Source organism: Halorubrum sp. CSM-61 (assembly GCF_003781945.1).
Classification (GTDB): domain Archaea; phylum Halobacteriota; class Halobacteria; order Halobacteriales; family Haloferacaceae; genus Halorubrum.
On sequence record NZ_RJJW01000001.1, the window covers coordinates 499936 to 593834 of the forward strand.

At 59.5% G+C, this 93899-nt stretch carries 110 protein-coding genes and 4 pseudogenes (1 of these 114 running past the window's edge); 52 read left to right on the forward strand and 62 right to left on the reverse strand.

Going from position 1 to position 93899, the window contains the following annotated elements; genetic code table 11:
- Both EDM04_RS02630 and EDM04_RS02635 read left to right on the forward strand, forming a co-directional pair.
- Positions 1 to 277 carry the 3' portion of a hypothetical protein gene (locus EDM04_RS02630; RefSeq protein ID WP_123619607.1) on the forward strand. Its footprint begins 134 nt before the window's first position, so only the last 277 of its 411 coding nucleotides appear in the window; its start codon lies beyond the left edge, outside the window; it ends in the stop codon at positions 275 to 277.
- Positions 278 to 485: 208 nt separating this feature from the next.
- Positions 486 to 1145 carry a hypothetical protein gene (locus EDM04_RS02635; RefSeq protein WP_123619608.1) on the forward strand — a complete coding sequence of 220 codons (660 nt, stop codon included), beginning with the start codon at positions 486 to 488 and terminating at the stop codon, positions 1143 to 1145.
- A gap of 298 nt (positions 1146 to 1443) precedes the next feature.
- On the opposite strand, the gene EDM04_RS02640 is transcribed toward EDM04_RS02635, so the two are convergent.
- Genes EDM04_RS02640 through EDM04_RS02700 form a run of 13 tightly spaced genes read right to left on the reverse strand, consistent with a single transcriptional unit; the run spans position 1444 to position 7492 of the window.
- Complete coding sequence (locus EDM04_RS02640; RefSeq protein WP_123619609.1) at positions 1444 to 2034, reverse strand: hypothetical protein; 591 nt, start codon at positions 2032 to 2034, stop codon at positions 1444 to 1446.
- Positions 2031 to 2597, reverse strand: a complete 567-nt coding sequence (locus tag EDM04_RS02645) for a hypothetical protein (RefSeq protein ID WP_123619610.1) — start codon at positions 2595 to 2597, stop codon at positions 2031 to 2033. Before EDM04_RS02645 ends, EDM04_RS02640 begins: the two co-directional genes overlap by 4 nt.
- Positions 2597 to 2983: a DUF5658 family protein gene (locus EDM04_RS02650; protein ID WP_123619611.1), complete on the reverse strand. Its 387-nt coding sequence runs from the start codon at positions 2981 to 2983 to the stop codon at positions 2597 to 2599. The genes EDM04_RS02645 and EDM04_RS02650 overlap by 1 nt, the downstream gene beginning before the upstream one ends.
- Entirely contained in the window at positions 2973 to 3374 is a 402-nt protein-coding gene (locus tag EDM04_RS02655; protein ID WP_123619612.1) for a hypothetical protein, read from the reverse strand. The genes EDM04_RS02650 and EDM04_RS02655 overlap by 11 nt, the downstream gene beginning before the upstream one ends.
- Entirely contained in the window at positions 3367 to 3882 is a 516-nt protein-coding gene (locus EDM04_RS02660) for a hypothetical protein (RefSeq protein WP_123619613.1), read from the reverse strand. Before EDM04_RS02660 ends, EDM04_RS02655 begins: the two co-directional genes overlap by 8 nt.
- Complete coding sequence (locus tag EDM04_RS02665; RefSeq protein ID WP_123619614.1) at positions 3882 to 4238, reverse strand: hypothetical protein; 357 nt, start codon at positions 4236 to 4238, stop codon at positions 3882 to 3884. The genes EDM04_RS02660 and EDM04_RS02665 overlap by 1 nt, the downstream gene beginning before the upstream one ends.
- On the reverse strand, positions 4235 to 4747 hold the full coding sequence (locus EDM04_RS02670; protein WP_123619615.1) for a hypothetical protein: 513 nt from the start codon (positions 4745 to 4747) through the stop codon (positions 4235 to 4237). Before EDM04_RS02670 ends, EDM04_RS02665 begins: the two co-directional genes overlap by 4 nt.
- On the reverse strand, positions 4740 to 5252 hold the full coding sequence (locus EDM04_RS02675) for a hypothetical protein (protein WP_123619616.1): 513 nt from the start codon (positions 5250 to 5252) through the stop codon (positions 4740 to 4742). The genes EDM04_RS02670 and EDM04_RS02675 overlap by 8 nt, the downstream gene beginning before the upstream one ends.
- Positions 5252 to 5671, reverse strand: coding sequence for a hypothetical protein (locus tag EDM04_RS02680; RefSeq protein WP_123619617.1), 420 nt, complete (start codon positions 5669 to 5671; stop codon positions 5252 to 5254). Before EDM04_RS02680 ends, EDM04_RS02675 begins: the two co-directional genes overlap by 1 nt.
- A complete protein-coding gene (locus EDM04_RS02685) occupies positions 5661 to 5906 on the reverse strand; it encodes a ribbon-helix-helix domain-containing protein (RefSeq protein WP_241154841.1) in 246 nt (81 codons plus the stop codon). Before EDM04_RS02685 ends, EDM04_RS02680 begins: the two co-directional genes overlap by 11 nt.
- Complete coding sequence (locus tag EDM04_RS02690) at positions 5893 to 6798, reverse strand: DUF6884 domain-containing protein (RefSeq protein ID WP_123619618.1); 906 nt, start codon at positions 6796 to 6798, stop codon at positions 5893 to 5895. The genes EDM04_RS02685 and EDM04_RS02690 overlap by 14 nt, the downstream gene beginning before the upstream one ends.
- The gene (locus tag EDM04_RS02695) at positions 6799 to 7149 is read right to left on the reverse strand and encodes a hypothetical protein (protein WP_123619619.1); all 351 of its coding nucleotides are present in this window, start codon (positions 7147 to 7149) and stop codon (positions 6799 to 6801) included.
- On the reverse strand, positions 7139 to 7492 hold the full coding sequence (locus tag EDM04_RS02700) for a hypothetical protein (protein WP_123619620.1): 354 nt from the start codon (positions 7490 to 7492) through the stop codon (positions 7139 to 7141). Before EDM04_RS02700 ends, EDM04_RS02695 begins: the two co-directional genes overlap by 11 nt.
- A 157-nt stretch (positions 7493 to 7649) precedes the next feature.
- Between EDM04_RS02700 and EDM04_RS02705 the strand changes: the two genes are divergently transcribed.
- From EDM04_RS02705 to EDM04_RS02720, 3 genes are all read left to right on the forward strand, one after another.
- Entirely contained in the window at positions 7650 to 8795 is a 1146-nt protein-coding gene (locus tag EDM04_RS02705) for an ISH3 family transposase (RefSeq protein WP_123619196.1), read from the forward strand.
- A gap of 25 nt (positions 8796 to 8820) precedes the next feature.
- Positions 8821 to 9216, forward strand: coding sequence for a hypothetical protein (locus EDM04_RS19020; RefSeq protein WP_321169367.1), 396 nt, complete (start codon positions 8821 to 8823; stop codon positions 9214 to 9216).
- A gap of 81 nt (positions 9217 to 9297) precedes the next feature.
- Positions 9298 to 9693 (forward strand): hypothetical protein, encoded by a 396-nt coding sequence (locus tag EDM04_RS02720; protein WP_049983804.1) that lies wholly within the window; start codon positions 9298 to 9300, stop codon positions 9691 to 9693.
- Between the two features lie 285 nt (positions 9694 to 9978).
- Here the strand turns inward: EDM04_RS02720 and EDM04_RS02725 are convergent, their stop codons facing one another.
- The 5 genes from EDM04_RS02725 to EDM04_RS02745 form a co-directional block, all read right to left on the reverse strand.
- Positions 9979 to 11499, reverse strand: coding sequence for a sodium:proline symporter (locus EDM04_RS02725; protein WP_049983739.1), 1521 nt, complete (start codon positions 11497 to 11499; stop codon positions 9979 to 9981).
- The gene (locus tag EDM04_RS02730) at positions 11499 to 12236 is read right to left on the reverse strand and encodes a TenA family protein (protein ID WP_049983740.1); all 738 of its coding nucleotides are present in this window, start codon (positions 12234 to 12236) and stop codon (positions 11499 to 11501) included. The genes EDM04_RS02725 and EDM04_RS02730 overlap by 1 nt, the downstream gene beginning before the upstream one ends.
- Positions 12233 to 12892, reverse strand: coding sequence for a thiaminase II (tenA, locus tag EDM04_RS02735; RefSeq protein ID WP_049983741.1), 660 nt, complete (start codon positions 12890 to 12892; stop codon positions 12233 to 12235). The genes EDM04_RS02730 and tenA overlap by 4 nt, the downstream gene beginning before the upstream one ends.
- A gap of 143 nt (positions 12893 to 13035) precedes the next feature.
- The gene (locus EDM04_RS02740) at positions 13036 to 13587 is read right to left on the reverse strand and encodes a hypothetical protein (protein WP_049983742.1); all 552 of its coding nucleotides are present in this window, start codon (positions 13585 to 13587) and stop codon (positions 13036 to 13038) included.
- Positions 13584 to 14897, reverse strand: coding sequence for an NRAMP family divalent metal transporter (locus EDM04_RS02745; RefSeq protein ID WP_049983743.1), 1314 nt, complete (start codon positions 14895 to 14897; stop codon positions 13584 to 13586). The genes EDM04_RS02740 and EDM04_RS02745 overlap by 4 nt, the downstream gene beginning before the upstream one ends.
- Before the next feature lie 166 nt (positions 14898 to 15063).
- Between EDM04_RS02745 and EDM04_RS02750 the strand changes: the two genes are divergently transcribed.
- The 3 genes from EDM04_RS02750 to EDM04_RS02760 are packed head-to-tail and all read left to right on the forward strand — an operon-like array spanning position 15064 to position 17922.
- Positions 15064 to 15993, forward strand: coding sequence for a thiamine-phosphate synthase family protein (locus tag EDM04_RS02750; protein ID WP_123619621.1), 930 nt, complete (start codon positions 15064 to 15066; stop codon positions 15991 to 15993).
- A 47-nt stretch (positions 15994 to 16040) separates the two neighbouring features.
- Positions 16041 to 17402 carry a bifunctional hydroxymethylpyrimidine kinase/phosphomethylpyrimidine kinase gene (gene thiD, locus EDM04_RS02755; RefSeq protein WP_049983745.1) on the forward strand — a complete coding sequence of 454 codons (1362 nt, stop codon included), beginning with the start codon at positions 16041 to 16043 and terminating at the stop codon, positions 17400 to 17402.
- Positions 17389 to 17922 (forward strand): hypothetical protein, encoded by a 534-nt coding sequence (locus tag EDM04_RS02760; RefSeq protein ID WP_049983746.1) that lies wholly within the window; start codon positions 17389 to 17391, stop codon positions 17920 to 17922. The genes thiD and EDM04_RS02760 overlap by 14 nt, the downstream gene beginning before the upstream one ends.
- Before the next feature lie 13 nt (positions 17923 to 17935).
- Here the strand turns inward: EDM04_RS02760 and EDM04_RS02765 are convergent, their stop codons facing one another.
- Positions 17936 to 19300: a restriction endonuclease gene (locus tag EDM04_RS02765; protein ID WP_123619622.1), complete on the reverse strand. Its 1365-nt coding sequence runs from the start codon at positions 19298 to 19300 to the stop codon at positions 17936 to 17938.
- 136 nt (positions 19301 to 19436) lie between these two features.
- Between EDM04_RS02765 and EDM04_RS02770 the strand changes: the two genes are divergently transcribed.
- The 12 genes from EDM04_RS02770 to EDM04_RS02820 all read left to right on the forward strand — a co-directional run bounded on the left by EDM04_RS02770 (position 19437) and on the right by EDM04_RS02820 (position 28612).
- Positions 19437 to 20105 (forward strand): DUF6166 domain-containing protein, encoded by a 669-nt coding sequence (locus EDM04_RS02770; protein WP_394338972.1) that lies wholly within the window; start codon positions 19437 to 19439, stop codon positions 20103 to 20105.
- The gene (locus EDM04_RS18925; protein ID WP_008458061.1) at positions 20105 to 20236 is read left to right on the forward strand and encodes a hypothetical protein; all 132 of its coding nucleotides are present in this window, start codon (positions 20105 to 20107) and stop codon (positions 20234 to 20236) included. Before EDM04_RS02770 ends, EDM04_RS18925 begins: the two co-directional genes overlap by 1 nt.
- Complete coding sequence (locus tag EDM04_RS18755; RefSeq protein WP_164471068.1) at positions 20233 to 20898, forward strand: hypothetical protein; 666 nt, start codon at positions 20233 to 20235, stop codon at positions 20896 to 20898. The genes EDM04_RS18925 and EDM04_RS18755 overlap by 4 nt, the downstream gene beginning before the upstream one ends.
- A complete protein-coding gene (locus EDM04_RS02780) occupies positions 20895 to 21176 on the forward strand; it encodes a hypothetical protein (RefSeq protein ID WP_206424410.1) in 282 nt (93 codons plus the stop codon). Before EDM04_RS18755 ends, EDM04_RS02780 begins: the two co-directional genes overlap by 4 nt.
- 23 nt (positions 21177 to 21199) lie before the next feature.
- Positions 21200 to 21535, forward strand: a complete 336-nt coding sequence (locus EDM04_RS02785; RefSeq protein ID WP_123619625.1) for a hypothetical protein — start codon at positions 21200 to 21202, stop codon at positions 21533 to 21535.
- A gap of 66 nt (positions 21536 to 21601) precedes the next feature.
- Complete coding sequence (locus tag EDM04_RS02790) at positions 21602 to 22432, forward strand: IS5 family transposase (protein WP_123619626.1); 831 nt, start codon at positions 21602 to 21604, stop codon at positions 22430 to 22432.
- 387 nt (positions 22433 to 22819) lie between these two features.
- Entirely contained in the window at positions 22820 to 24520 is a 1701-nt protein-coding gene (locus EDM04_RS02795; protein ID WP_123619627.1) for a DUF262 domain-containing protein, read from the forward strand.
- Positions 24521 to 24588: 68 nt separating this feature from the next.
- Complete coding sequence (locus EDM04_RS02800) at positions 24589 to 25749, forward strand: hypothetical protein (protein WP_123619713.1); 1161 nt, start codon at positions 24589 to 24591, stop codon at positions 25747 to 25749.
- Between the two features lie 66 nt (positions 25750 to 25815).
- Complete coding sequence (locus tag EDM04_RS02805) at positions 25816 to 26037, forward strand: hypothetical protein (protein ID WP_121538234.1); 222 nt, start codon at positions 25816 to 25818, stop codon at positions 26035 to 26037.
- Between the two features lie 124 nt (positions 26038 to 26161).
- Entirely contained in the window at positions 26162 to 27163 is a 1002-nt protein-coding gene (locus EDM04_RS02810; protein WP_123619714.1) for a DUF6610 family protein, read from the forward strand.
- 71 nt (positions 27164 to 27234) lie between these two features.
- Positions 27235 to 27582: a hypothetical protein gene (locus tag EDM04_RS02815; RefSeq protein ID WP_123619628.1), complete on the forward strand. Its 348-nt coding sequence runs from the start codon at positions 27235 to 27237 to the stop codon at positions 27580 to 27582.
- An 88-nt stretch (positions 27583 to 27670) separates the two neighbouring features.
- Positions 27671 to 28612 carry an ArdC-like ssDNA-binding domain-containing protein gene (locus tag EDM04_RS02820; protein ID WP_123619629.1) on the forward strand — a complete coding sequence of 314 codons (942 nt, stop codon included), beginning with the start codon at positions 27671 to 27673 and terminating at the stop codon, positions 28610 to 28612.
- Positions 28613 to 28667: 55 nt separating this feature from the next.
- Here EDM04_RS02820 and EDM04_RS19025 read toward each other — a convergent pair whose 3' ends face one another.
- The 6 genes from EDM04_RS19025 to EDM04_RS18395 all read right to left on the reverse strand — a co-directional run bounded on the left by EDM04_RS19025 (position 28668) and on the right by EDM04_RS18395 (position 32365).
- Entirely contained in the window at positions 28668 to 29003 is a 336-nt protein-coding gene (locus EDM04_RS19025; RefSeq protein WP_123619630.1) for an SHOCT domain-containing protein, read from the reverse strand.
- A complete protein-coding gene (locus tag EDM04_RS02830) occupies positions 29000 to 30046 on the reverse strand; it encodes an NAD(P)/FAD-dependent oxidoreductase (RefSeq protein WP_123619631.1) in 1047 nt (348 codons plus the stop codon). The genes EDM04_RS19025 and EDM04_RS02830 overlap by 4 nt, the downstream gene beginning before the upstream one ends.
- Positions 30047 to 30406, reverse strand: a complete 360-nt coding sequence (trxA, locus tag EDM04_RS02835; RefSeq protein ID WP_123619632.1) for a thioredoxin — start codon at positions 30404 to 30406, stop codon at positions 30047 to 30049.
- A gap of 159 nt (positions 30407 to 30565) precedes the next feature.
- Complete coding sequence (locus EDM04_RS02840; RefSeq protein ID WP_123619633.1) at positions 30566 to 30970, reverse strand: helix-turn-helix domain-containing protein; 405 nt, start codon at positions 30968 to 30970, stop codon at positions 30566 to 30568.
- Between the two features lie 182 nt (positions 30971 to 31152).
- Positions 31153 to 32211 carry a sulfite exporter TauE/SafE family protein gene (locus EDM04_RS02845; RefSeq protein WP_123619634.1) on the reverse strand — a complete coding sequence of 353 codons (1059 nt, stop codon included), beginning with the start codon at positions 32209 to 32211 and terminating at the stop codon, positions 31153 to 31155.
- A complete protein-coding gene (locus EDM04_RS18395) occupies positions 32201 to 32365 on the reverse strand; it encodes a hypothetical protein (RefSeq protein WP_164471069.1) in 165 nt (54 codons plus the stop codon). Before EDM04_RS18395 ends, EDM04_RS02845 begins: the two co-directional genes overlap by 11 nt.
- A gap of 262 nt (positions 32366 to 32627) precedes the next feature.
- Here EDM04_RS18395 and EDM04_RS02850 point away from each other — a divergent pair, with 262 nt between their 5' ends.
- Positions 32628 to 33473, forward strand: coding sequence for a universal stress protein (locus EDM04_RS02850; protein ID WP_123619635.1), 846 nt, complete (start codon positions 32628 to 32630; stop codon positions 33471 to 33473).
- A 98-nt stretch (positions 33474 to 33571) separates the two neighbouring features.
- Here EDM04_RS02850 and EDM04_RS02855 read toward each other — a convergent pair whose 3' ends face one another.
- Genes EDM04_RS02855 through EDM04_RS02875 form a run of 5 tightly spaced genes read right to left on the reverse strand, consistent with a single transcriptional unit; the run spans position 33572 to position 38290 of the window.
- Positions 33572 to 34858, reverse strand: a complete 1287-nt coding sequence (locus EDM04_RS02855) for an MFS transporter (protein WP_123619636.1) — start codon at positions 34856 to 34858, stop codon at positions 33572 to 33574.
- 32 nt (positions 34859 to 34890) lie between these two features.
- The gene (locus EDM04_RS02860) at positions 34891 to 36066 is read right to left on the reverse strand and encodes an inorganic phosphate transporter (RefSeq protein ID WP_123619637.1); all 1176 of its coding nucleotides are present in this window, start codon (positions 36064 to 36066) and stop codon (positions 34891 to 34893) included.
- A gap of 9 nt (positions 36067 to 36075) precedes the next feature.
- Positions 36076 to 36534 (reverse strand): YeeE/YedE family protein, encoded by a 459-nt coding sequence (locus tag EDM04_RS02865; protein ID WP_123619638.1) that lies wholly within the window; start codon positions 36532 to 36534, stop codon positions 36076 to 36078.
- A complete protein-coding gene (locus EDM04_RS02870; RefSeq protein WP_123619639.1) occupies positions 36531 to 37088 on the reverse strand; it encodes a YeeE/YedE family protein in 558 nt (185 codons plus the stop codon). The genes EDM04_RS02865 and EDM04_RS02870 overlap by 4 nt, the downstream gene beginning before the upstream one ends.
- Positions 37089 to 37096: 8 nt before the next feature.
- The gene (locus tag EDM04_RS02875; protein WP_123619640.1) at positions 37097 to 38290 is read right to left on the reverse strand and encodes an MBL fold metallo-hydrolase; all 1194 of its coding nucleotides are present in this window, start codon (positions 38288 to 38290) and stop codon (positions 37097 to 37099) included.
- A gap of 249 nt (positions 38291 to 38539) precedes the next feature.
- Here EDM04_RS02875 and EDM04_RS02880 point away from each other — a divergent pair, with 249 nt between their 5' ends.
- Positions 38540 to 38785, forward strand: a complete 246-nt coding sequence (locus EDM04_RS02880) for a sulfurtransferase TusA family protein (protein WP_123619641.1) — start codon at positions 38540 to 38542, stop codon at positions 38783 to 38785.
- Between the two features lie 2 nt (positions 38786 to 38787).
- Complete coding sequence (locus EDM04_RS02885) at positions 38788 to 39360, forward strand: DsrE/DsrF/DrsH-like family protein (RefSeq protein WP_123619642.1); 573 nt, start codon at positions 38788 to 38790, stop codon at positions 39358 to 39360.
- A gap of 225 nt (positions 39361 to 39585) precedes the next feature.
- Here EDM04_RS02885 and EDM04_RS02890 read toward each other — a convergent pair whose 3' ends face one another.
- From EDM04_RS02890 to EDM04_RS02950, 12 genes are all read right to left on the reverse strand, one after another.
- Positions 39586 to 40212, reverse strand: coding sequence for a DUF1641 domain-containing protein (locus EDM04_RS02890; RefSeq protein ID WP_123619643.1), 627 nt, complete (start codon positions 40210 to 40212; stop codon positions 39586 to 39588).
- 2 nt (positions 40213 to 40214) lie between these two features.
- Positions 40215 to 41360 carry an NAD(P)/FAD-dependent oxidoreductase gene (locus EDM04_RS02895; RefSeq protein ID WP_123619644.1) on the reverse strand — a complete coding sequence of 382 codons (1146 nt, stop codon included), beginning with the start codon at positions 41358 to 41360 and terminating at the stop codon, positions 40215 to 40217.
- On the reverse strand, positions 41357 to 41593 hold the full coding sequence (locus EDM04_RS02900; RefSeq protein WP_123619645.1) for a sulfurtransferase TusA family protein: 237 nt from the start codon (positions 41591 to 41593) through the stop codon (positions 41357 to 41359). The genes EDM04_RS02895 and EDM04_RS02900 overlap by 4 nt, the downstream gene beginning before the upstream one ends.
- A gap of 128 nt (positions 41594 to 41721) precedes the next feature.
- Positions 41722 to 42315, reverse strand: a complete 594-nt coding sequence (locus tag EDM04_RS02905; RefSeq protein ID WP_123619646.1) for a class I SAM-dependent methyltransferase — start codon at positions 42313 to 42315, stop codon at positions 41722 to 41724.
- Positions 42316 to 42317: 2 nt separating this feature from the next.
- Entirely contained in the window at positions 42318 to 42542 is a 225-nt protein-coding gene (locus EDM04_RS02910; RefSeq protein ID WP_123619647.1) for a DUF2892 domain-containing protein, read from the reverse strand.
- Between the two features lie 87 nt (positions 42543 to 42629).
- Positions 42630 to 43877 (reverse strand): M20 family metallopeptidase, encoded by a 1248-nt coding sequence (locus tag EDM04_RS02915; protein ID WP_123619648.1) that lies wholly within the window; start codon positions 43875 to 43877, stop codon positions 42630 to 42632.
- 461 nt (positions 43878 to 44338) lie between these two features.
- Complete coding sequence (locus EDM04_RS02925; RefSeq protein WP_123619649.1) at positions 44339 to 44752, reverse strand: hypothetical protein; 414 nt, start codon at positions 44750 to 44752, stop codon at positions 44339 to 44341.
- A complete protein-coding gene (locus EDM04_RS02930) occupies positions 44749 to 45303 on the reverse strand; it encodes a hypothetical protein (RefSeq protein ID WP_123619650.1) in 555 nt (184 codons plus the stop codon). Before EDM04_RS02930 ends, EDM04_RS02925 begins: the two co-directional genes overlap by 4 nt.
- On the reverse strand, positions 45300 to 46037 hold the full coding sequence (locus tag EDM04_RS02935; protein ID WP_123619651.1) for a thioredoxin domain-containing protein: 738 nt from the start codon (positions 46035 to 46037) through the stop codon (positions 45300 to 45302). The genes EDM04_RS02930 and EDM04_RS02935 overlap by 4 nt, the downstream gene beginning before the upstream one ends.
- A gap of 77 nt (positions 46038 to 46114) precedes the next feature.
- Positions 46115 to 46513: a hypothetical protein gene (locus EDM04_RS02940; RefSeq protein ID WP_123619652.1), complete on the reverse strand. Its 399-nt coding sequence runs from the start codon at positions 46511 to 46513 to the stop codon at positions 46115 to 46117.
- A gap of 7 nt (positions 46514 to 46520) precedes the next feature.
- Positions 46521 to 46934 carry a thioredoxin gene (gene trxA / locus EDM04_RS02945; RefSeq protein ID WP_123619653.1) on the reverse strand — a complete coding sequence of 138 codons (414 nt, stop codon included), beginning with the start codon at positions 46932 to 46934 and terminating at the stop codon, positions 46521 to 46523.
- Positions 46935 to 47018: 84 nt separating this feature from the next.
- Positions 47019 to 47438 (reverse strand): helix-turn-helix domain-containing protein, encoded by a 420-nt coding sequence (locus EDM04_RS02950; RefSeq protein ID WP_164471070.1) that lies wholly within the window; start codon positions 47436 to 47438, stop codon positions 47019 to 47021.
- A gap of 159 nt (positions 47439 to 47597) precedes the next feature.
- Between EDM04_RS02950 and EDM04_RS02955 the strand changes: the two genes are divergently transcribed.
- The 8 genes and pseudogenes from EDM04_RS02955 to EDM04_RS02990 form a co-directional block, all read left to right on the forward strand.
- The gene (locus tag EDM04_RS02955; RefSeq protein ID WP_059059004.1) at positions 47598 to 48038 is read left to right on the forward strand and encodes a DUF302 domain-containing protein; all 441 of its coding nucleotides are present in this window, start codon (positions 47598 to 47600) and stop codon (positions 48036 to 48038) included.
- 1 nt (position 48039) lies between these two features.
- The gene (locus EDM04_RS02960) at positions 48040 to 48600 is read left to right on the forward strand and encodes a class I SAM-dependent methyltransferase (protein WP_123619654.1); all 561 of its coding nucleotides are present in this window, start codon (positions 48040 to 48042) and stop codon (positions 48598 to 48600) included.
- A 148-nt stretch (positions 48601 to 48748) separates the two neighbouring features.
- The gene (locus tag EDM04_RS02965; protein WP_123619655.1) at positions 48749 to 50905 is read left to right on the forward strand and encodes a PAS domain S-box protein; all 2157 of its coding nucleotides are present in this window, start codon (positions 48749 to 48751) and stop codon (positions 50903 to 50905) included.
- A 472-nt stretch (positions 50906 to 51377) separates the two neighbouring features.
- Positions 51378 to 52343 (forward strand): glycine betaine ABC transporter substrate-binding protein, encoded by a 966-nt coding sequence (locus EDM04_RS02970; protein WP_164471071.1) that lies wholly within the window; start codon positions 51378 to 51380, stop codon positions 52341 to 52343.
- Positions 52336 to 54174 (forward strand): HAMP domain-containing protein, encoded by a 1839-nt coding sequence (locus EDM04_RS02975; protein ID WP_123619657.1) that lies wholly within the window; start codon positions 52336 to 52338, stop codon positions 54172 to 54174. Before EDM04_RS02970 ends, EDM04_RS02975 begins: the two co-directional genes overlap by 8 nt.
- Positions 54175 to 54352: 178 nt before the next feature.
- Positions 54353 to 54796, forward strand: a pseudogene (locus EDM04_RS02980) (hypothetical protein); the annotation flags it as partial.
- 148 nt (positions 54797 to 54944) lie between these two features.
- On the forward strand, positions 54945 to 56285 hold the full coding sequence (locus EDM04_RS02985) for an RNA-guided endonuclease TnpB family protein (protein WP_123619658.1): 1341 nt from the start codon (positions 54945 to 54947) through the stop codon (positions 56283 to 56285).
- A gap of 53 nt (positions 56286 to 56338) precedes the next feature.
- Positions 56339 to 56740 (forward strand): annotated as a pseudogene (locus tag EDM04_RS02990) (hypothetical protein); the annotation flags it as partial.
- A gap of 105 nt (positions 56741 to 56845) precedes the next feature.
- On the opposite strand, the gene EDM04_RS02995 reads toward EDM04_RS02990, so the two are convergent.
- Positions 56846 to 57394, reverse strand: a complete 549-nt coding sequence (locus EDM04_RS02995; RefSeq protein ID WP_123619659.1) for a hypothetical protein — start codon at positions 57392 to 57394, stop codon at positions 56846 to 56848.
- Positions 57395 to 57522: 128 nt separating this feature from the next.
- Here EDM04_RS02995 and EDM04_RS03000 point away from each other — a divergent pair, with 128 nt between their 5' ends.
- Positions 57523 to 57936: a MarR family transcriptional regulator gene (locus EDM04_RS03000; RefSeq protein ID WP_123619660.1), complete on the forward strand. Its 414-nt coding sequence runs from the start codon at positions 57523 to 57525 to the stop codon at positions 57934 to 57936.
- A 32-nt stretch (positions 57937 to 57968) separates the two neighbouring features.
- Here the strand turns inward: EDM04_RS03000 and EDM04_RS03005 are convergent, their stop codons facing one another.
- Positions 57969 to 58889, reverse strand: coding sequence for a MarR family transcriptional regulator (locus EDM04_RS03005; protein ID WP_123619661.1), 921 nt, complete (start codon positions 58887 to 58889; stop codon positions 57969 to 57971).
- Between the two features lie 138 nt (positions 58890 to 59027).
- On the opposite strand from EDM04_RS03005, the gene EDM04_RS03010 reads away from it, so the two are divergent.
- Positions 59028 to 59351: a hypothetical protein gene (locus EDM04_RS03010; RefSeq protein WP_123619662.1), complete on the forward strand. Its 324-nt coding sequence runs from the start codon at positions 59028 to 59030 to the stop codon at positions 59349 to 59351.
- Positions 59352 to 59846: 495 nt separating this feature from the next.
- Here the strand turns inward: EDM04_RS03010 and EDM04_RS18930 are convergent, their stop codons facing one another.
- Entirely contained in the window at positions 59847 to 59972 is a 126-nt protein-coding gene (locus EDM04_RS18930; RefSeq protein ID WP_277424138.1) for a hypothetical protein, read from the reverse strand.
- Between EDM04_RS18930 and EDM04_RS19085 the strand changes: the two genes are divergently transcribed.
- Positions 59925 to 60053: a hypothetical protein gene (locus EDM04_RS19085; RefSeq protein WP_285254222.1), complete on the forward strand. Its 129-nt coding sequence runs from the start codon at positions 59925 to 59927 to the stop codon at positions 60051 to 60053. The genes EDM04_RS18930 and EDM04_RS19085 overlap by 48 nt on opposite strands.
- 720 nt (positions 60054 to 60773) lie before the next feature.
- On the forward strand, positions 60774 to 62006 hold the full coding sequence (gene orc4 / locus EDM04_RS03020) for a DNA replication protein Orc4 (RefSeq protein ID WP_049908454.1): 1233 nt from the start codon (positions 60774 to 60776) through the stop codon (positions 62004 to 62006).
- Between the two features lie 139 nt (positions 62007 to 62145).
- Here orc4 and EDM04_RS03025 read toward each other — a convergent pair whose 3' ends face one another.
- From EDM04_RS03025 to EDM04_RS18400, 4 genes are all read right to left on the reverse strand, one after another.
- On the reverse strand, positions 62146 to 64314 hold the full coding sequence (locus EDM04_RS03025; RefSeq protein WP_206424411.1) for a type B DNA-directed DNA polymerase: 2169 nt from the start codon (positions 64312 to 64314) through the stop codon (positions 62146 to 62148).
- 2 nt (positions 64315 to 64316) lie between these two features.
- Positions 64317 to 64622 carry a hypothetical protein gene (locus EDM04_RS03030; RefSeq protein ID WP_123619665.1) on the reverse strand — a complete coding sequence of 102 codons (306 nt, stop codon included), beginning with the start codon at positions 64620 to 64622 and terminating at the stop codon, positions 64317 to 64319.
- Between the two features lie 2 nt (positions 64623 to 64624).
- Positions 64625 to 65464, reverse strand: coding sequence for a hypothetical protein (locus tag EDM04_RS03035; RefSeq protein WP_123619716.1), 840 nt, complete (start codon positions 65462 to 65464; stop codon positions 64625 to 64627).
- Positions 65465 to 65801: 337 nt separating this feature from the next.
- A complete protein-coding gene (locus EDM04_RS18400; protein ID WP_164471072.1) occupies positions 65802 to 65945 on the reverse strand; it encodes a hypothetical protein in 144 nt (47 codons plus the stop codon).
- A gap of 38 nt (positions 65946 to 65983) precedes the next feature.
- On the opposite strand from EDM04_RS18400, the gene EDM04_RS03040 reads away from it, so the two are divergent.
- On the forward strand, positions 65984 to 67300 hold the full coding sequence (locus EDM04_RS03040) for an RNA-guided endonuclease InsQ/TnpB family protein (RefSeq protein ID WP_394338973.1): 1317 nt from the start codon (positions 65984 to 65986) through the stop codon (positions 67298 to 67300).
- A gap of 312 nt (positions 67301 to 67612) precedes the next feature.
- Positions 67613 to 68299 carry an SOS response-associated peptidase gene (locus EDM04_RS03045; protein WP_123619667.1) on the forward strand — a complete coding sequence of 229 codons (687 nt, stop codon included), beginning with the start codon at positions 67613 to 67615 and terminating at the stop codon, positions 68297 to 68299.
- Between the two features lie 18 nt (positions 68300 to 68317).
- Here the strand turns inward: EDM04_RS03045 and EDM04_RS03050 are convergent, their stop codons facing one another.
- Positions 68318 to 69346 (reverse strand): Cdc6/Cdc18 family protein, encoded by a 1029-nt coding sequence (locus EDM04_RS03050; RefSeq protein ID WP_123619668.1) that lies wholly within the window; start codon positions 69344 to 69346, stop codon positions 68318 to 68320.
- Between the two features lie 287 nt (positions 69347 to 69633).
- Here EDM04_RS03050 and EDM04_RS03055 point away from each other — a divergent pair, with 287 nt between their 5' ends.
- Entirely contained in the window at positions 69634 to 70614 is a 981-nt protein-coding gene (locus tag EDM04_RS03055) for a hypothetical protein (RefSeq protein WP_123619669.1), read from the forward strand.
- Positions 70615 to 70817: 203 nt separating this feature from the next.
- Here EDM04_RS03055 and EDM04_RS03060 read toward each other — a convergent pair whose 3' ends face one another.
- Positions 70818 to 71087 carry a hypothetical protein gene (locus tag EDM04_RS03060; RefSeq protein ID WP_123619670.1) on the reverse strand — a complete coding sequence of 90 codons (270 nt, stop codon included), beginning with the start codon at positions 71085 to 71087 and terminating at the stop codon, positions 70818 to 70820.
- Positions 71088 to 71758: 671 nt separating this feature from the next.
- Between EDM04_RS03060 and EDM04_RS03065 the strand changes: the two genes are divergently transcribed.
- From EDM04_RS03065 to EDM04_RS03105, 9 genes are all read left to right on the forward strand, one after another.
- Positions 71759 to 72184 carry a hypothetical protein gene (locus EDM04_RS03065; RefSeq protein WP_123619671.1) on the forward strand — a complete coding sequence of 142 codons (426 nt, stop codon included), beginning with the start codon at positions 71759 to 71761 and terminating at the stop codon, positions 72182 to 72184.
- A gap of 82 nt (positions 72185 to 72266) precedes the next feature.
- Positions 72267 to 73748 carry a DNA phosphorothioation system sulfurtransferase DndC gene (gene dndC, locus EDM04_RS03070; RefSeq protein ID WP_123619672.1) on the forward strand — a complete coding sequence of 494 codons (1482 nt, stop codon included), beginning with the start codon at positions 72267 to 72269 and terminating at the stop codon, positions 73746 to 73748.
- A 13-nt stretch (positions 73749 to 73761) separates the two neighbouring features.
- The gene (gene dndD / locus EDM04_RS03075) at positions 73762 to 75789 is read left to right on the forward strand and encodes a DNA sulfur modification protein DndD (protein ID WP_123619673.1); all 2028 of its coding nucleotides are present in this window, start codon (positions 73762 to 73764) and stop codon (positions 75787 to 75789) included.
- Positions 75786 to 76187 (forward strand): DNA sulfur modification protein DndE, encoded by a 402-nt coding sequence (gene dndE / locus EDM04_RS03080; RefSeq protein ID WP_096396433.1) that lies wholly within the window; start codon positions 75786 to 75788, stop codon positions 76185 to 76187. The genes dndD and dndE overlap by 4 nt, the downstream gene beginning before the upstream one ends.
- A gap of 3 nt (positions 76188 to 76190) precedes the next feature.
- Positions 76191 to 77369 carry a cysteine desulfurase family protein gene (locus EDM04_RS03085; RefSeq protein WP_123619674.1) on the forward strand — a complete coding sequence of 393 codons (1179 nt, stop codon included), beginning with the start codon at positions 76191 to 76193 and terminating at the stop codon, positions 77367 to 77369.
- 148 nt (positions 77370 to 77517) lie between these two features.
- Complete coding sequence (locus EDM04_RS03090; protein ID WP_096396435.1) at positions 77518 to 79485, forward strand: DEAD/DEAH box helicase family protein; 1968 nt, start codon at positions 77518 to 77520, stop codon at positions 79483 to 79485.
- A 4-nt stretch (positions 79486 to 79489) separates the two neighbouring features.
- A complete protein-coding gene (locus EDM04_RS03095; RefSeq protein WP_096396436.1) occupies positions 79490 to 79681 on the forward strand; it encodes a CxC ATPase DNA modification system associated small protein in 192 nt (63 codons plus the stop codon).
- Positions 79671 to 81596 carry an AAA family ATPase gene (locus EDM04_RS03100; RefSeq protein WP_123619675.1) on the forward strand — a complete coding sequence of 642 codons (1926 nt, stop codon included), beginning with the start codon at positions 79671 to 79673 and terminating at the stop codon, positions 81594 to 81596. The genes EDM04_RS03095 and EDM04_RS03100 overlap by 11 nt, the downstream gene beginning before the upstream one ends.
- Before the next feature lies 1 nt (position 81597).
- Complete coding sequence (locus tag EDM04_RS03105; RefSeq protein ID WP_121571077.1) at positions 81598 to 82059, forward strand: hypothetical protein; 462 nt, start codon at positions 81598 to 81600, stop codon at positions 82057 to 82059.
- Here EDM04_RS03105 and EDM04_RS03110 read toward each other — a convergent pair.
- Positions 82041 to 82259, reverse strand: a pseudogene (locus EDM04_RS03110) (hypothetical protein); the annotation flags it as partial. The gene EDM04_RS03105 and the pseudogene EDM04_RS03110 overlap by 19 nt on opposite strands.
- Positions 82256 to 82924, reverse strand: coding sequence for a helix-turn-helix domain-containing protein (locus tag EDM04_RS03115; protein ID WP_123619676.1), 669 nt, complete (start codon positions 82922 to 82924; stop codon positions 82256 to 82258). The pseudogene EDM04_RS03110 and the gene EDM04_RS03115, both read right to left, overlap by 4 nt.
- Before the next feature lie 408 nt (positions 82925 to 83332).
- Here EDM04_RS03115 and EDM04_RS03120 point away from each other — a divergent pair, with 408 nt between their 5' ends.
- On the forward strand, positions 83333 to 84151 hold the full coding sequence (locus EDM04_RS03120; RefSeq protein WP_123619677.1) for a ParA family protein: 819 nt from the start codon (positions 83333 to 83335) through the stop codon (positions 84149 to 84151).
- A complete protein-coding gene (locus tag EDM04_RS03125; RefSeq protein ID WP_123619678.1) occupies positions 84148 to 84555 on the forward strand; it encodes a hypothetical protein in 408 nt (135 codons plus the stop codon). Before EDM04_RS03120 ends, EDM04_RS03125 begins: the two co-directional genes overlap by 4 nt.
- A gap of 80 nt (positions 84556 to 84635) precedes the next feature.
- On the opposite strand, the pseudogene EDM04_RS19090 reads toward EDM04_RS03125, so the two are convergent.
- From EDM04_RS19090 to EDM04_RS19095, 7 genes and pseudogenes are all read right to left on the reverse strand, one after another.
- Positions 84636 to 84817 (reverse strand): annotated as a pseudogene (locus EDM04_RS19090) (transcriptional regulator); the annotation flags it as partial.
- Between the two features lie 31 nt (positions 84818 to 84848).
- Positions 84849 to 85844: a cytochrome d ubiquinol oxidase subunit II gene (locus tag EDM04_RS03135; RefSeq protein ID WP_123619679.1), complete on the reverse strand. Its 996-nt coding sequence runs from the start codon at positions 85842 to 85844 to the stop codon at positions 84849 to 84851.
- Positions 85837 to 87285: a cytochrome ubiquinol oxidase subunit I gene (locus EDM04_RS03140; RefSeq protein WP_123619680.1), complete on the reverse strand. Its 1449-nt coding sequence runs from the start codon at positions 87283 to 87285 to the stop codon at positions 85837 to 85839. The genes EDM04_RS03135 and EDM04_RS03140 overlap by 8 nt, the downstream gene beginning before the upstream one ends.
- 118 nt (positions 87286 to 87403) lie before the next feature.
- Positions 87404 to 88069, reverse strand: coding sequence for a cytochrome c biogenesis CcdA family protein (locus EDM04_RS03145; RefSeq protein WP_123619681.1), 666 nt, complete (start codon positions 88067 to 88069; stop codon positions 87404 to 87406).
- Complete coding sequence (locus EDM04_RS03150; protein WP_123619682.1) at positions 88066 to 88614, reverse strand: TlpA disulfide reductase family protein; 549 nt, start codon at positions 88612 to 88614, stop codon at positions 88066 to 88068. The genes EDM04_RS03145 and EDM04_RS03150 overlap by 4 nt, the downstream gene beginning before the upstream one ends.
- Positions 88611 to 89297 (reverse strand): SCO family protein, encoded by a 687-nt coding sequence (locus EDM04_RS03155; protein WP_123619683.1) that lies wholly within the window; start codon positions 89295 to 89297, stop codon positions 88611 to 88613. The genes EDM04_RS03150 and EDM04_RS03155 overlap by 4 nt, the downstream gene beginning before the upstream one ends.
- A 347-nt stretch (positions 89298 to 89644) precedes the next feature.
- Entirely contained in the window at positions 89645 to 90085 is a 441-nt protein-coding gene (locus tag EDM04_RS19095) for a hypothetical protein (protein ID WP_123619685.1), read from the reverse strand.
- Positions 90086 to 90252: 167 nt separating this feature from the next.
- On the opposite strand from EDM04_RS19095, the gene EDM04_RS03170 reads away from it, so the two are divergent.
- The 3 genes from EDM04_RS03170 to EDM04_RS03180 all read left to right on the forward strand — a co-directional run bounded on the left by EDM04_RS03170 (position 90253) and on the right by EDM04_RS03180 (position 92667).
- Complete coding sequence (locus EDM04_RS03170; protein WP_123619686.1) at positions 90253 to 90612, forward strand: helix-turn-helix domain-containing protein; 360 nt, start codon at positions 90253 to 90255, stop codon at positions 90610 to 90612.
- The gene (locus EDM04_RS03175; RefSeq protein WP_123619687.1) at positions 90609 to 90896 is read left to right on the forward strand and encodes a hypothetical protein; all 288 of its coding nucleotides are present in this window, start codon (positions 90609 to 90611) and stop codon (positions 90894 to 90896) included. Before EDM04_RS03170 ends, EDM04_RS03175 begins: the two co-directional genes overlap by 4 nt.
- Before the next feature lie 94 nt (positions 90897 to 90990).
- Positions 90991 to 92667 carry a transposase gene (locus tag EDM04_RS03180; RefSeq protein WP_123619688.1) on the forward strand — a complete coding sequence of 559 codons (1677 nt, stop codon included), beginning with the start codon at positions 90991 to 90993 and terminating at the stop codon, positions 92665 to 92667.
- A gap of 288 nt (positions 92668 to 92955) precedes the next feature.
- Here the strand turns inward: EDM04_RS03180 and bioD are convergent, their stop codons facing one another.
- Together bioD and EDM04_RS03190 are read right to left on the reverse strand one after the other, a co-directional pair.
- Positions 92956 to 93615 (reverse strand): dethiobiotin synthase, encoded by a 660-nt coding sequence (gene bioD, locus EDM04_RS03185; protein WP_049983661.1) that lies wholly within the window; start codon positions 93613 to 93615, stop codon positions 92956 to 92958.
- On the reverse strand, positions 93612 to 93899 hold a 288-nt coding region (locus EDM04_RS03190), incomplete at its 5' end, for an aminotransferase class I/II-fold pyridoxal phosphate-dependent enzyme (protein ID WP_123619689.1). The genes EDM04_RS03190 and bioD, both read right to left, overlap by 4 nt.

A 93899-nucleotide genomic window follows, 5' to 3' on the forward strand; every position in this document is an offset into this window, starting at 1 on the left:
CGAGACGATCCACGAGTGGGACGGCCTCGACGAGTGGGACGCAGAGTACACCGAGGGCAGCTCGTCGATCGCGTTCGAGCACCCCGACGGCGCGTTGGTCCGGATCAGCGAGGGCTCGGTGGACGGCGGGTTCGACGTGCATACGTCGACGGGCACAGAGCGGGCGGTCCCGCAGCGCGCGATCGTCTCGACGAAGTCCTACGTCCATAGCCTTGACCGGTGTGTGACGACGGCCGTCGCTCAGATCTGTGCGTACAGTCGCAACAGCTCGTTCTGAGAGCAGCCTCCAGTCTAAATCAAAATAGATTTATGCTTCGTACGCGGACGGGATCTATAGATCCCGTCCGCGGTCACTTAACAATCTATACTCCAGATCCACAAGATCTTGAGTGAATTCCTATAGAGCATTGGACCTCATGCAAATGATTACTAAGCAATTATTATAAGATAACTAGCTGTACGAGATTGTAACGAGCCAAGATATAATGTCTAGAGATCCTCGTCGGTGGAAAATCCGATCTGAATTGAAGGATCAGGATCAGCATAACCCAGATGGAGAAGAATCTAAAGATCGGTCGAAGACTGTTTTGGAGGATGCTCGCCGCGAGTTTGATCTGGAAGCTAAATCGTTAGAAACGATTGACAATAAGGCAGCCAGCACACTCAGAACAACAATGATCTTACTCGGGCTGATTGCATCGACAATCAGTTTCATCGGAATTGAGGTATTCTTCGAACTGTCTTTCATCACGATTGCATTTTTTAGTAGCTCTGTGTTTCTGATAACGGCAGCAGCATTCTTTTCAATTGTGACACTTTCGTGGACTCAGTATCCGTCTGGTGTTGGGTCCGAAATCCGGGACACAATGCTACAGAAAGAGAAATCGATTTTCGTTGTAAACTCACGGTTGGTAGACCAGTATACAGCTATGATCCAAGAGATTGCAGGCGACGTTCGATGGAACTCTACTCAGTTGAGTAATGCACAAGTGTTCTTGAGTCTCGGTGTCATCGCCGCATATATTGGGATCGGATGGGCAATGTATTCACAGGAAGTGCCAAAAACGATATATGGCGGCGCTCTATCCGGTGGTTTGATTTTTGTGGTACTGTATCTCCTCGTCACAAGGTTGAATAGGACGTGATGATATGATACACCTGAAGGACAATGAGCAGCTCAACAGAAGAAGTTAATAACCGTCATAGCTCGGAGCATGAGCAGCAGCGGTCATACGACTTTGAGCCTCACCGGACGGTTCGAGGCTCACCAGCAATCCGCAAGCTGCTCAGTAAGCTCGGAATCATGCCGCCGAGTGCCAAGAGGGATCAGGACGAAATAAAACACCAATTCTGACTCCTCCACCCCGGTTCTACTGTAGATATTCGAACAAACTCTTCTAAATCAGTTTACACAGATAGAAATTGTATAGACCAGTCTAAGCTCTACGCGTCTTCTACGCTGTCCAGCCCGACGCCGTCCAGTACGTGCTCGTCGTGATACCCCTCCTCCGTGAGCCACGCGTACAGCGTCCGCACGTCGCCCACGAGGTGCCGCTTCGCGTCGCGGGAGACGTACCGGCCCACAACCCGCGCGAGCGTCTCGACGGCCACCTCGCGACCGTGCGGCTCGATGAGTGACACGTCGTTGCGGCGCTCGAACCGCCGGGCGTACGCGGCGAGTCGCGAGCGGCTACCCTCCACGGTGGAGTCGGCGAGCCCGCGTTCCCGGAGCGCCTCGACGTGACGATCGAGCGCGATCGCGACCGCGTCGTCATCGAGGTCCCACTCGTACCCGTCGTGGGGAACCACGCCCACGTCCTCGCGGAGAAACTCCGCCGGCGTGCGGTCGTGGTGCTCGCGAAGCGTGTAGATGAGGCCCGCGAACCCGTCTTTCAGCCATCGATGAGGCGGGTGCTCACTCTCTGGGTCCATGCCGTCGGCGCGCATGGCCGGCGCGACCGTCGCCCAGTACTCGTCGACGAGCTGGTCGATCGAAAGCGCGCTCCAGCGCACGTCGCCGTCGGAGTTGCTCACACCGACTCCCCCACGTCCATATCGTCGCCGTGCTCGGCCGGGACGGTATCGCTTTCGGTATCGCGAGCGGTATCGGTATCGGTACCGATTTCGATACCGAAACCGGTATCGCGCACTCGTGGCGATTTCACGCGCTCTCGGACGAACTCGGGTGCGTCGCGCGTTGGGACAACACGCAACCGGTAGATCGTCGCGCTGTCGTTGTCGCGACCGATATCGAAGTCGTCGAGTGACTGTTCGAGGACAGCCCGCGGGGCGGTCTCGTGCGTCCACCCGGCGGACGGATACGTGCTCCAGCGGTGGTACGGCCACTGGTCGTCGGCTGCGTCGTCGTACGCGAGCCACCACTCGTGATCGGCCGGCAGCAAGAAGTAGATCGCGACGGTCCCCCGTGCCGCAGCGAGGGCATCGAGCCACGCGCTGGGGTCGATCGCGTCGTTCGTCTGGCGACCAGCGAGCACGTCGACGACGGGCTTCGTCGCCGGTGACGGCGCGAAGGGTAAGCCCTCACACGCGACCAGCAGGCGGTAGGCAGACGGCCCGGCGGTTCGACGCGTTCCCATCAGCCGAGTACCCCGTGGAGCGCGAGCGCGTTCGTCAGCGCCGCCAGCGACGTAAGCAACGCCCCGAAGGCAACGACACCCGCCGCGGCCGTCCGCGACCACTCGCGGACGATCAGGACGGCCGTCGCAACCAGCGCGAGCGCACCGAGCTTGAACACGGCGAAGCCCGCGAAGCCGAAGTGGTGAATGACCACCTTGATGACGGGATTGTCCTCAGTGAACCCGGCGGTGAGCCCGAACTGCGTGGTGACGAAGTCCAGCAGCGACGCGATAACGAGGAGCGTCCACGCGGCTGCCGCGAGCATGGCGTCGCGCTGATCGGCGTCGATATCGCCGGCCAGAGGGACGATCCGACCGCTCGAACCCCGGCCGAAGCTACTCGGCATGGCGCTCCTCCGTCCCCGAGTCGGGCGAATCGCTCTGTTCGGTCGGCCCGAGCACGTCGAAGTGCGGGAGCGCACCAACGAGCGGTCGCACGTCGTCGCGCGTGAACAGATCGGTCGCGACCGCACGGTGCCCCTCCAACCCCGAGTCTTCGAGCCGGGCGATCACGTCGTCCTTCCCATCGAGCGGGACGAAATGGATCACGTCCGTCGTCTCGGCGTCGAACGCCTCCCAGCCTTCCGGGATCGAACGGCCGCCGAGCGTGTCGGCGTACTCGCTGATCGACTGCGGCTCGCGAACGACGATGACCCACGCGTCCACGTCGTTGCGGGTGTACTCGCAGATCGTCCCGACTGTCACGTTCTCTCGGGGAAGCGACGTGGTGTCAGTCATCGGTCTCACCCGTGAACCCGAACGCGTTGAGCGAGGCGTTCGCGGCCGCTTTCTCCTCGATCTCTCGTTCGGTGACGCACGAGTCACACCACCAGTCGTCGGACGTGTTCGTGTCGATACGCTCCGTCTCGTCGAGGGCGACCCGCGCCGCATCGTCGCGGATGACGCGGCAGCACTCCGGGCACGTCCGGTCGTCGTCGGCCGGGACGAGCAACCCGTCGATCGCACCGATCCGCTCCATCACGTCAAACGTGGTGACGTACTGCGGAATCCGCGTGACGGTCCACTCGTTGCCGTGAACCTTGTGGCCGCCGCGCTCGATCGTGTCGAACTGCTCGTACGTGCGGAACGAGTCGCCGTGCTCACGATTCAGGTGCCGGGCGCCCCGTTTCGCGATCGCAGCCAGCTCGTCGCCGGCGACAATCGTCGAACAGTCACGCCGGGAACACTCGAACCGGAAGGTGTCGAGGTCGGGGCCGGTCGTCGAGGCGTCGTCACTTCGGGACATTAGTACCAGCACCCCTCTTCGGCCCACGACGCCAGCACGTCGTTCTTCTGTTCGCGAGAGTAGCCGCCGTAGTCGCTGTCTCGTTGCATCGGCCCGATCGACTCTGCGAGGTCGCGCGGAACATGCCACGAGGTTTGTCCCATCGGCGTCTCGATCCAGACGATCGCCCACTCGTCGCCGGCGTCCGGTGCCGGCTTCCAACCCGACGGCGCACCCGTCGCAACGGCGAGCGCACACGCCAGTAGGTTGCGGTCGTAATACACGTCTTCGAGTGCCTTTTCCCCCTGTTCGTCGGCGGTATCGCTTTCGGTATCGCTTTCGGTATCGCTTTCGGTATCGCTTTCGGTATCGCTCATCGGAGGTCCTCCAGTATGTCCGCAGCAGTCGTGTCGCTGGTCATGATCGGCTCGTCACCGTCCGGAGAGTCGACCACGACGCCGCCCGTGTCGTCGTCTTCTGAATCCGAGTCGTCGAAGCGCTCCAGCCCCGGCACGTCGGTGTCGGGATAGTCACGGAACCACCCGTCGGGCAGCCACTCGTCGGCTTCCTTCTCAGTCATGGGCGTCGGGAAGGTGATCGTCGCTTCGAGCGCGTACGGCACCGCAACGCCGCCGCTGTTGCCCTCATCGAGTCCGAACCCGATCCCGCCGTCCGGCGCGACGAAGTGAGCGGTCCACTCACCGTCGAGTTTCGCCTCGCGGAGCTGGTCCTTCGTGACGAGTTCGCAGGTCAACACACCCTCCTCGATCGTGTGTGTTCCGTCCGGGGCATCGACCTCGGCCGTCCGCGTCGGGCGACCGATCCGCCAGCCGGCGTACTCGAACTCGTCGTCGAGGGTGTACTCGTCGTCCGTGTCGTCACTCATCGGTCTCACCCCTGCTCTCGCGTTCCGCCTCCCGTTCACGCGCTGCCCGACGGCTCACTTCATCTTCGATCCGCAGGCGTAGCTCGTGGAGGCTGTCATCCGACAGGGCCGCCTTGTGCGTCTCGAACGTCTCGACGAGTCCCACGTCGGCGCCGCGGTACCGGAGCGCCGTCGTCAGTGCGTCGCGAAGTGTCCGGAGGTCCGCGGTGTCCTCGAACGCGGTCTCCGAGTAGATATCGTCATCGCCGGTGTCGAGGTTGATCGACGCGTACAGCGTCGCGACCGGATCAGGGTCGTCGATCGACCGCTTCGAGACGCCGAGCGAGAGCGTGCAGTCGCCCCCATCGTACATCTTGATCCGGCCATCCTCGATGCAGACGCCGACCGAGGCGTCAAACTCGGTGACGCAGGGGAGCACGGCGTCGCCCATCTCCACGGGCACCGTCTCGCCGCTCGGCATCGTGATCGTGTCGTCGTCACCGCGACGGGTGTCAGTCGCGTGCATTAGACCACCTTGATGTAGCCGACCTGTTCGGTCTTCTCCGAGACGACCTCCCGGCCGGACGTTTCTTCGACCTCGGCTTCGGCCTTCCTCGGGTCCTGATGCGCTCGGGTCTTCCGCTCGTACCGGTAGCCGCTCGGCGTGTCGTCGGGCACCTTCACCGCAATCTCCCACTCCGGGATCAGCTCTGTCTGTTCGGCCATCGACGCGTCGCCGAGCACCGATTCGATCCGGGCGTACTGCTGATAGATTTCGTCGACGGTCGCACCCTGCTCGCGGAGGTCGACCGCGACCGCGGCGAAGGGGTTGTCCGACTCGCGGAGCTTCCGGAACTCTCGCTCGGCGCGAGCGCGCTGGCGCAGGCTCACGCCGTCGTTTTCAAGCGATTCGTCCGTCGTCGTGTCGTCAGTATCAGTCGTCATTGGGGGTTGTGCCGCTGTTGTCGTCGTCAGTGCAGTCAGTCGCGCTGTTCGCCTCGCTGGCGTCGAGGAGGTCCGCAACGGCCAGCCGGATCGCGTGCGAGCGATTCCGAAACTCGCCGGCCTCCACGCGATCGTCTATCTCGTCGAGGTGATCGGCCGAGATGCGGGTCGTGATCCGGTGGCGACGCGTGTCTTCGCCGTCCGGGAACACGGGTTTGCGCTCACTCGTCGCCATCGGTCGACCCTCCGTCGGTCGCGATCGCGGTCGCGGCCGCGACTTCGTCGGTCATCCAGCCCATCTGGTTGCCGTTGCCGCCGGCCGCCTGCTCGACCTCCTGAAACGGGAAGCGGATCGAGAGGTCGCCACGGGCGCGGAGTCGGTCGAACACGCCGCGCTCCTCCAGCGGGTCGCGGTACGACCGGCCGAGAAGTATCTCCAGTTCGATATCCCGTGGATCGGGGCCAGAAACAGACGAAATCCACTCTGTGAGGCCGACGTACACGCGGTACGCCCACTGATCGAGCAGCGTCTCGACGGGCTCACCCGCCGGAAGGCGCTCGTTGGAGTCGACCGGGACGCCCGCGAGGTCGTCCGGCGTGCGCTCGTAGTGCTCGATCGGTTCGTCGGGGTCAAGGACGGCGTGTTGTGCCGAGATGATCGCCCATTCGTCGCCGATCGTTTCGCCGTAGTCGCTCTTGCACGTCCAGTAGGATCGCCGGTAGAGGTCCTTCGCCGGGACCGCGCCGGCAACGTCGTGTTTCGAGCCCGAGCACCCGACCGCGACGAACGTGAGCGGGTCGCGATCGCGGTGAGCCTCGATCGCGTCGCGGACCTTGTGACAGTAGCTCATCCCGTAGCCGACGTTCTCCACGTCCACCACGCCGCGCTCGATGTTCGTGACGGTCTCGCGGGCATCCACGAGGTCGTCACACGCCGCCGCGAGACGAGCCGGCATACAGTCCGGCACGTTCGCGTCGGCGAGCACGTCCATCAGCAGGCGGTACAGCGGCCGGTCGGCGTCGGCGACCGTCGTCGCGTCGCGAACGCCCCACACCCAGTGCGAGGAGACCGCGAGGTCGCCGTTCGGAAGGTCGTGTTCGCGCGGGTCCGGAGTGTGATCGGTCATCTACGCCACCTCCTCGGCGGCGCTCATCATGGCAAAGACGAGACTCCGGAACTGGTCCTCGTTGTCCGGGACGCGAAGCCCGAACCCGAGCTGGTGGTTCCACACGAACACCGTGTTCGAGTAGGGGTACATCTCGGCTCGGAAGATCCGCCACTCGTGGGTCTCCGCGAGTACGTCCTTGTACTGGTCGTGGAACTCGTCCGGGTGCGGCGCGTCGTCGACGCCCTCGAACTGCGGGTTGATCCGAACGACCTCCTCGGCCTCCTCCTCGGTGGTCGGAAGCGGGTGCTGGTCGATGACGCTGATCGGGTGGCTGGGTGAGTCATCGGTGTCGGTCTGTTCACTCTGCACCGTCGAACACCTCCTCGGGAACAGACTCGTCAAAGTGGTTCTCGCGAAGGAGCACAGTTTTCTCCCGGAACGCACAGATAGCGTGATCGAGGTGGTGCCCGACCGAGTCGCGGGTTTTCACCTCCCACACAACGTCGCCGTCTTCGCGGCAGTCGGGCCACGCGTCGGTCCAGACCTTCTTGACGACGAATGTATCATCCTCCTCCCAGCGAACGTACAGCACCGTTGCGTCGCCGGTCAGCCGGAGGCAGAACCGCCCGTTGTCGAGTTTCAACAACTCGCGCGCTCTCTCGGGGCCGATTCCCTTCCGGTGGTTCGGTCGCGAGATGATGTAGTCGATCACGTTATCGACAAGTTCCGGCTCGTACCCGATGGCGCGAAGGTCACGAAGCCGGTGAAGCGCCGGGGCTGACGCGCGGTCGAGCCGTTCGATCGCGGCGCCGTCGGTAGTCTCAGTCGATCACATCGGGTTTGAGTGAAAGTGTCTGCTTGGGAAGGGTGTGGAAGCTACCGAAGCAGACAGCGAGATAGAAGAAGAGCACCTCCTTAATTTTGTCGTCAACAGCCTCAACGAAGAGCTTGCGATAGATCTCGACGAGAACGTCAAGGTCACGACAGAGACGTTGTACGAGGTCCTCGCCGGCGCCAGCGCCGGCGGGACCTCGATCAATCACGTCTGCGAAACGACCGAGGACTCGCCACACGCCAACACCGTCCGAGGACATCTCACCGAGCAGTTCGAACTTGACTCCGTTGAGGCGGTTGGCGACACGCTACTTCAACGAGATACGCTTGAGACGCTTCCAGATCGACCGGTGGAGGTCTGTGCAGACCTCCACCTCGACCCCTACTACGGCGATGAAGACGAAACGGAAGCGCTGTACTCCTCACAGGCGAAACGGGGAACGACGACGTTTCACGCGTACGCGACGCTGTACGCGCGGGTACGCAACAAGCGGTACACGCTGGCGGTGCGCCAGCTTGTCGCTGGCGACACCACCAGCGACGTCCTTGGTGAGTTTCTCGAGCTCCTCGACGGCCTTGACCTCGGCGTCAAGGCCGTCTATCTCGATCGCGGATTCTACAACAGCACCTGTCTTGGGCTGTTGTCCACGCACAACTACGCCTACGTGATGCCGATCGTCAAGTGGGGTGAAACGATCCAAGACGAACTCAGTAGCGGCTGGAGCCGCGAGATCGAACACGATCTCGCCGGCAAGGTAACGTTCCCTGTGTTCATCGACTGCGTCTACCAACAGGGACGATACGACGAACACGGGGTGGCGCGTCACGGCTACGCCGCTGACGCGCCGTTTATCGACACCCCACGGGATGCCCGAGAACACTACAGCAAGCGCTTCGGCATCGAGTCGAGCTACCGATTAGCCAAGCAGAGCCTCGCATTCACCAGTTCTCAGGACGCTGGGCTACGGCTGGTGATGTTTGTGGTGAGCCTGCTGCTCCAGAACAGCTGGCGGTATCTTCACTGGAAGTACGTGGCGGCGCCCCGCCACGGGGGGCGCCGCCTCTGGCAGTGGTCGTTCACGGAGTTCTGTGAGATGGTGCTGCGGGCCGCTTGGACAGCGCTTGGTGTACGTAGGTCCATTCCAGCGAACCAGCCACTCGACAACCGGTTCTTCCGGTAGCTGTCCACCGATTTAGATAGCGGTCGTGAGTGGCGACACTGTCGCGTCGGCGGCAGTGCGCCGCCGACAGCGACGGTCCATCCTGAAGATCACACTCACCAGCGCTTCGAAGACGCTCCATGACCAGTTCCATCTGATTCATCGCCATCAGACGAGATTACGCAGCTGTCGATGTGATCGACTGATCCTCATCGACGGCTACCCGGTCTGGTCGCGGGGATACGAGACGAAGGATGCGACATCGTTCCGTGACGAGCTCCGGGAGCGGCCCGCACCGGACCTCAACTGCCCGGAGTGTCCGAACGACGACGTTCGCGTCGGCGAGAAGGCGGCAGACGGGGCGAAAGTCCAGCGGTGGTATGACTGCCCCGATTGTGGGTACGAAGCCCCCTCACGCATCGTCTACGGCGCCGAACGGTGAGTGAGTGAGTGAGTGAGCGCTGGGCGCTGTTTTTCGGCCGGGCACGAGGTGGTGGCCCGGTACAACCGGGTGAGTCAACCAATGACCCTCGAAGTACTAGATCGACACAGTGAGGCACTGTTCGAGTTCCTCTGGTGTCCCGTCTGCGGGCAGGAGGTCTTCACTCACATCCCCTTCGAGGGGGTGTTCTGCAAGAACTGCAACACCCAGGTCGAACTCCAAGAATCCCGAGAAACACGCGGTTACGAGGAGGCCGTGCTCGCCTGCTTCGATACAACCACGACCTGGAACCTCCACGTCGACGAGAAACTGCGTCGCGACCTGCCTGATGGGTCGGCCCGCGTGAAGATCCTCTGCTCACCGGGCGCCTACAAGGTCGACTGGTGGAGTCCAGAGCCGGGTGAGGACTGGGAACCTGTCGAGCGCGGCGAGTTCGACGACGTCGAGGAACCATCAGAGGTGTCACATTTGGCGTAGTGGTTTAGTTGTAACCCTCAGTCGGTGATAGGTGTCAGCGACTCTGCTGCATGGAGGATGCGTACCTGCTATTTCACCCACTATCTATATTCGCGCTGAGTATCCCAGAAAATAGTTCGACTCGTACACACCGTGGGCGTCCGAGTCAGGTTCGATGGGTGTCCAGAATCAACGCTCTGACGATGAAGATGAACACGAGTACGACGACGAGTATAGCGCCCCACACGAGTACCGAAAAGCCGGTCGGACCGATCGCAAGACCGAACACAGCCATGACCGACGGGGTCATTGGTTTTCCCCCCCGTTCGGACCCCCATCGGCGACCGGTTCATCCAAGCTCCGGATATCACGATCCACGCTGGAGAGGTCGACGTCGGCGTCCCAGAGGGCAATAGCGAGAATCGTCCCGCCGGTTGACACGACAGTCGCCCCGACAAAAGCGGGTAGAAACTCGGGTGCGGGAAGCAGCGGGCCAAGCCTCGGAATCGACGCGACCGGTCCACGCAGGAGCGGGAAGTAGGCGACACCGACCACAAGCCCACCCAGACTCGAGACAATAGCCCCGGCTCCTGAAAGCCGCTCGGAATACAGGCCGGCGAGAAACGGGACAAAAATCCCAGCCGCGAGCAGGTCTGCCGTCAGGAACAGTTCAAGCACGCTATACCCTTGCGAACCGATGACGATCGCCCCGATCCCGACGATCCCGGTCAAGACGCGACCGCCCACCCACAACGCCCGCTGGGTTGGCTGATCGAGCAACCGCGCGAGATCGGCAGTAACGACGCTCGCGATGGCATTGAACATCGTGTCCGCGGAACTCATCACGAGCAGGACCGCAAGGACGACGACCGTGAGCGTTACCCAACTCGGGAAGGCTGACTCGAGGACGAGGAAGAACGCGATGCTGGCACCGCCGGATTCGGTCAGCCCGAGAGCGGCCGCAGCGATACCGAACAACCCAGCTAGTAGAATCATCGGGGTGACTGCGACGGCCGCGACGCCGAATCCCCACCGAAGCGACGATTCGCCGTTGGCAGCGTAGACGCGCTGCCACATTCCCTGGTTCAACATATTCGCACCGAGGATGGCGAAGGCAACGTACACGCCGAACGTGAGCCCGGGCCCGAACGTCGGATCCAGCAATGGCGCGTCCGCAGCGATCGCTGCAGCGTGTATTTCGGCGGTTCCACCCAACGCAAGCACGGCGCCACCGAAACCGAGGGCGAGCAGCGGGAGCAGGACGAGCGTCTGGACGGTATCGGTGACGATGCTCGCCACGAGTCCCCCATACGCCGTGTAGATCAAGACGAATCCGCCTACGAGCAGGGCCGTCTGCCACTGGGGGATCCCGATGACGAGTGAGAGGGCGCCGGCAATCCCCGTCATCTCGGCCGCGAGGAAGATGAACATGTAGAACACGGACACGACGAGCACGAACAGGTACATTCCGGTCCCGAAGCGAGCGTACGCGAATTCGGTGAGTGAGTGGCCGGCCGGAACAATGGCACGGATGCGTGTGCCAACCGGAATGAACAGGAGGAGCGGAACCGCACTCCCGATTGCGTATCCGAGGATGGCCGGGAGCCCGCCGAAGGCGGCCCCGGCCTCGGCAGGGCTGAACAGTATCCAGACGCCCATCATCGACGCGATGATCGTAGCGGTGAGGGTTCCGGGACCGGCTGAGTCGCGGGCGGAAATATAATCCTCGACGGATCGGACCCGGCCGCGAGCCGCTAATAGGCCGAAAGCGGTAACGGTCAGTACTGTGAGCACGACAGCGGTGAGTGCGACAGCTGTTGAAACCATTACTGCCTACCCTCCCCGTCGGTCTCAACGGCCGCGTAGGCGTCGTCAAAGAAGGCAACTTCGAGGTCGACGGTCCGGCAGAAGATTCGCTCGATCTCCCGTTCCCGTGCGGAAGAGACCGTCGGGCCATGGGCGTCCAACTGGCCGCGGAGCCAGGTCACGAATTCCTTGAAGGAGGGGTTGGCATGCAACGCTATCCAGTCGGCGAAGTAGAACGGAAGCCCGGCAGTCGATTCGTGTGCTGAAGCTTCGCGTGTCGCCCACTCGGCGTAGATCCACTCCGCTGGAACGATGGCTGCGAGTGTTTCGGCGTAGCCGCCCTCGCGGGCAGTACGACCGAGCAAGTCGACGAACGCGGCTGTGGTCGTGGACAGTTCTGTCTGTTTCCACCGAGCATCATCGACGCCAAGCGCGCTGAAGGAACGCTCGAAGTAGTCGTTTTCCTCGTCAGTCAGGGTGTCGAGAAATTCGACGTGCGCGCGCTTCGCTGAGACATCGGGTGCTTGGGCCACTGCGAAGCCGAACGTACTCACGAGAACGTCCACGAACGCGTAGTCCTGGATGAGGTAGTCGGCGAAGACCGTCTCGGAGAGCGCGCCACTACCGATCTCACGGGTGAACCGATGATCGACGGCGTTCGTCCAGTCGGGTTCGGCACGCTCCCGCAGCCAGTCAGTGAACCGGGGGTCGCTGACGGTGGCCCGGTAGTCGTTATACCTATCGGGGACGTCCGTCATAGACCCCACCCTTCTTGCGTGTAGGCCATCTCCCAGAACCGATACTCGAGCTTCGCGCTAGTTAGAAACGCCGCCCTCATAGCGTCGTGTTCACCGGGAGACTGTTCGCCACATCGGTCAACGAAGTCGCGACACCAGCTTGTCGCGTCACGGAACTCGTCACTGGTGTACATCTCGATGAAGGGTGTGTACCGGTGTTCGTCGGTGGCGAGCGACGCCATATGCTCTCCGACGTCGAGGTAGCCCTGCATGCACGGGTACAGTGCGGCCGCGATCTCCGCAATCGAGCCCTCGTAAGCCGTCCGGATCAAAAAATTTGTGTAGGCCACGCATGTGGGCGCCTTCTCGACTGCTTCGAGCTCGCCGTCGGAGATTCCGTAATCGGCCGCGAAGCCACGGTGAAGGTCCATTTCGTGGTCGAGCACTTGGTGGGCCACGCCGAGTAAGTGCGTCATCGTCTTCTCGTTGGTAGCCTTCGTGCCCGCAATCGCGAACAACCGAGCGTAGTCCAGGAGGTAGCGGTAATCCTGTTTGATCCAGTGCTCGAACGCCGCCTCGTCGAGAGTTCCGGTCGCGAGTTCGCGGACGAAGGGGTGCTCCTTCTGGGCCGCCCATACATCCTGTCCCGCCTCAAGAAGGGTATCGCTGAATGGCACTAGCGAGCCGTACCGTCTGAGAGAGGATATAACTTGCCTATATTAGTTAGTTATATCTCGAACGTTGTCAATGGCTTCGAACCTGTAGTTGACGGCGATTTCACTATCGAACCGATGCAATAGATCCGCTTCGGTTCCGACGGTCAGTCCAGTTCGATCGTCCGATTCGCCCAAGAACGGAGTTCCGACAGTGCTGCCCGTTCCTGACGTGACACCGGGTCGTCCGTTCCAAGCTCGTCGGAATCGAACGCGTTGAGAACAGCGCAGCGCACACGGTCGCAGTAGCCTGTGAGCGTATCTACCTCGACGAACGTGTGCTGGAGCGGGATGGTCGCGTCGTTGACGAAGACAGCGGTTGGATCCGGGGCAGCCTCCAGAACCTCGAGACCACGGGTGGCGTTGTCCTTCGCAAGTGTCGCCGATTCTGCCTCGTTGGCCCCTTCCGCCCGGGGGGCATGCGCGTCGAGGACGCCGTGCCAGACACCGTCAGGAATAGTAGTGAACCGGTCCAAGCGACCGCCAAGGATCTGGCCGTCGCGTTCTAGTTCGGGCGCGAACTCCAGAACCACGACTCCATCAGTACCATGCCGTCCAACCCAGGCCTCGAGGGCGCGGGCCGTGAGACGAGTCTTTCCGACCTGGGATGGCCCGACGATCAGCGTCGAGCCGGTCAACGGGAACGGAAGCCCAGTCACGCTAGAGGCACCTCCTCGCGGACGTACTGTCCAAAGAGGACGAGCGTCGCGGCAGCGAGAACGAGCGCGAATATAAGTACGAGTCCGGAAAGCAGATCGAGGCCGGTCGCGATCTGTACCCTGACGAAGTTGGCCGCGAGACCACCCGAAACGGCGAGTAAGGCAAGCCCGCCGAGGTTCGCGAGCGTTGAGTTCGAGGCGCCAACACTCTCAGCGTTCAACAGATAGAGGACGACGGCGATGGCGAAGGGCGTGCCAACCGTGCCAAGAGCCAGAACGAGGACGAGCTGGCCGATGACCTCACCGCCGATGAACGCACCCGGCACCGATAACACAGCAAAGAGTGCGAGGAGCACCCGGTACCGCGTATCCTCGACGGTCGTGCCCCAGCCAAGTTTGTCGGCAACGAGGAACGGCGGAACGATGGTGTTGCCACCGAGCGTCGAGACGGCAGCGGCGCCGAGACCGAGCAGGAACAGCCACTTAGCGGCCGGGCCGACCAGGGGTCCGAGGGCTTGGGCTGCACCGACGGTCGTCAGATCCGGATCGGTCAGAGTACTCGCTGTGACAAGGAAGATGGCGATGCTGTAGATGCCAAACGCGACGAGCATCGACGCCAGAACGTCCACCGTCGCGAGGTCATAGTCACGTTCCGTCCAGCCCCGGGCTCGCATCGTGTAGGAGTGCATGGTGATAAGCGTGATGTGGACCGCGCCCCCGAGGATGCCTGCAGCGACCAGTGCGCTGCCGCCGGGCAGCGTCGGTATCAACCCCTGGGTAGCCTGGCCGATGTCGATCGAGACGACGAATAGTGAGGCAACGAAGGCCAGGACGACCGCGGTGACTAGCAGCTTCGCGAAGAGCTCGACGAATCGGTATCCCTGACCGGCCAGACCCAAAACGAGGATGCCGCCCCAGGCAATGCCCCAGAGGCGTGGGTCGATCCCAGTGATCGTCGCCGAAACGGAAGCGACCGTCTTCATGATGACGAGCTGGGCGACACCGGCCGCGATGACGACGTCCGCGACCAGGATCCACGCCCAGGTCTCTCCAAGATGGTCCTCGACGACGCCGACAATTCCCCGCTCAGTAAGCAGCCCCAGCCGCATCGCGAGGTACTGTGCTAGGGTGCCAGCGACGGCAGAGAGCACGACAACCCAGAGGAGTTGATAGTCGAAGATCGCCCCCGCGGTGATTAGACTCGCCATCGTCGCTGGACCGGCGGCGATTGCCCCCGCGACCCAGGAGGGCCCCATCGCGCCGAAATACTCGCGGACTGTCCCGACCTCAAGTGAGTATTCGCTAGTCATATTACCAGAGAATATTGGGTTGGGTAAAAAAGTACCCCGATGCGGACGCCGAGGAGTCGGCCTGGCCCGGTTAGGCCTGTGTCACTCGATGCGTACGGTTTCGATGAGATACGGACTTCGTTCACCGGTGGGCACGATTTATTGTGGGGCAACTGATCCTATCCGTATGTCACTCCACCTCCCGAGCGAGATCGTCGTTGAGCGGGTCCTCCCCACCATCCGTGTCTGTCTCGCCGGGGAACTAGCTAATCGGGAGATGACCCAGCAAGAGGTGGCAGAACATATCGGCGTCTCCCAGGCCGCCGTCTCGAAGTACATCAGCGGCGACGTAGCAGTCGAAGAACGCATCGAAGACCATCCGCTGACCGCCGAGACGGTTACGCGTATCGCCGAGGGGTTCGCCTCCGGACACATGGATGGGTACGAGGCGCTCGATGAACTGCTCGCGCTCGTTCGGGCTTTTGAAGACCGTGGCCCGGTGTGTGAACTGCACGAGGAGGCGATGCCCTCGCTCGCCGGTCTCGGCTGTGACCTCTGTGTCCGTGGCACCGACGAGCGCCTCGCCGCAGAACGGGAGACGTTGACGGACGTCCGGACGGCGGCACGCATCCTTGCGACAGCACCCGGGATGGCGACATACGTCCCCAACGTCGGGACGAACGTCGGATCTGCGCTCCCCGGTGCGAACGACGTTTCCGAGGTTGCAGCGATTCCCGGGCGGATCTATGCGGTCGACGGTCGCGTCGAAATCCCAGCAAACCCGGAATTCGGGGCATCGCGACACGTCGCGACGGTCGTGCTAGCTGCGATGGCCCAGGACGACGGGCTACGTGGTGCGGTCAACATCGCAACCGACGATGCGCTCCTCTCGACCGCTCGGGCCCGGGGGCTCGACCCGATGGAGTTCGACGCCGAGTACGATGACCGGAACCAGCGACTCCTGGATCGGTTCGCGTCTCGGGATGCCGTTCCGCGAGTCATCTACCACAGCGGCGCATTCGGGATCGAACCCATTACCTACGTCCTCGGGGAGACCGCGGAAGACGCCGCTCGCCTCGCGGTCTCGCTCCTCGAGACGGTCCAGGAAGCCGAGTGACGCGGCTCGACCATTACCGATTTGTACTCGTCGGTTATATCACTGATATGCCCACAGTACGAGGGCCAGCCCCGGTTGAGCTCCCCCAGGTCATGACGATCGCCGGGAGTGACTCGGGCGGTGGCGCCGGCATCCAAGCGGACCTCAAGACGATGGAGGCACTCGACACCTTTGCGACGAGTGCGATCACGAGCCTCACGGCACAGAACACCGTTGGCGTGGAGTCGATCCATCCCGTCCCGGTCGAGGAAATCGAGGCCCAGGTTGAGGCTATCCGTACCGATTTCGATTTACAGGCCGTCAAGACAGGCATGTTGGGTGTTGAACCCGTCGTAGAGAGGGTTGCGTCGTACGCTGCTGACATGGACGTGCCCTTCGTCGTCGATCCGGTTATGGTCGCCGCCTCGGGCGACCAATTGCTCGATCATGACGCTGCAGCCGCCTACGAGGGGTTGATCGCCGAGTCAGCGGTCGTGACGCCAAACACTGACGAAGCCGAAATACTCACAGACATCCCGGTCAAGGATCCGGACTCGATGCAGGCTGCGGGGCAGAGACTCGTGGAGATGGGAGCCGACACAGCACTTGTGAAAGGTGGCCATGTCGGCGATGAGCATGTCGTTCGAGATGTCATCGTGACTCGGGACGACGTAACCACACTTGAGCACTCGAGAGTAGACTCGGACGCGACACACGGTTCGGGATGTACACTTTCGAGTGCGATCGCGGCACGACTGGCTCACGGCGATGACATCCCGGAGGCGATCGAATCCGGCGTGGCATTCATGACCCGCGCCATCAGATACCCGCTCGACGTCGGCGAGGGACCAGGACCGGTCCACCACCTCGCGAATATCCGGGATCGGTCAGCCAGACAGCCCACTCAGGAAGCTGTCGAGTCCGTCGTGGAGCAGCTGGTCTCTACTGGCGTGTCGTCGATCGTTCCGGAGGTTGGGATGAACGTGGTCGGGGCCACGCCCTACGCAGAACGGCCGGATGAGACCGTCGCCGTCGAGGGACGGATCGCCCGGACGATGACCGGAATCCGCGTGACGCGGGGAACACGCTTCGGCGCCTCGAGCCACGTCGCCCGCTTCCTGCTGTCGGCGCGGGAGCACGACCCCGACATCCGGTTCGCCGCGAACCTCCGGTTCGACGATTCCATCGAGGCAGCCCTGGAGAAGATTGATGCCCCAGTTGTCGAGATCGACCGCTCAAACGAACCGGAACCTGACGAGGAAGGCTCGACCATGGGCTGGGCGGCCGAGCGAGCCTTCGAGCAGGTCGAAACCACGCCGGCGGTCGTCTTCGACCGAGGTGACGTTGGCAAGGAACCGATCACGCGCATGCTTGCAAGCGACGCCGCCGATCTTGCGGCCCGTGCACTCTCGATAGCTGAGGAGTTATGAACCGTCCGAGGGCAACTGGATTGCACAAAACTACCGACACTCGGACGACGATACCGCCAGCGTCCTCCGTGAGCTTGAGCAGCTGAAGCAGTTGCTCGATGAGACGCGAACAGAGCGCGGGTCTGCGTACGCTGCTGTCCCGTTCCTGTTCCTCGACACGCTCTCGACGATGACCCTCTACGTGGACGAAGGGCGTAACCGGAGCATCCACGCCGACCAACCCTCGGATCTCCTCGAGCCGGACAATATGGAGCATCTTGATCAGCCGATGTTCCTGCTCGGTCACGGCGTCGAGAACCCAGCCGACGGCATTCACGGCGACGAAGAGTACCTCTACGTCGTTGAACTTCCGACCCGGAACCCGTTCGAGGAGCCATCCGAGTGGACGGTCAAGGTGAGTGGTCACTCCGCATTCCCGCGCTGGGATGGTCCGACCGAGGAAGCCTTCGAGCGGGCCAGCTGGCAGTTCCACGGCCCGCTTGAGCAGGCGCTCGAAGAGCTGGTCGCTGAGCCTGCGTGAACGCGTAGCCCGCTCAGATGATGCCGCCGATGACGAGGAGTCCGACGACGAGCAGCACCGTCGCGACAACGCTTCCCCCGGCCAGTAACTTGTTCTCCATCGCCTTCTTGTGAAGCGGCATATCGGCGTACTCCTCGCGGAACGCCTCGAGATTCTCCTCGTCGTAGAAGTACTTCGTCTTCAATGCGAACCGTTCCGTCACCGCGCAGCCCGTACAGACCGGTTCGCCTTCCAGCCGCTCCGTTTTGGTGTGGCTGGAGCAGGCGATGGCCCCGCAGTTCGGACAGTAGGTGTACGTCTCGGTGACGCCACTCGTGTCACAGTGGACGCACTGATGGATGCCGTCCTCGGCGGTCACTCTCGACGGGCCTGCCACGTAGTACTCGTAGGGGTAGGTGTACTCCTGGACGTCGGTAGTGTGCCGAACTTCCGGGAGGTACACTGGTTCGATCGACTGGACAGAGATGTCCGAGCGGTTCGGCTCACAGGTCTTGTTGTACGTGACGTTGTTGTCGCCCGTGTAGGTCACCGTCGTTGTGTGGTGCTGCTGGAGCCGCTCGACGGCCCAGTCCTTGTACTCCGTTTGCGTCTGGCCGAACCGGCGCTCTTCGACGTCATCGAACACCTCTCCGAACTGCTCGGCGTCGAGATCGACCGTCGCGTGGAGGTTCTCGGTGACCAGCGTCGCGACGTCCTCGTCGACGACCTGCGGCTGTCCGCGTTCGGCGTGGGCAACGAATCGCGTCCGGTCGTTGATCCGATGGATGACGCCCACCGACGTCTCGAAGACGGCGTTCGTGTCCGCGGTGACCGCGACCACCGGACGGAACGTCACCGCTGAATGCGGGTCTGGGAGGTCGGCGGCCTCGATGTTCTCGACGTCGCGGAACGCCTCCGCGACGGGCGCGTCGACGTCGGCGGCCGGGTCGTAGGGACGTAGGGTCTTGTCGCAGAGAATCTCGATGCGACCGTTGTAGAGGTCGAGGCCGATCTCGTCGGCGATCTCCCGGAGGTCCTCGCCGTCGAGCAGCTCGATTGGATGTGGGTCGTCGTTCTGCTGGAGGCGGTCGGCGTACTCCTGAGCAGGGTTCGTAAACCGACCCGTGGTGACGACCATCCCGCGCTTCGGGCCGTCGAAGTCGAACGTCGCGATCGCCGAGTGAAGCTTCTGGACGACCGGCCGCCCGACTGTCCCCGTGTGCTTGCACTCGACGATGATCGCGCGCCGCGTGCCGTCGACGACCTCCTCCATGATGACGTCGCGACCCTCGTCAGCCGTGCGGTCGGCCTTGCGGACGTTCTCGTAGCCGAGGTTCCGGAACACGTCCTCCATCACGTCCTCGAACTCGAACCCCGAGAGATCGTCCAGTACAGCCATCCTCAATTATGTGGACAATACGTTGCAACTGCCAAATACGTTGCCGAACGCTACGCCATCCTGTTTGTTGAACCCCTGAGAGGGGTGCGGGGGTAACCGAACCGCCTGCGAGCAACGAATGAACGGGAATGTACCTATGGCCAGTTCGGAATCGGTTCCAGTCGCATCGCCAGGTCAGGCTCACCGAGACGCAGTCGAATACGTCGGCTTCCGCGTCGACGGCCAAGCCGTCGTCCTGAACCTCTCGGAGCATCGGCGACTCTCCCTCAAGCGCAGTCTGGACCTCGTCAACCACAGTCCGAGCGGGTTTGAGTGGGGGTACAGTGGTAGCGGGCCCGCCCAGCTCGCGTGCGCGCTCCTCCTCGACTACTACGACGATGAGCAGTTCGCCCGTGAGCACTACATCGCGTTCCGGAATCAGGTGGTCTCACAGCTGGAGTGCGACGGTGCAGCGGCGTGCTGGCACCTCACTGGCGAGGAGATCGACGCCGCGATGACGACCCTTACCGACGACGTCGTCGCCCTCGCCGACGGTGGACGGCCGTCACCGACGCTCCCCGAGAACTGGCGAACCGTCTCCCGCCCTGATCGAAGAGTGTTCCAGCGCGCTGATCGCGACCACTACATCGTGCTCGGGGATGGAAGCGACGAGTGGCTGGTCGTGCTCTGCAGCCAGGGTGACCGGGCATATCCTGCCCCGCTCGCACATCGGACAGTTGTCGAGGAGGCTGACGTGGAACGGGTAATCCAAGAACTCGCCGAAGAGAGCAACGACCTCATCGAACCCCCGGAGGGGGAGCACTGATGGAGACGCTTCGACTGGCGCGAGCCACCCATCAGCTCCTCGAACGTGGTGTCGAGGCGCTCGAGAAAATCGGGCGTGAACTGGAGCGATACAACGACCGACAGGAGCGCACCGACGACACCGACTCGTGACCGAAACTCACTCTCTAGACCAAATACGGAGTACCGGCTTCCAGTATACGCCTACCCCCGAGGGGTGCTCGTGTCCCATCCATCGGGAGGGGCAGCCGGTCACGGCGCCGCTCGGTTTGCGGTTCGCAGAACGCGTCCATATCGAATCGATCCCGCGCCATGTCGCCGGCGCGATCTACGAAGCACATCACTCCTATATGGACGATGTCCCCCGGACGAATCTCGTCCATCACGGACTCTGTTACCAGGACCAGCTACTAGGTGCGATTACGTGGCGCTATCCGCTGATTCGCTCGCTGGAGTACGACGGAACGCGATTCGAGGGTGACGAAATCGTCGAGGCAGCACGGATTTGCATCGGCGTCGATTTCCCCAATCTCGCCTCTGCCGCCCTCGCCCGGTCGATGGAACGATTCGTGCGTCGGCACGGTCGGCGACGAGGCGTTCGGCTCCTGCTGACGTTCGTGCGAGCCGACTTCGACGGCTCGATGATCAAAGCGCTCAGAGACAAGGGCTGGCACTGTGCCGGTAAAACGGACCCCAGCCAAGCGGGAAATCGCCCCGATAAGCAGATCCGAGAGCAGCCAAAGTGGCGGTTTCTCTGCGAAGTTCCAGCTGAGTCCGACCGGGAACAGGCCTCACTCGGGAGGTGGTCCCCGTGACCACGAATGCCAGTCTCGATGAATTCGTAGCGGAGGCTGATTCGGACAGCCAGACAGATGACGGCCCATCGGTCGTCGACCAGCTTTTGAAACCGGTATCGCCGTCGCTCGGACTACGGCTCGTCCCCGGCAGGGGTGACCCAATATACCTCCAAAACAGGGGGACCGAACGCTACCTGTTCCGAGATGACCACGAGCGATGGTTCATCCTCCAGCCCTCAGCCAAGAAATCGGTCGACGTGAAATATTACGCCGGGTTCTTTGCCGTACACATATAGTGAAAGAGACGAGAGATGGTAATATGGCGACAAGGATGGCCACCCGTCTCGAGAACTTTTTCGAGCAACGAACAGATGGACACCTTCGTAGTATCGTGAAATACGAGGAGAATTCCTACGAGATCGTCTATCTCAGGGATGATGTCGCTGAGCAATATACTACCGAGGAGATTGAATCCGCGATCGACGATTCTCGGATGGAATCATTAACTGCTCCAATCTATGAAGACACCTATTCGGGAGACCACGGAAATCTCACCTGCTTGGTGCAGTGCTTCGAGAACGTTATTGAGATGAACTTCGTCCTTGAGGACGGTGTTGGGGCCGCCGTCGCTCTTGATGCTAAAGGGCTGTGTTGAATCGCCATACAGCAGCGAGGTAGGCCGCTAAATCAAAGGAGTTGAAGCGGGAGAATGCGGTTGTCTATGACGCAGATCTCCCGCTTCATCGAGGAAGTTGTGCCGGTTGCTCAAAGAGTTACTGGCGATGGAGGCGAATCCGCCGCCCCGGACGGTGGCGGCGGATTCGCCGACTATGCACTCGTTTCCCTTCACTGTCTGCGGATTTACCTCGATTCATCGTATCGCATGACGATCGACCTGCTCAAAGAGATGCCACAAATAACCGGGGAGATCGGCCTCAGCGCGGCCGATCTCCCCGCGCCCTCCACGTTGTGTAAGGCGTTCGACCGGATCAGTATGAGCGTCTGTCGAGTGCTGCTGCGCCAGTCGGCGCAGCTGCACGATCTCTCTGAACACGCCGCGATTGACGCCACGTTCTACGACCGCTCACCAGCAAGCCGCCACTACTGCCAGCGAATCAGCTACCGCGTTCAAAAACTAAAAGTCACGAAGCTCGTCGATACAGCGTCTCAAGCCGTCCTTGACGTTCACTGCTCAACGAACCGAGACGGAAGCGACGCAGACCTTGCTGAGCAGATAGCCCGCCGGAACGCGGGCGATCTGCGGTCTCTCGCGGCCGATAAAGGCTATGACAAGCAATCGCTTCGTGAAGGATTACGTGAGCTCGCGATCAGACCGCTGATCAAGCATCGTATCTTCGCTCCGTACGACCACGCACACAACGCCAGAATTGACGATAACAGCTACAATCAGCGCTCAATGACTGAAACCGTGAACTCAGCTGTGAAGCGCTCGCTCGGCTTCGCCGTGCGAGCGCGCTCGTGGTTCCGTGAGTTCCGCGAAATCGCGCTGATGTGTGTCGTCTATAACATCAAACGCTTCGTCAAACAGTGAATCTCTCCGCCTTACAGCGATTCAACACAGCCTGCTAAAGCAATGGCTGATGCCCACGGGCTGGTAGCTGAGGCAAGGCGAATCGTCCTCGAAGAACGAGAGTAGTCGCTGACAACAGGCCATCCAGCTGCCTTTTGTGAAGTTCGTCGCGCCTTTCAGCGAAAAAATTCGATTAACCACCTATTCGCGGAGCCGAGACGATGCAATCGCGAATTGGTGGGCGTTGCTGCTTCAGGCGACCGGAACGACAGATCAAAAACCATACATTCAGCTTCCGAGCCGTAGACCTCTACAAAGGACTGAATCACGGCGGTGTAGGACGATTCTATCTGGTGACTTCCCTTATGTTTATGAGATTCGCATTAAGTGGTTATCATAGATTCACGAATGGACGCCGAAGATCAATTTCTCCAGAACGTATTTGCGGGCGAGAAGCAGTTTGTCATACCAGTATTCCAACGGAACTATTCGTGGGGACAAGAGGAATTAGAAGCCCTCTGGTCAGATATACAGAATCTCTTAGAAGCCGACTCAATCTCAGAAGAACACTTCATCGGCACCTTCGTCGTTATGCCCGGCAACCACCGACCCGGGACCGTTCCCGAATATCTCGTGATTGACGGGCAGCAGCGCCTCATTTCGCTCACACTGTTTTTGAGCGCTATTCGTGACTACGCAGCCGAAATCGAGGGCGAACAGTACACGAACTTCGCTGAGGAGATCAACAAGAAGTATCTTATCGACGAGTTCAAAGACGGGGTTGAGAAGTTCAAGGTCGTCTCCCGCGCTGAGGACCGAGACGCCCTCTTCGCAATCGTTGAGCAGGAGTCTGTGGACGGGGATTTGGCGGATACTTCGATCTATAACAGCTACGAGTTCCTCTATGAACGAATTGACGACCTCAACGGCGACGACGAACTACAAACCTTAGATCGGCTCAAGCAAATCATCATCCAGCAGCTTCCACTGGTGATGATTACGACATCTGAAGATGAGAACCCCTATGCGATTTTTGAGACGTTAAACGAGCGTGGACTCCAGCTCGAGGAATCGGATCTTATCCGGAATCACGTCTTTATGCAGCTATCTCTGACCGAACAGGACCAGTTCAACGACGATCACTGGATGCCATTCGAGCAAAAATTCGAAGAAACAGACCGTCATGCCGGGGTCGATCTCACCGAGTTCTATCGGGATTATATGATGCGAAACGGTGAGTACGTCCAGAAGAACGAAATCTATCACCAGTTCAAGCGACGAACCGCAGACCTGACTCCCCACGAATTGGTTGACAAACTATCGTACTATGCCGATCTGTACCTCTGGATTCATCGGCCTGAGACAGCGCCCCGTGAGGAGCTGACGGATGCGCTAGAACGCATCCAATATCTGGAGATTGGGACTGCGCACCAATTGATCCTGAATTTGCTTGACCGCTGGAACTCCGATGAGCTCAGCCTCGATGAGCTCCTCGACATCCTACATGGACTAGAAAGCTTCGTGCTCCGGCGATTCATCTGCGGTCGTAGTACTCGAGGGTACTATCGGACGTTCCCAATTGCGGCCCGCTCAATCGAAGATGGCAACGAGAAAGAATCGCTGTTCTCCTATCTCGAGAGTCAAGGGTGGCCTGATGACGCAGAACTCTTCGATAATATCAATCGTTTCGATATGTACAACCGGGATAAGAAGAAAACGTGGCTAATTCTCTGGACGCTCGAAGAGCAGTTCGGTCACCAAGAGCCAGTACAGTACGATGAATTAACGATAGAGCATGTGATGCCCCAGACAATCGATGACAACGAGTGGGGTGACGAATGGAAGGATATGCTCGGCGAAGAGTGGGAGCGTATTCATGACCAGTGGTTACACGCACTCGGTAATTTGACTCTCAGCGGGTACAACCCCGAACTCTCGAATCGGCCCTTCGCAGAGAAGCGAGAACTGCTGATGGAAAGCCACGTCGAACTAAACAGCTACTTCGACGATTTGGAACGCTGGACTGAGGACAATATCAGGGAACGTAATCAGGACCTCGCCGAGCGCGTCGCCTCAATCTGGAGAACTCCACATATCGACGATACGTAGCGTCTGTTTTGCGCCTGCGATGGGTGCAGGCGCGGTTCGGAACGCATTGCGCCTGTGGGATGGAATCCATGAAAGACCCAGAGACAGCTACGGTTTTCGCAGGACTCGATGGGCGAACCAACACCGAACTACCCGAGTGGTACGCCGAGCAACACGGTGGTCCCGAACCGATCAGCTTCAGTGCGGCGATTCGAGAGCTTCCACAGGCAATCGACACAGCAGTCGCGTATCGCAATCCACACTCCGACGAGTGGGTCGAAACGGAGCGGTTCAACGCGCTCGTCGAACCGAGTCGTGCCCGCTCACAGGGCCGTGACGCGGACGCGGAGACAGACCCGTTATTCCATATCCCGACTGACTCGTACTCGATCATCAACCCGGTCGACGTCTACGGGCCCCTAGAGGAGGTCCTCCGGGAGGAGACCATCGACGGGACGCCGCTGGGCGACGTGATATTCGGCGAGATCCGACGCTACCGGGGCGGCGGCGAGGTCCACATGGACATCATGTTCGACGGCCTCGAGGTGCACCTTCCTGGCCGGTCGGACCCGATCACGATGGGCGTCACGTCGGGCTACGACTTCTTCGGCGAGCACGCCGTCTACGTCGAGGGTTTCGCTCAGGATGGCTACTGCTCGAACACGATGCGCTCGCTCACCGACAAGGAGGTCATCAAACACGTCGGCGACGTGCGGAACTTCCGGAGCTGGTGGGAGGAACTCCTCGCACAGGTCGAACTCGTCGCCGACGATCTCTTCGAGTTCATCCGGGACGCCCAGGACATCGAACTCGACTTCTCTGAGCTCCCGTTCACCGTCACGGAGTTCTACACCCTGCTGGGGTTCCCAGACTACCTGGCCGAGCGTGCCACCGGCGATGCAGAAGCCAATGCGGCGTCGCCCTTCGAGATCGATATGTGGACGCTGCATTCCGGTGCGACGTACGCGCTTACCCACTTCTTCCAGGGGAAAGAGGGGGCGTCCCTCGATCAGTACGTCCGCATCGCCAACGACATCCTGTTCAACCCGGAAGGCACGATCGAGCGCGTCGAGCAGGCCTACGAGCAGCAGCTAGAGGCGGACGGTGACGACGGGTCACAGGCGTCGCTGGCCGGCGAACGAGCGCTGGCGAGCATCGAGCGCGTCAGCGACGACCTGCAGGAGAAAGTCGAGCAGTTCGAAGAACGCGAGGACGCGTTGCGTGAGCGGTTCCAAGAGGCGATGGCCTGACGCCGCGGCGGTGATGTAGTCGTCTGTTCTGTTTTTCTCGCCCTCGAGGGGTGGAGGGCTACCGAGATGGAACAGTCCACGATTAGCGACGGGAGTGACGACGAATTCCCACCTGAGAAGCGTCTTGAAGCACCGAATTACCGATTGGTCAAGGCCGGTATCGCGACGATCCCGGATATGGAAATCCTCCAAGAGTGTGTTGCCTACGAGAACGCCCACCAGAATCGGACGCAGATCCTGCGCCGGCTCAAGTGGAAGGCTGAAGAGCTCCGTGAGGGCGAAGAGTAAGCTCTGTTCTTAACCAACAGGTTCCGCGTGAGTTCCCCCTATTGTTGGTTAACCCGCTGTGTCTCGGTTTTTCGGGCCCCTGAATGGGTGCGGGGCAGCCAGCAGCGACCTCGCGATCCCAATCATGTCCCTCGATTTGAGTACAGACTCCAGCACGGCTAGCGACATTGCTGCCGCCAGACAAGCAGACCATATAGCGTTCCTTCATCGAGCTCCATTCGCGGCTGATGCTCTAGCTCTCGGATTTCTCCCCGGGTTTCGGGAAGACTGTGGGTATCAAGCAGAACAGTACATGAACCTCGAAATTCCTGTCGGGATGCTCGACAACGACTTCCGGAATCCCGACCTGGAACGGTTCGTCGAGCGATTCTTCGAGCACGAGCCTCGGGTCGGTGTCATCGGCGACATCTACGAACCAGCTGACGTCGACGCCCACGTCGCTGCGGCTCGTGAGATCCGAGCGAGCTATCCCAAGGCCGAGCTCATCGTCGTTCCGAAGTCGCGGGCGGTGATCGACGCGATACCCGAGAACCTCGTCCTCGGGTATTCACGGGGATACGCCGACCGGCTGGCCCACGAGTTCTCCGATCCAGCTGATTGGAGAGGGCGGCGCGTCCATATCCTCGGTGGGAGTCCGCCCAAGCAGCTCGACGCCATTCGACAGCTGACCAGACCGACACTCACCGACGAGCCACCGGCCGACATCGTCGGCATCGACTGGAACGGCCTGCATCGCGGCGCACAGTTCGGTGAGTTCTGGACGGCCGACGGCTGGGACGACAGCGGTCGCGACGCCGACCACGTCACCGTCCGAAAGACGGTGCGCCACAGCCTCGCTCGCGTCCGTGAGTTTTGGAGGACCCACGGAATCTGGCCCGAAACGACACCGCGAGACGAGGGGCTCGACGTCGAGTACAAGGGACCGAGTCCTGCCGATCTCGAGGACGCTGCCTGTACCGAGTGCGGGACGAACGTCTGGCGAACTCGCCGCGGCCCGTACGTCGCCGAATACGATACCGGCGCAATCTGTGGATACTGCAGCTACGAGTGCTACTTCAGCCACCGTCACCGAAACAACCTGGAGGAGATCGCTGGCGAGCAGAGCATCTACCTCCCGCCGGCGTGACTTCGCGACCTGTTTTTCGTGCCCCCAGAGAGGGCGAGGGCTCCTTCGAGAGTCCTCAGAGGTGACTTCCAGTGAGTCAACAACAGCGTCCTGACAACGTCTCGATCGACGAGATCCCGGTCGATATCGACAACACGCAATCAGCGGAGGTCGATTCCGCCGACGTCCCCGACGAAATCGAATCCATCACCCGTGGGCTCGCCGGTGAGCAGCCGCCGACGAATCCCATTGTGGTTCTCAAGGCGGCCCGGTGGTGGTACATTCACGGCAAGGGCGGCACGGATCCCGCCTTCCAGTGGGCAATCGAGTGGGCACGTCACCTTGCGACCGACATGCCTAGCGACGTCGAGCGGTTCGACGAGTTCCTCGAGTACCTCGTCTCGGTTGGTTTTGCGGACGAACGTCACGAGCTCCGCTAACCGACAGACTCGGTTTTTTGTGCGCCCCAGAGGGGTGCGGCGCGGTCTGAACAGACGCAGTCGCCGTGAACTCGATTTGGTGAACACAATGGCTACGACTAGTGACTCGTCGGTCTCCTTCGACCAGACCGACACGCGAGACGACGAGATGAACAGTACCATCGAACAGTGGATCGACGAGCTTGTCGCCGGCGTCGACGACGCGCAAGCCAGCGCGGAGTTCCAGGAGTGGCTGGACCTCCAGAGTCGTTTCCACGACTACTCCTACCGGAACACGCTCCTCATCAAGCGGCAGTGTCCCGAGGCGAGCCGGGTGGCGGGCTACCGGACGTGGCAGGAGGAGTTCGACCGCCACGTCACGGAGGGCGAGTCAGCCATCTGGATCTGGGCGCCAATCATCACGAAGCAGTGCCCGGAGTGCGAGAACTCGCCGAGCTACCACGAGGACAGCGACTGTGACTACGATGAGACGCCGCCCGAGGAGTGGTCCGAGGGGCTGGTCGGGTTCAAGCCCGCGCCGGTGTTCGACGTCTCCCAGACCGAGGGCGAACCGCTTCCCGACCTGGACACGGAAACGACTGGGGACGCCGGCGACCTCGTCGAGCAGTTGACTGCCGCCGCTGACGACCTCGGCGTGACGGTGCGGATCGTTCCCGAAGAGGAGTGGACCCACGGCAAGGCGAAGGGCATCTGCGAGCAGCTGAGCCTCGTCGACGTTCAGCCGCTCGTCGAGGTGCGCGATCGGGAGAACGAGGCCGACCTCGCGCGGACGCTGATTCACGAGTACGCCCACGCCCTGCTCCACTTCGACGTCGACGACGACACCGAACGGGCGAAACGCGAGGTTGAGGCCGAAGCCGTCGCGTACGTCGTCGGGCGCTACTGCGGGCTCGACACGAGCGGGTCGGCATTCTACCTCGCTGCGTGGGAGTCGGACGATCCCGAGGTCATTCGCGAGCGGCTCGGACGGATTAGTCGAACGGCAGAAGAACTCATCGACGTTCTCGAAGCCCACTCGTCGAACCATTAGGCCCAGTAATCGGAGTCAAATGAAGTGACAGCGCTGTTGACGAACTGCCTACCAGTTACTCTTCGAGTCGGCGACGGCGCTCTTCGAACTCTTCTTCCGAGATTTCTCCACGAGCATACCGAGAGCGAAGCGTCGATAGGGCCGTATCCGCCTGTGATTGCTCAGTAGCCGGGGGCCTCCCATGTGTATGAATCGCATAGCCGACGATGAGCACCACACTCAGTAGGACAAGCGTCCATAGGACAGGCCACCAGCCGTAACCAGCCATTCCACCACCCATCCCACCGGAATGGCCACTACCCATTTGAGCAGTGGCTGTTCCGGTGACTGCGAATAAGAGGGCGGACCCAGCGGTACTACGAACGAGTACCGTGGAAAACTTGGAAATCATGGTGCAGTTTGTTCCGGACGTGGGTGTGCAGTAGCGGACGATCCGTCTGAATTCTGTCGCGTCTCGAGGAACTCCTCGGCGTCGAGGGCAGCCATGCTTCCTGTGCCGGCGGACGTGATCGCCTGCCGGTAGCGGGGGTCAGCAACGTCGCCAGCAGCGAACACCCCATCGACAGCCGTCTGGGCTGTGGGCCGCCCAGCGTCGTCGGTCTCCGTGAAGATGTAGCCGTCCTCGTCCCGTTCAACGCCGGTCCCCTCGAGGAACTGCGTGTTCGGCGTGTGACCCACAGCGTAGAATACGCCGCCCACGTCGACCGTCTCTCGCTCGACGTCGACACCGGACTCCGCCTTCTTTCGGGGGTATCCGTCGGGATGGGAGACGAGCGTGGCGCCGGTAACGCCGTCCGCTTGGGAACCGTGGATGGCTTCGAGCTCCGTGTTCCAGCGGAACTGGACGTCCGCGTGCTCGCGAGCACGGTCGGCCATGATCTCCGAGGCGCGCAGCTCCTCACGCCGGTGGACGATTGTCACGGAGTCGGCGAACTTCGCGAGGAACAAGGCCTCCTCCATGGCGCTGTCGCCGCCACCGACGACGAGGACATCGTCGCCGCGGTGGAACGCACCGTCACAGGTCGCACACGTCGAGAGCCCGGCCCCCATCAGCTCGTCTTCGTTCTCGGCACCGACCCAGCGCGCGCTCGCGCCGGTGGCGACGATCAACGACCGCGTGTAGAGCGTGTCGCCGGTCGACAGCGATAGCTCCAGCGGCTGGCCGTCCAGGTCCGCATCCTCGATGCGACCGTGTTCGAACTGCGCACCGAACTGCTCGGCCTGCTCTTTGCCGCGCTGGACGAGCTCCATCCCGCCGACGCCGTCGGGGAAGCCGAGGTAGTTTTCGACGTCGGTCGTCAGCGTGAGCTGGCCGCCGGGCTCGTCGCCCTCGAGGATGAGTGGGTCGAGGTCGGCCCGCGCAGCGTAGACGGCTGCCGAGAGGCCTGCGATTCCCGATCCGGCGATGACGAGGTCGTGGATATCCTGAGTCATTTACTCAGTGTAGCTCTCGATGAGCGTTCGGAGTTGGTCTTCGCCCTGGAGACCGACAATTTCCTCGACCTGTTCACCGTCGGCGAACAGGACAAGGGTGGGAACCCCCCGGACGCCGTACGCGGAGGCGAGTTGCTGGTTCGCGTCGACGTCGACTTTCGCCACAGTCGCGTCGGTCTCGGCGGCGAGCGTCTCGACGATCGGTTCGAGCATTTGGCACGGCCCACACCAGTCGGCGTAGAAGTCCGTAAGGACGACATCGTTCTCTGCGACGATGTCGTCGAGCTGGGACTGCCCGTCGACGTACATTGGTTCATTCGTGGACGCGGTGCCAGCGTCGGATGCAGTATCAGTTGCCATCACCAGTACGTATGCACCAGCGCTAATTAAGGGTTTTGGGGAATATATACAATACTACCCAATACAGATGGTCGACCGAAATACTGATGCGAACTCGAGATCGCGCTAAATTCTGCTCCCGAGGGGATCTTAGAACCAGAGATAGAGAGAAGTAGAGCGTTAGCTTTCGGCTGCAGGAGCCGCAGTTTCGGACTGCTCGTACTTGGTTTCGAACTCCTGGATGAGCTGGCCCATCTTCGCGTACCAGTCGTTGAGCAACCGCTGCATGTCGTCGGCGATCTTGGATGGGTCAGTCGGCGAGTAGACGTGGTAGTAGCCGCCCTGGTCGTAGTTGATCTGGTCTTTCTCGATGAAACCGGTCTGCAGCAGCCGTTGGACAGCACGGTAGGCTGTCGAGCGTTCTCGGTCGACTGCATCGGCGATCTCGTCGACGGTCAGCGGTTCTTGGGACTCGACGAGCGCCTGGAAGCACTCCTTATCGAGTTCTTTGAGACCGTGGAAACACTCCAACAGTCCCTCGCACTCCATGTCCCGACGGAGCTGTTCAGACATCGAATCTGGCATTGTTATCAATACTACGTAGGTCCTAGCCCAATAAAAGACTTTTGCACAGTACGCACAATTTCGCGGTGAACCAAGAGAAGTAAACAGGAAAAGGCGTGAACAGCTACTTCTTACTCTGGTGAAATTCAGGGAGTAAACAATCAATTAACCCGACCGGATAGCGGGTTGGCGCGAAAAACCGATTAGTCGGTAACTGTGGTTCCCTGATGACGCTTCTGCCGGAGCGACGAAATCGTCGTGTACAGAATCGCGAAGGCGACGACGACCGCCGCGCCGATAACCAGTACCAGCCCGATCAGCTCGAGCGTCGGGCTTCCAACGTAGGAGCCGATCTCGCCGATACCCACGGCGATGGCACCGATCAGGAGCATCCCGCCGAAGTAGATCTTGATGCCGTCAGCGTCGACGACGGCGGTCGCAGCAGAGCCGATACGCGCACCGAGTGCGCTCCCGAACAGCAGCGGCGCGACGATACCGAGATTCACGCCGCCGCCCTGTCCGTAGAGATAACTTCCGAGACCGCCAGAGAAGACGATCTCGAACAGGTCGGTTCCGACGGCGACGGGTACCGGGACGCCGATCGCGTAGATCATCGCCGGCATCCGGATGAAGCCCCCACCGACGCCGAGGAAGCCGGACAGCAGGCCGGTCGCGAAGGCGACGGCGGTGATGACCCACGCGGAGACGCGGACGTCGCCGCGGAGCGTCACCATCGGCGGAATCCGAACGGTCTGCTGAATCGTTTTGGCGATTTCTGGGATCTCGTACTCGTCGAGGTCCTTGTCAGCAGCCTCATGATCGATTCCACCGCCGCCGTCGCTGTTGAGGGCGTCACGGGTCACCATCGCGCCGACACCGCCGAGCAAGACCACGTAGGCGATGCTGATGATGCCGCCCGCGAGCCCCATCGACTCGAGGTAGTAGACGCTAGCACGGCCGGCCTCAATTCCGATCGTCGTCCCGGTGATCATTATCGCGCCGAGTTTGTAGTCGACCTGCCCGAGGTCGTGGTGTTTCAGGGTCGCGATGACGGCCGTCCCGAACACGAACGCCATCCCGCTCCCGACGGCGACCGACGGTTCGTAGTCCAGCATCAGCAGGGCCGGGGTGACGAGGAACGACCCGCCCATGCCGAAGAAGCCGAACAGAACCCCGACGACGAGGCCGAAGCCGACGAACAGCGCCAGCATCTCAGGGCTCGTCCCCAAGCCGCCGAGCGCGTTGAGGAGACTATCGAGCATTGGCTTCACCTCCCACCAAGAGCTTCATCAGATAGGGCCCGAAGAGCCGTTCGAGGCCACCGTAGCCCACGTACAGCACGATCGCTTCCAGTAGTATCGTGCCGATAAGCAAGGCTGTCTCCGGATCCCATGTGGGAATCTCTAATCCTGCCATCGGTTCTCCCTCTGAGTTTCGAACACGGAAATTCGCTGTTTGCACATTTCTGCTCAGTAGCCTCTACCCGCCTCGTGCCTATAACGGTTTTGGGATTACTATACAATACTATATTCCGGTAACCTCGGCCAGACTATCGATAACTTATAGAAAACATATAGATGCTGGCAGCTCACGAAACTGCTCAGCGAAGATACCGTTGTCGACTATTTCTACAAAATCGAACAAAACCATGTTGTGGACACTCGACAAAAGTGTCGCTATGAGGGCCCTGTGCGCGACCGACCTGTCGGCTGCAAGTGAGGCCGCAATAGAGAACGAAACCTGCCTCGAGTGCTTGGGCCGTATCGGCGTCGATACGATCCACCTAGTGACGGTCGTTCCGGCGAACGTCCACTCCGGGATGCCCGGCGTGAATTTCGAAGAGCAACGTCGACGAGCGCTCGATCAGTATCGGACGGTCATCGAGGCCGCCGGATTCGACGTCGAGACTCACGTCGTCCGTGGGACCCCCTATCGACGTATCAACGGCATTGCTGAGACCGTCCACGCCAATCTATCGGTCGTCAGCTCACGGGGACAAAGCCCGTTAGAGAACCGAATCATCGGCTCGACAGCCCGCAACCTCGCGCGGACGACTGTCGTTCCGTTGTTGGTCAACCGCGTCGAGCGGGGGACCGACGACCCCGAGGTTCTTCGAGAATACCTCTTTCAGCGTGTTCTCTTCGCGACGGACTTCTCTGAGAACGCCAACCGAGCGTTCGACGCCTTCTCGTACCTCCGTCACGCGACCGAGGAGGTGACGCTCGTTCACGTTCGGTCGCCGAAAGACGATGACGTCGACGCCGATGCCAGCCCACAGGAACAGTTGGCCGAGCATGCGAGCACGCTGGAAAACTGGGGCATCGAGACACAGGTCGAGGTCCGGCACGGTGATCCCGCCAACGAAATCCTCGCCGTCGAATCTGAGGTAACACCGTCAACGGTCCTTGTCGGGTCGAAAGGGAGAAGCCGTATCCGACGGCTCCTGTTGGGGAGTGTCTCCGAGGAGATCGTCGCACAGGCAGCTGGAAACGTCTTTCTCGTCCCGCCACCCCGGGCAGTCTGAGAGAAGCAACACCAGGGCTGCGATATCGTTGGGCGTCGGCAGCCCTTGACAGCTCTCAGGACGTGTGGAGGTCCACGAGACGGCCCCCCACGGAGCATTCAGTCTTCAGTGACGCTTCCCCTTCCGGCCCTCACAGGCGCGGGTGGCTCGTGAGTACCGAACTCGGGATGGGTCTCCTCCATCCAGAGAGACACCACAGCGCCGGAAACGAACATCAGACCAGCGGTCAAGTAAAACGCAGCTTCAACGTTCACGAACTCCATCGAGAGTCCAATCAGGACCGCGCCGACAGCGTACCCGGAGTCGCGCCACATCCGGTAGACGCCCATCCCCGCCGACCGCCACGTCGGGTGGGCGGCGTCGCTCGGCACCGTCATCAGGTTCGGGTACAGCAGCGCCATGCCGAGCCCGGAGATACCGGCCAAGACTGCCCACGGGATGTAGCTATCGACGAGCACCATCCCGAGGACGCCCGCGCCAGCGAGGAACATCCCCGCGATGACTGGCGGACGGCGACCAATGCGGTCCGCAAGCCCACCGGTCGCAATCTGGAGGAAGTACATCGCGCTGTGAACACCGACGACAACCCCGACCGCTGCGATGCCGAGACCCTGGCCCGTCAGGTACAGCGGGACGGCGATCCAGAACAGCGTGTCGACGAAGTTCTCGATGTGACCGGCCTGCGCCGCGGCGAACAGCGTCCGGTCGCCGTACGTCGCGCGCTTTATCACTTCGTTGAACGGCAGGTTTGCATCGTGGTGGTCGTCGTCACCCTCGGCTTGGGCGTACTGGACGGTCTCCCTAATCAGGAAGATTGAGATGAGGAACGCCAGCACGACAACGACGCCGAGGAAGTAGAACGGCTCAGGCCGCAGACTCCACTGGCCAGCGATGACGCCCGTGACCCAGGCGCCGACCGCGACGCCGGTATAGCCGAACGCTTCGTCGATGCCGACCGCGAGACCACGCTGGTCTGGGCCCGCGAGGTCGATCTTCGCGTTGATCGCCATACTCCAGGTCAACGCCTGGTTGACACCCAGCAGGATGTTCCCGACGGTGATCCAGCCCCAACTTGGGGCGAAGATGAGGATGACCGGCAGTGGGAGCGCGGTCGCCCACCCGGCGATGAGGACGGGCTTGCGGCCGTACTCCTCGCCCCACTTGCCGGCGTAGAGATTGAGGAGCGACTTCACGATGCCGAACGACACGACGAATGAGCCGATCACCAGGAACGACTCGACGCCGAGGACGTCCTCCCCCAGCACGGGGACGACGGTTCGTTCGGAGCCGATGGTCAGCCCGGTCGCGAAGACGAGCAGGACGTGCAGCGAGAACTGCCCGAGGTGCTCGCGGATTCCTTGTTCGAGTTCAGTTGTCGTAGGCATTAGTTCGTGAGTTTAGTAGGTTCATTTGTGGGTTACAGTAGGAGGAACGCGGTACCGTACGCGAGGCCGAACGACAGGACAAATGACCCTGCCCACGCCCCGACTGTCAGGAGAATCTTTCTGGCATCCACAGCTTCCCAACCGCCGACCGCGGCGCCGCTCCCGATAATGGCGCTGACGACAATCTCGTTGAACGAGACCGGGACGCCCAGCAGCACTGCCAGCTGTGCGATCAGGAACGACGGCACAAGCGCCGAGATCGAACGCCGCGGCCCGAGCGACGAGTAGTCCTGCGCCAGCGACTTGATCATCCGCGGCGCGCCCGTCCACGAACCGACGAGCATTCCAAGGCCACCGCCGACGAGCACGGCGAACGTCGAAACCATCCCCACCTCGTCAAGCAGTGGCAGCAGTGGTCCGACGGCGAGCCCGACTTGGCTCCCGCCCGCGGAGAACGCGACGAGCGAGCCGAGCGCGAGCAGCACCCGCCGTAGGCCGCCGTGTTTGTCACGACTGACGTCCCACCAGACGACGACCCCCACAGCCAGCGCCGCAAGGCCCGTAATGCCGACCGCCGAGACGAGCCCGTCGGCTGCCAGCACCCGCTGACCGAGCCCACGGACAGTCCCTGACGGGCTCCCCTCACCGAGAAAGCTGAACTGAACGTTCACGAGGACAGCTCCCACAAGGCCGGCTAGGATGGGAATGCTGTACCGTTCGGGGACATCGGAACGCGGAAGGAGGCTCGCGATCGTGAACGCAATCCCGCCGCCGACGAACGGCGTTAGCATCCAGACGGCGGCGATCTGCTGGTACTTCGGCCAGACCGGCGAGCCACCGAGCGCGAGCCCGACGCCGATAACAGCGCCGGTCACGGTGAACGCCGTCGCGATCGGATAGCCGGTCGTAATACCGACTGCCATCAGCCCCGCGCCCAATACGAGCACGAGAATGACGCCGGCGATCGGCAGGCTGATGCCGCCGACGAGGCCGCTCCCGATGGCTTCCGAGACGTTCCCTCCCTGCGTGACGGCGCCGGCGAAGCCGAACATGCCGACGAGGAACGCAGCCCGCATCGTCCCGATGGCGTTCGCGCCGACCGCGGGGGCGTACGGCGTCGCGCCGCTCGACCCGGCGCCGATGACCCACGCCATGAACAGGCTGGCGAGCGCTGCACCGATGAAGAGGGCGATGAGAGCGGGGTCCATAGAAGTGAGTTAGTCTGCGCCCGTCGCAGCGGTGTCACGCGCCTGGCTGCGGCTCCGCCAGTAGCCCTGCGCGTACGCGCCGAGGAACATCCCGGCGAGCGCCCAGAGAATCGTGATGTTGCCGACACCGAGGCTTGCGTACGCGGCGCCCGGACAGATGCCGGAGAGCCCCCAGCCGACGCCGAAGACGGCGCCGCCGACCAGAACGTTCCGGTCGAACGGTTTCAGACGCCGCTCGTAGGGGTCGCCCGTGAGGGGTGCCGCGTCCCGAATTCGTGGCAACAGGGCGAACGCGATTCCGGAGACGATGGCGGCCCCGAACATCACGAACGGGAGGCCGAGGTCGTCGAACTGGAGGAAGTTCAGCACAACCTCCGGTCGCGCCATGTGGCTGAACCCGAGCCCGAACCCGAACACGATGCCGCCGACGAAAATCAGCGGCTTGAACAGCGGGTGGCGGTCGCTCATGGGCTCACCCCCAGCGCTGCGACGACCTGGGCGGTCCCGATGGCGACGGTCAGGAACGTCACCACGCCGACCAGCGACGTCTTCGACGCCGAGCCGACGCCGCAGACGCCGTGCCCGGACGTACAGCCCTTGCCGATTCGGGTTCCGATGCCGACCAGGATGCCACCGAGGAACAGCCGCCACGGCTGCACCTCTGTCATCCAGAGCGTCACTCCGGCGACCTCGTACAGCTGGCCGGTCGTCCCGGGTTCGTACAGCGAGCTCGTGACCAGCCCAGACTGGAACGTCGCCGCGAACGCCAGCCCGCCGAGGATGATGCCGGCCGTGAACACGAGCCGCCAGTCCCGGGAGCCGACGTACTGCTGGAAGCGGGACTGGTCGGAGACGTACGACAGCGTCGACTCCAAGAACGTACTCGCCCCGGCTGGGATACCCGTCCCGATGTAAATCAGAACGGTGCCGAGCCCGACGAGCAGTCCGCCGACGGCGTACCGACTAATCCCGTTCGGGAACAGGTCGGCGGCCGTCTGGAGCAGTACTGGATCAGTGACCATCGGCGTCGTTAGTCACCCGCAAGCGAGTCCTGGCTGGCTGCGCAGTTGTTGGGGCCGAGTTCGAGCGTGAACGCTTCCTCGTCGTCGACGGCGTTCTGGCCGAGGTTCGTCGCGATGATGTCCTCGTAGTTGGCCGGCCGCGGTGGCATGTCCGAGAGGATCACCTCGACGAACTCCTGTTCGTCCATCGTGAGCGCGTCCATCTCGTCGACGAGCTCGCCGATGGGGGCGGTGTAGGTACCGTCGGCGGCGGGCTCGGCGGCGTCGCTGAAGTGGGCCCCGCCGACGAGCGTGTCGTCGGGCAGGGAGAGGACGCGCTCCTGCAGTGACTCATAGAGCATGCTCGCGGCCTCGGGGGCGCCGTCGTCACCCTCCTCGAGGTCCGGGCGGGCGACGCTCTCGACGAACAGCCCGTCGCCGGTCGCGAGCAGGCTGTCGTCGACGAGGTAGGAGGTCATCCCGGTCGTGTGGCCGGGCGTGTAGACCGCCTCGATGGTCGCGTCGCCGACCGTGAAGGAGTCGCCGTCAGCGGCCGTGGTCAGTTCGTCAGCGTAGGTGACCCCGCGGTCGACCGCGGCCTCGGGGATGACGCCCTCGACGCCCTCCGCGTCCAGATTCCGCACGCCCGAGATGTGGTCGGCGTGGACGTGCGTGTCGAGCGCGTACTGCAGGTCGACGCCGAGGTCGTCGGCGTCCGCGAGGTAGCGGTCGGTGAACGCCCGCAGCGGGTCGATAATCGCGGCTTCCCCGTCGTCGTAGAGGAGGTAACCGAGGCAGCCCGAGGAGGGGCGCTGGTACTGTAGCAGCGTGCCGGCGCCGTCGTAGCGCTCGACTTCGACGGCCTCGTAGATGCTCGCCCAGCCGTTCATCCCGTCCTCGAGGTGGTTCACGTCGTATCCGCGCTCGGCGAGCGTGCCCGCGACGAACTCGCTGGCGCCGCCCTTCGCACACAGGACAGTCACCTCGCGGTCGTCGGGGATCTGCTCGAGGACGTCCGCGTCGATGTCGTCCTCGAGGAACTCAAAGTACGGCACGTTGATCGACGTGACGTTCTCGCCGTCGATACGCCACTCCTCGTAGTCTGATTGCATGCGCGCGTCGAGGAGGGTGACGTCCTCGCCGGCGTCGATACGATCCTTCAGCGTCTCCGGGTCGACAGTTTCGACGTCGACGTCCGGAGTCGGGAAGTCATCGGCGTTCATGTTGTGCAGTCGTTTCTACTGGGTGGACGTACAAAAGCATTTGCATAGAAGTTCCCTAACTGCACAATACTAATCCGAGTATAGACGGCTCCGTTTCCCTCAACCATCCGAAATTAGGTATATAGGTCGGTGTATAGAGGACACACCGTTATTTGGGTTGGTAGAGTATTCCCAAGGACCGACAATCTTTTACTTGGGTGGTGGGTATTGTGCGATAGCTCCAATACAGACAAACGGAGCAGATAACCAATGAGTGCTGAATTCGACATTACGGAGACGCTAGACGTGAAAGGTGCATCGTGTCCCATGCCAGTGGTGAAAGCGAAGTCGGCCATCGACGAGCTCTCGGAGGGTGAAGTCCTCGAAGTGCTGGCGACCGACCCCGGAAGCATGAGCGACATCGACGGCTGGGCGTCCGGCACCGAGGGCGTCGAACTCGTCGACCAGGAGGAAGGCGACGACGTGTTCAAACACTACGTCCGCAAGACGGAGTAACGATGAGTACGGACACACCCGACGCGCCGGCCGACGACGCGCCCTCGCGTGCGGAACTGGCCGCGCGCGTCGACGAACTCGAGGACGCGCTCGCCGAAGCCACCAGTGACGACGACGGGAAGAAGATGAGCATCATCGCGACGAAGGGCACGCTGGACATGGCGTACCCGCCGCTCATCCTCGCCAGCACCGCGGCCGCGTTCGGCTACGACGTGACCGTCTTCCACACGTTCTGGGGGCTGGACATCCTCCACGAGGAGCGCTCGAAGAACCTCAAGCTCAGCTCCGTCGGCAACCCCAACATGCCCGTCCCGAACGCGGTCGCCGCGCTCCCCGGCATGGACCGCGTCACGACGAAGATGATGGAAAAGAAGATCGCGGACAACGACACCGCCACCATCGAGGAACTGCTGGAGACGAGCCTCGACATGGGCGTCGAGTTCCAGGCCTGTCAGATGACCATCGACCTGATGGGCTACGACGAGGCCGACTTCTACGACGGCGTCACCACGGGCGTCGGCGCGGCGACCGCCCTCCAAGATATGGCCGACGCCGACATTCAGCTTCTCGTCTGACTCCCGACGACGGACGAACCCGCGGTCCCGATTCTCGAACCACGGTTGGCATAGCGGGCGCCGTGCTGTCCCACACGGAAGGTATCGCTTCGACCGTCGTGAACCGCCTCGGGGTCAGGCCTCGAGGCACTCGCTTGTTCATCCGTAGACTGTAAGGAGGTCAGGGCGACGAAACCGGGAGTCGTTCGATCGCGCCACGGAGGAGCGCGAAACGCCGCTCGGCTGCTAGTCGGACTCCGCAGTGGTACGGTCGCGGCCGATCGCGCCTGCGAGAGCCAACAGGTAGCCCAGTCCGTACTGGACGTCCGGATCACGTAATCCGCGAAGCAGGCCGACCGCTCCGACCTGCTCGGGCGATTCACGCTCCGCTTCGCCGACGCTCTCTAGCAGCGTTTCGATGCCGTCGCGAGTATCGTCGTCAGCGGCCGTCTGCGCGACCTCGCCGACCGCAGCACCGGTGCCGGCCAGCGACGTGACCATCTCGTCGTCGAGCGCCGCGGTCGCCAACGACCCTACCTCCGCGAGTTCGGCCAGGTCGTCGAGCGTTCCGCTTTGCTGGAGCGCGAGCAACGTATCAAGGGCCTCCCGCAGGTCGTCGCCGTTCTCCCCGACCGTTTCGGCCAGCGCCACGGTCTCGTCGGTCGCCAGCCCGTCCGCAGACTCTGCCAGTGTCGATCCCGTGGCCGAGAGCTCGCGGACCATCTCGTCGTCGAGCGCGCTCTCGCCCAGCGAGAGCACGTCCAGTAGCTCGTTGACGGCGTCGAGGTGCTCCACGAACTCGGCGACCGCCTCGGGGTTCTGCTCGATCGCCGCTTCGAGGTCGGTCGGCGCGTTAGCCTGGTTCTCGGACATGGTCAGAGCAGTCCCCGCGCGGTGAGCCAGTAGGACTCGTTGTACGCCAGCTTCGACCAGTGGAGCTTCTCCGAGGGCGGCGCCGGCGACGGCGGATTCTCGTAGTCGAACTCGACGAACGACGCCGCGTCCATCCCCGTCTCGATGAAGCACAGCGTCTTCCCGTCGTAGGTCGCGGTCGCCGGGCGGCCGCGAATCTCGCTGGCGAGGCGCTGCCCGACGACGCCGGCCTGGTAGTGGGCGACGCTGCCCGCGTTCGGGACGCCGGTGTCGGCGGTGTCGCCGAGCGCGTAGACGTTGTCGGCAGCTTCTGCTTCGAGCGTGTGCTTGTCGACGTCGACCCAGCCGTCGTCGCCGAGCCCAGCCTCTTCGATCAGGTCGATGCCGCCGTGGGGTGGAATCGTCACGAGGAGGTCGTAGTCGAGTTCGGTCCCCTCCATCGACGTGATGGTCTCCGCGTCGGGGTCGACCGACTTGGCGTTGAAGAACGTCTCCACCTGGATGTCCCGTTCCTCCATGATGGGGCGGGCCCACTCGGCGATGTGAGGGTTGCCGTGGACGCGTTGGATCGGATACGTATACGTGATATCGACATCCTCGCGGAGGCCGCGCTCGCGGAGCCAGTCGTCGGCCATGAAGACGAATTCGAGTGGTGCCGCCGGACACATGTGGGGCGTCCCGATGACGCTCAACACGAGGTCACCCTCGGTGAACTCCAACAGTTCGTCGCGCAAGTCGGTCGCGCCCGACTCGCTGTAGTAGTTGTGACCGCCCTCCGTGAGGCCCGGAATCTGGTCGGGCTCCAACGTCGAGCCGGTCGCCAGCACGAGGTAGTCGTAGCTGACTGGTGGGGCACTCCCGTGGAACTGGAGCCGCTGGGCCTCGGTGTCGATGTCGGACACGCGGTCGATCCGGAGATCGATTGCGTCGTCGACGAGGTCGTCGAGCGGGCGACGGCCGTCGTCAGGTTCGCGCTGGCCGAACGGCACGTACAGCCAGACCGGCTTATAGACGTGGTCGGGGTCGTCGTTGACGAGCGTGACTCGGACGTCACCGGCGTCGAGTTCGGGTTCGAGTCGGTCGGCGAGGTCGTTCGCGAGGACGGTGCCGCCGGTCCCGCCGCCGACGATAACGACGTGTTCAGTCATGCTTTCTCCACGTAGAACTCGTTGTGGTCGTCGAGCTCTTCGACCGCGAGTAGCTCGTTGCCGGCTTCCTCGGCCCACTCGGGGACGTCGGTGAGCGACTGGTCGTTGTCGCTCAGCAGTCGGATCACGTCCCCGGACTCGGCGCTCCGAATCTTTCCGATGAGGTCCATCAACGGGCCGGGGCATGCTGCGCCTCTGGCATCGACGGTGTCGTCAGGCTCGATGTCAGTCATAGAGAGCTCACAGGCGGCAGTTGGAACTATCCTATATTAGTATTGTGTGCGAGTTCCAAGATTCTGAAAATCTGTAGGCCTGGAATGAGCGACCGAGAGGTAATATTGAAATCGTAGAGGAGGAGCGTTCACCGCTCGAACACGAGCGCATAGTGGTACGGCGGCAACTCGACCTGCCGGTCGAGCGTGAACGCTGCGGCCGGAAGCACGGCTTCTTCAGTTTCTCCCGGCGTCATCCGAAGTTTCGTCGGAGGTCCGCGGGGTTCGGTTCCGACAGTCGTCGTTTCACGTGGGCGGTCATGCCAGTTGACGATGATCAGGCTTCCGCCAGGTTCGATCACCCGGAACGCCTGCTCGACCAACCCCGACTGGTCGTCGACGCCGTGGAACGTGTTTGCCACGACGAGCGTGCTGACTGAGTCGGGGAGGACCCCAGTCAGGTTCCGGGCGTCACCGTGAGTCGGAACGACGTTCTCGATGTCCTGCTGCTCAGCGAGATCATCGAGTTCACCGAGCAGTGACGCATCAAGGTCGATAGCGTAAACAGGCTCAGGGTCGGCAATTCGGGCAGCTGGAAGGGCAAAGTAGCCGCTTCCACAGCCGACTTCGGCGACCGACTCGCCGGATTCGACGCCGAGTTCCCGGAGCGTCGCGCCGGGTGTCGGCCAGAGTTTGCTCCACCAGTCCCAGTCGGGTTGGCCGGTGTTCTGGAAGCGCTCCATCCCTAGCGGGACCCCGACGTATCCACTCCCAGCAGGCGATACAGGAGGCAGACTCGAACGAGGCCAGTCCCGGCGAGAACGAGACCCAGCAGGGCCAGGACTGTGCCAACCACCGTCCCAACTCCAAGCAGCCCTCCGAGTGAGGCCACTCCAACAGCCGCCAAACCCATCCCGCCACCGATCCGGATTCGGCTGTCTGCCGCACCAATATTGTTCTTCATACCCACAAATACACTATGATATTACCTAAGTGTTTCCCGACGGCTTCCCCTCACCGCCCAAGCAATCCGGTACAACCGTGCCTGGAGGGGTTACTACCCGAGCTGGGACTGCCACCGTATTGGTAGCTGAGCGTAGACGACGGCGTTGTCGACGAGGATGTCGACCGGAACGTACTCATCCGGCGCGTGAACAGTGTCGGTTCCGAGCGCGAACTCTACAGTCGGGATGCCCGCATTCCGGAGTTTCTTGGCGTCACCACCACCCGTAGCGCTCCGCCGGAAGACGTGATCACCTGTGGCCTCCTCCGCAGTCGACGCGACGGCTTCGACGAGTGGGCTGGCGGGTGCTTCAGCCGTACCGACGCTCCAGGAGACGTCGGCGATTGTGATACCTTCGCAGTCGGCGACGCACTCCCGAATCTCCGCGAGCACATCGGGCGTGTGGACACCTGCGGTCAGTCGCACGTCAACTTCGGCGTGCGCAGACTGCGGGACGGTGTTTATCGCGTCCCCGCCCTCGAGGACGCCGAGATTGATCGAGGGGTACCAGAACAGCTCTCGGGCGGCGGCCTCACCCATCGAGGGGGCGTAGTATTCGACTGACTCCTCGACGATCGGAGCCACGTCAGCGTCGATCTCGAGTCGCTGGGTGCCAAACCGTTCGCGCATCGTCCCGACGGCGTCGTAGAGCCGGTCGATGGCATTGACGCCGAGTATTGGGCGGGAGCCGTGGGCCCCCTCACCGCTGGCTTCGAGCGTCAGCCAAATGCTGCCCCGGTCCGCGATTGTGACTGAGTGGCGACCTTCCTCGCAGGTCGGCTCGCCAATCACGCATGCGTCAGCGTCGAGCTCACCAGCGTTCAGTAACGCTGGCAAGCCGGCGTCACCACCCACTTCCTCGTCACTCACGAACGCGAATTGGAGGTCGACAGGTGGCTCAGTGTCGGTGGCTGCGAAGGCCTGTATTCCCAACAACATCGACGCCACGGCACCTTTCATGTCGGTTGCACCGCGGCCGTAGACGCGTTCATCGACGCGCTCGCCAAGTGGATCGTGGGACCAGGCATCTGCGTCGAAGGGCACCGTATCGAGGTGGCCATTATATAGCAGTGTATGGTCAGACTCACCCGGTAGTCGAACGAGCAGATTCGGCTTTGCTGGATCGACTGCAAAACGCTCTACTTCGACCGGAAGCGGGTCGAGGAATTGTTCGATTCTGGCGACGATTTCGCGCGTGTCGCCGGGCGGGTTCGACGTCTCAACCGCGAGAAGGTCGAGGGCGAGCGCGACCAGTTCCTCTCGGTGGGCTCGCACGTACTCGGTAGGAGTGTCATTACTCATTCAGGAGCGGGTTTGCTGTCGAGCGGTCCCGCCACCGAGAGCGGCGAGAGCCAGTGATGGCCAAGCGTCAGTGCAGAAGCCTGGTTTCCGTCCCGTATCCCGGCCGTTACCAAGTTCGCCACAAACGACGTCATGTTCGTATCGCGCAGCTTTGGTCGGTATCACCAGAAGAGTAAAGCCAATACAAGGCGCCAATCACGCCAGCTGTTAGCGCAGTCACGACGATTCTGACGAGCCCACCACCGAGTGCAGCCGCCGTTCCCCCGGCAGCCGCGGCACCAGCCGTCGGCGCCGCGAAGAGACAGCAGAGACTCAACGCGCCGCCAACACCGAGTAGTCGCCACGGCGGCGTCGACGCATCCTCCGAACTCGCCTCCGTGTCCGAACCAGTCATCGATTAGTCCCTTGTTCGCCTGATTGGCCCAAGTGCGTTTGGGTCGTCACGACCGTCGGTCGCACTGTCAGCACACCTCGCAACGCCGGCGCTGGTAGACCAAGAGCGCGGCGAAGCACGCAACGCTCACGACACCGAGGATTGGGCGGATCGGGTCGAAGTACGTCATGAGCGCCGACGAGCTGAACAGCGCGAGCAACACGGCGTTACAGATCGGACAGCCGAACGCCAGGAATCCGCCGATGATTCCACCGGCAGCGAATCGATCGCCAATTGGCTTCTCGGCTAGCGAGCGCTGGTAGACGAACGCGCCGGCGAAGGCAGCGGTCGCGACGAGGAACAGGTAGTCCGCCGGGGTCCGAGAGACCATCCGCACGTAGACCGGGTTCGGCAGCAGGCCGGTCACCGCCCCGAACAGGACAAACACCCCGATGCTCACTCCGACACTCCGGAGCAGACGCGGGCGCGGCAGCGCCGTCATGCACGCCCACCTCCGTCGAGCGAACACGTTTGTGGGTCGCCGGCGCGACCGAGGAAGAAGAGGAGTAGGGCGATTCCGCCAACTCGAAGGAGGTTGCCGTCGAACGGCAGCGCCGCCATCGCACCGACGAAGCCCAGCGCGCCGAGCACGCCCGCACCACAGCTCGCACAGCCGGCGGCGAGCAGTCCGGGGAGCACGCCGACAATCGTCGACACACTCCGGCGACGTGCGCGCTGGACCAGCGCGAGCGCGTTGGTTACCGCGACACCGGCCAGGACGGCGTACGTGGCGACTAGCGCGAGCCCAAGGTAGCCGGTAGTCAGATACACTTCGCGCGTGAGCGCCGTAACCGCGTAGCCGATGTCGGTCGGGTCGGTCGAGAGCACCTGGACCGAGAACTGGGGGAATGAGCTCAACACCAGGATGACGTACGTGGCGAGGGCCACGACGGCGGCCGATAGCAACCGGGCGTCCGACGTGAGCGGATAGCCGAGCGCGTCGCGGAGGTCGCGAGTCCAGTCGCGGCTCGCGGTGGCGGGACCCCCGGTCATGCCCGTCTCACCTGGTCGATCGCGTCGGCAAAGTTCTCGTAGGGGTGGGCGCCGACGAGCTTTCCGGCCGCCCCGGAGTCACGGTTGTAGAGTACGAACCCGGGCGTCCCCTGGATTCTCGACTCCTGGGCCATGGCGACGTTCGGTTCGATTCGCTCCCGGATCGTCGCGCCGCGTTCCTCACGGCAGGTCTCGACCGCGGACAGGCCAACGCCAGCTGTCTGTTCGGTGACCGCCGCGAACATTTCGTCGTCGGCCCAGTCCGTGCCGGACTCTGGCTGTTCGGCGAAGGCCGCCGCGTGCCAGTTCCAGAACGCATCCGGGTCGCTGTCGGCGACCTGCGACCACACGCAGCGCCCCCAGACCGCCGCTGGCGTGGAGTATTCTCCGATGTTCGGGTAGGGCAGCACGGCCAGGCGTGCGTCGCCGGTATCGAGGTGCTCTCGGCCGAGTTCCGGGAGTGTCTCCGTCTCGAACTGCTTGCAGAACGGACACAGATAGTCCGTCCAGTAGTAGATGTCTATCGGCGCGTCGCGTTCACCGGCAATGGGGCGGCCGTCGAGGTCGACGTCGAATCCGGTCGTCCCGGAACCAGCGTGCGTGGTGTCGGGGACGTAGTGCTGTCCGCTCGCACCAGATCGTGATCCCATGTAGGCGACACCACTACCGAACGCGAGCACCGAGCCGCCGGCGATGAGTGCCCTCCGCCGAGTGATATTGCCCTCTTCGTCCATCTATATACAATACCACTTCGCATCGGCTGATAGACGTTGTGGTCCTAACTGAATTCCAAAATTACTTTCTACGGCGCCTATACCGCGTTTTCGACTGTTTCAATTATCGAATACGGATCGTGTTTGTCATCATTCCGTACCACGACAACGAGCCCGGTCGTCTCCTCGACTGGTACGGTGATGGTGACCAGTGTATCGTACACGCGAACGGTCGCATGCAGCGACTCTCCGTGGTACTCCTCGTAGACTGCAGTGCCGATCGCCTCCAGTTGAATGTGCTCCAGAATCGCCCGGATATCCGACGCAGCGTACTGTGAGGACGCCGCCTCGTCTCGGTACAGGACATCGTACTCGCCATCCTCGTAGGACGCCAGGCCGACCAGCGTCTCACCGAGATCAGCCATCAGTGTCGATTCGAGGGATTCAGCGATTTCCCCCAGTGAGCGGTTATCCGCGTCAGTAGGCTCATCGGTCATCGTTGGTTCACGCGTGCGCTTCGATCACGGAGCGAAGCTGCGCTTCGTCCTGCATTCCGACGAGTCGTTCCGCCGGCTGGCCGTCAGCGAATAGGATGAGCGTGGGTACCCCCCGGACACCGTACTCTGCGGCGAGTTGCTGGTTCGCGTCGATGTCGATCTTCGCTACGGTCGCATCGGTCTCGGCCGCAATCGTTTCGACGATTGGTTCAAGCATCTGGCACGGACCACACCAATCGGCGTAGAAGTCGGCTAGCACGAGACCGTACTCGGCGGCAGTTTCTGACAGCTCGGCGCCGCCGTCGATATGGATCGGTTCGGACGGGCTCTTCGAGGGGGACGGCTCAGCACCGCCCGTTTCAGCCTTGTTTCGAAGCTCCGCCAGTTTCTGTCGACGGATCTCCTCGATATCTTCTGCCATTAGGTGTCCGTTTGAACCGCGCCGCCTTATTTGTTTTGTATAACTCGCACAATACTGCCCCAGTGCGGGTTTGAACGATAGGGGTCAGAGACAGGACTCAATCGGCTGCTTCTCGCGATCCTCCAAGTCTCGGCTGTACCGGTCTTCGAACTCCTGAATGAGTTGTCCGATGGCCGCATACCAATCGTTGAGCAATCGCTGCATGTCGTGTGCAACTTCCTCGGATGTCCGCGAACGATACACGTAGTAGTACCCTCCGTGCTCGTAGTTTACTTGCTCCTGAACTACCACGCCGGCCTCAAGGAGTCGAGATATCGAACGATACGCAGTCGAACGTTCACAATCCATTCGATCTGCGACGTCGTCGACGGTAAGACCCTCCTCTGCCTGTTGTAGCAGCTGAAAGACCACCTGATCCCGCTCGTTGAGCCCGTGAATGCAGCCCAGGAGGTCAAGGCACCCCAGGTCGCGCTCGAGGTCCTCACGCACTGACGTGGCCACCATATCTAAAAATAGGGAGACAGAGACGATTAAAGCTGTTCCCGAATACTACAATACTCCGATAGCCGATCAGATACTGGAGCCACTCTTTCCCATGGAAATCCGCTTTCGCGAAAGAAGACCCGAAGAGACTTTGTCCTGAAGACCCAAGATAGTACACGAATGGCACTCCCAATCGACCCGAGCCAGATCGACCCTGCGGACATCGGTGAAGAACAGGTAACTCTCGAAATGAGCCACGATGAAGCGATCGAACACGTCCGCGACGTGTTCACGGACGCTGGCTTCGGCATCCCCGTCGAATTCTCCCCCTCCGAGATGCTCAACGAGAAGGTCGACGCCGGCCGCGACCCCTACTACGTGCTGGGCGCGTGCAACCCCGAAGTCGCCGACCGCGCGCTGGACGCAACCGACAACCAACTCGGTGCACTGATGCCGTGCAACGTCGTCGTTTGGGAAGAAGAACCGGGCAAGCAGGTCGTCTATCACGTCTCCATCATGCGCATCGCCCGCCTCATCGGGATGGCGTCCGACGACGACGAGATGGCAGACATCGTCGCCGACACCGGCGAACTCGTCGACGAGGCGTTCGCGAACCTCTAAGATGGGACATCACACGTTCGACGCCGACCGCGCTGACAAACTCGAAGAGGCACAGCGACGGTACCGGTTCCTCTCCGCGGAGGAACTCCTCTGGGCGCTCTCTCCAGATGGAGACGAAACGGTCGCAGATCTGGGCAGCGGGACCGGGTTCTACACCGACGACGTCGCACCGACTGTCGACCACGTGTACGCCGTCGACATTCAGGATGCGATGCACGACTACTACCGGGAGAAAGGCGTCCCCGAGAACGTCGACCTCGTGACGAGTGGCGTGGACGACCTCCCACTCGATTCCGACAGTCTCGACGCGGCGTTCTCGACGATGACCTACCACGAGTTCGCGAACGAACAGGCGTTGAGCGAACTCAGTCGCGTGCTCGCCTCACAGGGGACGCTCGTTATCGTGGACTGGGCAGCTTCCGGAAGTGGGTCTCACGGCCCACCCGTTGACGAGCGGTATTCCGCCACTGAGACGACGAGTGCGCTCCGCCAGCACGGGTTCACAGTCGAATTCGAAGCGGTACGGCCAGAAACGTTTCTGGTAACGGCATCAGCCGAATAAGTGAAAGAACACCCGAACGGCACGTGAGCACCAGATTGACCTGTAGCGGCGGAGACGTGGCTGAGAATCATCCTCTCCGGTGTGAAGGTCCGGTCGCGGACTCGAACGAACTCATAAGACCATTATCAGTTGCATACGAATGGAGAATATGACCGGTGACGTTGGAGTCCATCTGGACTCGACGCTATTCCTAGATTCACAACCCATCGAGATACTACACATCGAGGACGACCCAAGCTTCGCTGATCTTGTCGCGACCTTCCTCGAGCGCGAGCAAGACGCGTTTACCGTTCGCACCGAGACCGACCCCCGTGACGCACTTGCGATTCTCGAAGCAGATACCTGTTCAGTGGACTGTATCGTGAGCGATTATGATATGCCGGGTTTGGACGGTTTGGCCGTCTTAGAACGAGTGAGGGAGACCCACCCTGAAATTCCGTTTATCCTCTTTACCGGGAAAGGAAGCGAGGAGATAGCCAGCGAAGCCATCACAGCCGGTGTCACCGACTATCTCCAGAAAGCCGGCGGCACGGAACAGTACAGCGTTCTCGCCAACCGCATCCAGAACGCGGTCGGTGGGTATCGGGCTGAGCGATACATGAACCGTGGTCTTGAAGCCATCGAGACCGCCCAAGACGGGATCAGCATTCTCAACGAAGACGGCTACATCGAGTACGCGAACACCGCCTGTGCAGAGATACTCGGCTACACCCGTGAGGAGCTCATCGGTCTCCACTGGGAGACGTTCTATCACGACGACGATATCGATGACGTCTACGACGTGCTCCTCCCGGAAGCACGCGACGGCCGCTGGCACGGGACCACGACGTTCGTCCGGAAGGACGGCGCCAAACTCGACATCGAACACACGCTCTCGTACACCGAGGACAGCTCACTCATCTGTACACTCAGCCCACAAGGCGCAGCTACCGCCGACGAGTCGAATCTGTCCGCAAAAGAACAAGCGATGGACGAAGCGCCCATCGGAATCCTCCTGACCGACCCACACCAGGAGGATAATCCAATTATCTATGCGAACGAGGGGTTCACCGACCTCACTGGCTACGAGAAACGAGAAATTGTCGGTCAGAACTGCCGGCTTCTTCAGGGCGAGGGGACCACGGATGAACCAGTCCAGAAACTCCGGACTGCAATCGACAATCGTGAATCAGTGACCGTCGAGTTACGGAACTACCGGAAGGACGGAACAGAGTTCTGGAACCGTGTCCGCGTCGCGCCGCTGTTCGACGATGACGGAGAGCTAGACCTTTTCGTCGGGTTCCAGGATGACGTTACGGACCGTAAACAGTACGAGCAGCAGTTACAGTCCCACAGTGCACGGTTGGAGGCGCTGTTCGAACACTCCCCGGATATGTTCGCCGTCCATGACATCGACGGCGTGATTCGAGACGTCAATCAACGGCTGTGTGACGAACTCGGCTACACGGAAGCAGAACTTCTGGGTCGGACAGTCTGGGATATTGACCCGACAGCAGATCCCGCTCGGGCCTCTACGTTCTGGGATACGCTTCCACCAAATACTCCGCATCGATTCGAGGGGGAACTCGAACGAAAGGATGGGGCGACGTTCCCTATTGAGGTGCATCTCATCCGTCTGAACTTGGACGGGGAAGACCGATTCGTTGCGATGGACCGCGACATCAGCGACCAGAAGCGCCGCGAACGAAAGCTCGTCCAGCAAAACGAGCGACTAGACCGGTTCACGAGCGTCGTCAGCCACGATCTACGAAATCCGCTGCAAGTCACAGAGGGACGCCTCGAGTTACTGCGGGAGGACTGCGACAGCGATCAAATTGAGCACATCGACCACGCACTAGGCCGCATGGATGCGCTTATCGAGGATTTGCTAACACTCGCTCAGACCGGAGAGGAAGCGATGACGCTCGAACCCATCCAGCTATCGGACCTTGTCGAAACCAGCTGGGAGACACTGTCGGCGACAGATGCAATATTAAAGATTGAAACCGATCGGGCTGTCAAGGCCGACCGCGATCAGCTCCAGCAACTTCTGACCAACCTCCTTCAAAACGCTGTCGAGCACGGCGGACCAGCCGTAACAGTAACAGTTGGAGACACAGCGGACGGATTCTACGTCGCGGACGACGGAGCCGGTCTTCCTGAGTCAGCGAGAGAAGACGTGTTTGACGCCGGGTACACGACAGCTGATGACGGGACAGGGTTCGGACTCAGTATTGTCGAGGAGGTCGCCAGTAGACACGGCTGGACAGTTTCAGCCGCAAACAGTGCTAGCGGCGGTGCGCGTTTCGAGTTTGCAATCGAGTAACGGAACCGTTCTAATCGAAGGGTCTTGAGTGATGGAGAACATTATTTGACGGCTTTCCACCGTTATGCTCTCGTAGCGAAATCAGAATATTAGTAGAATCAGGGATATAACTAGTAGCCCGGGCAGAGATAGATATTCTTAGGTTCTCCTGCGAAGAGTTACGTTCGTTTTTCCCGGACGCCATTTCGGTCGCGAGTCTTATCCTCACAGTTCGGACAGACACGTGGGTTATCGACTGCGTCCGGCGTGAACACCCGTACATAGACCTCCGTCACGTGGCTGCCACAGTTCTGACACTCAGCCATGTCCGCAGAACCGCCTTTACCAATCATAGGCTTTCTGTCGTCACAGCACTGCGCCAGTAAACTCTTCATTAGCCCCCGGACGGTTATCTGGCGTTTAATCTCTGTCTTAGACGGCCACGAAGTAACCCCCGTAATTATATTGTCATTCGATGACACAGGTATTTTATATGTCGCTCACACGCCGGCAGTATCTCGGCCAGATCGGTCGCGTCGGCGGCGTGGGCGCTGCCGCAGTCCTGGGTGGCTGCGCCAGCAACCGGCAACCCGACACAGAGTCGGTATCCGTCCGAATCGGGTCGAAGCCATTCGTCGAGCAGAAGATTCTCGGGTATCTAGCGTACCAGCGACTGCAGTCAGTTGATTGGATTCGAGCAGTCGACGAAATTGGCTCCGGGAACTCGCTGTCGAACTGGGATGCGACGGCAGCGGGCGAGCAACACCTGTACTGGGAATATACGGGAACGGCGTGGATGCAGCTCCCGCCGCGTCATGAGACACGAATCACGGACCCCAACTCACTCTATGAGCGCGTGCAGTCGGATGCTCACTCCCAGCAACTCCAGCTGGCGGAACCGGCCTCGTTTTCGAACGAGTACGTTATCGTCGCCGACGCAACGTGGGCGGAACAGACCGGAATATCGACCATCAGTGAACTGGCAACCCATCTCCGCGACGTAGATCAAATCCCGGGAATAGCAGTTAACGAGGAGTTCTTTCACCGGCAAGACGGGTGGCCTGGACTTGCGTCGTATTATGATGTCAGGACGGAAGATAGAGAGCAACTCGAGTCCGAGACGTTCATCGTTACGTCCATCGGACTGACCTACGAGCTACTCGAGCAGGGCCGAGTCCAGATTGCAAGCGGATTCGCAACCGATCCCCAGCTCGACCGTTCCACGATTACCGTCCTCGAAGACGACCGTGACTACTTCCTTCCTTACCAACCGGCTCCAACTGCATACGCACCTCTCATCGACGACCATCCGGAAATTTTCGAGGAGCTCTCGCCGGTGGTTTCAGCGCTCGATAAACCGACGATGCGGAACCTCAACAAACAGGTGCTAATCGATGGAGACCATCCGTTTGCAGTCGCAACACGGTTTTTAAACGAGGAGGTAGCCGGCGATGCGTAGGTCACTGTCGGGCGTTCCAGTTCTCGGTACGCTTGTCGACGTCGTCCGGTCGTCGTTTCGGCGAAAGCTGGCAACCGCGTTGCTCCTCGTGTTCCTGGTCATCAGTATCGGCACAGTCGGCCTGTATGTGCAGGTCGGCGGACTGCTCGAAGAAAACGTCGAGCAGTCGATGACGGCGGCCGCCGAGACCGAAGCAAACGAATTGAGCGAGTGGAGTGAACGGAATCGGCTCGTTGTCCGACTCCTCTCCGAGCATCCCATCTACGAGAATGGAGACCGAGCCGACGTTCGAGCGTATCTACAGACCCAGCAAGAAGAACGACCAGACGCAGCGATCATCCGCGCCTACGTGATTGACCGGCGGAACCAGACCGTCGCGACGAGTACCAATCCCACGATGGAGGGGCGGACGGTCGGAAACCTCAGCTGGAGTGAACGGTTCTCCTTCCGGGATTTCGACGACGTCCAAGTGACCGAGCCGTACGCGGTGAACGATACGACGGTTATCGGCTTCATCTCACCAATCCGCCGGACACCGGAACAGTTGCTCGTCGTGGAGGTAGACACTGCAAGCGTTTTCGAACGGTTCGAACACCCTGTCGACAACGGGTTTACCCGAGTCGTCAACTCGAACGGGACCGTCGTCTTTAGCGATGATGCGGCGGCGACACTCACGCAATACCGTGATGGGGCTCGTCGCGCCGCCGCTGTCAGCAGCGGCCTTCGTGGGAATTCCGGGTTCACTGCGTCTCCAGCGTACGAAAGCCAAGTGGAGACAGAGGGAGAGTACGTTGCGGCGTATGCAGCGGTTCCGAACACCGACTGGGTCGTCATTGAGCATGCACCGGCCAACGATGCGTACGTCATTACTCGGCAAGCGCTCCGATGGATCGGTGGGATTGCAGTATTCACGTTACTCGCACTCGTCGGTGTCGTCAGCGTTCTCGGCCGGAACGTGACAGGAGCACTATCCCGACTCACCGACCGAGCGGAACGGATTGAGGATGGTCAGTACGATGTTGAGTTCGATACTGATCGTCCGGACGAATTCGGCGACCTCAATCGGACGGTAGCGTCGACACGGGACGCCCTGCAACAACGCATCGAGGAGATTCGCGAAACCAAGGCAGAACTCCAAGCCTCGAACACCGCCCTCGAAGAACGGTCTGAGATGGTGGACGTCCTGAACCGTATCTTACGGCACAATGTTCGAAACGAGGTGAACGTCATCACTGGCCGTGCAGAATTGGCTGCATCCCGCGTCGACGATGAGGAGGCACAGGCAGATCTGGAAGCCGTACAGAGTGCTGCGTGGGAACTCAGTACGATTTCGACGCGTACACAGCGCATCAAGCAGCTGCTCGCCGAAGAGGAAGCAGAACCTGAACCCATTCACCTGAACGAAGCACTAGCATCGAAGCTCACCGACGTCGAGGCTAGTACACCATGTGCGAGCGTCGAATTTGACCGGTGTACTAGCGACCCAGTAGTCGAGGCGCCACAGACCTTCCCGACAGCGGTCGCTGACGTCGTCGAACAGATCGCGACACACAACGATGGGAATGTAGAGATCACTGTTTCAGTAACCACCGAGAACACTGATTCAGATGGAGAGTCGGTCGTTCTCCGGGTCGACGATGATGCCAACGGGCTTCCAGCATTAGATATTGAGGCCGTCAAAGCAGGGGAGGAGACCCCGCTCAATCACGCGGAAGGACTAGCGCTCTGGTGCCTGGAGTGGACAGTAACGAAATCTGATGGAGAGCTACTAGTCGCACCCAATAACGCGACTCTCAAAGTCCAAATGACCCCCTCCTCGGCAGCCCCGTAGCCTGGTTTTAGACCTGCAAACGTCGTTCCGAGCCACGGCCAACCATCAACAGCGAGCGAAAGTGTGACTGGAAGTTACACACAAGTTAACCAACAGCCCACGATTTGGAAGTGGCTTGTTGGTTAAGTTTTTCAGCGCCCGCCGAGGGGCGGAGGCGCGTTCTGACCTCCGTCGAATGATGACTGAACCCTATCTCACGACGGTTCTTGAGGAAGCCGAGCGCGTTGCCGAGCAGCACGACCAGGTCGCCCGAACGACAGACAACCAAGCCCACGAGTACCTCCGATACGCCGTCCTCCGGGTGCTCGAAGGCGAGGCGGACCACCTCCCGGCGGACTGGACGCCGATCGACGGCGTGACCGTCGGTTACGGAAGCGACGAGGCGATGTTCGATAGCTGGGGCTCCAGCGAAGACTGGTGGGAGACCCTCCCGCCGCAAGAAGCGTGTACACGCTTCAGGGTGTTCTTCCCGGACGATCACCAGACGGTTCCCCGCGTCATCGTCGACGTGATGGCAGCACTCGGGGCGTGGCGTGTCTGGATCGGGAGCGCTGCCGTGTGCGGCTCCTACGACCATCGCGAGCGCCGCGAAGTCTACCTTTTGACAGCAAGAGAGTCCCCGCCGTTCGTGGCGGGTGTAAATCGCGTAAGCTCCGATGAGAACCACTGCGTTAATGCTGATCTTGATTCTCGAACGAGATGATTAGGTTCTACTTTCACCGTGGTTGGCTGACGTTCAAGTTCCAAACGAACATATCTGGAAATGGCTGATGAAGCGCACCAACACGTTCGCCGTGCGTCCCCTCTCCGATACGGGAGAGCAACTGCTACGGGACCTGTTGGACGCTTCTGCCGCTCTCTGGAACGAGATCAATTATCAGCGCCTCATGCGCTACAACGACGAAGACGGCTTTGAGGACGAGGACGTGTGGAACGCCGACACCGGCAGTCTCGAAGGCAAGTACAAAGGTGTGCTTGGCGCGTCCACCGCCCAACAGGTAATACGCAAAAACAGCGAAGCGTGGCGGGGGTTCTTCGATACAAAGAAGGCGTATCACGACGAGTCGAACACATCCGTTACGGAACACCCGGAACCGCCGGGCTTCCGTGGTAACAAAGACGATGGGCGTGTCCTCAAAGGCGTCATTCGCAACGACGCATACACGACTGAATGGGGCGAGCGGTCCCGACTTGAGATACTGGTCGGGAGCGAGTTGAAAGACAGATACGACCATACCGGGCGGCTCCGGCTGGAAATCGTTGGCGACCCGAATTGGCCCAACTACCAGAAGCAGGGCCGGTTGGACCTGTGGTACGATGAGACTGATTGCACCTTCCGAGCTTCACAACCCGTGACTATTACTGATGCACGGGCGACTCCACTGGCCGCAGAGAAGGCCGCTCTGGATATTGGTGCAAACAATCTCGTCGCCTGTACCACCACGACCGGCGACCAATACCTGTACGAAGGTCGGGACCTGTTTAACCGCTTCCGTGAGACAACGCGAGAAATCGCCCGGTTACAATCCAAGCTACAGGAAGGCCAATACAGTAGCAAGCGTATCCGGCGGCTGTATCGGAAGCGAACCCGCCGCCGCGACCACGCACAGGAAGCGTTGTGTCGTGACCTAATCGAACGGCTGTACGAGGACGGCGTCGATACGGTGTATATCGGTGGACTGACCGACGTGCTGGACACGCATTGGTCGGTCGAAACTAATGCCAAGACCCACAACTTCTGGGCGTTCAAGCAATTTACTGAGCGGCTGGCATGTACTGCTGAGGAATACGGTATCTCGGTGGAAGTCCGGTCGGAAGCGTGGACGAGTCAGGAGTGCCCGCAGTGCGGTTCAACAGACCAAACGAAACGACATCAGGACACACTAACGTGTCCGTGTGGATTCGAGGGACACGCCGACCTCACAGCGTCAGAGACGTTCTTGAAGCGGCACACAGAGAAGGCAGTCAGGCCGATGGCACGGCCCGTGCGGTTCCAGTGGGACGACCACAACTGGTCGGGGACACCACACCCTCACGAAAGTCCCAAAGAACAGCGCACAGACCCGAGTACCGTCCACCATGACGGGAATGTTGCCTCCGGCGAGTCGTAGACGGGATGAGACTCCCACGGAGGAAACCCCGGCGTAAACGCGGGGGAGGATGTCATCTGTGGCCGGAAGGCCATCCGGTCGAGGAAGTGCTCCACGAGCGGCGCAGTAGCCCGGCGGAAGCCGTCGCGCCGGACGGTGGCCGAACGGGCGACGTTCGCGACCGGCTAGTCGTCGACGAGAACGCAGAGTCACAGGACGATCTCGAGCCCCGAACGAAGCGTGCTGTCGCCGAAGCGATGGACGTCTCGCTCCTCTCGAAAGGTGGCCGCTACGAGGTGCAGTCCGCGTCCGGCAACAGGTACGAAGTCGACGTCATCGACGAATCGTGTACCTGTCCCGACTGGCAGCAGCGCTCACCCGAGGGCGGCTGTAAACACCTGCGTCGCGTCGATCACGAGATCAAACGGGGCCGTGTACCCCGACCAGACGGCCGGCTCCCAGCTGACTCGAACTAACCCTGAGTAACCAACAGGCCTCTCAGGACCACGCTTGCGTCGGGTGACTCAGTCAGTATCGGTCGTCCCACCGGTGGAATCCCATCCTTCAGGGGTGGGAGGAGGTCAAGGCAGCTCGCCAGTCACGTCAACTAGGTCCTCCTCGGTTTGCCAGCGATAGAGCCGTCCTTCTTGGTCAAATAGTTCGAAGACGCCGTCCTGCATCCACCCAAATGGGTGTTCTTCGTCCTCGTATTCTCGCTTGAGGACGTGACTTTTCGCGAAGAACTCCGTCGTACCGACGAGCAATCCCTGTTCTACAAGGAAGTCACTCGGCTCTTTCTCGGCGACACCGACGAGGTACGTCACGATGTCCGCGATGAGGCAGAACTTCTGAATGCTGTTGTCCCACTCGCCACGAATATCGACCATTCGGAACGCGTACGCGTTGGTACGCCGGTTGAGGCGGTCGACCACCAGATTCAGCCGTTGAATCGGTTCCCGGTCATAGTTTCCGAGGATGAAATACGACCGATCGTTCTCGTAGACTGGGGTTAACTCGCTTAATGCGTGGAGGACTTCCTCGTTGTCGGCCAGCGTTATCTCTTCCTCGTCAAGCTGGTCTTTGGCACTTCTGAGAACGTCTTCGGGAACGGGAGGCTCCTCCTCGGTCATTATGTGAGTGTCTCGTGGCGGAGAGATATGGTTTATGGAGTAAATCACTTGTTCAAGTAAAGGTAGTTTACTGTGGAGTGATTTACTCAGGGGTAAACTACTTGGCGCCCCATCGTGTACGATACAGTATGAGCACCGAACTGGGGACTGCTGAGGGGATGGAATCCCGCGAACTCGTCCACTTCGTCACCCAACAGACGCGGTTCGCGCTAATCAACAACATCCTCCAGCATCCCGAGCAGCTGCCCTCGATGTACGAGCTCGAGGAGCTCAACCCCAGCGTGAGCGACGCGACCGTCTACAAGCACATCCAGAAGCTCATCGACGCCGGCATCGTCAAAGAAGTCGCCCTCGATGATGACCAGCGCCGACAGGGCTACCCCTGGAAGTTCTACGGGCTCACCGAAAAGGGGCGGGCATTCCTCGACGACCACAACCTGCTTGCCGCAGAGGAAACGCTCCAGCAGATCTACGACACCATCTCAGACAAGCCTGAGAAGATGGTCAAATACGAGAACGCTCCCCGACCGGAAGAAGCGTAACTGCCGAACGTTCCACCCAAATTAACACTCGATCAGGATTCGATTTTGTAGTCAGCCGCCAGTTTCTGAAACTCGTCCCACTCCGGGAGCCGGTCGTCGTCGACCTCGCCGTGCGTCTCGAGGTAGCGGAGCAAGGCGTCGATTTCGTCTTCGAGACCATACTTCGCCGCCTGCTCTCGGAGGTCCGCCTCGTCGACGTCGACGTGGCTGAGCAGGAGGAGACAGTACGAGCGGTGGCGGCTGCCGTCGTCGATCAGTAGTGTGTGACAGCAAAGTTCCGCCGGCGAGACTGCGTCAAGATCCTCGGAGTAGAAGTAGTAGCGATGGCCGGTGAGCAGGAACTGGAGGTCATAGGCCGCGAATCGAGCGAGGCCGGTTTCGTGGAACGCCGCCGCGTCGATCTCCGTCTCGGTCTGGGCGAGGAATTCGTCGTAATCCTCCCAGAGAATCGTCCCCTTCGGGGCGACGGCTTCGAGGCGCTGGCGATGCAGCTGGTGTGCGAGTTCACGGGCGAACGCGTGGAGGCGGTCGAAGTCGGCGTTGAACTCGTAGTGGCCGTCGGCCGTCCCGACGAGCCCACGGTCACGAAACCGCTTGAGGACGCGGTTAACCGTGTTGCGGTAGTTGTCGCTCCGGTCAGCGACTTCGGAGACGGTTCGCGGCTGGTCGAGGTAGTACAGCACCTCGAGTGCCTTGCCCGTCAGCAGTTCGGGGAAGTCGATGTGGGAGTGCTGGCGGACGAGGTCCTGGTAGAGTTCGACGGCGCGAGCATCCGACGGGACGACTCGTTTTCGCCGGCCATCGCGTTCCGTGTAGACGAGCCCTTTCTCGACGAGGTCGGCGACGGCACGAGAGAGGTAACTCTCGCTGTGGTCGAGCTTCGTCGCGAGTTCGGAGATCGTGTCGCCGCGGTCGACCGTGGCGAGGACCTCGAGTTCGATGCGCCGGAGCACAGTGTAACATAGTACGAAACCTATATATAAATAAGTTTCGAGTAGTGTTACAGCCAGCGGTCGCGAGAACTGTCTCCATCGACTTAACCAACAAAACTATGGATTCGTGGGGCGTGTTGGTTAACACGAGAAGAGCCGATGTCCTACGAACCCCCGACCCCACCGGCGAACCTTCCGACGGAGATCGTCAACACGCTCAACGAGTCGGACCCGGAGCAGCTCCGAGACGTTGCGACGTACACTGAAGCGCTCGCCGAGCACAAGGAACGAGAGACCCGTCTCGAGGAGTCGGCAGATCAAGAAGAGGTCGAAGAGCGACCGGACGATCTCCCGGACGACGTCCCTGCCAAAGCGACGATCACGATCAAGGAGATCAACGACAACCGCTACTACTACTGGCAGTGGCGGGAGGGCGATACGGTGACGTCAAAGTACAAAGGACCGGTCAACCCAAACGAATAGCCCCAGACATTCATCAGTGATGCCGGTTGCTAATGGGCGGCGAAAGGCCGACCCATGCCCATCGAAGTTGAGTGTGATTTCTGTGGTGAGACAATCTCAAGACCTCCGTCGGTAGTGGAGCGTGCAGAGCACCACTTCTGCGATAAGACGTGTCAGGGGAATTGGCGGTCTGAACAAAAGGACAACAGAGTCGTCCTCCAATGCGACTACTGTGGGACGGATTTCAAACGATACGAGTGGAATCTCAAAGACGATCAGACAAACCATTTCTGTAGCAACGAGTGTAGAGGACGATGGCAGATAGAAAATCGTCCACAGACAGAATGTACAAACTGCGGCGAGACAATCGGGCGGATTCAGTACGATATCGAATCAGCTGATCGCCATTTCTGCAGTCGAGACTGTCAGTGGGAATGGCAGCAGGAGACAGCTACGTACGATTGGGAATCAACCCCGAACTATGGACCGCTATGGAAAGAGCGGCGTGAACAGGTCTTAGAGCGAGATAATCGAACCTGCCAGGGGTGTGGCCATAGCGAGAACGAGCTCGGATATACGCCGCGAGTACATCATATTCGGCCGTTCGCGGAGTTCGATGAGGATGAGGTCGAAGCTGCTCACGATCCATCGAATCTGGTCTCGCTCTGTGAGCCTTGTCACGCCAGGTGGGAAGGCGTCCCGCTTCGCCCGAAATTGCTCTGAGAACAGGTCCGGAGGAAGGGACCTCACTCAGAACAGAACTCGACGAGATGCCGCAGAATTGGATGGCCCGGTCAACCCGGACGAGTAAAACTCGATGATGGAGGACACCCACCCCACGTTTCCGTCGTAACTGGATGTTGGTGGAGGGGGTGACGCTGATTTCGAAGGGACCACACCCCCCGTGTTTCCGTCGTTTCTCCACGACGGCGTAGGGAGAGGCTACGGTAGTGCAATACAGCCACTAATTCTGTTGAGCTAGAATGAATCTAGAGATGAACTAACTTCTGCAACACATAGATTAAAGTGGTATAGCTGAAAAACGCTCATTAAGTGTACTTCGACCAAAGAGAGGGGGCGAAGTACTTCGCCCCCTCAGATGAAACGATCCTTTCCAGCTGCTTCTGTAGACGGCCAGTATTGGACGGCTAGGCCGCTCTCGTCTTTGGTATCTCGTCGTAGATGTCTTCTTCGAGTCCCCTCCCCACCTGTTCGGTGATTACGACGGAAACGTGGGGTGTGTGGGTTCGGGATTCGACATCGAGGCGACGCTTCCGTCTACGGGTTTCCTCTCTCACGTCGGAAACGGGGCTATATTGTCAGCAATCCAATTCCACCGAATTACGGCATTTTCCGGCTGATATCGGACAAGGAACGTCGGAAACGTGGGGTGGCGTTCTCCACTAGATTTATACTCCCCCCGCTCACACCGTGTGATATTCAATGACGCCCGACTCTTCACCCAGTTCTGTCGACGATCCACTCTTTGAATCCGGGCATCGTATCTTCGCGAACAAGGATCTCCTGAAAATCGGCCACGTGCCGGAGGCTGACCGGATCGTCGGTCGCGACGAGGAAATCTCGAAGCTCGCGAAACGTCTCAACGGTGCTGTCCACGGGTACTCCCCGGAAAACGTGATGATCTACGGGAAAACGGGGACCGGCAAATCTCTCGTTTCAAAACACGTCTGTCAACGAGCTCAAAATGCCGCTCAGGATGGCGTCGAGATTGGAACAGCGTATATCGACTGTGCTGAAGACAATACTGAAACCCAAGCAATCTCCTCACTTGCCGCGAAGCTGAACGATGAATCTTCGACTGGAATCTCCGTCCCCCATACCGGCCTCAGTACGTCGAAATACTACAAACTCCTCTGGAAGACGCTCGACGCTCAATTCGATTCTGTGATCATCATCCTCGACGAGATCGATCTGATGAACGACGACAGCGTGTTGATGAAGCTCTCGCGCGCTGAGGAGGCGGGGAAAATCGACTGTAGCGTCGGCGTCATCGCGATCAGCAACAAGATCCAGTACGTCGACAACGTGAACGAGCGCGTGAAAAGCAGCTTCCAGCACAAGGAGCTGTTCTTCAAGCCATACGACGCCAACCAGCTCCGGGAGATCATGTTCAACCGCGAGGACGCCTTCCAGGATGGCGTCCTTTCCGAGGACGTGATTCCGCTCTCGGCGGCCTTCGCTGCGCAGGAACACGGCGATGCTCGGAAGGCGATCGACATTCTTCGTCACGCCGGGGAGGTCGCCTACGAGGCCGGAGCAGAGCAAGTGACGGAGGAACACGTCCGCCAGGCACAGCAACACGCCGAAAAGGACCGGTTCAGAGAACTCGTGAACGGCGCACCCACGCAGGCGAAGGCGGCGTTGCTGGCACTCACGGAACTGAGTGTCAACAGTAACGACGATGCGTTCCTCACGAGCCGGGTGTACGACCAGTACGAACGTATCTGCAACCATCTCGATATGGATATCCTCTCAGTCCGTCGGTTCCGCGACATCCTGAAAGAGCAGGCCTTCCTCGGGGTTGTCGAAATCGAGAAGATCAACAAGGGGAGTGCGGGCGGCATCCACCTCCAGAACCGACTCATCGAAGATCCCCAGGTTGTCCGCGAAACGATCCTCGAGGACAGCCGGATGCAGGACTGGACTCGCGAGTAGTGACCCCCTACTACTGAGTGGGTGCGGACGACGGAAATCCGGGGTGGGGCGTGAGGAAACGACGGAAACGAGGGGGGTCGAAAATTACGTCGGAAACGTGGGGTTGGTTCGAAACGACGGAAACCAGGGGTGGGGTCTACTACGACAGTTCGTTGGAGGCTCCGAACGAGCTCAAAACGGCGTCCCTCTCACCGGAGAGCTCTCGATGAATGTCGGACCGATCCCACCCGAGCGGTGAAAGCACGCTCTCGACGGCTCTGACCAGCTGCGTTTCGTAGTACGAGGCGTCGTAGGTCTCGATCTCCTCGTGGGCGAGGGCGACACGGTCTCGCGAGGATTTCTCGTCGTCGACGACCACGTACTCGATATCCTGGCCCGGGTGGACTGCCAGGTCCTGCTCGCGGGCTCGCTTCAAGGCGGCCACGTTCTGGGTATTCTGTGAGTAGCCTTCCAGCGGCTTGGAGACACGGTTCCGCTCGACGAGCCGCTCCACTGCTACGGTGCCCGCCTGTAGTTCGCCGATTGCTCGTTCGAGCCGTCCGAGTACCGCGTCCGGTGACCGCGTGGCATCGAGCTGGTCGAGACAGTCCCGCTGGACGTCCTCGATGAACGGCGGGGTCGAGCGCTGCCGGGCTTCGATGCCTCTGACCTTGAAGTCGTCGTCGCCGGCGACCTTCCCGAAGTACTTCGTCAACGCCCCGGCGTCGCTCTCGCGCTGCGGGACGAACGCCACCCAGTCGTAGTGAGCCTCGTGTTCGAGCCGAATCTCGACGCGTTCCGTAATCTCCGTCGCAAGCGTCCCGAGGTCCTCGCGGTCCTCGTCGTCGACGTCAGGGTCCGGCGTCACCCAGATGGAGTCGACGATGCCGTGGACGACCCGCCAGCCGCCAGCTTCCAGCCGCTGTTTCGCCGTCAGCAGAATCTCGCGAGCGAACGCGTTGATTGCTTCGTGGCACTCGATGCGGCCGAACTTCGCGTTGCTGAACCCTTGATAGCCGAAGCAGGCGACGAGGATCCACTTCAGCGCACCCGACCGTCCCTCGAGTTCCGCCAGTCGGTCCTCGTCGGGGTTGTCCCGTTCCTTCTCGTGACGGATGGCCGCCTTGATCTCGTCGCGCGCGTCGATGATCGGCTGCAGCACGTCGACGAGGTAGCCCCGGTCGTCGCAGATCGAGTACCCGAGGCCGGGGACGTCGTCGCGGTCGCTGTGGCACTCACACCGGATGACGTCCGGCGAGACGTTCCGGGTACAGATGATGTTCGGGTACAACGAAGAGAAGTCGAGTTCATGGACGTTCTCGTGAAGCCCGACCTTGGGTGCGAAGATGAAGCCGCCACGGTCGGCGTCGTGGAGCGTCCCCATCGGCTTGTAGAACTCGTGACGCCAGAAGTTCCATGGCACGAGGACGTCGCGGTCGTGGGCCTCGCAGATCTGGATCGCCGTGAGCACGTTCCCGATCGACGCCCACGCAAGTTCCTGGACGGGCTTCTTTGAGCGCGACACGAGGTCGAGAACGCCGTCGAGGTTCGTCTCTCCGTAGAAGAACGTGTTCGACTCGTCGATAATCGCCCGGCCGGGCACGTTGTACCGCGCCGGCGAGTGGCCGACGCGGCCGTAGCTCGAGTACGTCGACCGGCTCGCGAGCTGCTGGTAGTCGACGTCCGGCCACCGACTCAGCGAGAAGCCGTCGACGCCGGCGTCCGTCGCCATCTCGTACAGGGTCGGGACGATCTCGCTGGTTGAGCAGACCAGGACGTCCGGATCGTGCGCTTCGAGTGCCCCTTGGACGGCGGTCAGGATATCCGTCGGCGAGCCGGTGACGGTGTCGCCGGCGACGGACAGTTCCTCGTAGACGTCGTTGCTCGTTTCGGTCACCGGAACACTGAGACAGAGCGTCGACAGCTCGCTCGCCGGCGTCGGATCGGCGCCGGTCTCCAGACAGTACCGAAACTCTCGCGAAAAGTCCACGTTGAAACAGGCGAGATCCCCGACTGGATAGGCCGACAGCTGACGCGCCTGCCGGGCGAGTGGAGTGACGCGATCGATGTGGGCAACGTCGACTGCGAGAACGGCCTCCTCGTCTCGTCGAAAGCCGGGGCGTCGCGCAACCATCTCGGTCGCGACGACGTCCGGGTGCTGGTCGTACACCGACTGGAGTGTCGTGAGGTCGAGGTCGGCATCAGGGTCGCGAGCGGCGACGTAGAAGCGTGGGGTGTAGTCATCGCGCTCGGTCGCGACGGCGCCGTCGGCGGTTGCCTCCCACTCCAGGACGCGGCCGTGGTCCAGAAAGTCGATACTGAACGGCATCGTCACGGGTTCGCGTCCGGTGGGGTACTCTCCTGGTCATCGCGTGCTGCGACCGCGGCTTCGAGCTCCTCGAGGCGTTCCTCGTGGTCGTCGAGGCGGGCCTCCTGTTCGATATCGATGCTGAACAGCGCCGGCAGCAGCGGATTCTGGTGGTTCAACAGCCCGCTCGCGTCGGCGTGCTCGCGGGCATACTCGAACAGCCGGTCGAAGCGCGGCTGGTCGCGACGCCGCAGTGCCCGGCGGAACTCCGCCCAGCGCTCTTCGATGGCCCGGAGCGCATCCCGGTACGTCGGGTTTGTGCGCCCCATCGCTATCGGCCTCCTGTCCCGGTCGCGGTCCACGCATCGAGCAAGGGGTCCGCAGTGGCCGCCACCGTCTCACCGTTAGCTGTGACCCCTGTCCCGACACCCTCCGGGGTCGGCGTCGACGGCGCCGGCGTTGTCGGTTCCACGCCGACCTGCGTGGCGCGTGCCACGAGCAGCTGCCGCCAGTACGCGAACGTCGTCTGGTAGTACGCGCCGTCGTCGACGGGATAGACGAGCGTCTCGAAGTCCTCGCCGACGACCCGTGGCCCCATCCGAGTCTGCTCGCACTCCAGATGGTGGTCGGCGACCGTCGCGACTGGCTCGGTGAATTCGTTTCGTTCGTTTCGCGTAACGAGCACCGGGATGTCGTACCCCTCGGCGTAGGTCGCCAACCGGGCGAGAGTTCGGGCCTGGAGGGTTTTCGCGTGGGTTTCGCCGAGGGTATCGTCGGCGCGGTACTGGGCGTCGACGGCCGGCGCGATGATGAGGGCGGGCGTGTGGGGCGATGTGTTCTCGTCACGACCTGGCGCCCCTCGACTGGCCGCCCCGGCATCGACGGTGGACATCTGGATCGACTTGTTCACTGCCGTAGGGAGATCACAGACGGCGCCGTAGTGCTGGTAGGCGGTGAATCCGCGGGCGACGTGAATTCGGTTGAGCAACCGTTGACTGGGGGCTATCTGCGTCAGCGTGGCCGTCGTCGCATGGCCGTTTGCGTCAACCCAGAATGCAGGCCCGCCGTGTAGGAGGAGATGGTCGAGTACCAATGACTGAAGGATCGGAACACCCCGATCACCTTCGACATCGAGGAGCGTGATACCGTCCTCAAGGGAGGGAAGCAGCATTCCGTCCGTCGCGGGATCGGCTTGATTAGCCAGATTCTGGTTGCGGTCAGCGCTCCGTGTTGGCTGGTCTACCGCCAATCGGTTCGACGTCGATGTGGAGCGGTTGGGCATACTCCAGTAGATGGCCACGTACCAGATAAGCCGCGGCGTGTCGCTTCCGCATTTCCAAGGAATGACTGAGTAATGCGGTAAATCGGACTCAGACGCTGGATTTTGGCGATCGTCCGAAGGTTTCCGAGAAGGCTTCCAGAATGACCTTGGTTCGGATGATTCGTAGCGAGTGGGCCCATCCTTTCAGGCTAGGCCTGAGCGACAACACGGCCCCACAATCCAGGTGCTACAGCTTGTCAGGATGTTCTACCGCCTCTAGACCGGCTTCGATAATCTCTTGATAGGCTTCTTCGAGGTCCTTGTCCTCTTGTTCGGCGTAGTCTTTCACCCGCCCATTCAGTGTGTGCGAAATGTCGATGTTCGGTCGCATCGTTTGTGTCCAAAAGACATTTAGACATTCAGGAACAAATGTCTGTTGTCGTGAGGCGAACCAATACGTTCGCGGTGCGACCGCTCTCTGAGCAGGATGAGCAGCTGCTCCGCGAGCTGTTGGACGCCTCCGCCAGCCTGTGGAACGAACTGAACTACGAGCGCCGCCAGAACTTCTTCGACGGCGACTCCGTATGGGATACTGCCGACTACCGCAAACAGTACGTCGGTGTCCTCGGGTCCGCTACTGCCCAACAAGTCATCCGTAAGAACAGCGAGGCGTGGCGGTCGTTCTTCGCCGCCTGCGAAGATGGCGAGGACACAGCCCCTCCCGGTTACTGGGGCAACGAGGAGGCCGGTAGAGAGTTGCGGACGTACATCCGTAATGACTCCTACACCATCGAAACTGGTGAACGGAGTCGCCTCGAAATCCCGGTCGGCCAAGACCTGAAAGACGAGTACGGCCTTGGCTACTACGACCGGCTGCGGCTCGAAGTCTGCGGCGCTCCCAAGTGGGACGGCGAACAGGGCCGATTGGAACTGTACTTCGACGAGATCGACGACACGTTCAGAGCCATTCAGCCTGTCACTGTCCCGGATTCTCGACAGGATTCACCACTAGCCGACGAATCGGCTGCTCTGGATGTAGGCGCGAACAATCTCGTCGCCTGTACCACCACCACCGGTCAACAGTATCTCTACGAGGGGCGCGACCTGTTCGCCCGCTTCCGTGAAACCACCGAAGAAATCGCGAGGCTCCAATCGAAACTCCAAGAGGGCCGAAACAGCAGTCAGCGGATTCGATCCCTGTACCGCAAGCGAACGCGCCGCCGCGACCACGCCCAAGACGCTCTCGTGCGGAATTTGATCGAGCGACTATACGACGAAGGTGTCGATACGGTGTACGTCGGCGACCTTACCGACGTGCTGGTGGACTACTGGAGCGCGGAAGTGAACGAGAAAACTCACCAGTTCTGGGCGTATCGCTCGTTCATCGATCGTCTCGCCACGACCGCCGAGGAGTACGGTATCACGGTCGAAGTTCGCTCAGAAGCATACACGACGGCGGAGTGTCCAGTGTGTGGCGAACGAGAGAAGACGGAACGAGACGGTGACGTGTTCCGCTGTTCGTGTGGCTACGAGGGGCACGCCGACCTCGGTGCGTCACGGACATTCCTCGAACGACAGGCTGGCGTAAATCTGGACGTCGGGTCGATGGCACGGCCCGTGCGCCTCAAGTGGGACGACCATATCTGGTCGGAGCTATCACGCTCTCCCGAGAGGGCCAGTCCCAACGAGGAGCGCACAAACCGGAGTACCCGCACGGGGAAACTTGCCTCCGTGGGTGCGGCATAGCCAATACCCCCACCGGAGGAATCCCATTCCCCTAAGGATGGGAGGATGTCAATGGGCGCGATCTGGGCGAGTGTACTAGTTGTCCACAGTCTCGATACGCTTCGCCGTGGCGCTTCCGCGGTTCAGGAAAGCAACGAGATAGATGGCAGCCCGATCTCGGTCGTCGTGTTTTGCGGACGATTGACTATCTCCGCTGGCGCTCAGTTAACCAACACACCGAATTTTCCGGGGCTGTTTGTTGGTTAAGGGCGTTGCTGCTGACGAGATTCCTGTGCGACCACGTTGAAGATGCTTCCCTCCGAACTCCTCGGTATGTGTGGCCGGAACTCGCTCTTCATCGACCAAGCAGACCTCGAGGCCCGCTTCGATGCCGAGGTCGTCGCGGACGGCGGGTACACACCCCGATACAACATTGCGCCTGGCGACGACCTCCACATCATCACGAACGAGGCCTCCGACGAAATCGACGCCTATCACTGGGGATTGATTCCGTTCTGGGCGGACGAACCCGAGGAGGGCATCATCAACGCTCGCTCCGAGACTGCCGACGAGAAACGCGTCTTCGAGCGGGCGTGGGAATCACGTCCCTGTCTGGTCCTCTCGTCAGGGTTCTACGAATGGAAATCGCCAAATGGCGGGTCGAAACAACCCTACCGGATTTACCGCGAAGACGACCCTGCCTTCGCGATGGCTGGACTCTGGGACGTCTGGGAGGGCGACGACGAGACGATCCCGTGCGTCACGATTCTCACGACGGAGCCGAACGACCTGATGAACTCAATCCACGACCGGATGCCGGTCGTCCTCCCGAGGGACGCCGAATCCGACTGGCTCGCCGCAGATTCGGACACCCGCAAGGAACTGTGCCAGCCGTACCCGAAGGACGATCTAGATGCCTACGAAATCTCGACGCGGGTCAACAACCCCGGCAACGACGATCCCCAGGTCATCGAGCCGCTGGACCACGAGCAATCGGGCCTCGGCGAGTTCAGTTCTTGATAGCTGACGGGGTCACAGTCACTGCATCGGCGACGCCGCTGCCGAATCGACGAGCGAGTACTCTCGGTCTCGACTCGTCCCTTCCGCCTCGAGGAGGTTGTACTGCTCCATTTTCGAGAGGTACGTGCGGATAGTCCGCTTCGTCCGCGGATCATCGACGTCCTCGGTATAGCGCTCGTGAATCTCGCTCGGCCCGACCGGGCCGTGCTCGCGAACGACGTCGTAGACGACGCGCTGGTGCGGCGTGAGCGAGTCGAGGCTCTTCTGCTTGATCTGGGCCCGAGCATCCTCGGCGGCGTCCAGGAGAATGTCGTCGGTGATGCGCTCGTGGTTCTCGCGATCGGCCTTGCCGGCGGCCGTTCGGAGGATGCCGATTGCGAGACGGGCGTCGCCGGCGGCCGCGTCGGCGATCCGGTAGAGCTGGTCGTCGGTGATGACGTCCTCGTCGAGTCCCCACTTCGCCCGCGCACTCAGAATGTCGTACAGCTGCTCGTCGTGGTACTTGTCCATCCGGACGTGTTCGCTGGAGCGCAGGCGGCTCACGAGGCGGTCGTCGACGCGGCTGAACAGTTCCTCTTCCTTGTTCGCGATGCAGATGATCGCGAACTGCGGGAGGCTGTGGAGGTCGTAGATGACGCTGGGGTCCTCCAGCTGGTCGACCTCGTCGAGGATGACGACGGTTCGTGGGCCGTCGTGCTGCTGGAGGCGATCGACGAGTTCGTCGTGCGGCGTCGACTGTCGGTGGATGTCGATGGTCGCGCCGAGGTCGTCGAGGATCTGGTAGAGCGTGCGGAACCGCGTGTAGTTACGCCAGCAGTTGACGTAGGTGGCCTCGACGTCGAGGACCTCTTCACGCAGCCGTTCCGTGACAAATTTCGAGATACACGTCTTCCCCGTCCCACTGGGTCCGGTGACGATAGCTGTGTCAGCTGGTTCTCCGTTCGTGATGGGCTCGAGAACGCTGGAAAGGTGGTTGACCTCAGCGTCGCGATGCTCAACTTCTCGAGGGACGAATCCGGCACGGAGAACGCGAGCATCGCGGATCATCTGTCTCTGACAGACTGGTTTCTCGGCTAGTAATAAAAACGTGACCGGGTCGGTTCCGGAAACGATTCAATTAGTCCCGTTCTATCTGAGTTGATTCCCGCGTTGTAACGCGATTTATTTTGTGGAAAACCAACCTTTCCGGGATTTTTCGGGATAACGTTTGAACGATACCTTAGAGTAGCCGGGGATCGCGCCACTGGACATCTGCTTTTGCTCTAACCTCCAGTTGAACACGATAGGTGTCCTCTGTGACAACTGATTTTTACCTCGGTTGTATTGGACAGGGTATGGTCAATCCCCGTGCACCCCGGGTTTTCAATCTATACGACATTATCGGCGTCTTCTTGCCCGGGGCGACTCTGCTGTTCGGGATTCTAGTTCTCTTTCCGGATCCACCTGTTCCCTCTGCTATCTGGGAGTACCTGTTCTACCTGATCGTAGCGTTTTCGTTGGGCCATATTGCCCAGGCGTATTCTTCTTCGGCCATGGGTGAGCTGAAGGTATTTGAGAACACGATGGATGAGACTAGAAACGTCTTAGTAGACGATGATGAGGATGATAATGATACTGGGGAAGGAGATGAGGGTAGTGGTGATGGTGAGGGGAACAATAAAGAAGAGTCGCCAGATGATCAGGACGACGAAGATACTGGTGGAGAGGATGACGATTCTGGGCTTAGAGAACGTTTTTCGAACTCCTATTGGGGACACCGGATTCTGCTTTTTATTTTGTACCCGTTAATCGGCCCGGTTGTGTGGTTGTGGTGGTCCCCGAATGATGATGAGGTGGAAGAGCTTCTGCACGCAAATCTTGTCTGGAAAAATCTAAGACAAACCTATGATTTAGATGTCGGGATAGACCGATATGAGGATCTGCAGCAGATGATTTCAAGCCGGGTTGACGATCCGAGGTCGCCTGTACGGTCGTATCGTTTTCAGGCTATCAGAAATTTCCACCGTGGTATGTGGGTTTCTGCTTGGTTTGTCTGGCTATTCATCGTCGCTTATGAAATTGGTGCGTTTATTCCTCTTGACGGGTGGCCTTACCGTGGTCTATTTTGTTTTGGAAGTGTAGAAATCTGTTCTCCTTTCATAATCGAATCTTATCCCACTGTGGTGATTTTCTCCTTGTTACTGGCTGTACTGTTTGTATCTTGGAGATTGACTGTTTACTACGAACGAGTCTTTATTCGGTATCTTATCACGGATTATTTCGTGGCTATCCAGAACCAGGATACGGGTGAAGTTGGGAGCGGTAATGGAGGCTGACCTAACTTTTGATGCGGAATAAAATACGGATCGACCTTATGTGTAGCACATTGTTGATGGGAGGCTGTCTTGCGATTTCTTGGTGAGCCAGGTAAATTGAGAACGTACGAATCTGCAGCTCTGACGTCTACCTACTTAATAAGGTCCAAAGGCACAGTATCAACAACCTCCTACTGAAGAGCGTACGGATGAAATAGAGAGCCTTAGTCGTCAGCAGGCATTGCAGTACGACCGTTTTCCTCCTCTTCTCGCTGAATCTCGACGCACTGCCAAGCGGTGTTTCGCTCGTTCATACTTTCAAGAGTCGCTGTGATCTTTTCACCCTCGTTCAGGCTTTCCAACTCATCTTGACAGCCATTGTCGAGAGGGATCGCGAACTGGAGACCACGCTTTTCACCTTCTCGTAGTTTTAGCCAGACGTATTCATCATCGAACTCCGCCACGGTGAATTTCTTCGTGGCTCTTTGGCTCATTAGTGTGATGTTCGCCCCCGAACAGGATAAATGTTTTCCATCCCTCAGTTGTCAGCTCTGCGCACAACGGTTTTGGATTTATGTACTCTGGGATCCAGAACTACCAGCTTCCTGGGGTTTTTTCAGGCGTTGCGAGAAACATGATTATTGACTGCTTCGAGATGTATATGATTACTTATAGTAATTCTGAAGGCAGATACGCCGACAGATATAAATGACTTGACTAGTTTAGGAAGTGCTACAACGGCTTTGAAAGGGCTTCAGACGGGCGCGGACAATATTGTCAAAGTATCAGAAATGTAAAATTTAACGGAAAGTTATCTTTTTGTCTTTTAACTAAAGAGTGGTCCGGTATACGTGTCAAAGTTAATTTACATCTTTGAATATGATGTGGAATAAACTCGTCGTATCTATTTTCTTATTATTATCGATCTTTTATCCCATGTCGAAAAGTGCTGAGGTGCTGGCCACCAGACTAAGGAACGGGAGGACGTCCGAAGGGGAAGCTCCCTCTAGCACAAGAGAAACTCAGAATTTTTTGCCTGACTTCCCTAATGATCAGACGGCAGCCGTCCCGCGGTTCCACTTTCACTCCCCTTGGCGGAGGTATTAGACAGTAGAGTTTCAACTAGAAAGGAGAGCCCACCCGCGCTGGAAGGAGGGAAAAACCAATGCCCATCTTCAACGTCGACACGGAGGAGATAACAGCATTCGACTTCGGGAACACATACCTGTTCACAGCGTACTTCGACGAAGAACAGCTCTTCAACCAGCTCAAAAAGTACTACAATAGGGACAAATACCGTTTCAAAGTCCCAGAGGAAGACCTGGAAGAGGTACAACAAACACTGGACAACTACTTCTACGAACTGGTGCTAGAGGACTCCCCTGAGGAGTACTGTGTCGTCGCAGACGAAGAAACAGATTCAAACGCGATACTAAGTAACTCAGTAATGAGAAAGCAACGCCGGAACCACGATATCTACTTAATGAAAGACAAACTATCACTCGAGCAAGCCGTTGAACAGGGCGCTATTCGGGTAGAAAAATCGGAGGTCAACGCAGGGAATCTAGAATGGAAAACCAACGGATCATAGCGGGGCCACTCGTCAATCCACCGGTAGGTACGGGTAGATACAAGTATCTCCCGAACAGCAATCTTACCAAGAGGATATCATCATGAGTACAGATAATTTAGAGGTTGCGAAGACTGGCCAGGAAAAAGGCGAGTCCGTTTTCGACAACCGCTCTCTTGAAGACATCTACGGAGAGATACAGGAAACCTATCTGGCGGACGACCGCCCCTGGGTCATCGGCTACAGTGGCGGCAAGGACTCCACCACCGCCCTCCAGCTAATTTGGTACGCCATCGAAGACCTTCCAGAAGAGAAGAGGCAGAAACCGATCCATGTCATCTCAAGTGACACATTAGTAGAGACGCCGAAAATCGTCAACCACATCATCTCTACTCTGGAAAATATCAACGAGTACGCAGAAAAGAAAAATCTGCCCTTCACCGCCCACAAAGTCACACCCAAGGTTGACGACTCCTTCTGGGTCAACCTCATCGGACGGGGCTACCCAGCACCCAACCAGAACTTCCGCTGGTGTACCGAACGCCTGAAAATCGATCCTGCAGATCGGTTCATCGAGAACCAGGTATCCGAACACGGCGAAGTTGTCGTAATCCTCGGAGCACGGAAAGCAGAATCCGCCACCCGAGAACAGGTAATGGAGATGCACAGCATCGACGGAACCGTCCTCTCACGTCACAACAAGTTCGCTAACGCCTTCGTCTACACACCTATCGAGGACTGGATCGTCGACGACGTCTGGACCTACCTCATCCAAGCCGTCGACAACCCCTGGGGTAAGAACAACCGGGACCTCGCCGCACTCTACCAGGAAGCGGACGACGAGTGCCCGATGGTGATCGACACGAAGACACCCTCCTGTGGTAACAGCCGATTCGGTTGCTGGACCTGCACCGTCGTCTCCGAAGACAAGGCGATGGAGAACATGATCGACGAGGGCGACGAATGGATGGAACCCCTCCTCGAGTTCCGTGACTTCCTCAAAGAAACGCAGGATCCCGAGAAGAAGCCGAACTACCGGATGGTCAAAGGCCGCCAACACGGCTACGTCAAAGAGAAGACCAACGGCAGTGACGGCATCATCCCCCGCGCCCACAAGTTCGAGTTCTGCAAAGACCTGCTCCGGAAACTCCTGGAGACCCAGAAAGAGGTCAACGAGAAGATCCCCGAAGATGAGGAAATGGATCTCATCCGGGAGGAAGAACTCAGAGAGATCCGTCGTCTCTGGCGCGAAGAACGTGCTGACTGGGAAGACTCCGTACCCCAGATCTACAACGAGGTCATGGACGACGACCTGGACTGGGTCCACGACGACCTCGGCTCCTTCGGCGAGATGGAGGCAGAAGTCCTCAACGAGGTCTGTGAAGAACACGACGTCCCTGCCGAACTCGTCAAACGCCTGCTCGACACCGAGTTCCAGCACTACGGCATGAAACGCCGCGCATCCATCTACAGCGAGCTGGACAAAGTCATGCGGGAGGACTGGCGGGACATGGAAGAGATCGTCGCAGAACTCGAAGGTGAAGACCGTATAGAAGCGTGGGAATACGACGGAGTAGACGTCTAACGGACAAGGCTACATGAGAATCAACAAGCTAATCATCACAGACTTCGGCCCCTACAGAGGACGTAACGAAATCGAGCTTAGCTCAACTGAAGACGCCCCCATCGTACTGTTTGGCGGGAAAAACGGGGCAGGGAAAACCACGCTATTCGAAGCAATCGGGTTCTGCCTCCACGGCAAATCCTCTCTCGGCCGGCGCACCGCTAGGAAAGACTACGAACAAGCAATCCGCAGCAAGCTCCACGAATACCCTGACGGCAAAGCGGATACAGCAGCCGTCCGACTCGAGTTCGAGTACTCCCACATGGGCGAAGTGGACCACTACTCCGTGGAGCGTTCCTGGCGCGACCGTGGCAAAAGCATCGTCGAGGACCTGAAAGTCCGGAGGAACGGTGAGATCCCCTCCGAACTCAACGAGGACCAGTGGCAGGACTTCCTGAAAGAACTGGTTCCACCAGGAGTCTCCCAACTGTTCTTCTTCGACGGGGAGAAAATCCAGGAGCTTGCGTCAGCAGTCGAATCTGACGCCGACTTCGAGGACTCGATGTACTCACTCCTCGGCCTCGACCTAATTGAACGCCTGGACACCGACCTATCCATCTACATCTCCCAGAAGCTCGAAGAAAGCGGTGTAGAAGGGATCAACGACGAAATCCAGGAACTTCAGAACCAGCGAGACGAAATCGAACAGGAGTTTGAGGACCTGAAACAGGAGAGAGAACAGAAGGAGCAGAGACTGGCAGAGCTGGAAGACGAGATCGACAGCAAGGAATCGAAGATCGCCCAAGAGGGCGGCTCCTACGCCGACAAGCGGGAGGAACTCAAGGAACGCCGAGCTGAACTGAACGCCAGTATCGAGCAACTCGAAGACCAGATCCGGGATCTTGCAGAAGGCGCGTACCCGTTCACCCTGGCACCGGATCTCTGTGAATCCGTAGTTGACCGGTTGAAGACTGAGACCGAACGCCAGAACCGGGCGACCGCCAGGAACGAGCTGACCGACGAACTCGACGACGTACTCGGTGACGAGGATGTCTGGGAAGAGATGGATATGCCGGAGGATCAGGTCGGACAGCTCTCTGACCGCATCCAAGATAAACTCAAAAGCCGGCTGGAAATCGAAGACGAGGAGCCGGAACTCGCCCACCAGTTCTCGGAGGCACAGCGACAGGAGATCTACTCGCTTACCGACCAAGCCCTAAACGACGTCCCGGACCAGCTTGCCGACCTCACAGAGAGCCTGGAAGACAAAACCCGGGAACTCCAAGAGGTCGAATCCGGTCTCAACAAGGCTCCTGACCAGGAAGTCATCTCACCCCTGATCGATGACCTGAACGAGCTTACCGAGGAGAAGGGAGCCATCAAATCGCGGCTGGAAGAACTGGAGGAAGAAATCAGTACAGCGCAGACCCGGTTAGAGCGGAAAGAGAACGAGGTCGAAAACAAGCTGGAGCAGAAGTCCCGTGTCGAAGATGTCTCCGAACGGGCAGACCTCGCCTCTGACGTCCGGAACGCTGTGAAGGACTTCCGCGAGGAACTCGCCAAAAAGAAGCTGCGGAAACTGGAGTCGAAACTCAGCGAACGCTACATCACTCTCTCCAACAAGGGCGACTTCTACGAGAAAATCGAGATCGACGAAGAAAATCTTGACATCACGATCAAGACCATCCACGGCAACAGCAAGCCGCATACAGAGCTCTCAGCCGGGGAACGGCAGATCTTCGCAACATCCCTTCTCTGGGCACTGGCAGAGATCTCCGACCGGCCACTACCCTTCATCGTCGACACACCGCTCGGCCGCCTCGACAACGATCACCGGGACAACCTGATCACCCACTTCTTCCCTGAAGCAGCACACCAGGTAATCATCTTCTCCACCGACACGGAGATCGATGACCACCAGTACAAGAAACTGGAAGGCTACATCTCCCAGGCATACCGTCTGGAGTACGACGAAGAGGAAGGGAAAACCGTTCCCTCGGAAGGCTACTTCTGGACCGAAGACGACGAAGATCAGCGATCACTCGGTGAGATTACATCATGAGCCAGAAATTCAACCGGATCACTATCGACAGCGACGCCACCAACCAGTTGAAAATGCTGAAAGCCAACACTGGGATGACACCCAACTACCTCGGCAGGATTGGCTTCTGCTACTCCCTCAATGAGCCACGACCTCCAAACCCGCAGCAGTACGACACTGACGGGCAAACCTTCAACCGGTACACCCTGCTCGGGGAGCACGACACCCTCTACATGGCTCTCCTGAAAGAACGACTGATCCAGGAAGGGAAAGACCCTGAAGAGGACCTGTACGAAGAGTTCGTCGCACACCTCAACCGAGGCGTCGAACGAGTGGCAGGTAACGTAAGCGACCTAAGCGACTTCTACGACCTCGTTCCCGGAGAGATAAAAGGACTGGAAGCCAAACAGGAAGGATAACGAATGACTTCTGACGTGGACACACCCATCTACCTCGACCACCACGCCACCACACCTGTCGACGAAAAGGTCGTCGAGGAGATGACCCCCTACTTCACTGAAAGCTACGGCAACCCTGCCAGCGAAGACCACATATTCGGGGCAAAAGCGAAGCAAGCCGTAAACCAGGCCCGAGAACGAGTCTCTGAAGCTGTGAACTGCCGTGAAGAAGAAATCATCTTCACCAGCGGAGCAACCGAGTCCGACAACCTGGCTATCAGAGGAGCAGCAGACTACGCAGCTGACCACGACAAAGGCAGCCATATCATAACCGCCGTCACCGAACACGAAGCAGTACTCGAAGTCTGTGAAGACCTGGAAACCGACGGCTTCGACGTTACCTACCTGCCCGTTGATAAAAACGGAAAAGTGGATCCTGCGGACATCGAGGCCGCAATCCGAGACGAAACCATCCTGATCTCCATCATGGCCGCCAACAACGAAATTGGCACCATCGCACCCATAAAGGAAATCGGAGAAATCGCCAAAGAGAACGAGGTCTTCTTCCACACCGACGCCGTCCAAGCACTCGGATACCTCCCCATCGACGTCGAGGAAATGGGTATCGACCTGATGTCTATCTCCGCACACAAGATCTACGGGCCGAAAGGCGTCGGAGCACTCTACGTCAGAAGACGGAACCCGAAAGTCAAACTCAACCCGTTACTCCATGGCGGAGGCCACGAACGAGGCTGGCGCAGCGGGACACTCAACGTCCCTGCAATCGTCGGGTTCGGAAAAGCCGTACAAATGGCGGATCGAAACCTGGAGGAACGGACTGAACACGTCGACGAACTCACCTCATATATGTGGGACCGGCTCGACGACGAACTGGACGATGTCGTACTCAACGGTCACCCTGAAGACCGGATCCCTAACAACCTCAACATCAGCTTCACTGGAGTAGAGAACAAAGCCCTGGTGAAAAACCTGCAGCCAGATATCGCCGTCTCCGCAGGATCCGCCTGTACGACTGGGACCGTCGAAGCCTCTCACGTTCTCCAAGCAATCACCGACGAGGAGGAAATCTGGCACCACGCAATCCGGTTCGGACTTGGGAAAGACAACACCCGAGAGGAAATCGAGTACGCCACTGACGAAGTGATCAATATCGTGAACCGCCTCCGCAACCTCACCTTCTGAACGAGGCACCGACCAACCCCGCTTGTAACCTAGTCAACTGGTTGATTCAGCTAATCACTACACTATCTTTTCTGGTGTATCAGTAACCGTCTGCGAAACCGATGGGCGGCAAAGGATTCAAATGGTCAGTGAGTGACCTACATCATAGATGTCAAACCCTCCCAAAGGGTTGAGGGACCTAGATCTCCCGCTGCTAATAGAAACATCCGACGTGGACTTCGCGGAGGATTTCTACAACCCCGCTCTGAGCGTAGCAGAAGAGTACAAACGAGGCGTCGGATACTTCACCAGCTCTTGGTTCCAGTTCGCAGCAAGAGGCCTGAAAGGACTCGCAGAAAACGGTGGAACAGCCAAATGGATCATCAGTCCCATCCTGGAAGAAGGCGACTGGGAAGCACTTCAAAAAGGGGAAGAAGCGAAACGAGATCAAGAGCTGTACGACCGGCTGAACCACATGGTCTCCGACATCGAGGAAGGCCTCGAGCAGGAAACCCAGAACACAATCGCCTGGATGATTGCCGACGGACTCCTCGACATCCGGATCGCAATAACCGGAGAAAACCTATCCGGCGACTTCCACGACAAATGGGGGATTGTCAGAGACGCCAAAGACGACAAAATCGCCTTCCACGGCTCACAGAACGACAGTAGACAAGGATTCTCCAACTACGAATCTTACTCCGTCTTCGCCTCCTGGATGTCCGACAGAGAAGAACAAAGAATCGACCAACACGAAAAACGGTTCGACGAAATCTGGGATAACGCCAAACAAGGCGTACACAGCATCTCTCTCCCCGACAGCATCTCCCTCGACATCGCGGAGCTTCGTGACGATGACCGCCCATACCAGAATCCATCGGAATCCAAGAAAATGACCAGCGCCTACCGATGGCGACATCAAGAGGAAGCAGTCAACGAGTTCCTCGAAGAAGGCCACGGAATCCTGAAAATGGCGACAGGGACCGGGAAAACACGCACCTCACTCAAAATCCTGAACCGGCTCCTACGTGAGGACAAAGTCGACAATGTCGTGGTCGCCACCTACGGGAACGACCTGCTGGACCAATGGTACAACACACTACTGGAAAACTTCAGCGCCGACGAAATGTGGATCTACAAGGAGTACGGTGGAAACCACGACCTCGGATCCTTCCTAACCAAGAATCGGGACAAACTGGAGGGCCTGATAATCTCTTACGACAACCTCCACGAATGCATAGACGCCGATATCAACAACAAACTGCAGAGAACACTGCTGATCTGCGACGAAGTACACAACATGGGCTCCAAGACGCGGAAACAAGCCCTGAAAGGCGAACTTGACGTATTCCGTCACCGCCTCGGCCTCAGCGCAACCCCCTTCGACCCATACGATCCGGACCGGAACGACTTCCTCCGAGATGAAGTCGGCCCCGTAGTCTACGAGTTCGGATTAGCCGACGCCATCCGCAGGGGAATCCTCTGCGAACTCGACTACACACCCCTGTTCTACGAACTCTCACCCAAGGACAAAGAGAAGCAACAAGACGCCTTCGGCCGGTTCCAAGGGATGAAAGCCGAAAATCCCACCCTCCCAAAAAGCCGTCTCTACATGATGCTGGCCCGGGTCAGGAAAGAGTCAGAAGAAAAACTGCCAGTATTCGAGCGATACCTGGAGAAGAACACCGATGTCCTCGAAGACTGCCTCATATTCGTTGAAACCAAGGAATACGGGAAAAAGGTCCAAGAGATAATCCACGAACACACTAAACGATACAGGACCTACTACGGTGAAGACGACGAGAAAAACCTAGTAGACTTCTCAAATGGAGAGATCTCCACACTCGTCACAAGTAAAGCGATTTCCGAAGGAATAGACATTAAATCAGTGAAGAACATCGTCCTATTCACTTCAAACCGGTCCAAGGGAACTACCATCCAGAGAATCGGTCGGGCGATGAGAACTAATCCCGATAACCCAGGCAAAACAGCTAACATAGTTGACTTTGTTGTCAGAAGCGACATCGAAGAAGACTCCGAGGAAGACGAAGGCGAGGATGAAGTCGAAACACCACCGGACAAAGAGCGATACGAATGGCTACTGGACCTCAGTGAAGTAACCAAGCAAGAATACTAACCTAATGACAGATCAACGCGATATCGAAGAAATAGCGGACGACGTACTCGACGAGTACGACCAGTCAGAGGATTTCAAAGACCGGTTCATGAACTTCTACGAGAACACGGTTGAGAACAATTTGGGAGGCACCTCGCTGGAACGACTCATCGACAACGTGGAGCTATCCGAGGAGGAGGAACTCGATGGATCTTAAAATCACAGGCATACGGTACGAGAACATTCGGGAGTTCGAAAATGTAGAACTCGACTTCGCTAATGGGTCAAACGACAACCCGCATCATATCTCTCTCGTCCAGATGCCGAACGGTACAGGGAAAACAACCACCATGAACCTGATCCGGACAACCCTCCTCGGCAAAGAGATGGATCAGGACGAGGTCAGATCCTACCAGCCAAGCGACTTCGACGCCATCGAAGGAGCATTCGAAATAGATCTCGTATCCTCCGGTGAACCATTCACACTCCGTCTCGAACTTGACTACGAGGTCGGAGATCACTCCTACCGGCACATCAAACCAAAGGAAGTCGGCGGAGGAGACATGGCCGGACACTTCCTCCCCAACGAACTCAACAACGTAATCACTGAGTCCTTCGTCGACCTCTTCGTCTTCAACGGAGAACTTACTGAGGAGTTCATCGAAACCGGAAGCGATGAAGCCGAAAACGCACTCAAAATCGTCAACTTCCTCAACCGGTTGGAAAACCAGAAAAACCAGATACAACAGACTGTCCAAAATCGGCAGGAGGACGCCAGCGTAACCACCCAGCAAGGCTACCGCAACATCCAGACAAGGCTGGAAACAACAGAGGAAAAACTCGAAGAACTCCAAGAAAAAAGAGATGAACTGGAAGACGCCGTCGAAGACCACGAGGAGACGATCGAAGAGCTAGAGGAACGACGTCAAGACATCCTCGCTGAAAACGAAGAGCAACTGGGGAAAGACAAACGCCTAGAGCGCCAAATCCAGAACCTGGAGAACGAACTGGAAACCGCTACCAAAGACCTGTTGAGCACAATGAGGAAGCCCAGCAGGCTTGACGAAGATCTCAACGACGACATGGAGAAGTTGCTGGAGAACATGAAGATTATGCAGCTCCCCAAATCCACGTCGCAGGAGTTCTTCACCGAGCTTTCTGAAGGAAAGAACTGTATTTGCGGTAGGGAAATCCACGAAGAACACGAGCAAGAGATCCTGGATAATGCCGAGAAGTTCCTCAGCGAGCAGGATATCGGGGTGCTCAACTCGCTAAAGGACAATCTCAGGGACACACCGGACTACGAAAGCTTCGACGACACCTTCGAAGAACTCCAGGAGAAACGAGACGACCTCAAACAAGCCGAAGAAGAGAGAGCCCGACTCGACCTTGATGACCCCAACCTCAACGAGAAACTCGACAAGATCATCGAGGAAATCGAGGAAGAGGAACACGCAAAAGAGGAGAAAGAGGACAAGCTCCGGCGTCTCAAAACCAACGACAAGAACGAACAAGCCGAGTTCGGCCTCGACTGGAAGAACAACATCCCGCTGTGCAAAAGGAAGCGTGAGCAGCGGAAAGAGGAGCTACGGAAGGCTAGTGGCACGGTCAACTTCGGGAAGAAAGCCGATATCCTGGAGGACATCTTCGAGGAATTCATCGAGGAATGCCTGAAGTCGATGAAGGAGAGTCAGATCGAGGAGACCAACAAGAAGCTCGAACGCATCCTCGGCCTCTCCAAAGTCCAAGTCGAAGACATCGACAACTCCATCAAAATCGAAGGCAGGGACGACATCTCTGAAGGCCAAAGCCTGTCCATCGCCTACGCCTACCTCTCCACCCTGTTCGAAGACTCCGCACTCGACGTCCCCTTCGTCATCGACAGCCCAGCAGTCAGTATCGACTACGAAAAACGCGCAGAAGTCGCACCAATAATCTCCGACCTCTTCGACCAGCTGATCATCTTTGTCATCTCCCCAGAAAGAGAAAGCTTCGTCAACGAACTGCAATCCAACGACATCCAGTACACCACAATCCACAAAACCGACACACCCGGGAAAATAGAGAAGCACCTCGACAAGGACTTCTTCATGGACTTCCAGTCCGAGGAAGAACGACAGGAGGCTGCATAATATGTCCTTCAGACTCAGCACCGAGGCACGGAGCTACTACCGGCAGATCAACGAGAAAAGTACTACTGGAGAATTTGATAGTCTCTGGGACCAGTACTACCTCTCCGCCATGGCAGGGATCAAAGACCGGAGCCGCGTCCCAGAGGACGACGAACCCGGTGAAGAGTTCGTCACCGACGTCATCCAAGCCTACGACGACCAGAAATACGAGATCTACTCCACCCTCATAGTTGCGGAAATAGAGCGAGAAGGAATACCGTGGGATGAAAAACAGGAGATACAGGACATGATGCTGAAAATCCTCGACTCATCCTCTCACACCCGGCTATCAGACTACGGTACAACCGTCCTCAACTGTTACGCTGAGAAGGGATTTCGGCTGATTAGAAGTGATATTACGGCTCCACCGGAACTAGACGAGTTTCTGGAACAGTATCAGAGCTTCCTTGAGGGTCTCGACTGATTTCCTTCGAAGTCCTGTTCTTCGAGAAATCCTGCGAATTTAGCCTTGGAGTCCGATGCGACGACGATATCGAGGTCCGTGGAGAAGAGAGCATTGAACGCTGAAACAGCGTACCCGCCGACGAGAACGTACTCGTGGCCCTCTTGGGTGAGCTCCTCGAGCAGTTCGATGAGCGCGTCACTTCGGTTGTTGAAGCTCATGGCTGTGCCCGTTCGATCTCTCGATACGTGACGCCGAGGTCCTCGTACATCCGGTCGAGCATCGCGAGCGCCGACTGAAACTGGGCGTAGTTTTCGCGCATATACTCGACCGTCTCTGCTCTCGGGATAACCGGGTACCCCTCGACGTGCTCGATGTCGAGAGACGGCCCTGGCTCGAGGACGATCTGTAGCGGTCCGTCCAGCTCGTGTCGGGGCTGTCGTTCGAATGCGGTCGGGAGGTCGAACCACTCGAAAAATGTCTCCCAGGCGTCGACGTCCTGCTCACGAACAGTGAGGAACAGTGGATAGTCGTCGGGCTCGCGACCGACCTGGTAGCCGCCCTGAGTCCACACGTAGACGGCGTCGATCCGCGTGAACGCGAACGGCCAGTCACCGAATTGTGGGATGACGTACGTTTCCTCGATGGAGGGTAGACTGACGCCAGCGCTGGCAGCGACGAGCTCGAGCGCTGCATCACGTACGCGCTCGTCGACGATAGTGAGGCCGTCGTCATAGCGGACGTAGCCTGCGTCTTCGAGTCGGTTGACGGCCTGTCTCACCGTCTCGTACGGCGTGTGGAGGTGTTGGGCGACACGACGGATGGAGTCACCACTCCCGATAGCGAGGATGACCTGCGCCGCGGTGTCGTCGAGCACCTCGTACATCTGGTGGTTACCAATAATCCGGTAACAGTTAAAAGTCTCACTCGAATGGCCATGAAGCCACTACCTCTCTCCATACTCTCGAAGGTAGACCTGATTCCCGCTGAAAACACGTGGAACGACTGTAACGAATTCAACGAACAAAACGAATTGAACGAGAAAAACGAATGTATTGAACGCATTCTGAGGAACGAACCAGCATCCCCTACTCGATGAACAAAACGAGAAAAACGAACGTAACGAATAGAATGAATTAGTTGATGGCAACGAGTGCGTTTGCTTCAACGAGTGGAACGAACAGTTGGTTTTAACATCGTAGTAATCCTCTCACCGAGTGAAACACCCTCACCGAACGCACCGAATTAAACGACCAAAACGAACGAAACGAACACAACGAGAGAAACGAAGATAATGACCGACACCAATACCACACGAATCACGGTGGCGAATCAGAAGGGAGGCGCGGGGAAGACAACCGACGTCATTCATACTGGCGGCGCACTCGCCGCCCGAGGCCACGACGTCCTCCTGGTCGACATCGACTACCACGGAGGGCTCACCTGCTCGCTTGGCTACAACGATCTGTACTACGATACCGACCGTACGACGCTGTTCGACGTCCTCGACTTCGACCAGATGGAGTCGGTGAACGACATCATCGTCGAGCACGAGGAATTCGACATCCTTCCCGCCAGCGAGAAACTCGCGAACAACAAGAACATCCAGACGCTGCTTGAGGCGCCGAAGAGTCGCGAGCGGTTGGAGATGACTCTCGACGAGCTCGACAAGGACTACGACTACATCATTGTCGACACGCCGCCATCCCTGAACGTCCTCACCGACAACGCCCTGGTCGCGACCGGCAACGTCGTCATCCCCGTCATTCCCGAGAAGCTCAACGCCAACAGCCTCCAGATTTTCGCGAAGCAGCTGAGTTCCCTCGAACAGGCGTACGGAGACATCAATCGGCTCGCCATCGTCTGTAACCGTGTCGAGCAGAACGCCGAGCACCGCGACACCATCGAGGAGATCAAGTCGGCGTACTCCCTCCCGGTGTTCGAGATCCCGAAGCGGACCGACCTCTCTCAGTCGATTGGCGAGGGTGTGTCCGTCTTCGGCTTCGGCAAGGAGAACCAGCGCGTCGAGGATGCACGCGATTTGTTCAACGAGATCGCGGACCTTTTCGACGAGACGTTTGAGAAGACTGCGCCTGAGGAGGTGGAAGCATGACCGACGGCTGGGGTGATGCTTCCGGCATCGAGGGTAACTACGAAGAGGAGGACGACGAGGTTGATTCCAGCGAAACGAGTGAGGTGAGTGAAACGGTGGAAACCAGTTCATCGACCGAAACGACCGAATCGACTTCAACGAGTGAAACGAACGAAACGAGCAAAACGAAGACGAACATCAAGGACGAATGGAATGGGCGGACGATCTACATTCCCGACGATGTCCTCGACGAGATGGAGGATACCTACCTCGAGTCCCAGCTGAAGCTCCGCAAGGCGGGGCAGGACGAGTTCAAGAAGAACCGTCACTTCTACCCGCTACTCGTCCAGTTCGGTGTTGAGGCGCTCTCTGATGCGGATGCTGAGGAAATCCAGGCTCGGCTCTCGGAACTCGGCGACGAATGACCTTGCGCAGAGCGAGGCTCAGCAGAAGTTGAGACCGGCGTTCTCAATGCATATGGACTCTCTTCCTTCGATGGCCCCAGCTAGAGTGTCTGCTCGACAAACTGCGACACAATGCGGTCCTCGGCAGTCCGAAGCCGATATGCTCTGTCGCGTTCCAGTTGCCGGCACTGGTGATGTGTGACACTGAGAGTGATACACTATCGCGAGGATGTGATTCCATCATATCGTACACATCCCCGATCGGAGAGTCACCAGTACTGAGCGGAGAATGGAACGACGAGAAGTTGCTGGGGTTATCCCCCGTAGCCCTCACCCTCGATTGGGCCGCTAAACACGCCGTAGAGGAACTTGAAGTACCACAGTACCAGCAGCAGGACCGGAAACCCGAGGACGGTAACGAGGTTCAGCGCTAGTGGCGACACGACCGCTTCTCTAACCAACAGCCCGGTCGGCGGATAAATCGTCGGGTACAGCAGAATTGCGACCAAGATCGTCAACAGTGTGGGCAGCGCCAGCGCGCTCGCGAGCCAGGCTCGGTACCGGCCGCGTCTGGCCAGTACGCTCCCGCCCAGCCCGACGGCGACCGAGAGAGCGACGACTGTAGCGACGGGCAGCGAGAGCACCGCGTCGGCAGCGCCGCCCGCATCGGTCAGGACGACGGTTCCCAGCAGCACGACCACACCGCCAAGGTACGCCAGTGTCGCACCGATGCCGTACGCTCGCAGTTCCGATGCCAGACCGGGCTCGGTCTTGGCTGCGAGGAACGCCGCCCCCGTGACTATCGAGACGGCGACCAGGCCGACGCCAGTCAACGCCACTGGTAGCGTCGCCCCGCCGAACAGCCAGCGACCCGCGAGCATCCCCAACAGGAGCGGCGCGAACACGCTCCCGCCGATGAACGCGTAGTCGGTGTAGCGCTTCCAGCGCTCGTCGTCGCGCTGCTCGCGGAGTTCCGGACCGAGGCCGCGGAACACCAACGCGACGACGAACCCGAGCGCGAGCAGATAGTTGTCCGCCAGCAGGCGCGAGTACACGCGCGGGAACGCCGCTAGCAGCATCGTCCCGAAGGCGACGACCCACACCTCGTTCGCGTCCCAGACCGGTCCGAACGCCGCCAGGAACGTCTCCCGCTCGCGTTCGTCCGTCCGGGTCGCGTAAAGCATCCCGATACCGAAGTCGAACCCGTCGAGGACGACGTACATCCCCAACGCGAACAGCACGGCGCCGAACCAGATCTCCGGCAGCGATTCGACGAGGTACGCGTCGACGGGCAACAGCGGGTCAGTCATCGCTACTCACCCACGGAATCGGGCCGTGCCAGCGGCCGCCACTCGACTCTCGGACGCCGAGTGACCGGAGTTCCTCCCGGACCAGCCACTTCAGGATGTACAGCGCAGTCAGCATCAGCCCGACGTAGAGCACGACGAACCCGACCAGGGTCAGTGTCGCCTCGGCCCCGGTGAGCGTCGATGACACCGCCTCGCTCGTCTTGAGCTCGCCCTGGATGACCCACGGCTGCCGACCGATCTCGGTGACGTACCAGCCGGTGAGCAACGCAGCGTAGCCGAACGGCGATGCAGCGATCATCGCCTTCAGGTAGCGTGTGCTGTCGGACAGCCGCCCGCGGTACATGAGGTAACCGCCCCACAGTGCCAACCCGATGAACAGGAATCCGAGCCCGACCATGAAGCGGAACGACCAGAACACGAGTGCTACCGGGGGGTTCTCCTCGTACTCGTTCAGTCCGATGACCTCGGCGTCGAAGTCCCCGCCACTGGCGAGGAACGACCCAACTGCGGGAAGGCTCACGGTGACGAGGTTCTCGGCTCGCGGGTCGGTGAGTGCCTCAGGTGACTTCGGAAACGCGAGCAGGTGTAGGTCGGCCTGCCCCGTCTCGTAGTGAGCCTCCATCGCGGCAAACTTCTGTGGCTGGGTGTCCTCGACGTGACGGCCGTAGGCGTCGCCGTGGACCGCTTGGAACGGTGCGGAGATGATTAGGAGTACGACAGCCAGCTTGAGTGCGGTGTTCCAGGCTTCAGTGTCGGGCTTTTTCCAGACGATGTACGCCGAGACGCCCGCGACCAGCAGTGCGACCGAGATCACCGACGCGTTCATCATATGGACGTACATCCAGGGCATTCGCGGGGTGAGGAACGCGGCGAACGGATCGGTTAGTTTGGCGACTTCCATCCCGTTGCGGGTGACCATCTCGTACCCCCGTGGGGTCTGCATCCAAGCGTTGACGATCAGAATCCAGAACCCCGACAGCCAGGCGCCAAAGCCGACGAGCACCGACGAGATGACGTATGTTCGGTCCCCAACACGGTCGCGGCCGTACAGCAACACGCCGAGGAAGACGGCCTCTAAGAAGAACGCCATCTTCGCTTCGAAGGCCAGCGGGCCGCCGATCAGTTCACCGGCTACCTCGGCGAACTGTGGGAAGTTTGTACCGAACTGGAAGCTCATCGGAATCCCGGTGACTGTACCCATCACGAAGCCGGCGGCGAACACCTTCACCCAGAACGAGCGCAATCGCGCATACCGCTGCTCGTTCGTCCGCACGTCTTTCCAAGTAAAGTAGATAATAAACGGTGCGAGCCCGATCGAAAGGGACGCGAAGATGATGTGAACGGAGATTGTCCATCCGAACTGCATGCGGCTCGCGAGTTCTGGTGAGAGGAACGTCACCAATCCTGGGTCGATGGCACCCAGTAGTGTGATTGGACCCATTGACCTTACGCTACGGCACAATAGCTTATGAGTAGCCCCACGGTTCCCACTTTGGAGCATTCACCACAACAGTATTCAAGCATTAGAACCGTACTTTTTGGACACCTCAATTGCCGTATCAGTATACGATAACTGATAGATAGAGTTGACCGATCCCAGCGACAATCATCACAACGCCGGCGAGCCGCTTGAGCCATCCGGCATGAGCCATTACGCGATTTGCGTTACTGACGACACCGACTCCGGTTGCGACGGTTGTTGCAGCCATTAGTACAGCCACAACACCGGCATAGACTCCTAATACGAGCATCGCTGCTTCGGTCGGGAGGGTGATGGTCCGGGCTACGACTGCGAGGAAGACTGGGGCGACGCATCCGGCACCCGCTAGTGCGTATCCCGCGCCAAAAAGACCGAAGCCGAGAATGCTTGATCGGCGCTTTGGCAGTGATAATGACAGTGACGGAGCGCGGTCGAATGCGACAAGTAATCCGAAGACAATGAGCAATCCGCCGACTAGCGTCTCGAAAATGGTGATATCTGACAGTGCCTCGTGGCCGACCCACGCCGTTGCCCCGCCTAGCAACGCAAACGTCGCAAGTACGCCCAACGCGGCTGCCACACCTCGAATCCCGGCGCCTGTGACAGAGGCGCTTTCGGTGTCAGTAGAGTTCACGTAGAAGCCAACGTAGCCGGGTAGCAGGGGGTAGGCACACGGTGAAAAGAACGTTGCTACACCCGCTGTGAGCGCGAACGAGACATTTGTTAGAAGCGTCTCGCTGATCATGCGTTGAGAGCGGTTTTGATGCCCGAGACGATCTCGTCAGCGGTATGAATACCCTTTTCAGACCACTGGATTCGCCCAGTCGCATCGAGCGCCACAGCAGTCGGGTAATATCCGACATTGAGCTTCGCTGCAAGTTCGGCGGTCACGTCAGCAGCGACCAACCAGTCGCCGTCGTTCTCGCGCCACCACTCGACGACCGTATCCTCGCTTACCGAGCCACCGACGTCTTCGGTCGTTACCGAGAGGAATAGCACCTCGTCACCAATCCGGTCCTCGGCCTCACCGAGTGCTGGCATCTGCTCCACACAGGGCGCACACCAAGTCCCGAAGAAGTCGACGAATGTGGCTTGATTATCTGGGGGAATCGTCACCTCACCATCGCGGCTTCCTGGCGCTTCGATCGTATCGAGTGTCGTCGGCTCGACTGGCTCCGGTGTCTCGCTCCGGTTGCTGAAGGTATCAGGGATTGTCCCGGTCGCGACGAGCCCAGCGCCACCAATTGCCCCGACACTAGCGAGTCCAGCAAGGAGGTTCCGACGCTTCATCCTGTGACCACCTGCTCGAAATCATTTTCGACGGTCTCGACATCAACCGACGCACCGTTCGGGTACGCCCGTTCGACGATGCCACGCTCGTTCACGAGAAGGATTAGCCCGTAGTGCGGGAACTGATACTCCAGATTCTCGATATCCTCAGCAGGCCGCTTCTCGATGACGAGCCCGAACTGTTCTTCTAGCAGTTCCTGCCCCGCTTCGTAGCTCTCCGGCCGAAGAAAGTGCCAGTTGCCGGCATCGAGATCGACACCCTGTTGACGGGCATAGTCGCGGAGGACATCGGCCGTGTCGCGCTCGGGGTCGAAGGTGTGTGCGAGAAAGGCGGCGGCGTCGCCGTACCCACCCTCGGCAGCGACTTCCTGTGCCCGCCGCAGTCGGAGAATGAGGGCGGGACAAACACCGTCCGGACAATTCGTGTAGAACGATGTCCAGAGGATGGTTCGCTCCCCTTCAAAATCAGCCGTTGAAATATCTTCACCCGTAATCGGGTCGGGGACGGTGAACTCGGGCATCTCGTCGCCGTAGCTCGGATGAGCGGCTTCACTTAGATCCTGTTCAGGCGGGCCAAGGACTGTTCCCTCAGCGCCAGATTCATCAAGTACGCCGAGGCAACCTGCGACGCTTGCGGTAGTCCCGGCTGCAGCGATCGACTGCAAATACCTTCGTCGATCCATATCCGTGGCTTACCATCATCCGAACAAGTATCGTCTGGCGTTTTGCACCGCCAGCAAAGAAGGTGGGTCTGTGTTTATCGTTCACAGGACGACGAAGAGGGCCACAGTTGGATGGCAATGCCGACAATCCCAACGGCTATGGCTGAGACGAGGATTCGAATTATGCCGCCACCAAATGCCGCTGTGGCCCCTCCAGCAACGGTGGCTCCGGCTGCACCTGTCGCTGCTGGTGCCGCAAAGAGACAGCAGAGACTTACGGCACCGCCGAGCCCGATTAGAGGCCATCTGTTCTTCGAGTCCGTATCTTCAGCTTCGCCTGTTGCAGTGTCTGTCATTCTGTATGTTTGCTAGTGAGTTTGCCTTCCCTGTTCTTCCATACTACAGGCGTCACATGAACTCTGTGAACGGCTGTAGAGAAGTCCTGCAAAGAACACGACGCTTACGATACCTAAGAGGGGTCGTAACGGGTCGAAATACGTCATTAGTGCGGAACTGCTAAACAAGGCGAGCAGAAACGCATTACAGATTGGACAGCCAAATGCCAGAAATCCCACCACTGTTCCTGCAGTAGCTGTCTTCTCGTCATTGCGCTGGTTGTTAGTTCGTTGGAGGGTGTATACTCCCAAGAAGGCCGCAGTAGTGGTGAGGAATAGATAATCCAGCGGCGTTCGTGGTACCTGCCGAATGTAGAGAGGATTCGGAATCAAGCCCGTGACAATTCCAAAGAGCACGAACGCACCGGCACTGAGAGTTACTGCTTTCAGGTAACGTCTTGATGATGATCGCATTCCTATTCCCGTTTAGATCTCTGGTAAATAAAGCAGGCTGGCTCTTTGCTCGTTCGTAGAAAAGCGGATTCGATTTCGTGGGAGTTCCGTTTTGTTGTGCATAGCAACGATACGTTTGGTGTGGCCAAATCGTCGCTTCTTTGCGGACGAACTCCTAATATGGGCATATGACGACAGGGGAAAACAGCCAGTCTGCGGCCCTCTTGGAGCTTTTCGCGGACGACTATTCTCGAGAAATCTTGCTAGCTGCTGATGAATCCCCCAGAACGGCGAAAGAGCTCAGTCAGCGATGTGATGCGTCGTTGGCGACGATCTACCGTCGTATCTCCACCCTACAGGAACACGGTCTCATCAGAGTTCATTCGACGATCGGTTCCGGTGGCGAACACAAACAATTATTTGAAACGACAATTGAAACGCTTCAGCTCGCCATTTCTGACGGTGAGCTCGAACTGTCCATCGAGACTCGGGACGAGCTCGCCGACAACTTCACCACGCTCTGGAACAATTTTCGCGAGAATATATGATTAGCATCCCGACCATCGCGATAAAGCTGATCGCGCTCTCGCTGAGTCTCTCTGTTGCGTATCTTGCGTTCTATGCGTATCGCCGGAGTGAAAGCAGTCCGATGTTCTACGTTTCGATCGGATTCGTCTTTATTGGAATCGGCGCAGTTTGTGAAGGACTTATTCTCAATACGTTCAACACCTCGCTGTTTTCAGCTGCGCTCGTTCAAGCGGTACTCGTCTCTATTGGGATGTTGCTGATTTTACGATCTGTTATGCTTGATCCTGAACAACAGAACATCTAGCAGAACGCTCACAGTATGAGGCTATTATATGAGAACAGGAGGTGAATTTACCAACCAGACGAGTACTTGAGCGTGCCGTGATCAGCCTCTTGTTGTGCCCCAAACCCGTGAGTCTCGCCGCACTGTCTTCCGCCAGATCGCCCAACAATCCTACGTCGATTGGCCCACGTACGAGTCTAGCCCGCTGGCCGATCGCTCGTTCCTCCCAGCGTTGGAGTCGGATATCCACACCGTCGCAAAAGTATGGTTCAACCAGGATGAACACGAGACAGTCGAACCGTTCGTCCACGAAGTGCCGCTCGCATACGTTCAGTTCGATACCCACGACCGGTACACATGTTCAACAAGCTACGAGATGGAGACGTTGTTTCGCCTGTTCCTGCTGAAAGAGTGCCATGGCTGGGACCACGAGACTGCCCTCGCCGAATACCTCACCAACCACCCCGCTCTCTGTAATCAACTCGGCCTGGAGTCGGTGCCGAGCCAATCCACGCTGTGGCGCAGTTGGCACCATCGGTTCACTGCTGAACTCCAAGCTACCGTCGAGACAGCAGCGCGAACGATTCTGATTAAAGCGCAGAATGCGGGCGTTACAATCCCGCGTGAACCAAACCGACAGAACCGCAGACATAATGACGAGAGTCCAGAATCGGACCCATCTGACCAAACCGTATTAGAGCAGGCTGAGATAGTCACTGAGCAGGTGAGTCGCGTTGCGTTACCAGCGTTCTCACTGGACCGTGGCGAGGGGTGTGAGATCCACGAGAACGCCTACTGGGACTTACAGACGTATCTGGGCCTCCGTGAGAATCTGGCCGTCAACGAAGGCGCTCGGAGCTTCATCCACGAGTCCAATCGAGAGAGGACACCGCTCGGCCACGCCCATCGCGAGCATGTACGGAACCTCTCTATCAAACAGATTCGGGAGATGTACCGCCAAGCCTTGGGTCGCATCTTGGATCGAGTCGCAGAGACGGAGGAGTTCTTCCGAGCTGGTATCGTCGCCATCGATATTACCGAGGATGATCCCTTCACAGGCGATAGGACGGACCACGAAGACGAGATCATCGGGACGAAGGAGAAAACCGACGAGTATGCCTATCAGTGGGCGACGGTCCAGCTGGTTGGGAACGCTGTTCCAATAGTCCTGGATGCGCGCCCGGTGCGCAAAGGCGATACACGCATGGAAATCGTCGAGGATCTGTTGGACTCGGCTGAGGCAGCCGTTCACGTCGATAACGTGCTGATGGACCGTGAGTTCGACAGCCAGCACATCCTGGAGATGCTCAGCCAGCGCGGCCTCTCCTACGTCGTGCCCAAGCGGATGCAGACCAGCGAAAAAGCGCAGGCGAAACGACTTCTACAGCGCGACAAGGATCGGTATGAGACCGATCGGAAGTTGCATCTCGGTGACAACGAGTGGCACTCGACGACGTTGATCTACCGGCGGAAAGAGAACCCCGAACACACCGATCATCAGCAGTATTCGGTGTTCATGACGAATCGGAATAGCGGGCTCCTTACTGAGTACGGATACAGATGGGAGATTGAGAGCGGCTACAAGTCGATCAAGCGGTTCATGGCCGCCACAACGTCGAAGCACTTCGGCCTGCGGTTCTTCTATTTCGCGTTCGCGTGTCTGCTGTACTCGGTCTGGCGGGCGGTCGATTTACTCGTGCAGGTACAGTTGACCGGTGAATACGAACACTCGCCGATCGTAACAGCCGACAATACGCTGACGCTGTTGAAGAAGGAAACCGGAATCGGATAGTAACGAGACTCTCTCCGCGATAGCGGGGCATCTGAGTGGCTACGCTGTCGAAAGTCGCCGAAATTCGCGTATATGGTTGGAAACTCAACAAAACCGCGCGTCTGGAGAGTAATCTGAGTCGGTTTCCGACCACTGAATCAGCCGAAACCACGCATAATAGGCCCGCTATGCCCGCTGTAGTCTCAACTCCCAGGCTCAGCAGAAGTTGAGACTGGTTGTCTCAATGCATACGGCTTTGAGGCGGATCAATCCCAGAATCTATCAATTCCTCTGGGTCCGTCGTAGGCGCTATTCAGGTAATACACTCGGCGGAAGGTTTTCCTTTACCGCTGTCACCGCTTCGCCCGGCGTGTCTAGGTCGAGTCCCGGCACTGTGTACACAGGCAGGTCGACCATCGATTCGAGTACGTCGGGGTTCGTCCGCTCGGCGAGCGTTTCGCCAGCGTAATCGTTGAGGACGACACCGCACACGTCAAGACCGCGCCGTTCGAGAGCCTTGACGGTCAGCGCGCTATGATTGAGCGTGCCGAGTCCCGAGCGTGCGACTACGAGCGTCGGTAACCCGAGATCGGCGGCTAGGTCGACGACCTCCATCCCCTCAGCGAGCGGCACCCGGAGACCGCCAATCCCTTCGACGATACCCGGGTCAGCAGCCTCTAGTTCGCGCCGACAACCCTGTAGGATCTCGTCGTAAGAGAGGGCGACATCTTCTACATCTGCGGCAACTGCCGGGGCAAGCGCGGGTTCGAGATAGCGCAGGCAGACACTGGCGTCCTCGCTTCCCGCGGCTTCGGCGACGAAGCCAGCGTCGTCGTCCGGTGGAAAGCCAGTCTGTGCGGGCTTGATACCGACTGCATCGCGGCCGCGGTCGCGGAGCCAGCCCACGAGGCCGGCAGTGATGACAGTCTTGCCGACACCTGTCCCGGTGCCAAGCACGAAGAAACTCATCGCAGCCCCACCTCCTCGCCGGCGGCCTCGAACGCGTCGAGACAGCGGTTGAGTTGCTCGCGCGTGTGTGCGGCTGTGGGAGCGACGCGCAGCCGTGACATCCCCACCGGAACGGTCGGCGGGCGGATGGCAGGGGCGAGCACCCCGCGGTCGCGGAGCGCTTCATCGAGCGCGACCGCATCCTCCCGGTCTCCGACCAGCACGGGCAGGATGTGGGTCTCACCGAGCACCTCGAAGCCGAGGTCCTCAAACCCCGACCGGAGGTAATCGGCGTGATTCTGGAG

What these genes read in the sequence shown, in the direction of transcription:
- EDM04_RS02905 (WP_123619646.1), bottom strand. Translation starts at nt 42,315, where the DNA reads ATGGAGCGCTTCCAGAACACCGGCCAACCCGACTGGGACTGGTGGAGC.
- EDM04_RS02635 (WP_123619608.1), top strand. Translation starts at nt 486, where the DNA reads ATGTCTAGAGATCCTCGTCGGTGGAAAATCCGATCTGAATTGAAGGAT.
- EDM04_RS03025 (WP_206424411.1), bottom strand. Translation starts at nt 64,314, where the DNA reads ATGCCGTTCAGTATCGACTTTCTGGACCACGGCCGCGTCCTGGAGTGG.
- EDM04_RS02845 (WP_123619634.1), bottom strand. Translation starts at nt 32,211, where the DNA reads ATGCTCGATAGTCTCCTCAACGCGCTCGGCGGCTTGGGGACGAGCCCT.
- EDM04_RS03095 (WP_096396436.1), top strand. Translation starts at nt 79,490, where the DNA reads ATGACAGATCAACGCGATATCGAAGAAATAGCGGACGACGTACTCGAC.
- orc4 (WP_049908454.1), top strand. Translation starts at nt 60,774, where the DNA reads ATGACGCCCGACTCTTCACCCAGTTCTGTCGACGATCCACTCTTTGAA.
- EDM04_RS02795 (WP_123619627.1), top strand. Translation starts at nt 22,820, where the DNA reads ATGGACGCCGAAGATCAATTTCTCCAGAACGTATTTGCGGGCGAGAAG.
- EDM04_RS18395 (WP_164471069.1), bottom strand. Translation starts at nt 32,365, where the DNA reads ATGGCAGGATTAGAGATTCCCACATGGGATCCGGAGACAGCCTTGCTT.
- EDM04_RS03055 (WP_123619669.1), top strand. Translation starts at nt 69,634, where the DNA reads ATGGTCAATCCCCGTGCACCCCGGGTTTTCAATCTATACGACATTATC.
- EDM04_RS02955 (WP_059059004.1), top strand. Translation starts at nt 47,598, where the DNA reads ATGGCACTCCCAATCGACCCGAGCCAGATCGACCCTGCGGACATCGGT.
- EDM04_RS03155 (WP_123619683.1), bottom strand. Translation starts at nt 89,297, where the DNA reads ATGGATCGACGAAGGTATTTGCAGTCGATCGCTGCAGCCGGGACTACC.
- dndD (WP_123619673.1), top strand. Translation starts at nt 73,762, where the DNA reads ATGAGAATCAACAAGCTAATCATCACAGACTTCGGCCCCTACAGAGGA.
- EDM04_RS02975 (WP_123619657.1), top strand. Translation starts at nt 52,336, where the DNA reads ATGCGTAGGTCACTGTCGGGCGTTCCAGTTCTCGGTACGCTTGTCGAC.
- EDM04_RS02885 (WP_123619642.1), top strand. Translation starts at nt 38,788, where the DNA reads ATGAGTACGGACACACCCGACGCGCCGGCCGACGACGCGCCCTCGCGT.
- EDM04_RS02965 (WP_123619655.1), top strand. Translation starts at nt 48,749, where the DNA reads ATGACCGGTGACGTTGGAGTCCATCTGGACTCGACGCTATTCCTAGAT.
- EDM04_RS02690 (WP_123619618.1), bottom strand. Translation starts at nt 6,798, where the DNA reads ATGACCGATCACACTCCGGACCCGCGCGAACACGACCTTCCGAACGGC.
- EDM04_RS03035 (WP_123619716.1), bottom strand. Translation starts at nt 65,464, where the DNA reads ATGCTGCTTCCCTCCCTTGAGGACGGTATCACGCTCCTCGATGTCGAA.
- EDM04_RS02670 (WP_123619615.1), bottom strand. Translation starts at nt 4,747, where the DNA reads ATGAGTGACGACACGGACGACGAGTACACCCTCGACGACGAGTTCGAG.
- EDM04_RS02915 (WP_123619648.1), bottom strand. Translation starts at nt 43,877, where the DNA reads ATGAGTAATGACACTCCTACCGAGTACGTGCGAGCCCACCGAGAGGAA.
- EDM04_RS02925 (WP_123619649.1), bottom strand. Translation starts at nt 44,752, where the DNA reads ATGACGGCGCTGCCGCGCCCGCGTCTGCTCCGGAGTGTCGGAGTGAGC.
- EDM04_RS02665 (WP_123619614.1), bottom strand. Translation starts at nt 4,238, where the DNA reads ATGAGCGATACCGAAAGCGATACCGAAAGCGATACCGAAAGCGATACC.
- EDM04_RS02890 (WP_123619643.1), bottom strand. Translation starts at nt 40,212, where the DNA reads ATGTCCGAGAACCAGGCTAACGCGCCGACCGACCTCGAAGCGGCGATC.
- EDM04_RS03065 (WP_123619671.1), top strand. Translation starts at nt 71,759, where the DNA reads ATGCCCATCTTCAACGTCGACACGGAGGAGATAACAGCATTCGACTTC.
- EDM04_RS02660 (WP_123619613.1), bottom strand. Translation starts at nt 3,882, where the DNA reads ATGTCCCGAAGTGACGACGCCTCGACGACCGGCCCCGACCTCGACACC.
- trxA (WP_123619653.1), bottom strand. Translation starts at nt 46,934, where the DNA reads ATGGCAGAAGATATCGAGGAGATCCGTCGACAGAAACTGGCGGAGCTT.
- EDM04_RS02995 (WP_123619659.1), bottom strand. Translation starts at nt 57,394, where the DNA reads ATGACCGAGGAGGAGCCTCCCGTTCCCGAAGACGTTCTCAGAAGTGCC.
- EDM04_RS03030 (WP_123619665.1), bottom strand. Translation starts at nt 64,622, where the DNA reads ATGGGGCGCACAAACCCGACGTACCGGGATGCGCTCCGGGCCATCGAA.
- EDM04_RS02960 (WP_123619654.1), top strand. Translation starts at nt 48,040, where the DNA reads ATGGGACATCACACGTTCGACGCCGACCGCGCTGACAAACTCGAAGAG.
- EDM04_RS03115 (WP_123619676.1), bottom strand. Translation starts at nt 82,924, where the DNA reads ATGTACGAGGTGCTCGACGACACCGCGGCGCAGGTCATCCTCGCTATC.
- dndE (WP_096396433.1), top strand. Translation starts at nt 75,786, where the DNA reads ATGAGCCAGAAATTCAACCGGATCACTATCGACAGCGACGCCACCAAC.
- EDM04_RS02655 (WP_123619612.1), bottom strand. Translation starts at nt 3,374, where the DNA reads ATGACTGACACCACGTCGCTTCCCCGAGAGAACGTGACAGTCGGGACG.
- EDM04_RS03135 (WP_123619679.1), bottom strand. Translation starts at nt 85,844, where the DNA reads ATGACTGACCCGCTGTTGCCCGTCGACGCGTACCTCGTCGAATCGCTG.
- EDM04_RS02800 (WP_123619713.1), top strand. Translation starts at nt 24,589, where the DNA reads ATGAAAGACCCAGAGACAGCTACGGTTTTCGCAGGACTCGATGGGCGA.
- EDM04_RS19025 (WP_123619630.1), bottom strand. Translation starts at nt 29,003, where the DNA reads ATGATTTCCAAGTTTTCCACGGTACTCGTTCGTAGTACCGCTGGGTCC.
- EDM04_RS02725 (WP_049983739.1), bottom strand. Translation starts at nt 11,499, where the DNA reads ATGGTTTCAACAGCTGTCGCACTCACCGCTGTCGTGCTCACAGTACTG.
- thiD (WP_049983745.1), top strand. Translation starts at nt 16,041, where the DNA reads ATGCCCACAGTACGAGGGCCAGCCCCGGTTGAGCTCCCCCAGGTCATG.
- EDM04_RS02645 (WP_123619610.1), bottom strand. Translation starts at nt 2,597, where the DNA reads ATGGGAACGCGTCGAACCGCCGGGCCGTCTGCCTACCGCCTGCTGGTC.
- EDM04_RS02880 (WP_123619641.1), top strand. Translation starts at nt 38,540, where the DNA reads ATGAGTGCTGAATTCGACATTACGGAGACGCTAGACGTGAAAGGTGCA.
- EDM04_RS03145 (WP_123619681.1), bottom strand. Translation starts at nt 88,069, where the DNA reads ATGATCAGCGAGACGCTTCTAACAAATGTCTCGTTCGCGCTCACAGCG.
- EDM04_RS02805 (WP_121538234.1), top strand. Translation starts at nt 25,816, where the DNA reads ATGGAACAGTCCACGATTAGCGACGGGAGTGACGACGAATTCCCACCT.
- EDM04_RS02675 (WP_123619616.1), bottom strand. Translation starts at nt 5,252, where the DNA reads ATGCACGCGACTGACACCCGTCGCGGTGACGACGACACGATCACGATG.
- EDM04_RS03140 (WP_123619680.1), bottom strand. Translation starts at nt 87,285, where the DNA reads ATGGGTCCAATCACACTACTGGGTGCCATCGACCCAGGATTGGTGACG.
- EDM04_RS03105 (WP_121571077.1), top strand. Translation starts at nt 81,598, where the DNA reads ATGTCCTTCAGACTCAGCACCGAGGCACGGAGCTACTACCGGCAGATC.
- EDM04_RS02810 (WP_123619714.1), top strand. Translation starts at nt 26,162, where the DNA reads ATGTCCCTCGATTTGAGTACAGACTCCAGCACGGCTAGCGACATTGCT.
- EDM04_RS02790 (WP_123619626.1), top strand. Translation starts at nt 21,602, where the DNA reads ATGACGCAGATCTCCCGCTTCATCGAGGAAGTTGTGCCGGTTGCTCAA.
- EDM04_RS02940 (WP_123619652.1), bottom strand. Translation starts at nt 46,513, where the DNA reads ATGACCGATGAGCCTACTGACGCGGATAACCGCTCACTGGGGGAAATC.
- EDM04_RS03060 (WP_123619670.1), bottom strand. Translation starts at nt 71,087, where the DNA reads ATGAGCCAAAGAGCCACGAAGAAATTCACCGTGGCGGAGTTCGATGAT.
- EDM04_RS02865 (WP_123619638.1), bottom strand. Translation starts at nt 36,534, where the DNA reads ATGAGCGACCGCCACCCGCTGTTCAAGCCGCTGATTTTCGTCGGCGGC.
- EDM04_RS02685 (WP_241154841.1), bottom strand. Translation starts at nt 5,906, where the DNA reads ATGGCGACGAGTGAGCGCAAACCCGTGTTCCCGGACGGCGAAGACACG.
- EDM04_RS18925 (WP_008458061.1), top strand. Translation starts at nt 20,105, where the DNA reads ATGGAGACGCTTCGACTGGCGCGAGCCACCCATCAGCTCCTCGAACGT.
- EDM04_RS03010 (WP_123619662.1), top strand. Translation starts at nt 59,028, where the DNA reads ATGTCCTACGAACCCCCGACCCCACCGGCGAACCTTCCGACGGAGATC.
- EDM04_RS02785 (WP_123619625.1), top strand. Translation starts at nt 21,200, where the DNA reads ATGGCGACAAGGATGGCCACCCGTCTCGAGAACTTTTTCGAGCAACGA.
- EDM04_RS02985 (WP_123619658.1), top strand. Translation starts at nt 54,945, where the DNA reads ATGAAGCGCACCAACACGTTCGCCGTGCGTCCCCTCTCCGATACGGGA.
- EDM04_RS02860 (WP_123619637.1), bottom strand. Translation starts at nt 36,066, where the DNA reads ATGGACCCCGCTCTCATCGCCCTCTTCATCGGTGCAGCGCTCGCCAGC.
- EDM04_RS02720 (WP_049983804.1), top strand. Translation starts at nt 9,298, where the DNA reads ATGACCCTCGAAGTACTAGATCGACACAGTGAGGCACTGTTCGAGTTC.
- EDM04_RS02750 (WP_123619621.1), top strand. Translation starts at nt 15,064, where the DNA reads ATGTCACTCCACCTCCCGAGCGAGATCGTCGTTGAGCGGGTCCTCCCC.
- EDM04_RS03125 (WP_123619678.1), top strand. Translation starts at nt 84,148, where the DNA reads ATGACCGACGGCTGGGGTGATGCTTCCGGCATCGAGGGTAACTACGAA.
- EDM04_RS02935 (WP_123619651.1), bottom strand. Translation starts at nt 46,037, where the DNA reads ATGGACGAAGAGGGCAATATCACTCGGCGGAGGGCACTCATCGCCGGC.
- EDM04_RS03090 (WP_096396435.1), top strand. Translation starts at nt 77,518, where the DNA reads ATGTCAAACCCTCCCAAAGGGTTGAGGGACCTAGATCTCCCGCTGCTA.
- EDM04_RS03120 (WP_123619677.1), top strand. Translation starts at nt 83,333, where the DNA reads ATGACCGACACCAATACCACACGAATCACGGTGGCGAATCAGAAGGGA.
- EDM04_RS19095 (WP_123619685.1), bottom strand. Translation starts at nt 90,085, where the DNA reads ATGCGATCATCATCAAGACGTTACCTGAAAGCAGTAACTCTCAGTGCC.
- EDM04_RS02895 (WP_123619644.1), bottom strand. Translation starts at nt 41,360, where the DNA reads ATGACTGAACACGTCGTTATCGTCGGCGGCGGGACCGGCGGCACCGTC.
- dndC (WP_123619672.1), top strand. Translation starts at nt 72,267, where the DNA reads ATGAGTACAGATAATTTAGAGGTTGCGAAGACTGGCCAGGAAAAAGGC.
- EDM04_RS02830 (WP_123619631.1), bottom strand. Translation starts at nt 30,046, where the DNA reads ATGACTCAGGATATCCACGACCTCGTCATCGCCGGATCGGGAATCGCA.
- EDM04_RS03085 (WP_123619674.1), top strand. Translation starts at nt 76,191, where the DNA reads ATGACTTCTGACGTGGACACACCCATCTACCTCGACCACCACGCCACC.
- EDM04_RS02850 (WP_123619635.1), top strand. Translation starts at nt 32,628, where the DNA reads ATGAGGGCCCTGTGCGCGACCGACCTGTCGGCTGCAAGTGAGGCCGCA.
- EDM04_RS03175 (WP_123619687.1), top strand. Translation starts at nt 90,609, where the DNA reads ATGATTAGCATCCCGACCATCGCGATAAAGCTGATCGCGCTCTCGCTG.
- EDM04_RS02820 (WP_123619629.1), top strand. Translation starts at nt 27,671, where the DNA reads ATGGCTACGACTAGTGACTCGTCGGTCTCCTTCGACCAGACCGACACG.
- EDM04_RS02970 (WP_164471071.1), top strand. Translation starts at nt 51,378, where the DNA reads ATGTCGCTCACACGCCGGCAGTATCTCGGCCAGATCGGTCGCGTCGGC.
- EDM04_RS02855 (WP_123619636.1), bottom strand. Translation starts at nt 34,858, where the DNA reads ATGCCTACGACAACTGAACTCGAACAAGGAATCCGCGAGCACCTCGGG.
- EDM04_RS03040 (WP_394338973.1), top strand. Translation starts at nt 65,984, where the DNA reads ATGTCTGTTGTCGTGAGGCGAACCAATACGTTCGCGGTGCGACCGCTC.
- EDM04_RS02840 (WP_123619633.1), bottom strand. Translation starts at nt 30,970, where the DNA reads ATGCCAGATTCGATGTCTGAACAGCTCCGTCGGGACATGGAGTGCGAG.
- EDM04_RS02900 (WP_123619645.1), bottom strand. Translation starts at nt 41,593, where the DNA reads ATGACTGACATCGAGCCTGACGACACCGTCGATGCCAGAGGCGCAGCA.
- bioD (WP_049983661.1), bottom strand. Translation starts at nt 93,615, where the DNA reads ATGAGTTTCTTCGTGCTTGGCACCGGGACAGGTGTCGGCAAGACTGTC.
- EDM04_RS03100 (WP_123619675.1), top strand. Translation starts at nt 79,671, where the DNA reads ATGGATCTTAAAATCACAGGCATACGGTACGAGAACATTCGGGAGTTC.
- EDM04_RS03050 (WP_123619668.1), bottom strand. Translation starts at nt 69,346, where the DNA reads ATGATCCGCGATGCTCGCGTTCTCCGTGCCGGATTCGTCCCTCGAGAA.
- EDM04_RS02745 (WP_049983743.1), bottom strand. Translation starts at nt 14,897, where the DNA reads ATGACTAGCGAATACTCACTTGAGGTCGGGACAGTCCGCGAGTATTTC.
- EDM04_RS03045 (WP_123619667.1), top strand. Translation starts at nt 67,613, where the DNA reads ATGTGTGGCCGGAACTCGCTCTTCATCGACCAAGCAGACCTCGAGGCC.
- EDM04_RS03000 (WP_123619660.1), top strand. Translation starts at nt 57,523, where the DNA reads ATGAGCACCGAACTGGGGACTGCTGAGGGGATGGAATCCCGCGAACTC.
- EDM04_RS03150 (WP_123619682.1), bottom strand. Translation starts at nt 88,614, where the DNA reads ATGAAGCGTCGGAACCTCCTTGCTGGACTCGCTAGTGTCGGGGCAATT.
- EDM04_RS18400 (WP_164471072.1), bottom strand. Translation starts at nt 65,945, where the DNA reads ATGCGACCGAACATCGACATTTCGCACACACTGAATGGGCGGGTGAAA.
- EDM04_RS02870 (WP_123619639.1), bottom strand. Translation starts at nt 37,088, where the DNA reads ATGGTCACTGATCCAGTACTGCTCCAGACGGCCGCCGACCTGTTCCCG.
- EDM04_RS02875 (WP_123619640.1), bottom strand. Translation starts at nt 38,290, where the DNA reads ATGAACGCCGATGACTTCCCGACTCCGGACGTCGACGTCGAAACTGTC.
- EDM04_RS02770 (WP_394338972.1), top strand. Translation starts at nt 19,437, where the DNA reads ATGGCCAGTTCGGAATCGGTTCCAGTCGCATCGCCAGGTCAGGCTCAC.
- EDM04_RS02950 (WP_164471070.1), bottom strand. Translation starts at nt 47,438, where the DNA reads ATGGTGGCCACGTCAGTGCGTGAGGACCTCGAGCGCGACCTGGGGTGC.
- EDM04_RS02765 (WP_123619622.1), bottom strand. Translation starts at nt 19,300, where the DNA reads ATGGCTGTACTGGACGATCTCTCGGGGTTCGAGTTCGAGGACGTGATG.
- EDM04_RS02930 (WP_123619650.1), bottom strand. Translation starts at nt 45,303, where the DNA reads ATGACCGGGGGTCCCGCCACCGCGAGCCGCGACTGGACTCGCGACCTC.
- trxA (WP_123619632.1), bottom strand. Translation starts at nt 30,406, where the DNA reads ATGGCAACTGATACTGCATCCGACGCTGGCACCGCGTCCACGAATGAA.
- EDM04_RS02650 (WP_123619611.1), bottom strand. Translation starts at nt 2,983, where the DNA reads ATGCCGAGTAGCTTCGGCCGGGGTTCGAGCGGTCGGATCGTCCCTCTG.
- EDM04_RS02730 (WP_049983740.1), bottom strand. Translation starts at nt 12,236, where the DNA reads ATGACGGACGTCCCCGATAGGTATAACGACTACCGGGCCACCGTCAGC.
- EDM04_RS02680 (WP_123619617.1), bottom strand. Translation starts at nt 5,671, where the DNA reads ATGACGACTGATACTGACGACACGACGACGGACGAATCGCTTGAAAAC.
- EDM04_RS03170 (WP_123619686.1), top strand. Translation starts at nt 90,253, where the DNA reads ATGACGACAGGGGAAAACAGCCAGTCTGCGGCCCTCTTGGAGCTTTTC.